Origin of the sequence: Thermoleptolyngbya sichuanensis A183 (assembly GCF_013177315.1) — a bacterium.
Lineage (GTDB): Bacteria > Cyanobacteriota > Cyanobacteriia > Elainellales > Elainellaceae > Thermoleptolyngbya > Thermoleptolyngbya sichuanensis.
Genome location: NZ_CP053661.1, coordinates 170,275 through 285,617, shown reverse-complemented (window position 1 = coordinate 285,617; position 115,343 = coordinate 170,275). Strand labels below are relative to the sequence as shown.

The 115,343-nt window shown below is 57.2% G+C and carries 104 protein-coding genes, 1 tRNA gene and 1 pseudogene (2 of these 106 only partly in view); 47 read left to right on the top strand and 59 right to left on the bottom strand.

Translation table 11 applies throughout. The features are described 5' to 3' along the window. Nucleotides 1-1,356, bottom strand: the 5' portion of a protein-coding gene (locus HPC62_RS01285) for a PP2C family protein-serine/threonine phosphatase (protein ID WP_172353407.1). It extends 669 nt beyond the left edge of the window; the window shows 1,356 of its 2,025 coding nt (coding positions 1-1,356); it begins with the start codon at nt 1,354-1,356; its stop codon lies beyond the left edge, outside the window. A gap of 919 nt (nt 1,357-2,275) precedes the next feature. Here HPC62_RS01285 and HPC62_RS01280 point away from each other — a divergent pair. From HPC62_RS01280 to HPC62_RS01260, 5 genes are all read left to right on the top strand, one after another. Further along, nucleotides 2,276-2,707, top strand: coding sequence for an NfeD family protein (locus HPC62_RS01280; protein WP_172353406.1), 432 nt, complete (start codon nt 2,276-2,278; stop codon nt 2,705-2,707). 159 nt (nt 2,708-2,866) lie between these two features. Continuing rightward, nucleotides 2,867-3,820, top strand: coding sequence for an SPFH domain-containing protein (locus HPC62_RS01275; protein WP_172353405.1), 954 nt, complete (start codon nt 2,867-2,869; stop codon nt 3,818-3,820). 318 nt (nt 3,821-4,138) lie between these two features. Next, nucleotides 4,139-5,476: an ATP-binding protein gene (locus HPC62_RS01270; protein ID WP_172353404.1), complete on the top strand. Its 1,338-nt coding sequence runs from the start codon at nt 4,139-4,141 to the stop codon at nt 5,474-5,476. Between the two features lie 519 nt (nt 5,477-5,995). Beyond that, a complete protein-coding gene (locus HPC62_RS01265; protein ID WP_172353403.1) occupies nt 5,996-6,628 on the top strand; it encodes a Crp/Fnr family transcriptional regulator in 633 nt (210 codons plus the stop codon). 455 nt (nt 6,629-7,083) lie between these two features. After that, the gene (locus HPC62_RS01260; protein ID WP_225906703.1) at nt 7,084-7,380 is read left to right on the top strand and encodes a hypothetical protein; all 297 of its coding nucleotides are present in this window, start codon (nt 7,084-7,086) and stop codon (nt 7,378-7,380) included. Between the two features lie 405 nt (nt 7,381-7,785). Here HPC62_RS01260 and HPC62_RS01255 read toward each other — a convergent pair whose 3' ends face one another. Next, the gene (locus HPC62_RS01255) at nt 7,786-9,099 is read right to left on the bottom strand and encodes an NF041680 family putative transposase (protein WP_172353244.1); all 1,314 of its coding nucleotides are present in this window, start codon (nt 9,097-9,099) and stop codon (nt 7,786-7,788) included. A 186-nt stretch (nt 9,100-9,285) separates the two neighbouring features. Continuing rightward, nucleotides 9,286-9,498 (bottom strand): hypothetical protein, encoded by a 213-nt coding sequence (locus HPC62_RS01250; protein WP_172353402.1) that lies wholly within the window; start codon nt 9,496-9,498, stop codon nt 9,286-9,288. A gap of 209 nt (nt 9,499-9,707) precedes the next feature. Between HPC62_RS01250 and HPC62_RS01245 the strand changes: the two genes are divergently transcribed. Both HPC62_RS01245 and HPC62_RS01240 read left to right on the top strand, forming a co-directional pair. Continuing rightward, a complete protein-coding gene (locus HPC62_RS01245; protein WP_172353401.1) occupies nt 9,708-11,267 on the top strand; it encodes an AMP-binding protein in 1,560 nt (519 codons plus the stop codon). 60 nt (nt 11,268-11,327) lie between these two features. Continuing rightward, nucleotides 11,328-12,098, top strand: coding sequence for a hypothetical protein (locus HPC62_RS01240; RefSeq protein WP_172353400.1), 771 nt, complete (start codon nt 11,328-11,330; stop codon nt 12,096-12,098). 333 nt (nt 12,099-12,431) lie between these two features. On the opposite strand, the gene ftnA is transcribed toward HPC62_RS01240, so the two are convergent. Both ftnA and HPC62_RS01230 read right to left on the bottom strand, forming a co-directional pair. Next, on the bottom strand, nt 12,432-12,962 hold the full coding sequence (ftnA, locus tag HPC62_RS01235; RefSeq protein WP_172353399.1) for a non-heme ferritin: 531 nt from the start codon (nt 12,960-12,962) through the stop codon (nt 12,432-12,434). A gap of 61 nt (nt 12,963-13,023) precedes the next feature. Continuing rightward, nucleotides 13,024-13,578 (bottom strand): Crp/Fnr family transcriptional regulator, encoded by a 555-nt coding sequence (locus HPC62_RS01230; RefSeq protein ID WP_172353398.1) that lies wholly within the window; start codon nt 13,576-13,578, stop codon nt 13,024-13,026. A gap of 1,024 nt (nt 13,579-14,602) precedes the next feature. Between HPC62_RS01230 and HPC62_RS01225 the strand changes: the two genes are divergently transcribed. Then, the gene (locus tag HPC62_RS01225; RefSeq protein ID WP_172358714.1) at nt 14,603-15,136 is read left to right on the top strand and encodes a serine O-acetyltransferase; all 534 of its coding nucleotides are present in this window, start codon (nt 14,603-14,605) and stop codon (nt 15,134-15,136) included. A gap of 175 nt (nt 15,137-15,311) precedes the next feature. On the opposite strand, the gene HPC62_RS01220 is transcribed toward HPC62_RS01225, so the two are convergent. Continuing rightward, nucleotides 15,312-17,024 carry a tetratricopeptide repeat protein gene (locus HPC62_RS01220; protein WP_172353397.1) on the bottom strand — a complete coding sequence of 571 codons (1,713 nt, stop codon included), beginning with the start codon at nt 17,022-17,024 and terminating at the stop codon, nt 15,312-15,314. Between the two features lie 496 nt (nt 17,025-17,520). On the opposite strand from HPC62_RS01220, the gene HPC62_RS23805 reads away from it, so the two are divergent. After that, nucleotides 17,521-17,643 (top strand): hypothetical protein, encoded by a 123-nt coding sequence (locus HPC62_RS23805; protein WP_267313421.1) that lies wholly within the window; start codon nt 17,521-17,523, stop codon nt 17,641-17,643. Nucleotides 17,644-17,942: 299 nt separating this feature from the next. On the opposite strand, the gene HPC62_RS01215 is transcribed toward HPC62_RS23805, so the two are convergent. The 6 genes from HPC62_RS01215 to HPC62_RS01190 form a co-directional block, all read right to left on the bottom strand. Beyond that, nucleotides 17,943-19,061: a class I SAM-dependent methyltransferase gene (locus tag HPC62_RS01215; protein WP_172353396.1), complete on the bottom strand. Its 1,119-nt coding sequence runs from the start codon at nt 19,059-19,061 to the stop codon at nt 17,943-17,945. 131 nt (nt 19,062-19,192) lie between these two features. Further along, nucleotides 19,193-19,528, bottom strand: coding sequence for a hypothetical protein (locus HPC62_RS01210; RefSeq protein WP_172353395.1), 336 nt, complete (start codon nt 19,526-19,528; stop codon nt 19,193-19,195). Nucleotides 19,529-19,677: 149 nt separating this feature from the next. Beyond that, on the bottom strand, nt 19,678-20,118 hold the full coding sequence (locus HPC62_RS01205; RefSeq protein WP_172353394.1) for a peptidylprolyl isomerase: 441 nt from the start codon (nt 20,116-20,118) through the stop codon (nt 19,678-19,680). Nucleotides 20,119-20,168: 50 nt separating this feature from the next. Further along, nucleotides 20,169-20,663, bottom strand: a complete 495-nt coding sequence (gene sufU / locus HPC62_RS01200; RefSeq protein ID WP_172353393.1) for a Fe-S cluster assembly sulfur transfer protein SufU — start codon at nt 20,661-20,663, stop codon at nt 20,169-20,171. A 149-nt stretch (nt 20,664-20,812) separates the two neighbouring features. Then, entirely contained in the window at nt 20,813-21,577 is a 765-nt protein-coding gene (locus HPC62_RS01195; protein ID WP_225910593.1) for an HAD family hydrolase, read from the bottom strand. A gap of 226 nt (nt 21,578-21,803) precedes the next feature. Beyond that, nucleotides 21,804-22,451: a glutathione S-transferase family protein gene (locus HPC62_RS01190; protein ID WP_172353391.1), complete on the bottom strand. Its 648-nt coding sequence runs from the start codon at nt 22,449-22,451 to the stop codon at nt 21,804-21,806. Between the two features lie 136 nt (nt 22,452-22,587). Between HPC62_RS01190 and HPC62_RS01185 the strand changes: the two genes are divergently transcribed. Continuing rightward, entirely contained in the window at nt 22,588-23,238 is a 651-nt protein-coding gene (locus HPC62_RS01185; RefSeq protein WP_172353390.1) for a hypothetical protein, read from the top strand. A gap of 250 nt (nt 23,239-23,488) precedes the next feature. On the opposite strand, the gene HPC62_RS01180 is transcribed toward HPC62_RS01185, so the two are convergent. The 4 genes from HPC62_RS01180 to HPC62_RS01165 form a co-directional block, all read right to left on the bottom strand. Next, entirely contained in the window at nt 23,489-23,941 is a 453-nt protein-coding gene (locus HPC62_RS01180; protein ID WP_172353389.1) for a divergent PAP2 family protein, read from the bottom strand. A gap of 13 nt (nt 23,942-23,954) precedes the next feature. Then, entirely contained in the window at nt 23,955-24,854 is a 900-nt protein-coding gene (crtE, locus tag HPC62_RS01175) for a geranylgeranyl diphosphate synthase CrtE (protein WP_172353388.1), read from the bottom strand. Nucleotides 24,855-25,112: 258 nt separating this feature from the next. After that, entirely contained in the window at nt 25,113-25,976 is an 864-nt protein-coding gene (gene folD, locus HPC62_RS01170) for a bifunctional methylenetetrahydrofolate dehydrogenase/methenyltetrahydrofolate cyclohydrolase FolD (RefSeq protein ID WP_172353387.1), read from the bottom strand. A gap of 275 nt (nt 25,977-26,251) precedes the next feature. Continuing rightward, nucleotides 26,252-27,178: a LysR family transcriptional regulator gene (locus HPC62_RS01165; RefSeq protein WP_172353386.1), complete on the bottom strand. Its 927-nt coding sequence runs from the start codon at nt 27,176-27,178 to the stop codon at nt 26,252-26,254. Nucleotides 27,179-27,632: 454 nt separating this feature from the next. Here HPC62_RS01165 and HPC62_RS01160 point away from each other — a divergent pair, with 454 nt between their 5' ends. Beyond that, a complete protein-coding gene (locus HPC62_RS01160; RefSeq protein ID WP_172353385.1) occupies nt 27,633-29,024 on the top strand; it encodes an NAD-dependent succinate-semialdehyde dehydrogenase in 1,392 nt (463 codons plus the stop codon). A gap of 141 nt (nt 29,025-29,165) precedes the next feature. Then, the gene (locus HPC62_RS01155) at nt 29,166-30,812 is read left to right on the top strand and encodes an acetolactate synthase large subunit (RefSeq protein ID WP_172358713.1); all 1,647 of its coding nucleotides are present in this window, start codon (nt 29,166-29,168) and stop codon (nt 30,810-30,812) included. A gap of 31 nt (nt 30,813-30,843) precedes the next feature. Here the strand turns inward: HPC62_RS01155 and HPC62_RS01150 are convergent, their stop codons facing one another. After that, entirely contained in the window at nt 30,844-31,872 is a 1,029-nt protein-coding gene (locus tag HPC62_RS01150) for an aromatic ring-hydroxylating dioxygenase subunit alpha (protein WP_172353384.1), read from the bottom strand. A 292-nt stretch (nt 31,873-32,164) separates the two neighbouring features. Beyond that, nucleotides 32,165-33,583, bottom strand: coding sequence for a cytosine deaminase (locus HPC62_RS01145; protein ID WP_172353383.1), 1,419 nt, complete (start codon nt 33,581-33,583; stop codon nt 32,165-32,167). A gap of 112 nt (nt 33,584-33,695) precedes the next feature. On the opposite strand from HPC62_RS01145, the gene HPC62_RS01140 reads away from it, so the two are divergent. Then, nucleotides 33,696-33,983 (top strand): DUF2087 domain-containing protein, encoded by a 288-nt coding sequence (locus HPC62_RS01140; protein ID WP_172353382.1) that lies wholly within the window; start codon nt 33,696-33,698, stop codon nt 33,981-33,983. Here the strand turns inward: HPC62_RS01140 and HPC62_RS01135 are convergent. From HPC62_RS01135 to HPC62_RS01110, 6 genes are all read right to left on the bottom strand, one after another. Next, a complete protein-coding gene (locus HPC62_RS01135) occupies nt 33,980-34,735 on the bottom strand; it encodes an ABC transporter permease (protein ID WP_225906896.1) in 756 nt (251 codons plus the stop codon). The genes HPC62_RS01140 and HPC62_RS01135 overlap by 4 nt on opposite strands. Nucleotides 34,736-34,943: 208 nt before the next feature. After that, nucleotides 34,944-35,753, bottom strand: coding sequence for an ABC transporter ATP-binding protein (locus HPC62_RS01130; RefSeq protein ID WP_172353380.1), 810 nt, complete (start codon nt 35,751-35,753; stop codon nt 34,944-34,946). Nucleotides 35,754-35,879: 126 nt separating this feature from the next. Then, nucleotides 35,880-36,974, bottom strand: coding sequence for an ABC transporter substrate-binding protein (locus tag HPC62_RS01125; protein ID WP_172353379.1), 1,095 nt, complete (start codon nt 36,972-36,974; stop codon nt 35,880-35,882). 487 nt (nt 36,975-37,461) lie between these two features. Beyond that, nucleotides 37,462-38,436 carry a glutathione synthase gene (gene gshB / locus HPC62_RS01120; RefSeq protein ID WP_172353378.1) on the bottom strand — a complete coding sequence of 325 codons (975 nt, stop codon included), beginning with the start codon at nt 38,434-38,436 and terminating at the stop codon, nt 37,462-37,464. Between the two features lie 164 nt (nt 38,437-38,600). Further along, entirely contained in the window at nt 38,601-38,864 is a 264-nt protein-coding gene (gene grxC / locus HPC62_RS01115) for a glutaredoxin 3 (RefSeq protein WP_068509172.1), read from the bottom strand. 77 nt (nt 38,865-38,941) lie between these two features. After that, entirely contained in the window at nt 38,942-39,109 is a 168-nt protein-coding gene (locus HPC62_RS01110) for a hypothetical protein (protein WP_172353377.1), read from the bottom strand. 127 nt (nt 39,110-39,236) lie between these two features. Here HPC62_RS01110 and HPC62_RS01105 point away from each other — a divergent pair, with 127 nt between their 5' ends. The 4 genes from HPC62_RS01105 to mnmE all read left to right on the top strand — a co-directional run bounded on the left by HPC62_RS01105 (nt 39,237) and on the right by mnmE (nt 43,524). Beyond that, entirely contained in the window at nt 39,237-40,466 is a 1,230-nt protein-coding gene (locus tag HPC62_RS01105) for an urease accessory protein UreH domain-containing protein (RefSeq protein WP_172353376.1), read from the top strand. After that, nucleotides 40,438-40,908 carry a hypothetical protein gene (locus HPC62_RS01100; RefSeq protein ID WP_172353375.1) on the top strand — a complete coding sequence of 157 codons (471 nt, stop codon included), beginning with the start codon at nt 40,438-40,440 and terminating at the stop codon, nt 40,906-40,908. The genes HPC62_RS01105 and HPC62_RS01100 overlap by 29 nt, the downstream gene beginning before the upstream one ends. A gap of 92 nt (nt 40,909-41,000) precedes the next feature. Next, nucleotides 41,001-41,867 (top strand): DUF6671 family protein, encoded by an 867-nt coding sequence (locus HPC62_RS01095; protein ID WP_172353374.1) that lies wholly within the window; start codon nt 41,001-41,003, stop codon nt 41,865-41,867. Nucleotides 41,868-42,111: 244 nt separating this feature from the next. Then, nucleotides 42,112-43,524 carry a tRNA uridine-5-carboxymethylaminomethyl(34) synthesis GTPase MnmE gene (gene mnmE, locus HPC62_RS01090; protein ID WP_172353373.1) on the top strand — a complete coding sequence of 471 codons (1,413 nt, stop codon included), beginning with the start codon at nt 42,112-42,114 and terminating at the stop codon, nt 43,522-43,524. A gap of 284 nt (nt 43,525-43,808) precedes the next feature. On the opposite strand, the gene HPC62_RS01085 is transcribed toward mnmE, so the two are convergent. Continuing rightward, complete coding sequence (locus HPC62_RS01085) at nt 43,809-45,545, bottom strand: hypothetical protein (RefSeq protein WP_172353372.1); 1,737 nt, start codon at nt 45,543-45,545, stop codon at nt 43,809-43,811. Between the two features lie 227 nt (nt 45,546-45,772). Then, nucleotides 45,773-47,101 (bottom strand): bifunctional UDP-N-acetylglucosamine diphosphorylase/glucosamine-1-phosphate N-acetyltransferase GlmU, encoded by a 1,329-nt coding sequence (gene glmU / locus HPC62_RS01080; RefSeq protein WP_390819790.1) that lies wholly within the window; start codon nt 47,099-47,101, stop codon nt 45,773-45,775. Nucleotides 47,102-47,180: 79 nt separating this feature from the next. Here glmU and HPC62_RS01075 point away from each other — a divergent pair, with 79 nt between their 5' ends. Both HPC62_RS01075 and HPC62_RS01070 read left to right on the top strand, forming a co-directional pair. Next, nucleotides 47,181-47,483, top strand: a complete 303-nt coding sequence (locus HPC62_RS01075; RefSeq protein WP_172353370.1) for a hypothetical protein — start codon at nt 47,181-47,183, stop codon at nt 47,481-47,483. A gap of 36 nt (nt 47,484-47,519) precedes the next feature. Further along, on the top strand, nt 47,520-49,841 hold the full coding sequence (locus HPC62_RS01070) for a Tex family protein (RefSeq protein ID WP_172358712.1): 2,322 nt from the start codon (nt 47,520-47,522) through the stop codon (nt 49,839-49,841). A 71-nt stretch (nt 49,842-49,912) separates the two neighbouring features. Here the strand turns inward: HPC62_RS01070 and HPC62_RS01065 are convergent, their stop codons facing one another. Next, entirely contained in the window at nt 49,913-50,518 is a 606-nt protein-coding gene (locus HPC62_RS01065; protein ID WP_172353369.1) for an acyl carrier protein phosphodiesterase, read from the bottom strand. Beyond that, complete coding sequence (locus tag HPC62_RS01060) at nt 50,515-51,420, bottom strand: DMT family transporter (protein ID WP_172353368.1); 906 nt, start codon at nt 51,418-51,420, stop codon at nt 50,515-50,517. The genes HPC62_RS01065 and HPC62_RS01060 overlap by 4 nt, the downstream gene beginning before the upstream one ends. A gap of 146 nt (nt 51,421-51,566) precedes the next feature. Here HPC62_RS01060 and HPC62_RS01055 point away from each other — a divergent pair, with 146 nt between their 5' ends. From HPC62_RS01055 to HPC62_RS01045, 3 genes and pseudogenes are all read left to right on the top strand, one after another. Beyond that, on the top strand, nt 51,567-52,361 hold the full coding sequence (locus HPC62_RS01055) for a RecB family exonuclease (protein ID WP_172353367.1): 795 nt from the start codon (nt 51,567-51,569) through the stop codon (nt 52,359-52,361). Between the two features lie 229 nt (nt 52,362-52,590). After that, nucleotides 52,591-53,721, top strand: coding sequence for a nicotinate mononucleotide-dependent phosphoribosyltransferase CobT (gene cobT / locus HPC62_RS01050; RefSeq protein WP_172353366.1), 1,131 nt, complete (start codon nt 52,591-52,593; stop codon nt 53,719-53,721). A 284-nt stretch (nt 53,722-54,005) separates the two neighbouring features. Continuing rightward, a pseudogene (locus HPC62_RS01045) lies at nt 54,006-54,710 on the top strand (Uma2 family endonuclease). Nucleotides 54,711-54,771: 61 nt separating this feature from the next. Here the strand turns inward: HPC62_RS01045 and HPC62_RS01040 are convergent. Continuing rightward, entirely contained in the window at nt 54,772-54,987 is a 216-nt protein-coding gene (locus HPC62_RS01040) for a DUF4278 domain-containing protein (RefSeq protein ID WP_172353365.1), read from the bottom strand. Nucleotides 54,988-55,176: 189 nt separating this feature from the next. Next, nucleotides 55,177-56,397: an MFS transporter gene (locus HPC62_RS01035; protein WP_172353364.1), complete on the bottom strand. Its 1,221-nt coding sequence runs from the start codon at nt 56,395-56,397 to the stop codon at nt 55,177-55,179. A gap of 331 nt (nt 56,398-56,728) precedes the next feature. Here HPC62_RS01035 and HPC62_RS01030 point away from each other — a divergent pair, with 331 nt between their 5' ends. Both HPC62_RS01030 and HPC62_RS01025 read left to right on the top strand, forming a co-directional pair. Continuing rightward, nucleotides 56,729-57,181, top strand: a complete 453-nt coding sequence (locus HPC62_RS01030) for a VOC family protein (RefSeq protein WP_172353363.1) — start codon at nt 56,729-56,731, stop codon at nt 57,179-57,181. Further along, nucleotides 57,144-57,416 carry a hypothetical protein gene (locus HPC62_RS01025; protein WP_172353362.1) on the top strand — a complete coding sequence of 91 codons (273 nt, stop codon included), beginning with the start codon at nt 57,144-57,146 and terminating at the stop codon, nt 57,414-57,416. Before HPC62_RS01030 ends, HPC62_RS01025 begins: the two co-directional genes overlap by 38 nt. Before the next feature lie 93 nt (nt 57,417-57,509). Here HPC62_RS01025 and HPC62_RS01020 read toward each other — a convergent pair whose 3' ends face one another. Next, nucleotides 57,510-57,884: a hypothetical protein gene (locus tag HPC62_RS01020; RefSeq protein ID WP_172353361.1), complete on the bottom strand. Its 375-nt coding sequence runs from the start codon at nt 57,882-57,884 to the stop codon at nt 57,510-57,512. Nucleotides 57,885-58,602: 718 nt separating this feature from the next. On the opposite strand from HPC62_RS01020, the gene HPC62_RS01015 reads away from it, so the two are divergent. Further along, complete coding sequence (locus HPC62_RS01015) at nt 58,603-59,250, top strand: phycobiliprotein lyase (RefSeq protein ID WP_172353360.1); 648 nt, start codon at nt 58,603-58,605, stop codon at nt 59,248-59,250. Between the two features lie 97 nt (nt 59,251-59,347). Continuing rightward, a complete protein-coding gene (locus HPC62_RS01010; RefSeq protein WP_172353359.1) occupies nt 59,348-60,091 on the top strand; it encodes a DUF561 domain-containing protein in 744 nt (247 codons plus the stop codon). Nucleotides 60,092-60,234: 143 nt separating this feature from the next. On the opposite strand, the gene HPC62_RS01005 is transcribed toward HPC62_RS01010, so the two are convergent. Next, entirely contained in the window at nt 60,235-61,812 is a 1,578-nt protein-coding gene (locus tag HPC62_RS01005; RefSeq protein ID WP_172353358.1) for a B12-binding domain-containing radical SAM protein, read from the bottom strand. A gap of 480 nt (nt 61,813-62,292) precedes the next feature. Then, on the bottom strand, nt 62,293-62,787 hold the full coding sequence (locus tag HPC62_RS01000; protein WP_172353357.1) for a sterol desaturase family protein: 495 nt from the start codon (nt 62,785-62,787) through the stop codon (nt 62,293-62,295). Nucleotides 62,788-63,165: 378 nt separating this feature from the next. Between HPC62_RS01000 and HPC62_RS00990 the strand changes: the two genes are divergently transcribed. The 3 genes from HPC62_RS00990 (at nt 63,166) to HPC62_RS00980 (ending at nt 64,646) form a co-directional block, all read left to right on the top strand. Then, entirely contained in the window at nt 63,166-63,591 is a 426-nt protein-coding gene (locus HPC62_RS00990) for a hypothetical protein (RefSeq protein WP_225906700.1), read from the top strand. A 60-nt stretch (nt 63,592-63,651) separates the two neighbouring features. Continuing rightward, nucleotides 63,652-63,885, top strand: a complete 234-nt coding sequence (locus HPC62_RS00985; protein ID WP_172358710.1) for a DUF6737 family protein — start codon at nt 63,652-63,654, stop codon at nt 63,883-63,885. Nucleotides 63,886-64,031: 146 nt separating this feature from the next. After that, the gene (locus HPC62_RS00980) at nt 64,032-64,646 is read left to right on the top strand and encodes a hypothetical protein (protein WP_172353355.1); all 615 of its coding nucleotides are present in this window, start codon (nt 64,032-64,034) and stop codon (nt 64,644-64,646) included. Between the two features lie 34 nt (nt 64,647-64,680). On the opposite strand, the gene HPC62_RS00975 is transcribed toward HPC62_RS00980, so the two are convergent. Beyond that, nucleotides 64,681-65,298 (bottom strand): SRPBCC family protein, encoded by a 618-nt coding sequence (locus HPC62_RS00975; RefSeq protein ID WP_225910592.1) that lies wholly within the window; start codon nt 65,296-65,298, stop codon nt 64,681-64,683. 201 nt (nt 65,299-65,499) lie between these two features. Next, a complete protein-coding gene (locus HPC62_RS00970; protein WP_172353354.1) occupies nt 65,500-67,545 on the bottom strand; it encodes an ATP-binding protein in 2,046 nt (681 codons plus the stop codon). Between the two features lie 725 nt (nt 67,546-68,270). Between HPC62_RS00970 and HPC62_RS00965 the strand changes: the two genes are divergently transcribed. Next, on the top strand, nt 68,271-69,959 hold the full coding sequence (locus HPC62_RS00965; RefSeq protein ID WP_172353353.1) for an ATP-binding protein: 1,689 nt from the start codon (nt 68,271-68,273) through the stop codon (nt 69,957-69,959). 53 nt (nt 69,960-70,012) lie between these two features. On the opposite strand, the gene HPC62_RS00960 is transcribed toward HPC62_RS00965, so the two are convergent. Next, nucleotides 70,013-70,690, bottom strand: coding sequence for a TetR/AcrR family transcriptional regulator (locus tag HPC62_RS00960; protein ID WP_225906699.1), 678 nt, complete (start codon nt 70,688-70,690; stop codon nt 70,013-70,015). Nucleotides 70,691-70,917: 227 nt separating this feature from the next. Here HPC62_RS00960 and HPC62_RS00955 point away from each other — a divergent pair, with 227 nt between their 5' ends. Both HPC62_RS00955 and HPC62_RS00950 read left to right on the top strand, forming a co-directional pair. Further along, nucleotides 70,918-71,658 carry a Coq4 family protein gene (locus HPC62_RS00955; RefSeq protein ID WP_172353352.1) on the top strand — a complete coding sequence of 247 codons (741 nt, stop codon included), beginning with the start codon at nt 70,918-70,920 and terminating at the stop codon, nt 71,656-71,658. Between the two features lie 56 nt (nt 71,659-71,714). Then, a complete protein-coding gene (locus HPC62_RS00950; RefSeq protein WP_172353351.1) occupies nt 71,715-71,927 on the top strand; it encodes a hypothetical protein in 213 nt (70 codons plus the stop codon). 544 nt (nt 71,928-72,471) lie between these two features. Here HPC62_RS00950 and HPC62_RS00945 read toward each other — a convergent pair. Together HPC62_RS00945 and glyA are read right to left on the bottom strand one after the other, a co-directional pair. Beyond that, nucleotides 72,472-72,894: a hypothetical protein gene (locus tag HPC62_RS00945; RefSeq protein ID WP_225906698.1), complete on the bottom strand. Its 423-nt coding sequence runs from the start codon at nt 72,892-72,894 to the stop codon at nt 72,472-72,474. Between the two features lie 270 nt (nt 72,895-73,164). Further along, nucleotides 73,165-74,448, bottom strand: a complete 1,284-nt coding sequence (gene glyA, locus HPC62_RS00940; RefSeq protein WP_172353350.1) for a serine hydroxymethyltransferase — start codon at nt 74,446-74,448, stop codon at nt 73,165-73,167. Between the two features lie 274 nt (nt 74,449-74,722). On the opposite strand from glyA, the gene HPC62_RS00935 reads away from it, so the two are divergent. Together HPC62_RS00935 and HPC62_RS00930 are read left to right on the top strand one after the other, a co-directional pair. Then, nucleotides 74,723-74,796 (top strand) — tRNA-Pro (locus HPC62_RS00935). Between the two features lie 408 nt (nt 74,797-75,204). After that, a complete protein-coding gene (locus tag HPC62_RS00930) occupies nt 75,205-75,603 on the top strand; it encodes a hypothetical protein (RefSeq protein ID WP_172353349.1) in 399 nt (132 codons plus the stop codon). A gap of 97 nt (nt 75,604-75,700) precedes the next feature. Here HPC62_RS00930 and HPC62_RS00925 read toward each other — a convergent pair whose 3' ends face one another. The 3 genes from HPC62_RS00925 to HPC62_RS00915 all read right to left on the bottom strand — a co-directional run bounded on the left by HPC62_RS00925 (nt 75,701) and on the right by HPC62_RS00915 (nt 78,966). Next, a complete protein-coding gene (locus HPC62_RS00925; protein ID WP_172353244.1) occupies nt 75,701-77,014 on the bottom strand; it encodes an NF041680 family putative transposase in 1,314 nt (437 codons plus the stop codon). A gap of 210 nt (nt 77,015-77,224) precedes the next feature. Continuing rightward, nucleotides 77,225-78,619 carry an AtzE family amidohydrolase gene (locus tag HPC62_RS00920; protein WP_172353348.1) on the bottom strand — a complete coding sequence of 465 codons (1,395 nt, stop codon included), beginning with the start codon at nt 78,617-78,619 and terminating at the stop codon, nt 77,225-77,227. Nucleotides 78,620-78,681: 62 nt separating this feature from the next. Then, nucleotides 78,682-78,966 carry a DUF4089 domain-containing protein gene (locus HPC62_RS00915; RefSeq protein ID WP_172353347.1) on the bottom strand — a complete coding sequence of 95 codons (285 nt, stop codon included), beginning with the start codon at nt 78,964-78,966 and terminating at the stop codon, nt 78,682-78,684. Nucleotides 78,967-79,219: 253 nt separating this feature from the next. Between HPC62_RS00915 and HPC62_RS00910 the strand changes: the two genes are divergently transcribed. The 3 genes from HPC62_RS00910 (at nt 79,220) to HPC62_RS00900 (ending at nt 82,933) form a co-directional block, all read left to right on the top strand. Continuing rightward, nucleotides 79,220-79,861, top strand: coding sequence for a hypothetical protein (locus HPC62_RS00910; protein WP_172353346.1), 642 nt, complete (start codon nt 79,220-79,222; stop codon nt 79,859-79,861). 149 nt (nt 79,862-80,010) lie between these two features. Further along, nucleotides 80,011-80,511 (top strand): AAA family ATPase, encoded by a 501-nt coding sequence (locus tag HPC62_RS00905; RefSeq protein ID WP_172353345.1) that lies wholly within the window; start codon nt 80,011-80,013, stop codon nt 80,509-80,511. 373 nt (nt 80,512-80,884) lie between these two features. Beyond that, the gene (locus tag HPC62_RS00900; RefSeq protein WP_172353344.1) at nt 80,885-82,933 is read left to right on the top strand and encodes an ELWxxDGT repeat protein; all 2,049 of its coding nucleotides are present in this window, start codon (nt 80,885-80,887) and stop codon (nt 82,931-82,933) included. A 210-nt stretch (nt 82,934-83,143) separates the two neighbouring features. On the opposite strand, the gene HPC62_RS00895 is transcribed toward HPC62_RS00900, so the two are convergent. Then, complete coding sequence (locus HPC62_RS00895) at nt 83,144-83,743, bottom strand: DNA-3-methyladenine glycosylase (RefSeq protein ID WP_172358707.1); 600 nt, start codon at nt 83,741-83,743, stop codon at nt 83,144-83,146. A gap of 318 nt (nt 83,744-84,061) precedes the next feature. On the opposite strand from HPC62_RS00895, the gene HPC62_RS23800 reads away from it, so the two are divergent. Beyond that, on the top strand, nt 84,062-84,184 hold the full coding sequence (locus HPC62_RS23800; protein WP_267313420.1) for a hypothetical protein: 123 nt from the start codon (nt 84,062-84,064) through the stop codon (nt 84,182-84,184). Between the two features lie 120 nt (nt 84,185-84,304). Further along, nucleotides 84,305-86,008 (top strand): MBL fold metallo-hydrolase, encoded by a 1,704-nt coding sequence (locus HPC62_RS00890; protein WP_216655313.1) that lies wholly within the window; start codon nt 84,305-84,307, stop codon nt 86,006-86,008. A 136-nt stretch (nt 86,009-86,144) separates the two neighbouring features. Here the strand turns inward: HPC62_RS00890 and HPC62_RS00885 are convergent, their stop codons facing one another. The 5 genes from HPC62_RS00885 to patD all read right to left on the bottom strand — a co-directional run bounded on the left by HPC62_RS00885 (nt 86,145) and on the right by patD (nt 90,787). Next, on the bottom strand, nt 86,145-86,726 hold the full coding sequence (locus tag HPC62_RS00885) for a Uma2 family endonuclease (protein ID WP_172353343.1): 582 nt from the start codon (nt 86,724-86,726) through the stop codon (nt 86,145-86,147). A 194-nt stretch (nt 86,727-86,920) separates the two neighbouring features. Beyond that, nucleotides 86,921-88,357, bottom strand: a complete 1,437-nt coding sequence (gene murD, locus HPC62_RS00880) for a UDP-N-acetylmuramoyl-L-alanine--D-glutamate ligase (protein ID WP_172358705.1) — start codon at nt 88,355-88,357, stop codon at nt 86,921-86,923. Nucleotides 88,358-88,465: 108 nt separating this feature from the next. Further along, complete coding sequence (locus tag HPC62_RS00875; protein ID WP_172353342.1) at nt 88,466-89,836, bottom strand: GH1 family beta-glucosidase; 1,371 nt, start codon at nt 89,834-89,836, stop codon at nt 88,466-88,468. Between the two features lie 4 nt (nt 89,837-89,840). Continuing rightward, nucleotides 89,841-90,416 carry a TFIIB-type zinc ribbon-containing protein gene (locus tag HPC62_RS00870; RefSeq protein WP_172353341.1) on the bottom strand — a complete coding sequence of 192 codons (576 nt, stop codon included), beginning with the start codon at nt 90,414-90,416 and terminating at the stop codon, nt 89,841-89,843. Then, the gene (gene patD, locus HPC62_RS00865; protein ID WP_172353340.1) at nt 90,416-90,787 is read right to left on the bottom strand and encodes a heterocyst frequency control protein PatD; all 372 of its coding nucleotides are present in this window, start codon (nt 90,785-90,787) and stop codon (nt 90,416-90,418) included. The genes HPC62_RS00870 and patD overlap by 1 nt, the downstream gene beginning before the upstream one ends. Before the next feature lie 591 nt (nt 90,788-91,378). On the opposite strand from patD, the gene HPC62_RS00860 reads away from it, so the two are divergent. Next, nucleotides 91,379-93,655, top strand: a complete 2,277-nt coding sequence (locus HPC62_RS00860) for a RelA/SpoT family protein (RefSeq protein ID WP_172353339.1) — start codon at nt 91,379-91,381, stop codon at nt 93,653-93,655. Nucleotides 93,656-93,780: 125 nt separating this feature from the next. On the opposite strand, the gene HPC62_RS00855 is transcribed toward HPC62_RS00860, so the two are convergent. The 6 genes from HPC62_RS00855 to HPC62_RS00830 all read right to left on the bottom strand — a co-directional run bounded on the left by HPC62_RS00855 (nt 93,781) and on the right by HPC62_RS00830 (nt 101,407). After that, nucleotides 93,781-94,608: a PIN domain-containing protein gene (locus HPC62_RS00855; protein WP_172353338.1), complete on the bottom strand. Its 828-nt coding sequence runs from the start codon at nt 94,606-94,608 to the stop codon at nt 93,781-93,783. 3 nt (nt 94,609-94,611) lie between these two features. Next, nucleotides 94,612-96,135 (bottom strand): site-2 protease family protein, encoded by a 1,524-nt coding sequence (locus tag HPC62_RS00850; RefSeq protein WP_172353337.1) that lies wholly within the window; start codon nt 96,133-96,135, stop codon nt 94,612-94,614. Nucleotides 96,136-96,356: 221 nt separating this feature from the next. After that, nucleotides 96,357-97,337, bottom strand: a complete 981-nt coding sequence (gene murQ / locus HPC62_RS00845) for an N-acetylmuramic acid 6-phosphate etherase (protein WP_172353336.1) — start codon at nt 97,335-97,337, stop codon at nt 96,357-96,359. A 126-nt stretch (nt 97,338-97,463) separates the two neighbouring features. Further along, nucleotides 97,464-97,871: a DUF3110 domain-containing protein gene (locus HPC62_RS00840; RefSeq protein ID WP_172353335.1), complete on the bottom strand. Its 408-nt coding sequence runs from the start codon at nt 97,869-97,871 to the stop codon at nt 97,464-97,466. 476 nt (nt 97,872-98,347) lie between these two features. After that, nucleotides 98,348-99,478 carry an RNA polymerase sigma factor RpoD gene (rpoD, locus tag HPC62_RS00835; protein ID WP_172353334.1) on the bottom strand — a complete coding sequence of 377 codons (1,131 nt, stop codon included), beginning with the start codon at nt 99,476-99,478 and terminating at the stop codon, nt 98,348-98,350. A 663-nt stretch (nt 99,479-100,141) separates the two neighbouring features. Next, nucleotides 100,142-101,407, bottom strand: a complete 1,266-nt coding sequence (locus HPC62_RS00830) for a molybdopterin molybdotransferase MoeA (RefSeq protein ID WP_172353333.1) — start codon at nt 101,405-101,407, stop codon at nt 100,142-100,144. 226 nt (nt 101,408-101,633) lie between these two features. Here HPC62_RS00830 and rpmG point away from each other — a divergent pair, with 226 nt between their 5' ends. From rpmG to HPC62_RS00815, 3 genes are all read left to right on the top strand, one after another. Further along, entirely contained in the window at nt 101,634-101,822 is a 189-nt protein-coding gene (rpmG, locus tag HPC62_RS00825; protein ID WP_172353332.1) for a 50S ribosomal protein L33, read from the top strand. A 47-nt stretch (nt 101,823-101,869) separates the two neighbouring features. Further along, entirely contained in the window at nt 101,870-102,085 is a 216-nt protein-coding gene (gene rpsR, locus HPC62_RS00820) for a 30S ribosomal protein S18 (protein WP_068508773.1), read from the top strand. Nucleotides 102,086-102,224: 139 nt separating this feature from the next. Continuing rightward, nucleotides 102,225-104,267, top strand: a complete 2,043-nt coding sequence (locus HPC62_RS00815) for a ribonuclease catalytic domain-containing protein (RefSeq protein ID WP_172353331.1) — start codon at nt 102,225-102,227, stop codon at nt 104,265-104,267. A gap of 21 nt (nt 104,268-104,288) precedes the next feature. Here HPC62_RS00815 and HPC62_RS00810 read toward each other — a convergent pair whose 3' ends face one another. The 6 genes from HPC62_RS00810 to psaK all read right to left on the bottom strand — a co-directional run bounded on the left by HPC62_RS00810 (nt 104,289) and on the right by psaK (nt 110,488). After that, nucleotides 104,289-105,392, bottom strand: coding sequence for a metallophosphoesterase family protein (locus tag HPC62_RS00810; protein ID WP_172353330.1), 1,104 nt, complete (start codon nt 105,390-105,392; stop codon nt 104,289-104,291). 177 nt (nt 105,393-105,569) lie between these two features. Continuing rightward, complete coding sequence (gene wecB, locus HPC62_RS00805; RefSeq protein ID WP_172353329.1) at nt 105,570-106,688, bottom strand: non-hydrolyzing UDP-N-acetylglucosamine 2-epimerase; 1,119 nt, start codon at nt 106,686-106,688, stop codon at nt 105,570-105,572. Nucleotides 106,689-106,768: 80 nt separating this feature from the next. After that, entirely contained in the window at nt 106,769-107,623 is an 855-nt protein-coding gene (purU, locus tag HPC62_RS00800; protein ID WP_172353328.1) for a formyltetrahydrofolate deformylase, read from the bottom strand. 10 nt (nt 107,624-107,633) lie between these two features. Next, nucleotides 107,634-108,203 (bottom strand): FHA domain-containing protein, encoded by a 570-nt coding sequence (locus HPC62_RS00795; RefSeq protein WP_172353327.1) that lies wholly within the window; start codon nt 108,201-108,203, stop codon nt 107,634-107,636. 412 nt (nt 108,204-108,615) lie between these two features. Continuing rightward, entirely contained in the window at nt 108,616-109,836 is a 1,221-nt protein-coding gene (locus HPC62_RS00790) for a site-2 protease family protein (RefSeq protein WP_172358704.1), read from the bottom strand. A 454-nt stretch (nt 109,837-110,290) separates the two neighbouring features. Beyond that, nucleotides 110,291-110,488: a photosystem I reaction center subunit PsaK gene (psaK, locus tag HPC62_RS00785; RefSeq protein ID WP_315874817.1), complete on the bottom strand. Its 198-nt coding sequence runs from the start codon at nt 110,486-110,488 to the stop codon at nt 110,291-110,293. A gap of 311 nt (nt 110,489-110,799) precedes the next feature. On the opposite strand from psaK, the gene HPC62_RS00780 reads away from it, so the two are divergent. The 4 genes from HPC62_RS00780 to HPC62_RS00765 all read left to right on the top strand — a co-directional run. Next, nucleotides 110,800-111,504: a phosphoribosylanthranilate isomerase gene (locus HPC62_RS00780; RefSeq protein WP_172358703.1), complete on the top strand. Its 705-nt coding sequence runs from the start codon at nt 110,800-110,802 to the stop codon at nt 111,502-111,504. Nucleotides 111,505-111,685: 181 nt separating this feature from the next. Then, nucleotides 111,686-112,333, top strand: a complete 648-nt coding sequence (locus HPC62_RS00775; protein WP_172358702.1) for a sigma-70 family RNA polymerase sigma factor — start codon at nt 111,686-111,688, stop codon at nt 112,331-112,333. Nucleotides 112,334-112,360: 27 nt separating this feature from the next. Continuing rightward, a complete protein-coding gene (locus HPC62_RS00770; RefSeq protein ID WP_172353326.1) occupies nt 112,361-113,329 on the top strand; it encodes a DUF1822 family protein in 969 nt (322 codons plus the stop codon). Between the two features lie 4 nt (nt 113,330-113,333). Next, on the top strand, nt 113,334-115,343 hold the 5' portion of the coding sequence (locus tag HPC62_RS00765) for a CHASE2 domain-containing protein (protein WP_172353325.1). 630 nt of this gene lie beyond the right edge of the window; 2,010 of the gene's 2,640 nt are visible here — the first part of the coding sequence; its start codon is at nt 113,334-113,336; its stop codon lies beyond the right edge, outside the window.

Here is a 115,343-nt window from a genome sequence, read left to right as displayed (position 1 = left end):
GGCATGGGTGGCGCGAGACAGGCGCACCTCCCGCCCAGCCAGGTCATCGTCTAGCGTGAGCAACTGGCAGCGCTCCGGCGTAATCCAGTAGGCGCGGCTATCGCCCACATTGAGCAGATAAAGCTCCTGGGCAGTGCCACCGTTGATCCGCTGGGGCAGATGCAGGGCCAGGGTGAGGGTCGTGCCCATGCGCTGGCGCGACTGGCGCTGCTGGCTGTCGTTTTGGCTGGCGATGAGGTTGTTCACCACGCGGGCGATCGCCTCTAGCTGCTGCATCACCACGTCTGGCGACAGCACAGTGGTTTCCTCGGCCACTTCATACAGCAGCGCCCGCAGTTGCATCACGAGCGATCGCACAGCCATCTGGCTAGCCACCTCGCCGCCCGCGTGGCCGCCAATGCCGTCGCAGACAATGCCCAGCCCAGAGAGCAAATCGGGCGGACTCTGGAGCCAGGTGAGGCTGGTTTCTGCCGAGTGCTGGGCTGGCGGATAGCAGGCATCTTCGTTGTGGGCCCGCTGAGGGCCTGCCGTCGTGCCACCGGCCACCGCCAGCTTCAGCGCCAGTTGGGTCGATTGTTGCAGCAGCAGGTCGTTGAGCTGGAGGGCGATCGCCCGCAGTCCCTCTGGCGTGTCGGCAATGGGCTGCTGCATTTGCTCACAGAGCGATCGCACGGAGTCTGCCACCTGGATTTGCAGAGCCCCCAGCCAACCCAGCCAGCACGCCGCCAGATCCGCCAAGGACGGCTGACCCCCCGGATGCAGCCGATCGGGAATTAGCTCCCGCAGGCGTACCCGCCACCCCTCCACCCGCAAGTTGTCCGGCATCAGCAGACTGGCCGCCACGCCATAGTCGCGCAGCGGGGCCCACAGGTCGAGGATTTGCCACAGCCAGTAGACCTGACGAGTCGGAGACGCAGCCGCAAAACTGGGGGCGATCGCCGGAAGCAGTTTTCCGGCCCCGTCGATGGGCCCATTTTCCAGCAGCATCAGCCGTTGCCCCCCGTGCCAGCCAAAGCCAAACAGCACGGGCACATGCAGCCGATGGGGAAACAGGTGGAAATAGGGCAGCGCCTCCTCGGGCCAGGGCTGCGGCAGGTCGGGCGCAGCGGCGGGCTGCGTATCTAGCCACACCCTCGGAGACACGGCTCGATAGCGTCCCGACGGAGACACATGGGCCGGATTCACCCCCTCGCTCTGCCCGACAACCCAGAGATAGCGATAGGTCAGCGGCCGCCCACAGCGTTCACACAGCGATTGATCCGCAGGATTGTCGTGTTGACAATCTGCCTGGGCACACTGGATGCGGGTGGACAGCAGCGCCGTCGGACGACGCGAAGGAGGTGAAGAGGAGATCATAAGCGTGATAGAGGCGTTCGACGCTGAGCTAATTAACAGGGTCTATCAGACTGGGCGACGGATTGTGAATGCCTTGCCCATCGGGCACGATCCTCTAAATTCCCGACCAATCGTTAAGCCATCATTCAAATCTTCTGATTTTGGAACGGGGTCGTTCAAGATGGAATAAGTCAGGATAGAAGGGGAGTGAAAGGCATCTCAGCAAGCCCGACTAGGGCAGCCCTTAACTAGCCAAAGATAGCGCCAATTCCAAAAAACGCGACAACTCCGGTCGAATGTTGCAAACGTGGCTAGGCAGTGTCTTAAAACTTTCTAGGTCGTTGATTGCCTTGAGTCGATCCCCCTAAATCCCCCTTGTTAAGGGGGACTTGCGGAGTGGTTCGGCTCAGTTCCCCCTTTTTTAAGGGGGGCGGGGGGGATCAAAGGGTTTTAAAACACGCCCTAGATTCAAGCGGCTAGATTCAAGCGGCTGAATTCAAGCAGCTAGATTCAAGCGGCTGGGTTCAAACAGGCAGACGCTCAAACCCGCAAACCAATCCCCCAATCCGAGCGCGTCCCAGGGTTTGTGCAGACGTTACCCAGATTTCACGCAGAACCGGCTGAAACATTGCCACCCGCAGTCTGAACCCAGCGGCTCGTTCAACGGCCGTCCATCTGGAATATTGCCAGCGTTTTTTGTAGCTATCCGTAGTATCGAAAGTGTCGTAATGAACCCGTGACAGCGACGTGTTGGATTTAAGCGGGGACGGTTGCATTCCTTGCATTCATGTCCTCTGCATAACCCTCTGCTCCTAGAAACATAGTCCTCTTCGTCAACAGAGTCTTTTCGTCCACAGAGTCTTGTTGAAAAGTCTCTCAACCAAGCGTTCTCCTGGCTTTCTTCTTGTATCGTTTGTCCTTCTCTCTCGGATAACGGCTGATGACCATGAGTCCTAGCGTGATTTGGCTAATTGCAGGCATCGTCCTCTGCATGATGGAGGTCGTCCTGCCGACCGCGTTCGTGGAATTTGTGATGGGAATTAGTGCGCTGATTGTTGCCTTTGTGGCGCTGTCGGTGCCGCAGGTTAGCCTTCAGGTAATTCTCTGGCTGGTGCTGTCGGTGTTGCTGGTGGTGCTGTCGCGCCGATTCATCCCGCAGCGGCGATCGCGCTTGATCGAAGATTCTCACGAAGCGCGGACGCTGACCTCGATTCCCCCTGGCGAAACGGGGCGGGTGATCTACGAAGGCAACTCCTGGCAGGCCCGGTGTGAGGACGAAAATCTGGCGATCGCCGCCGATCAAAAAGTGGTGGTGGTGGAGCGTCGGGGCACGACGCTCATCGTGTTGCCAGAGCATCTGGTGCGCCAATGAGGTCAAGTCATTGGGCAAGTCGCTTGAGGGCAAGTCGCTTGAGGATAAATCGCTGAGGGCAAGTCGCTGCGGATGAATCGCTGCGGGTAAGCCGCGGATTGGTTTCTCTAATCACATTTGGATTCACATCAGATTCACATTGGATTTTGGAGGTTTTGCATGGAAAGTTTTTTCGCCGCTCTGATTGCGCTGGTGTTGGGTACGGCTGGGCTGTCTAGCTCTGTCAAAATTGTGAACCAGGGGAACGAAGCCCTGGTCGAACGCCTCGGCAGCTACAACAAAAAGCTGAAGCCCGGTTTGAACTTTATCCTGCCCTTTGCCGATCGCATCGCGTTTCAGGAAACGATTCGGGAAAAGGTGCTGGATGTTCCGCCCCAGCCGTCGATTACCAAGGACAACGTTTCGATTACGGTGGATGCGGTGGTCTATTGGCGGATTGTGGACATGGAAAAGGCCTATTACAAGGTGCAAAATCTCCAGGCGGCAATGGTGAACCTGGTGCTAACCCAGATTCGCGCCGAGATGGGCAAGCTGGAGCTAGACGAAACCTTTACCGCGCGATCGCAGATTAATGAAATCCTGCTGCGAGAGCTAGACACCGCCACCGACCCTTGGGGTGTGAAGGTGACTCGCGTGGAACTGCGCGACATCGTGCCGTCGAAAGCGGTGCAAGAGTCGATGGAACTGCAAATGTCCGCTGAGCGACGCAAGCGGGCGGCGATTTTGACCTCGGAGGGCGATCGAGAAGCAGCCGTGAACACTGCCCGAGGCAAGGCGGACGCGCAGGTTCTTGAAGCAGAGGCAAACCAGAAAGCCGTCGTGCTGCGAGCCGAAGCCGACCAAAAAGCGGCTGTGCTGAAGGCCCAGGCCGAGCGCCAGGCCGCCGTGCTAAAGGCTCAGGCCACCGCCGAAGCCATCGGCATCGTCACGCAAGCCTTGAAAAACGACCCCCGCGCGATGGAAGCGGGACAGGTTCTGCTGGCGCTGGGCTATCTCGATATGGGCAACACCATCGGCAAGAGCGACAGCAGCAAGGTGATGTTCATGGACCCCAAGAGCATCCCCGCCGCGCTGCAAGGCATGTTGTCGATGGTGGACGAGAAAGAGGGCTAGGGATTCAGGGTTTGGGGGGCAGCCGCCTTGTGCTGAACGGCATCAACCGGCATCAAATAGGCTGTAGCAAATAGGCTGTAGCAAATAGGCTCTAGCAATTATAGATAGGCTGTAGCAAGTCGGCTGTATTGTAGGGTGCTGCTGGGTGTAGCCGCAACGCACTCGCTCCGTCGGGCGTTGATGCATTTCCCCAGCGCTCGCATATCCTGTAAAACCTATCCTAATAAAGAATAAAGTGCAGGATTAAAGTGCAGGATTCCTCGCTTTGACCCCTGACCCCTGACCCGAAATCCGTTTTCTCAAACGCGCGATCGCCGCATGGATGCCCAGGTTTTAAAGCAAATTCACCTCCTCCATCAGCAGGCCGCCTCGCTGCTGGTTTACCCATCGGTGCTGCGGCAAGAGCCAGGGCAGGCGTTGCTGCGGCTGTTGGCGGCGCTGGGGCGATCGCCCGCCGACCGGGTAGACCTCCTGAGGGCCTATGGCGACTGGTTTTATACGCTGGCGACTCGTCAGCAAAGCTGGCAATCGCACCTGCTGGATCAGATTTTGCTAGACGACAACCCCTTTACCCAGGCGACTCAGCGAACCGACCTAAGCGACCTGCCGCAACCCCTAGTGGCCGCCGCCGCCGCCGACCTGCGATCGCTCCAGGCGCTTTATACCACCTGCACGGGCGATCGCCTGGGGCAATGGCTGGCGATCGCCGCAGGGCTGTCCCTGCCGCCCGTCAGTTGGGGCGCAGCCGACGACCCCAAAGCATCCGCCAGCCCGCAAACCCAAACCATTCGCGCCCAGTTTCAAGCCGCCGCCGATTGGGCTAGCCTATTGCCCGATTTGGCGCAACACTACCGCAGCGCGGGCGTGGGCGACTATGCCCGCTATCGTGCCTTTCGCTGGCAAGGTGGTCGGCTAGAGGGCATCCCCCATCCCGACCCGATTTCGCTCAATGCGCTGGTGGGCTATGAGCGGCAAAAACAGCAGCTTTTGCAAAATACTGAGGCGCTGCTAGCAGGCGCTCCGGCGCTGAACGTGTTGCTCTATGGCAGCCGGGGCACGGGCAAGTCGTCGCTGGTGAAGGCGCTGCTGAATCAGTATGGCGATCGCGGCTTGCGACTCATCGAAGTCAGCAAGGCAGAACTGGCGAACTTGCCGGACATTTTGCCGCTGCTGCGCGATGTGCCGCAGGCGTTTATTCTCTTCGTTGATGACCTATCTTTTGAAGAAGATGACGAAGCCTTCAAGGCGCTAAAGGTCGTGCTAGAGGGCAGCGTAGTCGCGCGATCGCCCAATGTCGTGGTCTACGCCACCTCCAACCGTCGCCACCTGATCCGCGAGTTTTTTGGCGATCGCCCCCGTCCCAGCGATGCCGACGAAATCTACAGTTGGGACACGGTGCAAGAAAAGCTGTCCTTTGGCGATCGCTTTGGGCTGACGCTCACCTTTGAACCCGCCGACCAGGACACCTACTTAGAAATTGTGCGCCATCTTGCCCGCCAAAATGACCTCCCGCTCGACCCCAAAACGCTGGAATTTCAAGCCCTCCAATGGGCAACCCAGCAAAATGGGCGATCGGGCCGCACGGCCCGCCAGTTTGTCGATTGGGTTCGCAGCACTAGCCTGCTGTCCGTTGAAACGGGTTCCCAGAAAGCATAAAGTGATGTGGGTTTTAGATTTTAGATTTGCGATTTTGGATTGCCTGTCGAGCATTTGCAGAGCCTCTAGCATTCTCATTCCTAGGCAATGTCTTAAAACTTTCTAGGTCGTTGACTGCCTTGAGTCGATCCCCCTAAATCCCCCTTGTTAAGGGGAACCTCCGGAGCGGCTCGGCTCGGTTCCCCCCTTTTTTAAGGGGGGCTAGAGGGGATCTTTAAGGGGGCTAAAGGGGGGAGCAAAGGGTTTGAAAACACGCATAGCGCAACTGAGGCGTAGGGATCTTGAACATGTATCCTCAACTGCTTTACTAAAAAGGCTACTTCCGGGCAGCCAGCACAATTCTAAACAGCATTTTTATAGATGGATCTATGGGTAAATCCGTGAATTCTTGCGTAAATTTGCAAATGATTGCGTATCCGTGAGCATACGGGATCTTAACCTTCTCTAAACCAGAGAATTACCCTGTCTTTAGGTCCAGATTCTAGATTGAGAGGGCACGCTCACACAAGGGAGTTCAATATGCTTCAGTCATTCGCCCTGGAAGTTCCCAGCCAGTCAGACTTGCGCTTGTTGTTGGAGAAACTTTATCAGGGCAGAAGCTTGCAGTCCTTCCGCGCAGGGCAAGACATCCCGCTCACGCCACATGAAGTCTGGGTGGTTTGCCGGGGCGTAGTGCAGTTGGGTACGTTTTATGACACAGGGGACGAGGCGCTGCTGGGGCTGGCTTCCGCTTCGATGCCGTTTGGGCTGCCGCTGACGCTGATTCGTCCCTATCACGCCACCGCGCTGTCGGATGTAGACTTAATGCGCCTCACTTGGTCGGAAGTGGAACAGTCTCCTATGCTGGCGCAGGGCATTTTTCAACACATGGCGCGGCGGCTGCGGCAAACGGAGGCCGTGCTGGCAATGGTGGGCTATCGTCGAGTCGAAGATCGGCTGCGGCATTTGCTGGTGCTGCTAAAGCGGGAAGTGGGACAGCCTACTCCGGAGGGAACCCGCCTGAGCGTCCGCCTGACCCATCAGCAGCTTGCCAACGCCATTGGCACGACTCGCGTCACAGTTACGCGCCTGATCAGCCAACTGCGGGAAGAGGGCTGGCTCTTGATCGATCGCGATCGCCACATCGTCTTGCTGCCCTACGCCAACGTGTAATCGTCCGGCGCTGAACTAGTTGCTCCGCCGTTCTAGCGCGAGGGGGCTTGGGTTTTGGAATATACCTTAATATAATACCTTAATATATCTTTACCGACTCTGGGATAAGAAAAACCTGGGCCCTAGCGTAAGCAGGGGCGATCGCACGATGGATAGGGTCGCCAGCACAACTCATCAGGGCAATTGACGGGGGCGATCGCATCCAGTACAATCGTCCATCAAGCTGCCCGTTGGTTCCCTTCGACGCAGCTCACTTTCCCCCGAAATTTTGGTCGTTTAGTCACCTACGGTGTCGGTAGATGCGGCAAACATCTACCAACACCTGACCCCTCGACAGTCCTAGCCTGTCTCAGGGCTGCGTCCATTGTAGGCCGCCCTGTCCCAGCGCTTCACGTCCGTGGGCGGCCAACATTTCGGGGTTTCCTACCCCACTCGTTTCCAGGAGGAAACCCCAAATGCTGACAATTCAATACACCTGGTCGTCCCCACGCTCGGAGGCGACCCAGTTTTCGCTGCCCCCGCTCACCTGCGAACTGCCCCACCGTCGCCGCCTGCGCCACTGCATCATTGGCCTCCCTGAAGATGCCCAGATGGCGATTGACCGGCTCCACCTGCTCCGCTATGCCGAACGCTTCGAGTGGACGCACGCCCTGGATTTCCCGCCCCACGGCATCGTCCTCGACGGTCGCCCTGGCGAAGTGCTGCGCTACCTCCATCGTGAAATCCGCAGCAATCCTGGTGCAAACGAGTAAGAACAGATAAGGAGGATTTTGGGTTTTGGATTTTAGCAGGGCATCCCCTCACTCCAAAATCCAAAATCCCCACTCCAAAACTCAACCCGTCCAAACACCCCTAAAGCCCTCTCCTGCACTCACCCATCCAACGGACTCCGTACCTCTCGTCCACCCCGATTCAGTGTACGGGTATAAATTCCTCACGGTCTTTGCCGTGATTCTGAAAACATACGGAAAATGTCGGTTTAATTGCCCTGGGGCGGATGTTATACGGCAAGTTTCGGTTTAATTCCCCAACATCCGGAATAACCTTTAGTTTGGACTAACTGGCATCACAATAATGCTCAACAGGATGCCATAAAGAATCTGCTCAACCGTTCATAACAGTTGAACTTAAGGAATTGGATACAATCCTGCTCGCAGTTAAGCTGCTGTTGCAACCGGACTGTTCAGGGATTGTTCGGATGTCTTGCGTTTCGAGGCTCGTTTTTTGACCATCGGATAGCAGGGACGAGGAGTTGGCTTGTGCCCCTTGCCTCGTCCTGGCGATTTACCACGAGGTTTAGGCGCAGGAGCAGGGGTGCCAATCGCTGCCAAAATGCCTGCAAACGCTTGTGCGACCCGACCCGGAGTCAACGTTTCTTGCGGTGCCTGCCAGGGCAAGGGGTGGTCAGTACAGTCCTTTCGCGCTAACCACAACTGCCAACTGAGCAACGGCATCAGGCTGCTCCACTGTTCGGTTGCCGATACAGAACTGAACTGGGGATGTGTCCAATATAGCCTCTGCTTGGCAAAGCGATACCAGTGTTCAATGGCAAAGCGACGGAGGTAGTGCAACCACAGGGTTTCTAACGGAGGCATCTGCTCACCCAGCCAAACTAACCACAAAGGAGCCAAGCGTCGCGTGCTGCTCTGTGTCTCCAGCACCTCCACGCGCAACACTTCCATTGCCCGTTTGGGGGATTTGCGGAAATGGTATGCACTCCAACGACTGACCCGCACTCGTCCCCAGTTGGGATCATCGACTTCAACGGTTTCGACCGGGACACTCCAAGTGTCAGGGTCATTGAGTTTCATCTTATGTCCATGCTTGGCAGGTGCGCCTCGCCCTCGATACGCTGGGGGCGCGCCATAGACACATCGATTGGATGTAACCCGCAGCAGCAAGTCTGCCTCAATCCCTGCCGTTTGGTTGACAAAACTGGCATTGCCGTACCCTCGGTCGTAGATCGCCAACGGACGCACCGCTAACTGCCGAGTCACTTGTTTGAGTTGGAATGCCGCTTTACTGGCGGGTGTTTCAAAGCTGGTGATGCGCTCATGCCGCAATGGTAATGCCCAACTGCCCCTGTCTTCAGCAATCCAGGCTAAGGTACTGTAGTTTTGTCCGGCTATCGGGGCATGTCCTGTTCTGCCTGATAAGGTGCGGTCTTTCAAACGCCTGGCAGCAGGACGGTTCCACCGACTCGCATCACCTGCCAACAACGGTTGCTGCTGAGTCGGTATCTGCTGCACCAACAGCTTCAGCACCTTTGATCGGGGTAGGCGGCTATCGCGCAACGCTTCATAGGTGCTCGACCACTGGCGACGAAAGACAGGACTCTGCGATAGCCTCACAAACGACACGATGCACGCACTCACTAACACGGCATCCATCAGATCAAACAGGGCATCTCTGGCGTTTCCCAAGCTGGCATACAACGTTTGGCGAAATTGCTGAAGTTCGTTGAAAATCATGGGGTCAATGTTGGTTGTACTTCATTGACCTTACGGCAGTCGGTGCTTCTCATTGACTGCCTTCCTCTTCACCATTAGTCCAAACTAAAGAATAACCCGACGGTTTCCGTATAACACCCCCAGATGGGCAGTTATCCAGAAACTTTCCGTCTAATAATATTGTTAGCCCTCAGCGCCCTGGTTCTGTCAGCTTCCGGTGGGGGTCAGCGATTCGCCCCCCAAATTGCGAAGGTTCAGTTCTTCGAGGTCTGGGTCAAGCTGCACACTCCCAGCCGCTTTCGGGTCGGCCGCAGAGGTGGAGTAGCGATAGACTTCGGTCAGTGTGCAATGCCCCAAAAGTATCTGGGGGGGCGATCGCCCAAAGGTGTCGGTGCTGCCAGATGAAGGGCGATCGCCCAAAGATGTCGGTGCTGTGAAATGAAGGGCGATCGCCGAGAAGTTGTGGTGTTGGGAGATAAAGGGCGATCGCTCGTGCCTGGGCCTGAATCTGAGCTGTTTGGGTTGGCGTTCAGAAGGTTCTCTTGATGAAGGGGGCTGCTCAAGGTGTAGCCTTATCTCAAAATGATCTGATATCCAGCTCTAGACGCTGACGCTCTAACACCTTCCAAATGGCGATCGCCCTCCTGCTCCATCAACAGGCTGCCGAACGTCCCGATGCGCCCGCGATTATCGACGGGAAGACGCGGGAAACAGTGTCTTTTGCAGTGCTAGAGCGACAGTCGGTGCAGATTGCGGAGCAGTTGCAGCGGGCAGGGTTGCAGGCAGGCGAGGCGGCGCTGGTGCTGGTGCCTGTGTCGGCGAGGCTGTATGCGGTGCTGCTGGCGCTGTTTCGGCTGGGGGCGATCGCCCAGTTCATCGACCCTGCCGCCGGACTCGACCACCTAGAACGCTGCTGCACCTTGCACCCGCCCCGCGCCCTGATCGCCACGCCCAAAGCACACCTGCTCCAGCTAAAATCTGCTGCCCTCCGCCGCATTCCCCTAAAGTTCTCAACTCACCGCCTCTTTTCTGCCACGGCCCCGCTAGATCCTGCCTCCCCGCCCGCGCTTCCCGCTGCCACCCCTGCCCTGCTCACCTTCACCAGCGGCAGCACGGGCCAGCCCAAAGCCGCCCTCCGCACCCACGGCTTTCTGCTGGCCCAGCACCGCGCCCTGGCCCACAGCCTGCACCTGGCTCCAGGCGAGATCGATTTATCAACGCTGCCCATTTTCGTGCTGGCAAACCTCGCGTCCGGTGTCGCCAGTCTGCTGCCCAATGTAGACTTGCGCTATCCCGGCAAGGTCAACGCCAGACGGCTGCTGCGGGATATCCGACGCTACCGACCAACGAGTACGGCTGCGTCTCCGGCGCTGTTGGGGCGATTGGCGACGGAATGCGAGGCGACGGGGCAGACGCTGCCCGAATTCCGCCGTATTTTTACGGGCGGTGCGCCAGTGTTTCCGGGGCTGCTGCAACGGCTAGCGGCGATCGCCCCCCAGGCCGAAGTCACCGCCGTCTATGGCTCCACCGAAGCGGAACCCATTGCCCACGTTGCCTATCATGAGATTCAGCCCAACGACCTAGCCCGCATGACCCAGGGAAAGGGGCTGTTGGCGGGCTATCCGGTGCCGGAAATTGCGCTGCGAATTTTGGGCGATCGCTGGGGCCAGCCTATACCGACCCTGACCACTGCCGAACTGCACGCCCAAACCCTGCCAGCAGGCACAGTCGGCGAAATTGTCGTCAGCGGCGACCATGTGCTGCCTGGATATTTGCACGGCCAGGGCGACGCGGAAACCAAGTTTCGAGTAGACGGCGTTCCCTGGCACCGCACGGGCGATGCGGGCTATTTGGACGAGCAGGGTCGGCTATGGCTGTTGGGGCGATGCAGTGCCAAGCTGACGGACACCTGGGGCACGATTTATCCCTTTGCAGTAGAAGCGGCAGCCCAGGCACAACAAGGCATTCATCGATCGGCGCTGGTGGCGCATCGGGGTCGGCGGGTGCTACTAATAGAATGGGCAGAGCATTTTCCCAAAGCAGCGCGATCGCCCGCGCTACAGGACTTGCAAACGGCACTGGCCTGGGCCCAAATTCACCAGTTCCACCTCTGTCAGATTCCGGTAGACAAGCGCCACAACGCCAAGGTAGATTACCCCGCTCTGCAACGACTGCTCGACCGCCTGTGATCCGATGCCCGTGCCCCGATGCCCGTGCCCAAATGCCCGTGATCCGATGCCTGTGCCCCGATGAACGAACCCACTTCTCCAACGGACTACCGGATGAGCCTGCGCGAAGGTGGGGCGATCGCCCTGGGCGGGCTGCTGGTAATTTTGGGCGGCATCGTGGGGCTGGGCGATAAGGCGATTCGCAATGCGACTGATCCGGCGCGGGCCGAGGCGATCGCCCGCAGCATCATGGACTATCGCATTCCCGGACAGGTGCATGGACTATTTGGCATCAACATTGGCAGCGTCAAGATGGGCGTGGTAACAAATGCGCCGCCTGCTGAATCGTCTAACGTGCTATCCAGCGTTCAGCCCACTGTGCCATCAAGCGTGGACCCTTCTGTGCCACCCGATGGGTCTTCTAATCGATCTTCCAGCGTTCCAATGGGATTAGCAGATGCATCACAAACCCATCCGGGCGATCGCACGCGGGTTGAACTGCTAATCGCCCGTGCCCCCCTCAGCGCCCGCTCTCGAATGAACCACACAAACGGCGAGTCTGACTTTAGCCTGCTGTCGCTGCCCGGTGTGTCTATTTCCTACGAAATCCAAGGCGAATTTCAGCCCACCACCAGCCGTGACCAGCCCGGATTTCTCTGCGAGGTGCCCACTGTGATTAACATCGAATCAGGCCGGGCGCTGCTGATAGACTCGCCTCGTCCAGTTCCCGCCATTCGCTATGAAGCCACTATTGAGCTAGACGGGCAAAACCACTCGATTATCTTGATGGCAATTGGGCAGGATGCGAAAAAGACGGCGCAGCAGGTCTATGAGTCCTTGCGCTGTCGCTAGAGCCTAGTTGCCTGATAAGTAGGTGGACATTAATAAATATAAAACCCAAATACAAATATAAAACCCAAATACCCTGTGCCGCCCGCGCAGCGGGCGGCACAGGGTTCGGGATCTGTTTTTTTAATCTGGTCTATCTACTTACAAGTCCCAAAAGCCCTGAAAATATGTCGTCTGGGAGTCGAAGCCCATAGCCTCTGATCTGGAGCCGGAAGGCTTGGTCGAAGAGGCTTTTGGGCCAGCGTCTCCTACGAGAAATCAGGAGTTCCCAGAGAAAATCAGGAGTTCCCAGAGATGTGTCAGCGAGATGTGTCAGGCAGCCAGGTTTTCAGGTCTTTATGCACGCGCAGGCTCTGAAGTTGCCGCAGAAGTTGCCGCAGCTGCCAAACCGCCAATTTCTCGATCGATAAAGAACAATCCCTGTCCTTCAGTACCAATCAGATGAATCTTATCTAAGATGCTCTTGAATAAAAATTCTTCTTGATGTTGCTCCGCAACATACCATTGCAAGAACTGTAGCGTTGGATAGTCAGGTTCAGTATTAGCCAGATGCACCAAGTCGTTGATTTTACTCGTGATGAATTGCTCATGAGCATAAATCTTCTCAAACATCTCAGTCAACGATTGAAAGTCATGAGCAGGGGCTTCCATACTTCCAAGAATCGCCAACGCGCCCGTTTCTTGAAGATAGGTAATGAGGCGACGCATGTGCATCATTTCTTCATCAGCGTGCTGATTGAGAAATGATGCACAGCCGTCCAATGCTCTGTAGGCACACCAGGAACTCATCTGTAGATAGAGATGAGAAGAAAACATTTCCAGGTTGATTTGCTCATTCAAGCGATTGATCATGTTTGGTGATAGCACTGCTTTTCAACACTCCTAAGTCATCATGATTCGAGGCTATTTTGAGGCAACTGGCTTATCTTTACGTATGGCTATGGCTACTCTGGGGCAGCAGGAGATACTGCTCTATCCAGCAAATTCGACGCTCTCGCTCAAACTGATTGAGTAAGCGAGTCACCGTTACCCGCGTTGTGCCCAGTGCATCGGCTATGTCTTGATGGGTCAGTCGCAGATTAATTAGTTTCCCTTGCTCGTGTGTTTCTCCAAATTGATTTGAGAGCCACTCTAGCAGACGCTGAAGCCTTAGGGGAACTTGTCCACTGCGAATGCCAACTAACTCTTGTGCTTGATAAAGATGGGAAAGCAGCGTCTGAGACAAGTCCACGCAGTCATCTAGGGCGATCGCCCTGGCTTGCACCTCAGTCAGACACTCCAACTCATAGGGCTGAATGCAGGTCAGATGTTGTCCAACCTGATCGCCTACTCCCCAAAATCCCAAACCGACAATCGTGCCGTCTTCCATCAGCGTATAGGCTCGCACCGCACCGCTTTCTATCAGCCAAAGGTGCTGCGGGTAGGCGGGGAGGGACTCCCGACGTTTGAATGAGCGCTTGGTAGCCGGATTAAGCTTTAGCATGGTTGGGGTCAACGATATGCAGGCTGGGGTCGAACGATTCAGCAGGCAACTGCCTGTTCAAGCGGTTCTGCTATGGAACTCTGCTCAATGAGCTTGCACCTGTTTCACACCCTATGGTGCGGGGCGATCGCGCACCTTGGGCAGGATTCTCAACGGCTGGGGCAAAGCTCGGCATTTCTTGTCGGCAACTGGGACAAAACCAATACATCCCTGAACTACGAAAATGGCGCAATAGGCTTGCATTGCAGCAAAGACACTGGCTCATGGGCTGTTTAACCTTCGTGGGGCTTGTGAAATCGAGCAATGTGCCTGGGTAGGCAGGTCACGCCCAGTCGAGAGTTAGGCATGAACTGCTATCTCATTATTGATATAAATTCTCAATAAGTCAAGCAATAGAGATCCAGGCTTGCAAAGAAACCTCAGGAAAAAAACTGGGACAAGAGCAGGGCAACAGTCTACCCTATGTGCCTGTCCGCCGATGAGGAAAGACTGACGCACTGATGGAAGGGCGATCGCCCTCTGTGCTTTCTGAGCAGGTGATCGCCCTCACTGAATCAATTGCCGATTGTTGATGCCGATTGTTGATACATCGTGGATACATCTCTACCTTTAGTCTGCTGAGGGCGACGCACCACGCGCAAAATCTAGTGGTCGCTCTGCAACACCCAATCGGCAAACTCTCTTCCGCTATTTCCCCCATCCAGCCAAATCCACAGCAGACTAGGAAAACGACCCCAAATGGCTGCACTCAATACCAACTCCATTAGCTTTGACGCGCAGGGCATTCCTAAAATGCAGGATATCTTCAAACAACTGGCGGAATAGCAGCTGTTCTTGGGAAAAGGTCGTTGCACAGGAGTTGCAGGGAAAACGGTTCCCCCGATTGAACTGTGGTAGTATCTTTGCGTCTCAGTGTTTCTACGCTGTAAGGGAGCGTCAACGGATGCTGAGGGGAGCTACCCTCGATCGGCGATCGCTCGCCAGCCGCTACCAGAACGTTGCGTCAAGGGGAACCGTTCAATTCATGGACGAATTCAGGAACGAATTCAGGGATGCAGAGTTAACCATTGCCCAGCCCGACTGGAGTCGAGAGCAGCTAAAACGCTGGTGGGACCCCGGTCGGCAGCTTTTGCGCTCTATTCGTCGCTATCAAACCTGGAAGCGACGCGGTGGATTGCTGGGGCTATTGGGCAGCAAGGTCGCTGTGCTGCACTACCGCTTTTGGAGCGTGGTGTCTGCTTCGGAAATTCACCTCACCTGCAAGCTGGGTGGTGGGCTGCTGCTGACGCATCCCAACGGCGTGATTATTCATCCCGATGCAGAGGTGGGTGCAAACTGCCTGATTTTGCAGCAAGTGACGCTGGTGGCAGGGGTGAAGGTGGGCAACGGGGTGGATATTGGCGCGGGCGCAAAGATTATCCGGCCGGTGACGATTGGCGATCGCGCTCGCATCGGAGCCAATGCCGTAGTCACGAAAGACATTCGCCCCGGTGCGACGGTAGTGGGCATTCCCGCCAGAGAAATCAAGTCCTCCAACCTGATCGGCGCAACCCGTTAGCGGTTCCCAAAGCTGCCCTTGCACTTCCTCCAGATGGCAGTTTCTAGATGGCAGCTTCCAGGTGGCAGTCTTCTGAAGGGGCGCTGCGCGTGCAAGGGACAGAAGCCTCGCAGAGGCTTGACCAGGCATCCAAAATCACGAATCCAAAATCACGAATCTAAAATCGCAAATCCAGCTAGAACCGGGCAGCGGTCAGCGTCACATCAGCGTGTTGCCATGCCGAGCGAAACTGGGCGCGGGCCTGTCGGGCTTCGTCTGTTTTGCCCTGAGCCTCCAGGCTTTGCGCCAGGCCATAGAGCGACCAGCCGTTGTTGGGATAAATCGCCAGGTCATCGCGGAACACCTGCTCTGCCTCCGCAGGGCGGCCCGCTTGCAGTAGCATCGCTCCCAGGTTTTGGCGCACGGGCGAATACCAGGGCGCGGGTTCGTCATAGTTGAGCTGGTCTTGTAGCGCCACGCCCGCTTCTAGATGGGCGATCGCCCCGTAAACATCGCCCCGCTTGGCGGCCAGTTCGCCCGACAGCACCTCCACGCCAATCTTCAGCAAATCTGCCGTCGAGTTGATGTCCCAAATGGTCACCCCGTCCAGGGCTGGGTCAGCGGCGATCGCCTTCAGTGCTTTCAGTTCTTGCGCGGCTGCTTGCCCCTCGCCCTTCGCGGCCAGCGCCATGCCTCGTGCAAAGTGCCACACGCCCGTTGGATAGACCAGATCCGCCTCTGGCTTGGGTTCTGCCAGAATGTCATCCCACAGGCCAAACTTGACGTAGGTATAGAGCGGAATCACGGCGTAGTGTTGCAGCGTACCGTAACCCGGTTCTTTCCAGAGCGATCGCTCCACTAGATGGGCCGTGTTTCGCGCCGCCTCCACCGCCTCTCGCCGCTGACCAGCCATCATCGCCGCATACCAGAGGAAATGGTGATTGTGTGGCATGTAGGCAATGCGGAAAATGCCGTCGGGGTGATGCGCCTGGGTATATTCCCGGTCGTTGGCAGTAGCCTGCTGATTGGCCACCACCGCATCGTGATAGCGCCCCACCCGCAGGTAGATGTGAGCAGGCATGTGGAGCAGGTGGCTGGTTTGGATATTCAAATCCCGCAGGCGATCTGCTACGTCGGCTGCCAGTTCTGGCCGCTGCGCCTCCACTGCGTGAATGTAGAGGTGCAATGCGCCGACGTGGTTGGGGAACCGCTCCAGCACCGATTCCAGCGTGGCGATAATTTCTGCGCCTGCATCGGTGGGATTGCCCGACTCGTCCCAATAGTCCCAGGGAGTCGTGTCCATCAGCGCTTCGGCAAACAGCGTGCCCGCGTCTGGGTCATTGGGATAGCGCTGCGCCACATCGCGCATGGCGTTGGCATAGGCCCGGTTGAGTTCGGTGCGGTCTTCTACGGGTTCTGGCGCATAGCGGGTGGCGAGGGCGTGGATATAGGCGCGTTCGCGATCGCTCGCATTGCCCCCCAGTTGCACGGCTTTTTGAATAGCCGCCCAGGCCGTCGGCACGTCGCTATCTTCCATCGCGGCGTTGATATTGGGCCCCAGCACGTAGGCCATGCCCCAGTAGCAGAGGGCGCAGGTGGGGTCGAGTTCGGCAGCCTGCTGAAAGGATCGCAGCGCCTCGGCATGGTTGAATCCGTAGGCCAGAATGAGTCCCTGGTCAAAATAGCGCTGTGCCAGGGGATTGCGGGTAGACACGGGATGATGGTGATTGCCCAAATTGTCAAATAGGGGAGCCGTGGGGGATGGGGGGGCGATTGCGATTGGTTCCTGGATGAGGTGTTCTGTATGGGCGATCGCCGTTCCTGCACCCGTTCCGTGGACAGGAAAGCTCAGTGCAAGAATGAGCGTTGCAACAAACAGCATGGCGCGAAAGAGTTTGATCCGGTTCATCGAACTTGCCTCCGAAGTTCTAAAGACCTGAAGAGATGACTTGATCCAAAATGATCAGGACTTACGCACTTGCGATAAGTTGTCTGGGTTTTGGACGATTTCTCGTGGGCTGCACCCACGAGAAATCGTCCAACTGCGTAAGTCCTAATGATGTGGAATAATGATGCAGAATGATGTAGAACGATGCAGACAGCTACGCAACCCGTGTGGAGATTTGGGTGTTCTTAAAGTGGCTAGAATCGATGGTAGTCAATTCTTTGCGAGCATTGTCCTAGTCTTGAGATTTTTCAATCTGCGCGATTGGGGGCAGTGCGATCGCACGTTGCAAGAACACCATCTCGTGCAGGGGCTAAGTCCGGAAGCGCTGATCCAACCAAATTCGCACCTCGGCTTCGATATCGAACCGGATTCTGTGGTTGGTGATTGGATCGTAAACTTGCCAGATTGTTTGCCCAGCGCGTGTCTCAACGGTACAGATCTTACATATCTTGGGATCATGGCTGTGGGAAAAGGTCTGGGCGATCGCCCGCCCAACGGTCTTCAGCCAGCGGTGCGCGTTTGTTTGCCGTTTGGCAGTCCTGGTTGCGTTCAGCAGATGTTCGTAGGACTGGACATTTAGCAGGTAAAGTTTCATGGTTGACTATCTCCAGATTGGGCTTTCAAGGGCGAGAGCAGGATGGTTTTAGATGCGTAAATTGGCTGGGAGAATCGCGTGCTTGCGCGTTTGGAGGAGGCTTCTGGTTTAGGGAGGGCTTCAGCAGCACTGCGTCCGTTTTGCGAAGGGTGCAATGCTGCTGAAAACTGAGCCACGTTGAACCGAGACAAAGCCTCTCCATCAGCACGCTGAAACCGTGCCGCCATCGAGCAAAGGGTACACATAAGAGTGAGGAATTAGGAACTTACTTGCAAACTAGGAACCTACTTGCGAACGATGTAGTAGTCGTTCTGGAAGTCGTGCGCCAGTCGCTTGATTTCCACCGTTTCAAATCCGGCCTCTGCCAGCATTTGCAGGGCCTGATCCTGTCCCCACATTGCGCCCAAACCTATGCCGCCATAGGCAAGAGAAACGGACATGCAGTGTAGGCAAGAGATGGTATACAGCAGTATTCCCACTGGATGCTCTAGATTCCCACCCACGTCCGTAGCGGCGTGAATATCCTGCATCAGGTACGTGCCCGTCGAACGAAGCGCACGGTGAATATTGTGGAGAACCCGGTCGGGGTGCGCCTGATCATGAATTGCATCAAAGGTGGTAATCAGATCGTAGCGATCGCTCTCATCGATCTGTGCCGCATCCTGTACTTGAAACTGGATGTTTGACAGGAGATATCGCTGTGCGGCTGCATTCGCAATGGCGATCGCCTCCGGAGAAAAGTCATATCCAGTAAAGCGGCTATTGGGATATGCCTGCGCCATGCGGATCAGAGCGCGACCGCTGCCACAGCCCACATCCAGCACGTCGATGCCGCGCTCCAGATCCTCCATCAGCCCTGGCACCAGCGGCAGCACATGGTCAAACAGCGCCGACACTACGCTCTGTGCGCTGTCTTCGGCCATGACGGCATGAAAGCGCTTGTAAGCAGAATAGGGAACGCCGCCGCCTTTATAGAAGCATTCCAGCACCGCATCCTCAACAGCGCCCAGCAGGGGAATATATTGCGCGAAAACGGCAATATTGTCTGATCCGGCGGCCCGCGTCAGAAATGCAGCGTGTTCCGCAGGTAGGCTATAGGTCTGAGTAACCGAGTCATAGTCCACCACGCGACCCGTCACCATTGCGCCCAGCCACTCCCGCACATAGCGCTCGTTCAGCCCCGCTGCATCAGCAATTTGCTGGCTGGTGGCGGGCGGCAGTTCTGCCAGAGTGTCAAACAGTTCAGTCCGATGTCCGATGGAAATCATCAGCGCCAGTGCGCCGCTGTTCAGCGTGCCCACCAGGGTTTCGGCAAAAGCTTCGGCTTTAGCTGGGTCGAATCGGGGCAGGTCGAGTTCGGGCGAGTCGCATCGGGATTGCTCAATTGGTTGTAGCGTCGTCATGGAAGTATCCTCAAGGTTTGTAGGGGTGTGTTGTAACGAGCCGAGGGGTGGCGACTCCGCAGAGCGCCTCTCACTCGCTACAGCAGGTTGGATAAGCGAATGGCAAAATGAATCGTGAAATCGTTCCGTCATTATTCCGTCATCGTTCCGTCATCAATGCGTTCAGTTGGAACCATAGGTTCCCACAACGGGCTGGCGGTGTGGTCTGGGCGGCGAGTCTCCATCAGGCGATCGCACGTCTGCACGACATTGCAATACAGTCCCAGCGCTCCGGTCTGATCGGGAGTCGGATACAAACAAATCCAGTGCCCCGCAGCCAAAGTATGATAAGTACCACCGAATGCCACGCAATCTTGAGCAATCTGAATTGCGGTTGTCAGGCTTGGGCTGGGCGGGGCGATCGCCGTGGTCATCAGTGCGCCCGTCAGTAGCACGCTTTGCAAAAAGTATGAGAGTTTGATCAGCATGGCGCTTCCTTTGATAAGGTGATAAGATATGGTGTGGCTTACTTAAGTTTGAGTTGAGTCGGGTATCTCCCCTGCTCTGTTTCTAAGCTATCGAAGCAGGCGCTCCCATTCCGTTCCAAAAGCGCTCCCAGGGCGATCCGGTAGAGTATCTAGCTGGCCCGCAGTTCTGCATCCATCCACGCAGCAAACAGTTCATCCAGCAGGCGCTGCTGCGTCGCTTCGTCAAATCGGGCGGGAATCTTTTGCTCGATGCGAATGATCACCACGCAATCTTCTAACGGCAGCGGCGTAAGCAGGTCGCCCGGTGCGTGGGTCGTCAAGACATGGGCAAAGCTGGGATAATAAGCGCCGATTTCTACCGGGCCAACCAGCCCGCCTTTTGCCGCCTCCGGTCCCTGGGAATATTGCGCGGCCAGTTCTGCGAAAGACTGCTCACCTTCTAGCAGACGAAAATATAGCTCGTTGGTCAGGTCGGCATCCTGAGTCCGAATCAGCGAGTAAATCACCTGATCAAGCTGCGTTTTGCACTGCAAGAAGTAGTGGTCGAGCTTATGCTGCCACTGGGCTTGCTTAAACTTTTGCAGCTTCACCCAGCGGGCGATCGCCCGCTAGAAGATTAGCCGTGCCTTCCTCAGTTCCCTTAGCCCTCGGCCTCGTTGCTGACAAATTCGGGCTGTTCGCTCTGAGCGGCTTCCAGTGCGGCTTTTAGCGTATGCCAGGAGAGGTTCGCGCACTTGATCCGCACGGGAAATTGGGCAACGCCCTGCATGACGTTGAGCTTGCGGAGATCGGCGGGAAACTCGGCCTCGCCGCGCATCATGGCTTGAAACTTTTGCACCATCTCCAGCGCTTCGTCTGTGGTCTTGCCGCGCAGTGCTTCGGCCATCAGATCGGCCGAGGCCATGGAAATCGCGCAGCCTTCCCCTTCAAATTTCACGTCTGAAATGCGCTTCACCGAAGGATCACCCTGCGGATCGTCCTCTAGGTGGAGCGTGAGTTCGATCGTATCGCCGCAAGACGGATTGTGCCCCTTCTGGTAGCGGTCAATAGGGTCGGTTTTGCCCTTATAGCGTGGCTTTTTGTAGCGCTCCAGGATGACCTGCTGGTAGAGATCGCGCAGATTGTCGAGAGACATGGTTCGTTAGGTAAAGATACGCAGCCAAGTCGATCCTAGCGAAATTCTGCCCCAATGCTGTGCCTGAAGTTCCCTGTGGAGGGATCGCCCGTGAGGAACTACCCGTGAAGGCCCATGAAGGACTGCCCGCGAAGGTCTGCTCCAATGCTCTAGGCGACCGACATCGAGCAGTTTTCGCTCTGATAGACCAGGTAGTGAACCGCAGAAAGCAGGTCGCTGTGCAGACGGGTGGGTTCAAACTTTTTCAGGTAGGACTGACTGCGAATGCCGCAGGTGAGGGCGATTGTGGCAATGCCCGCAGCTTGTCCGGCGATCACGTCTGCTTCGGTGTCGCCCACCATCCAAGCCGTGGAGCCGCTGCCCATCGTGGCGATCGCCTCTGCCAATAGCCCCGTCTTGTGTTCTGCCTGGTTTGCGTAGGCCGCGCCCGTATCCTGCATTCCCCAAATGCCGTTGAACAGGTCAAGCAGGCCGTGGCTTTTCAAAACTTGCGTTGCCTGGTCGCGGCAGCGCAGCGTCACCAACACCAGCCGCGCCCCCTGTGCCCGCAGCAGCGACAGTGCCCACCGCGCCCCTGGCTGGAGGGTGTCTTTTTGCAGCAGGTCGGGACGGTTCACAATTTCCACCACGCGCTTGAGGAACACCTCGATCTGGTCGCCCCACAGCCCCGATCGCAGGGCAATTTCTACATCGGGCACGCGGTTTTGCTTCATGTCCCAGAACTGGGCCTTGCTGAGGCGATGCACAGGCACCGTAATGCCGCGAGTTTGATACAGGGTTTGCACATCTGACAGACCCAGGAGATACGTTTCGTAGTAGCGGTCGGAAACGTCGATGATGGGGCCGTCAAAGTCGCAGAAGAGGGTGAGTCCGGAGAGCGATCGCATTGCGAAGAGTCCTTGAATGGAGGTCAAGCGCCCAGATCGGGTGACCCGTTGGGCAACCATAAGTATGAAGGAGTCTATGTTTTCTTTAACTTTTTCTTTACAGTAACAGTCAAAATTATAAGTCGTCAATCGAAGAATCCCTGAAGAATATCAGATTTGCTTATGATTTTAGTCCGCCCTGGAGATGAAACGCCCTGTCTGGGGTTCTACACTGCCTCATCCTAGCGAAGGAGTCATCTCTGTTGCGTGCTGCTTATGGGTGAGTCAGGACTTCTGTTTCTTGTTGAGCGTCTGTAATCCATGCCTGCATACTCGGCAGCGCCCACACGGCATCGGCATAGGCTTGGCATACCGGGTCAAGCGCCACTCCATAGGTGACAAAGCGCGATACTACCGGGGCATACATTGCATCGGCAATGCCGAAGCCACCAAACGGAAACTCACCCCCGCTGCCGTAGGTGCTGCGGCATTCGCGCCACAGGGATGTGATGCGGTCGATATCAGCCTGCACGCCTGGAGCGCGGCCTTTGCCTGGATAGCGCGATCGCACGTCCATCGGCATATGAGTCCGCAGTTTGGCAAAGCCAGCGTGCATTTCGTGGCTCACTGCGCGGGCGATCGCCCTCACCTGAGGATCGGCGGGATACCAAGGGCGATCGGGAAACAGTTCTGCAACATACTCACAAATCGCCAGCGATTCCCAAATGACCCAATCGCCCTGCCGCAGCGCAGGAACCCGCCGCGATGGCGAGTAGCGCTCGATCTGCGCGTGAAACTCTGGCGTATCTAGCGGTAGCCGAATTTCGGTAAAGGGCACGGCCATTTGGTGCATCGCCAGCCACGGCCGCAAAGACCAAGAGGAGTAGTTTTTGTTGCCGATGATGAGCGTGAGGGGAAGCATGGGCAAACGGGAGAAAAAGATTTATCTGCACGGAGATAAAGCAGGCAATGAAGCAGGCTTAGTTTAAAAAAATCCGGTTGGAGCGGGCTATGCTGCTGTAGTAGATTAGCGTTGCAGCGTAAGGATTGAGCGGGTTATGCGGGATTGGGGCTGGGGAACGGTGGCGCTATGCAGTTTAGCAATTTTGGGCAATGCCAGTGCGGGGGCTTGGGCGCAGGCTCGTCTAGTGCCGTCGGGGGCGATTCCCATAGGGATTGCTTCGCGAATCGCCCAAGGACTGCCCGCCTGCCTGCCGCCCCAGTCTAGCGAAACGCTGGTGATGGTGCTAAATCAGACCCCCAACACGCTGGAGCAACTGCGGTCTGTCGTGCCACGCAACGCCAGCCTGACGGTTTGCGATTATTTGGGGCTAAACGTCACCCGCATTGGCGGCTTTGCTACGCCTGCTCTGGCCCGCGACTGGGCGGATTACCTGAATCGAGCGTTTGGCTATCGTGCCTTTACCACCGTGGCCACTGCGCCCAACCCCACGCCGCAGCCAGGCCCCATCAGCTACGCCGTGCTGGTGAATCATTACAATCGCCTGGATTTGCTGGATCAGGTGCAGCAGGTCACGGGTCGCCGCGTCACGGTTGTCACCTACGACCAGCGCCCGCATCTGCTGGTAACCAGCACCAACGACTGGGCGATCGCCGCTGGATTGCTACGAGACTTGAGCGATCGCGGCTTTGTCACCCTGATTGTCGATGGTCGCCAAATTGCAGGACTCCGGCCGGTCGGCGGATAGCCTCAACTCTCTTCAGTAGCGTTAGGCGTTATCAGTTAGTGGAGTTACGATTAGGGGCGCTACAAGTTAGTAGCGCTATGAGTTAGTGGTGCTTTAGTGGCGCTTTAGTGGCACTACAAATTATTGGCACTACAAATTTAGTGGCGCTGTAAATGCAATTGCTGGAAACCCTGCAAATACTTGACAGGCAGTCCAAAATCGCAAATCCAGAATCCAAAATCGCAGATCCAAAATCAAGAATCAGCAGGATTCAATAGGCTTTTGCCGCCAGCCAGGAGACCACAACGCCCAGGGCACAGCCCGCAATCACCTGAACGGGCGTGTGTCCGAGCAGTTCCTTGAGCCGCTCTTCGTGAAATTCGGCATCTTCAAAAAACTCGCCCACGATTTTGTTCAGCACGCGGGCCTGCTTGCCTGCCGCCTGCCGCACCCCTGCCGCGTCGTACATAACGATAATGGCAAACACCACCGCCACCGCAAACTCAGGACTCTCCCAGCCGGAAGATTGCCCCACGCCACAGGCGAGCGCCGTGACGAATGCAGAATGGGCGCTGGGCATTCCGCCCGTGTTGACAACCGTGCGAAAGCTGACCTTGCCGTTACGGGCCAGTTCCACGATTAGCTTCAGCACTTGGGCAATGAGGCAGGCCGCTACTGCAACCCACAGCACGACGTTTTGAAAGACCTGACCAAAATCCTGCATGAGGTTGCTCCCCCTAGTGCGTTCGGGCAGTGATATAGTCGGCGATCGCCAAAAGCGGCTGGGCACGAGTGCCATAGGGAGACAGTTCTGCCTTGGCGCTGGCGATCAGTTGCGCCGCCTGCCGCTTCGATTCTTCAATGTCCCAAAAACTGGGATAAGTTGCCTTTTGAGCCTGTAGGTCTTTGCCAACAGATTTCCCCAATTCCTCCGGCGTAGCGGTCAAATCCAGCACGTCATCCACAATCTGGAACGCCAGCCCAATATCTTGCGAATATCTAGATAGCCGCTGCTGATCTTCTGCCGAAGCGCCTGCCAGGATCGCCCCACAGACGACCGATGCTTCTAGCAGCGCCCCGGTCTTGTGGCGATGAATCCAGGTCAGCGTTTCCAGGGTCACGTCCGGCTTCCCTTCCGACTCCAGATCTACAACCTGTCCGCCCACCAGACCCGCCGCGCCGACTGCCCGACTGAGGTGGACAATCACCTGAAGCGTGCGATCGCTCGGCACGCCCGTCGTTCTTGCAGCAATGTATTCAAATGCATAGGTCAAAAGGCCATCGCCCGCCAGAATCGCGATGTCCTCGCCGTAAACCTTATGATTCGTGAGTTTGCCCCGGCGATAGTCGTCGTTGTCCATCGCAGGCAGATCATCGTGAATCAGCGACATGGTATGAATCATCTCTAGCGCACAGGCCGTCGGCAGCGCCATTTCTACCGTGCCGCCCAACATCTCGCAAGTCGCCAGGCACAAAATCGGCCGCAGCCGCTTGCCCCCCGCCATCAGGGAATAGCGCATCGACTCGTAGATCGTTTCGGGATAGACCACCGGAAGGGATTGATCCAGCGCCGCTTCTACGATCGCCTGTCGTTCTGCCAAATAACCCGATAAATCAAAAACTTGAGTCGCCACCATGCCAATTTCCTGGAATTCTGCCCTCAGTCAGGGTGATAAATTGGCCAATCTTCGGCCAACTGAACGGATCTAGCACATTAATCTAGACGCAATCCAATGTACCCCGGATGAGGGTCGGAATGTACAGATTAGGGGCCAAGGATTAGGGGTCAGGGGTCAGGGGATAGGGGTGATGGAGTGTTGGTGTAAGGGAAAAGAGAAGAACGAAGAGAGAAGAACGAAGAACGAAGAAGTTCCGTTTTTCGTTTTTTCCGTCCGTCACCCCGCCACTCTCCTTAAATAACTCCACACCGTATTTGCCATCAGCATCGTTACGGTCATCGGCCCAACGCCGCCGGGGACGGGCGTGATCCAGGAGGCCACGTCTTTGACCGATGCAAAGTCTACGTCGCCCACCAAACGGCCGCCGCCGTCGTCGGTGATGCGGTTGATGCCCACATCAATCACAACGGCTCCGGGCTTCACCATATCGGCAGTGATCAGGTTGGGGCGGCCCACGGCGGCGACCAGGATATCGGCAGAGCGGGCAACAGCAGGCAGGTCGGGGGTGCGGGAATGGGCCATCGTGACGGTGGCATCTTGGGCTAGCAGCATCAGGCCGAGGGGCTTGCCGACCAGGATGCTGCGCCCGATGACGACAGCATGTTTGCCCCTGGGGTCGATGTGATATTCCTCCAGCAGCTTCATCACGCCTGCGGGGGTGCAGCTTTGTAGCCCCACTTCGCCGCGCACCAAGCGACCCAAGTTCATGGGGTGCAGCCCGTCGGCATCTTTGTCGGGGTGAATTTGGTTGAGCAGGGCGACGGAATCCAGGTGATCGGGCAGAGGAAGCTGCACCAGTATGCCGTCTACGCGATCATCGTGGTTGAGTTCGTCGATGACCTGCGACAGTTCTGCTTGAGTCGTATTGGCGGGAAAATGCTTGCCCAAGGACACCATGCCCAGTTTCTCGCAGGCGCGTTCTTTGTTGCGGACGTAGGCGGCGCTGGCGGGGTTGTCGCCCACCATGAGGACGGCTAGACCGGGCGATCGCCCTCCTGCCGCTTTGATCTTTGCGATTTGCTGCGCCAGGTCTGTCTGAAGTGTTTGAGCCAGCGCCTTGCCATCCAAAATGTCCGCCATACGCACCAGGGGAGATGAAGAGCAAGCTTGATTTTAATCCGGGGTGGGCGTTGCGTGGGATTTTGGGGTGGGGATTTTAGATTTTGGATTTTAGATTTTGGATTTAGACCCTGGATTGGGTTTGGGGCTGGGCAAGTTTGCAGGTTGACCCGCTGCTTAAGAAGGCTGATGCTTGGAAACTGGGCAGGTGCAAGAAGCCTAAACTAGCGTGAAAACTACGCCGTTTATCCAGTTCGCAGAGAGGCTGATGAGGCTAAACGGCAGGTGCAGGAAGCCTAAACTAGCGTGGGAATTACGCCTGTTTCTTCCATTTGGGCGGCGGCGACTTGCAGGTAGTCGAGGAAGGTGGAGGCGACGACCGAAAGCTGCTTGCCCGACAGGTGGACGACGTACCACTTGCGGGGAATTGGGAAACCTTCGACATCGAAGGCCATCAGTTCGCCCATCGAGCCGTCGTGAGCGATGGTGTGCGACGACAGAACTGCCAGCCCCAGCCCTCCGGCGATCGCCTGCTTAATGGCCTCATTGCTGCCCAATTCCAGCCGCACCCGCACCGACAGGTCGTGGTCATCCAGCAACTTCTGAAAGGCGCGGCGTGTGCCCGATCCCGGCTCCCGCATAATGAAAGTTTCTTCTGCCAGCCGCTCTAGGGAAATGTTCTTTTCTTTTGCCAGGGGATGGGTTTTGGGGCCAATCACCACCAGCGGGTTATCCAAAAACGGGTGGGCCACGATGTCCAGATTTTCCGGCAACTGGCTCATCACGTAGAGGTCGTCCTGGTTGTTGCCCAGGCGCTCGATCACACGTTCATGGTTGGTGACCGTGAGGGAAATATCGACGCCGGGATATTTTTGGCAAAAGGGGCCGAGCAGGCGCGGCAGAAAGTATTTTGCCGTCGTGATGACCGCTAGCCGCAGCCGGCCCTGCTTCATGCCTTTCAGGTCGGCAATGCTCATTTCCAACTGTTCCAGCTTGCCAAAAATCTCCTGACAGGTGGAAAATAGCTCCCGTCCTGCATCGGTCAAAAACAGTCGTTTGCCGACTTGCTCGAACAGGGGCAGGCCGATTGCCTTGGTTAGCTGCTTTACCTGCATGGACACGGTGGGCTGGGTCAGAAATAGCTCCTCCGCCGCCCGCGTAAAGCTGCCGTGCCGGGCCGTTGCCTCAAAGACCTTGAGCTGATGCAGCGTCGCGTGAATCACAAGAGCCTCCTCGTAAAGAAAGCGCGGTCAAGAGCGCAGATGAAGGGATACGTCGATAGGACAAGATCATTCCGAATTCTTATAGACTCTAGTCTATTACAAGGTTGCCAAGAAAAGCATTTTTTCTATGGATTTCTGCGCTGGCTTTAGGCTGTGACTAGAACGATCGACTGGCGCGGCTCAAATTGTTAAATTCGTCACACTTTGTCAATATTTCCAACGTTCTGCGTCTACCGCCGATTTTTCTTGGAAGACTAGAAAGGAAGAAGCCCGGTTGAGCTAGGGATCTGGGCAGGGTTCGGCGCTGAGCAAGCGGCTGGAAGGGGCGATCGCCCTGTCACCAAATCGCAACAAGTTGAGACAATTCCGTCGAGCCTTGCAAAATCAGCACGTTAGAGTTGAGAAGGTTAAGGCGCTTGCGCGTCCGCTCCTTGCAATGAAAGGAGGTTTAGTCATGGGAATCGCTACAGTAAACCCGGCGACTGGCGAAACGCTACAAACATTTGACGCACTGACCGATGGGGCGATCGCCCGCGCCATCGACGCAGCCCAACACATGTTCGAGTCTTATCGCCACACCCCCTTGGCCCAGCGGGCCCAGTGGCTCTACGCCGCTGCCGAAATTCTAGAACAGGAAAAAGCAGAATTTGGCAAATTAATGACCCTGGAGATGGGCAAGCCCATCGGCCCGTCGGTTGCCGAAGTGGAAAAATCCGCCTGGGTCTGCCGCTTTTATGCCGAAAACGCCGAGAAATTCCTCGCGCCCGTGCCCATCGAAACCGATGCCAGCCGTAGCTACGTCATGTATCAGCCGCTGGGGATTGTGCTGGCGGTGATGCCGTGGAATTTTCCCTTCTGGCAGGTGTTTCGGTTTGCGGCTCCGGCGCTGATGGCGGGCAACGTCGGTCTGCTGAAACATGCCTCCAACGTGCCCCAGTCGGCCCTGGCAATTCAGGACATTTTAGAACGGGGCGGTTTTCCCAAAGGGGCCTTTCAAACGCTGCTGATTGGCGCGGATAAGGTAGCGCAAATCGTTGCGGACGATCGCATCAAGGCCGCCACGCTGACGGGCAGCGAACCCGCCGGAGCCAGCCTCGCCTCTACTGCGGGGAAGTCTCTCAAGAAAACCGTGCTGGAGCTGGGCGGCAGCGATCCGTTCGTCGTCATGGCCAGCGCTGATCTAGACTTAGCCGTGTCTACTGCTGTGACGGCCCGCATGATTAACAATGGTCAGTCCTGCATTGCGGCCAAGCGCTTTATCGTACAAGAGGCGATCGCCGATGCGTTTCTCAATGCCTTAGTCGAGAAATACAAAGCCCTGAAAATTGGCAATCCGCTTTTGCCCGAAACCCAGATTGGGCCGCTGGCCACGCCTGCCATTTTGCACGAAGTTCACCACCAAGTAGAAGCCTGCATCGAGGCGGGCGGCAGGGTGCTGATCGGCGGCGACCCGGATGACGTGCCCACCAAAGCTGATGCCAAACTGAGCCAGGGCAATTTTTACCCGCCGACGATTATCGTCGATGTGCCGCCCGATGCCCCCATTGCCCAGGAAGAAATCTTTGGCCCCGTCGCCACGGTCTTCCGTGTGCCCGACCTGGAGGCTGCCATTCGTCTTGCTAACAGCACCCCCTTTGGGCTGGGTGCGAGCGCCTGGACGCAAATTCCTGAAGAGGGCGATCGCCTCATCGCAGAACTGGAAGCAGGCAGCGTCTTCCTCAACGGCATGGTGAAATCGGATCCGCGCCTGCCTTTTGGTGGCATCAAGCGCTCTGGCTATGGCCGCGAACTCGGCCGCGAAGGCATTCTGGAATTCGTCAACGTCAAAACTGTCTGGGTTAAGTAAGGGGACGAATTAGTTCTCTAATTCTCTAAGTTCTCTAAATACCTACCCGCCCAATAACACGCCTCATGGCCTTTTTCTGATTCGCATCCGCATCCAGTCCCTCAACCTATCAACCTACAGGAAACCCGTATGACCTCTCGCATGACCTCTCTCAACACCGCCGAACTGCTTGTGAAATGTCTGGAAAACGAAGGTGTGGAATACATCTTTGGTTTGCCAGGTGAGGAAAACCTGCATGTCTTGGAGGCGCTGAAGCACTCGTCAATCCGCTTCATCACCACGCGACATGAACAGGGTGCGGCGTTTATGGCGGATGTGTATGGGCGGCTGACGGGCAAGGCGGGCGTGTGTTTGTCTACGCTGGGGCCCGGCGCGACGAACCTGATGACGGGCGTAGCGGATGCCAATCTAGACCGTGCGCCGCTGGTGGCCATTACCGGACAAGTGGGTACGGATCGGATGCATATTGAATCGCATCAGTATCTCGATCTGGTCGCCATGTTTTCACCCGTCACGAAATGGAACGCGCAAATCGTGCGACCAAGCATTACCCCAGAAATTGTCCGCAAGGCGTTCAAGATTGCACAAAGCGAAAAACCCGGTGCCGTACACATTGACCTCCCGGAAAATATCGCGGCAATGACGGTGGAGGGAACGCCACTGCGAAAAGAGGCGATCGAAAAAGTGTATGCATCGTTCAACAGCATTGAACGGGCGGCCGCTGCCATTTCGCAAGCCCAGAATCCCATCATCCTGGTGGGGAATGGCGCAATTCGCTCCTATGCCAGTGATGCGGTGACCCACTTTGCGCGATCGCTCAATATTCCCGTCGCCAATACCTTCATGGGCAAGGGCGTGATTCCCTACACCGATCGCCTGGCCCTGTGGACGGTGGGCTTGCAGCAGCGTGACTTCATTAGCTGCGGGTTTGACAATACTGACCTGGTGATTGCCATCGGCTACGACCTGATCGAGTATTCGCCCAAGCGCTGGAATCCGACGGGGGAGATCCCGATTATTCACATCAACGCCACCCCTGCGGAAATCGACAGCAGCTATATTCCGCTGGCAGAAGTGATTGGCGATATCTCCGATTCGCTAGAGGAAATTCTGCGGCGGAGCGATCGCCAAGACAAGCCCGAACCCTACGCCATTCACCTGCGAAAAGATATCTTGGCTGACTATGAGGAGCACGCCAAGGACGATAGCTTTCCCGTCAAGCCACAAAAATTAATCTATGATCTGCGAACGGTGATGGGGCCAGAAGATATCGTCATTTCGGACGTGGGAGCGCACAAGATGTGGATGGCGAGACACTATCACTGCGATCGCCCCAACACCTGCATTATCTCCAACGGTTTCGCGGCAATGGGGATTGCTATACCAGGGGCGATCGCCGCCAAGCTGGTCGCCCCAAACCGCAAGGTGGTCGCCGTGACGGGGGATGGCGGCTTCATGATGAACAATCAGGAGCTAGAAACCGCGCTCCGCATCGGCACGCCGTTCGTCACCATTATCTTCAACGATGGCGGCTACGGGCTGATCGAATGGAAGCAGCACAACCACTTCGGCGAGTCGGCGTTTATCAAGTTCACCAATCCCGACTTTGTGAAACTAGCGGAAAGTATGGGGCTGAAAGGCTATCGTATCTCCGCCACTACCGACTTTATCCCTACGCTCAAGGAAGCCCTAGCGCAAGACGTACCTGCCATCATCGATTGCCCCATCGACTATAGCGAAAACCTCCGCTTCAGCCAGCGGGCCGGCGATCTGACTTGCGCGATTTAGCGCGATTTACGCAAGTGCATTTGCGAATCAATTAGCTCGTAAACGATCGCCCCAGTCCCAGCTTGGCCAGCAGCTTGCGGTAGGTAATGGAGCTTTTGTCGCCCGCGATGTGGACTTCATCCGCCAGGTTAATCGGCAAATCCTCAGGCCAGAGTTCCTCGACAATTTCCTTATCTTCGCCAAAAACCTGGTGGTTGAAGGCCAGCGTTTCTTCCAGAGGCGCGTCTTTATCAAAGTTGCGGCAGAGGGGCGAAAATACGCGGGTCTTGCGGGCTGAAATGGGGCTGGCCGCATTCAGAATATGCAGCATTCCGTTGGGGAATGTGACCGAGAGCTTGACCGTGAACGGCAGCCAGGCCTGAAACAGCCGCCGCCACTGAAACCCTGGCGGGCTGAGGTGTTTGTAGCCGTGGGGCAGATTGCTGACGGAACTCACGTAGTCCGCCGTAAATCCGCCCTCGGTGAAGGTCACGGGATAGTCGGGCACTTCAGGATTATCCCGCTCCCCAAAGGAGTCTTTGTGGACAAAGGCAAAGTGGCTGACATCCAGAAAGCCCTCGATTTGACGACCCGCCGCCGCATCTAGATAAACCGAATCGGGAATGATCTGGATGTAGTCGGGGTTATCCCACGCATCAAATTCGGGAAAGGGAACCGGGCCATTGTCCACCAGCCGTACCCAGATCAGTCCGTACTGCTCTCGCACCGGGTAGGTCGTGAGGCGGAGACGCTTGGGAATTGCGGCATCGGGGGCAGCCGGAATGCAGACGCATTGGCCGTCCTGGGTATACCGAACGCCGTGGTAGGCGCAGACCAGTTCGCCATCTTCAACCCAGCCCATGCTGAGGGGAGCGCCGCGATGCAGGCAGAGGTCTTTTGCTGCTATTACGCCGCCGTCGCCCGCCCGGTAAAGCACTAGCCGCTCGTCGAGCAGGCGCACCCCCACGGGCTTATCGGTAACGTCGTGGGCAAAGGCAACGGGATACCAAAATGGGGCAAGCACTTCCCAATCAGAAGGGCTGAAGGTGCAATCCCGAGGCAGGGTGAAAATGGCAGTCATAGGAATTTGAAGGAAAAACCTGTAGGTGCTTGAGCGGTCGAGATCCTAGCCGATGCTAAGACGGACAGACGGCTGAGAACTGTATCCCCCTCTACTACAGGCAAGCCCTTTCCCCAGGCGATAAGTTTTTAGTATTGAAAAATCACAGGACTTACGCACTTGCCAGAAATCGTCCAACTGCGTAAGTCCTAAATCAGAAGTATGGTTCGCAGCTTGCAGGCGGTACTCGCGGGAAACCAGTCCACTGCGTCAGTTCCGGTGTTAGTGCTGCCCTGGGCAATCTAGTTCAGCGCTACTTCAGCAGCAGATCGTCTAGCTCTGCGTAGTCGGGCAGGGTTGTGTCGATAGGTTTGCCCTGGCGCAATACCGTGCGATCGCCTTGGGGACGGGCCAGCAGTTCGCTGAAGTAGCGAGCCGCGCAGAGAATCAGATCGGCGGGTAGCCCTGGCGCAATGCGGCCCACGGTGGGCAGGCCCATCAGGTCGGCCGGTGTGGTCGTCACGACCCGGCTCCAGTCGCCATAGGGCGCATCGAGCTGGGCAATCCGTACGCCCTGGGTGAACACCTCCAGCCCGTCGTGGTCGCCAAAGCCATAGAACGGATCGCGGCAGTTGTCGCTGGCGATCGCCACCGGAACGCCCGCATGTTTCAGTTCGTGCAGCAGCGTAATGCCGCGCCAGCGGGGGGTGCGGGTGGGTGTCTGTCGCAGGGCGGGTGGGTGAGTGCCTGGGTGAGCCGCCGCCACCTGCCCCCTGAGGGCCGAGCGCTGATTTCGGTCTTGCAGATACAGATTGCACATGGGCAGGCTGACCACGCCGATGCGGGCAGCTTTCACCAGATCGATGGTTTTCTGGGCTTCGTCGTCAGACTGCACGGCCAGGCTGCAACAGTGGCCGCAGACAATCTGCCCGCGAAAATCGCGGCGCAGGGCGGCCTCGGCCACGTAGCGCAGGGTAATGTCGTTGGGGTCGCCGCTTTCGTCGGTGTGCAGATCGATGTCGAGGCCCCGATCAATGGCCAGGGTAAACAGGCGATCAAGCTGGGCTTCCAAATGGGGGCCCATTTCCGTCACGCCGCCCAGAATGCCGCCCATCTCGGCAACTAGATCGGCCAAGATTTCGCCCTCTGGAGTTTGGTAATAGTCCAGTGTTACCAGGGAAACGGCTTTTAGCGCGAGGCGATCGCTCCAGTCTTGCTGAAGCGCATTAAACACGCTCCAACTCACCGCCGCTTGGTCGCCAAAGGAATCTATATGGGTGCGGAGGGCAGTCGTGCCGTGGGCATAGCTGCACTTTAGCCCAAACTCCATGCGGCGATAGACATCCTCTGCATCCCAGTGTTTGCTGGCATCTGCGCGGATCGTCTCCAGCGCTTCCTCAAAGGTTGCAGAATAGTTGGGCGATCGCCCCCAAACGTGCCCCTTATCCAGATGCGTATGCAAATCGACCAGCCCAGCCCACACCATGCCGCCCTTCAGGTCAACCGTCGGCACGGGTTCTCCTCCTGCCTCACCCGCCGCATCCGCACTGGGGCAAATCCTGCGAATTGCGCCATCTAAAATTTCCAGATCCACCTGCGCCAGGTTATCCTGCGCCAGAATGCCCGCCGACTCAGGCAACACCAGCGAATCAGGCAGCAGCGGCCGGGGAACATGGGCGTTGCATAGCCAGTAGTGCGGTTCATTCAGGCGGGCGAAATCGAGTTGCGGCATAGTGTAGGAATTGGAAATCGGGGATTCAGGTTGGCACTTTGCAAACCTACCTCAGATCGTGAGCCAAAATCACGAATCCAAAATCCCAAATTAGACGGAGGAGCGGGGTGAAATGATCGACTTTACAGAACTCCAGCCCTACCTGGATGACCAGGGCCGGGTGACGCGCTGGCCGTCCAAGCGCAATCGAGCGCGGGTGCAAACGCTGGTGTTGTGGTACCTGGCTGAAAAATTCGCTGCGGGCAAAACCTACACCGAACGCGAGGTAAACCAGCTCCTCAATGAACATCACACGTTCTGCGACCCGGCTCTACTCCGCCGCGAACTGTTTGAACACGGCCTGCTCCAGCGGGAACGAAACGGCTCTGCCTACTGGCTGCCACCCAAGGAATCAGCTTAATTTTCTCGGCGGACGGCGCTTTCGTGCCAGTGGCGCAGGAGGCGGTCGGAGAGCATCGTCAGCAAGACAAAAATCAGGATGCCCAGTACGGTGGTCAGCAAGAGGGCAGCAAACATGCGGGGAATCTGGAGGTTGAAGCTGGAGATCAGGATTTGGTAGGCCAGCCCAGAACTGGTGCCGCCTGTGCCCGCGACGAATTCCGCCACGACTGCGCCGATCAGCGCTAGCCCGCCGCTAATTCGCAAGCCGCCCAGGAAATAGGGCAAGGCGCTGGGCAGCCGCAGGTAGCGCAGGGTTTGCCAGCGGGAAGCGCGATAAAGCTGAAACAGGTTAATTAGGTTATGGTCGGCGCTGTTGAGGCCCAGAGTCGTGTTGGACAGGATAGGGAAAAAGGCCACCAGCCAGGCGCAGATGACCAGTGACACAAAGGTAGACGCAGTACCCGGAACCAACTGCCGCACCCAGAGGATGATCAGGGGGGCGATCGCCACAATCGGGGTCGTCTGCAAAATCACCGCGTAGGGAAAGAAACTGCGCTCGATCCACTTGCTCTGGGTAAACAGCACAGAAACCAGCAGGCCCGACACCACCGCCGCCAGGAAGGCAAACAGCGTGATTTTCATCGTGATCAGCAGCGAGGGGAACAGCGTCCCCCATTCTCGCACCAGCGTTTGCAGCACCAGAATCGGCCCCGGCAGGATGTAGGGGGGGGTGTTGGTCAGGCGCACGCCAAGTTCCCACAGCGCCAGCATCAACAGGCCCACGAGAATCGGAGCCAGGATATCGGGCGAGAGCAGGCGTTGCAGTTGGGACGGTTGACCAGATTCCGAGGATGGGGCAGAGGCTTCGGGCTGGCGAGGTACGTCAAACAGATTGTCCATCGGAATACTGCCTTATGACATCAGGTTGGCGCGAAATCGAGTTGGCGCGAAATCGAGTTGGCGCGAAATCGGGTTGGCGCTATGCGGGCTGGTTTACGACGCTGGCGGAAACGCTGTCGCTGGGGTGTAATGCAGCCGTCTGCCCAGCGGCGCGAGACAGGCTGTTGGAAATGTCGCGACAGTAGTCGTTAAACAGTGGCGTGGTGCGAAACTCCTCAGTGCGGGGGTAGGGAGCGGCGATCGCCACATCCGCCACCACGCGCCCCGGACGCGCCGCCATCACCACCACACGATTCGACAGGTACACCGCTTCGTAGATATTGTGGGTGACAAACACCACCGTCCACTGCTTCTGCCCCCAGAGGTTCAGCAGGTCGCTGTTGAGCTTGCTGCGGGTCATTTCGTCCAGCGCCCCAAAGGGTTCGTCCATCAGCAAGATTTCTGGCTTTGTCACCAGGGCGCGGGCGATGGAGACGCGCATCCGCATCCCGCCGGAGAGTTCTCGCGGGTAGGCCTTTTCAAAGCCTTGCAGCGCAACGAGGGCGATCGCCTCCTGTACCGCCTCCCGCGCCGCGCTCTTCGACAGGCCTGCCAGCTTCAGCGGCAGCGCCACGTTGTCTTCCACCGTCGCCCAAGGCATCAGCGCCGCCTCTTGAAAGACGTAGGCCAACTTCCGCTGAGAACTGCTGCCCCAATACAGGTTGCCCGAACTCATCTTGCCCAGCCCTGCTACCATCCGCAGCACGGTGCTTTTGCCGCAGCCCGACGGGCCCAACAGGCTGACAAACTGCCCCTCATGCACCGTCAGGTCGAGATTGTGCAGCGCCACTGTGCCATTGGAGTAGACTTTGCTGACATCGCTGAGCGTAAACGCCGCTGGGGTGTTCATGCGATGGGGTTCCTTAAAGCTAGTGGAGCGAGACTAGTTACATAGGCCTAGTTCGGCAGCGGGGCAGCGGAATCAGTTGCGCCAATTCCGCTACACCGGCTGCGCTTCATTTACACCGTACTCGACTTAGACCTTATACGCATCCGGGCCTTTGTTGACAAACTGGAGCGTGTAGGCCTGGGTATAGTCGGTTTCCGGCTTAAACACGCCCTCTGCCGCCATCGTGTCATAGAAGGATTTCCAGCGTTCCTCGGTCATTGCGCCGATGCCTTTCACCTGTGCGTCGCCCGAATCGACAATGCCGTATTCCTTCATCTTCTCGATGCCATAGGCTATTTGCTCGTCGGTCATCTCCGGGTTGTCTTTCTTGATGAGCTCGTTACCCGGCGAAGGATCGCCGTAGAGATAGCTGTACCAGCCCTTGATGGAGGCATCCACAAACCGCTGCACCAAGTCGGGGTTGCTTTCGACCAGTTCACGCTTGCACTCGATGGTTGTGGAATACGGTTCGTAGCCGTAGTCTGCCATCAGAAATACCACGGGGTCGAAGCCGCCTTCTTTTTTAATCGCCAGCGGCTCGGAACTGAGATAGCCTTGCTGCGCGGTTTGCTTGTCTTGCAAAAATGGGCCAGGGTTGAAGTTGTAGGGTCGCTTCTGGTCGTCGGTGAACCCAAACTTGGCTCTCAAAAACGGCCAATAGGTCACGTTTGCCGAAGAGGAGATAAAAATGGGGCGACCCTTCAGGTCTTCAAGCGAGTCGGCCGTGCCGGGGTGCGCCATCAGGATTTGCGGGTCTTTTTGGAAGATGGCGGCAACGGTGACTTTGGGAATGCCCTCTTCGACGGCCTTGATGGCATCGGCGGCGTAGCCCATGAAAAAGTCGATCGCGCCGCCCATGAGCAACTGCGTGCCGTTGACCTGGGGCCCGCCCATGCTAATGGTCACGTCCAGCCCTGCATCTTTGTATAAGCCCGTGGCAACCGCCTGATAGAAGCCGCCGTGTTCTGCCTGGGCGTACCAGTTGGTGCCGTAGGTGATTTTGGTTAGCTCACCGGACGCAGGGCTAGCACCAGCCGCAGGACTGGCCGGCGCTTCGGTCGAGGTTGGCGCTTGAGACGCGCAGGCTGCGACGAGGCCCGTGCCAGCGGCGATCGCCCCATATTGTAAAAACTTGCGTCGTTTCAGGGGCGATCGCCCCGATGGATACCACAACTGACTCATCCAACTCACCTCATTGCTAACAAAATTGAGCGAACGAAAACAGAATGCCCGATGCAGGCGTGCTGTAAAGACCTGTATCGCCTCTGTAGTTTCTGAATACGTAGTTTCTGCATACTCCGAAAAGCGACCCTGGTTCTAAAGATATTCAGCCCTCTAGACCGTGTTTTCAAACTCTCTGAACCGTTAATTGCCCTGAGTCGATCCCCCTAAATCCCCCTTAACAAGGGGGACTTCCGGTGCGGCTCGGCCCGGTTCCCCCTTAACAAGGGGGACTTCCGGTGCGGCTCGGCCCGGTTCCCCCCTTAACAAGGGGGGCCAGGGGGGATCAAAAGGCTCTAAAACACGCCTCAGAGCCAGGGTCTTTACAAATCCCAATATTTGACCCTACTAGAACGCATCACCCTGGATTGTAGTTTGAGATACGAGAGATGAGGGTGCCGCAGTGCAAAAATTGTGGGATTTGAGTGATGAGGCTCTATTAACTACGCTACGGCTCTATTCCCTGCGACTGGCTCAGCCAGTCCATCACCTGCTGCCCCAAGCGCACATCGTTAAGCCGATCGATTTCTCGAATGCCTGTGGGGCTGGTGACGTTGACTTCGGTGAGGTAGCCACCGATGATGTCGATGCCGACAAAAATCAGCCCGTCGCGGCGCAGGGTGGGGGCAAGCTGGGCGCAAATTTGGCGATCGCGCTCGGTAATCTCCACTGCCGCCACGCGCCCGCCCACCGCCATGTTGCCGCGAAACTCTTTGCCTGTAGGGATGCGGTTCACCGCGCCGATGGGTTCGCCGTTTAGCAAGATCACGCGCTTGTCGCCGTCTTTGGCCGCGGGTAGATACTCCTGCACCATGATGGGCACGCGAAACTGCTGGGTGCTGATTTCGATGAGGGAGTTCAAATTGCGATCGCCCGGTTCGGCAAACAAAATCCCCTCGCCTGCCTTGCCGCCTAGGGGCTTCATCACGGCTGCGCCCTGCCGCTCCACAAACTCGCGAATCACCTGCTTGTCTGCGGTGACGATGGTTTCAGGAATTGCTCCCATAAATTGCAGCGCATACATCTTTTCATTAGCCGCCCGCAGCCCCGCCGGAGCATTGATGACCCGCGTTCTATCTGGGTTCACATAGTCCAGCACGTAGGTGGCATACAGATAGGGAATATCCACAGGCGGATCAGTCCGCATGAACACCGCATCCAGGCTGTCTAGCGGCAAAAACTGGCGATCGCCCAGTTCAAACCACACCTCCGCTGCCACCCAGCGCCCTTCTACCAGTTCGACCGGAACCAACCGCACAGGCTGAAGCTGAGCATAGGCCCTGCCGCCCACCACCGACAGCCGATTCGCCTCCGTAATCCACACCTCATGCCCCATCTGCTGCGCCGCCTCCATCAGCGCCACGCTGGTATCGTGGCCTGGATCGAGGCGGTGGATCGGATCAATAATGAAGGCAAGTTTCATAAATAGAGTCGGGAGAGTCGGGAAGTAGAGTCGGGAGAGTCGGGGATTGAGGACGTGAACCGAGGGGCAGAACAGAACAGCGCGAGGCAGCGGCAGAGCGCAAGAGAGCAAAGTGGCCGATCGCCCAGAATCAAGCCAGCGCTTTGCCCCTCCGCTTCCCTTGCTCAGACCCCTGCCAGCATCGCGTCTAGCTTACCCTGTCGATCCAGCGCGTGCAGGTCGTCGCAGCCACCGACATGAACGCCATCAATAAAGATCTGCGGCAGGGAACGGCGACCGTTGGCGCGATCTGCCATTTCGGCGCGGGCGGCTTCATCGCCGTCAATACAATATTCCGTAAAGTCCACGCCCTTCTTATTCAGCAGAGCCTTGGCGCGAATGCAAAACGGACAGGTACTCCAAGTGTAAATTTCAACGTTCGCCGTCATGGGTTGCCTCAAGTTAGCAATATTTCTTCATCTTACCGCTGCCGACCCGCAGGAAGATATCTCGCAGCGGCCTTAGCCTAACTACGGTTGCTGGGCGGGGAATAGCCCCAGCTAATTTCTCCCCCACCGTCTAGCGGTCTAACTTTGACAGCCCGTCTTTTGACATCCCACGGGACGGCCGTTAGGGTAGAGGAGCCTCGAAACGTCAAGGGCGATCGCGCCGTCTGACTACTTTCACCTGCCATCAGCCTTATGTCTAGAGTCCTCACGTCTAGAGCCCTCATGTTTAGAGCCATGAAATTCTAGCGCCTTGAGAATTTCTAGCGCTTTGGAATGTATTTCGTTGCAGCATACAGGTTTCGTTGAGCAGGCATGGTGGATCTGCTGCTAGTCATGACCCTGGGATTTCTGGGGAGTTTTGGACACTGTGTGGGAATGTGCGGCCCGTTGACGGCGGCGTTTTCCCTGGCAAAGGTGCAGGACAAGCCCCCGACCCCCTGGCAGCAGTTTATTTTTCACGTCCTCTTGAATATGGGGCGCGTTCTCAGCTACGCGCTGGTGGGTCTGGCAATCGGTGCAGTCGGTTCGGTTGTGCTGGCTGGCGGTCAATTCGCGGGCGTAGGTAGTCTGGCGAGGCGGCTAATGGCGCTGCTGACGGGCGGGCTGCTGGTATGGTTTGGGCTGGTGCAGGTTGTGCCGAACGGGCTACCCAAGGTGCCGCTGCTGCATCCGCTGGCGCCGGGCAGGCTGCACGAGCGGCTCGGTCGCCTGATTCAGAGACTTGGCAAGCGCTCCCATGTGGCTACGCCCCTGCTGCTTGGCGCGGTTTGGGGTCTGTTTCCCTGCGGCTTTCTCTACGCAGCCCAGATCAAGGCAGCCGACACGGGCAATCCCTGGCTGGGCAGCGCCACCATGCTGGCCTTTGGGCTGGGGACGCTGCCGACGATGCTGGGCGTGGGCACGTCTGCGGCATGGCTGAGCGCCGATCAGCGCAGCCAGTTTTATCGACTGGGCGGCTGGGTGACGCTGAGCATTGGTCTGTTGACGCTGCTGCGGACGGGCGACATGATGACGGACTTTACTGGCCACGCCAGTTTGCTTTGCCTAATGCTGGCGCTGGTAGCGCGGCCCCTCAGCCGTCTCTGGAGTGGGCTGCTGAGGGTGCGGCGGGCGCTGGGGGTAGGCGCGTTTGTGCTGGCGGCGGCGCACACGCTGCACATGGCAGAACACACCTGGGGCTGGAATTGGCAGGCGATCGCCTTCATGCTGCCACAACACCAAGGGGCGATCGCCGCTGGAGCCGCCGCGCTGCTGGCGATGCTCCCCGCTGCCCTAACAAGCTTCGACCGGGCGCAAAAGTGGCTGGGGGAAACCTGGCGGCCGCTGCACCTGCTTTCGGTTCCTGCCCTGCTGCTGGCAACGATTCACGCGATTGCCATTGGTTCTACCTACCTCGGCGTGTCGCCTACGGGGTGGCACTGGGCAGGGGCGATCGCCCTCAGTGGGGCAACCCTCAGCGTCTTGCTGCTGCGCGGCCGCTGGGTCTGGAAGTGGTTTGGTCAGGAGGAATGGTATGCTGAAGTTCCGTCTCGTCGTTCGTAATGCAAGCCTGCTGGCGCTGCTGGGTCTGTCGATGGCGGCAGGCAGGGTTGGTCTGTCCCCCATCGATCCGGCCAGTGCCCATCAGGTGCAGGTGTCGGGCGAGGTCGGCGGCACGGTGCATATCGAGCCGCGAGACAATCCCCGCGCCGGAGTTGCCAGCCAGGTCTGGTTTGCACTGGCGCGACGTGGCGGCCAGACGATTCCCCTCTCCGCCTGCACCTGCCAGCTTGAGGTTTACGCCCGCCCGCGCCGCCAGGGGGATGCGCCCATTCTGTCGCCCACGCTGCAAGCCGTTTCTGCCGAAGGTCGCCAGGGCATTCCTGGAGCCACCGTCACTTTCCCTCGCGCTGGCGCTTACGAGCTAGTCTTGCGCGGCCGCCCCGTCACGTCGGGCACGTTTACGCCGTTTGAACTGCGGTTTCCGGTGACGGTGGCAAGGTAATGGGGACAATGGGGACTGGCGGGATCGGTCATGGCAGGGTAGGTAAGGTAAAATAATGCCTCAGGACTTCACTCCTTCTCTCATGCTTCCCGATGTCTTCCTACTGGTTTGCCGGACGCACGGCTATTTTGGCGACTATGCATCGCAAGGAGGCGGCGATCGCCCCCCTCCTCACATCCGCCTTCGCGCTAGAAATCGTGGTTCCCGATGGGTTTGACAGCGACCAGTTTGGTACGTTTACCCGCGATATCAAGCGGCCGGCAGATCAGCTAGCGACGGCGCGGCTCAAGGCAATGCACGCGCTGGAACATCTGGGGGCAGCGCTGGGAACAGAGTTGGCGATCGCCAGCGAGGGCAGCTTTGGGCCCCATCCGCTGATGCCCTACGTGCCGCTCAATCGAGAACTGGTGCTATTGGTCGATCGGCGGCATGGGCTGGAGATCGCAGGCCACGCCGCTACGCCAGACACCAACTATAGCCATCAGCAGGTAGACAGCCTGGAGGCGGCGCTGAAATTTGCCCAATCGGCAGGGTTTCCCAGTCACGGGCTGGTGGTGATGCCTGCGGCAGAGGGCAGCGACCCCACGGAGATACACAAGGGCATCACGCAGGAAGATCAGTTCCGAGAAATCGTGACCGCGACCCTCAAGCGCCACGGCCGCGCCCATCTGGAAACCGACATGCGGGCCATGATGAACCCCACGCGGATGAAGGCGATCGCCCTCGCAACGCAAGACCTGATCCGCAAGCTGCAACAGACTTGCCCCCAGTGCCACGCGCCCGGTTTCGACGTGGGCGATCGCCAGCCTGGATTGCCCTGCGCCCTTTGCCACGCGCCCACAAGCCTGACGCTAGCCGCCCTCTACCGCTGCGCCCAGTGCGGTTTTACTGAAACCGTGCGCTATCCCGACGGTCAGGACTTTGCCGACCCGGCCCACTGTGCCTACTGCAACCCCTAGCTTGGGCGGAACAGTGATCATTCCAGCAGTCCAATAGCAAGAGAATTTGGACGTTTATGGTGCGATCGCCCTCTAAAAGCGAACTTTAGGGGTGATGTCATTGCATCCGGTTGCCGATGGGGGCCAAGCTGCCGATAGGGGGCGAGTAGCGCATCACAGCGGTTCATCACAGGTTAATCCACCCATTTGCGCGTTTGGGGGCGAGTGCCAGTAGATTGAAGAGAGCGTCCCTTGATTTCACGTCATGACGGCTCCTGCTCTGAAACAAGACACCATCGCGGCGATCGCCACAGCAATCGTTCCTGCTCAAGGCAGCGTGGGCATTGTGCGCCTGTCGGGGGCTGAGGCCGTGGCGATCGCCCGTATCCTATTCCACGCGCCAGGGCGACAGGTGTGGGACAGCCACCGCATTCTCTACGGCCATGTGCGCCAGCCCCAAACCCAGACGGTGATTGACGAGGCGCTGCTGTTGCTGATGCTGGCTCCGCGCTCCTACACCCGTGAAGACGTGGTGGAGTTTCACTGTCACGGCGGCATGATGGCGGTGCAGCAGGTGTTGCAGGCTTGCCTGGACTGTGGGGCGCGGCTGGCAGAGCCGGGAGAATTCACGCTGCGGGCCTTTCTCAACGGGCGCATTGATCTAACGCAAGCTGAGAGCATTGCCGATCTAGTGGGAGCGCGATCGCCCCAAGCGGCCCAATCTGCTCTCGCCGGCCTGCAAGGAAAGCTTGCCCAGCCCATCCGCCAGCTTCGGGCTATCTGCCTCGATATTCTGTCCGAAGTGGAAGCCCGTATCGACTTTGAAGACGACCTGCCACCGCTGGATGAAGCCCTGATCAAAACCCAACTGTCGCAAGTTCTCGCCCAAGTGACGGCGCTCCTCGACACGGCAGACCGGGGCGAACTGTTGCGGAGCGGGCTAAAAGTGGCGATTGTCGGTCGCCCAAATGTCGGCAAATCTAGCCTGCTGAATGCCTGGAGCCGGAGCGATCGCGCTATTGTGACAGCGCTTCCGGGGACGACCCGCGACGTGGTTGAATCGCAGCTCGTGGTCGGCGGCATCCCCATCCAGGTGCTTGACACCGCTGGCATCCGCGAGGCCGAAGATGTGGTTGAGCAAATTGGGGTCGCGCGATCGCGCCAGGCCGCCCAAGCCGCCGATCTGGTGTTGCTCACCATCGACGCTGCCCAGGGCTGGACGGACGCAGACCAGGAAATCTATGAGCAGGTCAAGGGGCGATCGCTAATTTTGGTGGTGAACAAGGTTGATCTGGTGGCTGGGAATGGCGGTGTGGCGGCGTGGGGAAGCGATGGCGCTGTCCCACCTCCTCCGCTCGCTTTGCCAACGGTGTACACTGCTGCCGCCCAAAATCACGGCATCGAAGCCCTGGAGCAAGCAATTCTGACCATTGCCCAGGCCGGCAAGCTGACGGCTGCGAACCTCGACCTAGCCATCAACCAGCGCCAGTCTGCCGCGCTCACCCGCGCCAAAACTGCCCTCCAGCACGTGCAAGACACCATTGCTCAGCAGCTCCCGCTGGACTTTTGGAGTATTGACCTACGGAGCGCCATCCAGTCTTTGGGTGAAATCACGGGCGAAGATGTGACCGAATCTGTCCTCGATCGCATCTTTAGCCGCTTTTGCATTGGTAAGTGAGATTGATTTTGGAGTTTGGGTTTTGGAGTTTGGGTTTTGGATTCTGGATTTGCGATTTTGGATCGCCGGTCAATCGTCTGTGGGGCTTCCAAGAATTTCAGCCGCAGCGTCACGCTTGCGGCTCATTTCCAGTGTCCTGCGGCAATCCAAAGTTCCTGAAACGCCTACTGTTCAGCCTACTGTCCAGCCTACTTAGGACTTACGCACTTGCGATAAATTTCCCAGGTTCTGAACGATTTCTCGCGGGCGCAGCCCGCGAGAAATCGTCCAACTGCTTAGCCCTACTACTGTCCAACCGTTTGCACCGGGGGCATGGGCTGTCCCTGCATCTGCTGCATAATGTGCTGCTGGAGCATTTGCTGTTGCAGGAGTTGTCGCTGGGACATGGGTTGTTGGCGCAGGGGTTGTTGTCGCAGGGGTTGTTGGAGCATTTGCTGCTGCATCATCCGCTGTTGCGCCATCTGCTGCTGGGCCATTTGGTATTGCGCCATTTGCTGGGGAGAGAGCGCCTGCGGTCGAATCTGTTGCGGAACTGGCTGTGGGATCGGTTGTGGAATGGCTTGCGGGGCGATCGCCTGCATGGGCTGCGCGACGGGCTGGGTGTCGGGCGCGGCAGAGGGGTCTGCAATTTGGAGCATGGGCTGGGCGGGCTGATTGGCGGCCTGGGCGATCGCTGCTTCTAGGTCAGTTTTGATCTTCTCTACCCGTGGCTCATACAGCGCTAACAGGCGTTCTGCTTCAAACATGGCGCTGGTGTTGGGTGGCACCTGCTGCAACCGCGCCAGGCCTGCTTCCCAGGTGGCGACTACTGCTTCGGACAGGTCAGGGCGCTTCTGACGAATGGCGTGCTGCTGCCGCTCCCAGGCTAGCTTGAACAACTGCTTGGCTTCGCTGAGGCGCTGTCCGGCTGCCTCTTCTTGCTGAAGCCGGGCTTGCACTAAGGCTAGCTGATCTCGGTAGTCTTGGAGTTTGGCGGTGGCTGTCGCATAAAACGGGCTGGCAACGGGTACAGCCTCAAGCTGCTGAATCGCGGCTTCCCACTGGTTCCGAATCAACTGCCAGGTCTGGAGGTTGAGAACCGGAGCCTCGCTGGCCTGGGTAGCGGCGATCGCCCACTGCTCGGCTTGCCTCAACCCATTCAGCACCTCGTTTTGCTGCTGATATTGCTGGCGCAATTCATTGGATGTTGACCGATGGCGCGACCAAATGGGTACGGTGTCCAGCAGGTCGATCGCCCCAGTGAGGTACTGCTGGGCGGCGGTCAGGTCGGGCGCAGCAGGAGCCTGTGTCACGACGGTAAACGACTTGCTGCCCAGAGATTTTGCCGTTTCCAACTGGGGGCACGCGCCGAAGGTGCAGGGCTGCGTCAGCACGTAGCTGCCCAGAGCCAGCCCGACGGCTCCAATGCCCGCTATCAGAAGGCGATGATCTGCTCCTGCCTCGACACTCTTCTGAGGATTTTGGTGAGGAGTCTGGGCAGATTTGGGGGCTTGTGGAACCGCTTTTTGAACAGCTTGAACAGATTGAACAGGGGGTCTGCTGGTGGTTGGCGGGATCGGCTGAGCCTTGGTGCGGGCAGACGGCGCGACAGATGCAGGCTTGGGAATGGGAATAGTGGCGGGTGGAGCAATTGCCCCGGTTCCCGCAATGGCGCTGGCGGCAACCCCCGATAGCACCGGCTTTGGCGGTGTCTGGTTGAGCGAAAACTGGCGGCGCACGTAGGGCTTGGGCTGACCGACAATCCGCAGGTATAGCCCCACTTGCTGAATCGAGCGGATCTGGAGCGCGTGGATGCGGGCTTCGAGAAGCTGCAACACCTGCCGCGGGTTGAGCGACATATCGGTGCGGTGGTTGCCCACCACCAGCAGGCGATCGCCCTGGAGGGCACAGCGCACCGCAACTGCCAACTGGCGCTGGCGGAAAAAGGCTTCCAGCGTGCGTCCTAGCTCTTCGACAGAGAGGGATAACTCGGCTGCGGACGGGTCGGTCGTGCGATCGCTGGGGGAAAGTGTCGCCTGCATAGTCGCCTGCATTAGGTGGCCTGAATAGGTTGCTTGGATGGGTTGCCTGGAGAAACCCTGTGTTCCTAGCGGAAACTGGTTCTAGTGAAAACAGTGGACAAACCCATGCCAGGGTTTCCACCTGCCACTAGGGCTTATCCAAGGTTTATCCAGGGTTTATACAGATATTCTTCCCAGCGATTGCGCCTCCGGATCATTCACGGCGCAGAATCTTGGGATTCCCTAGCTCAGGGTGCTGCCACATCCGAGACAACCGTGAGCCGCCAGCCCGGTTTCACCACCTGCCGCGATCGGGCGATCGCCAGACAATCGTCCGGCAAATCTTCGGTGATCACCGATCCAGCGGCAATGGTCACATCGGCTCCCACCGTCACAGGCGCAACCAAGACGCTGTTTGACCCAGTTTTTGTGCGATCGCCAATGACCGTCGGATGCTTCTTTACGCCGTCGTAGTTAGCGGTGATCGTCCCTGCGCCAATGTTCACTTTCGTACCTAGCGTTGCGTCACCCAAATAAGATAAATGCGCGACATTCGTGCGATCGCCCAGCGTAGATTTTTTTAGCTCCACAAAGTTTCCAATGCGGCAGCCGTTGCCTACCTGTACCTGTCCCCGCAGGTGCGCGTAGGGGCCAATGCGGGTGTCTGCTTGCACGGTGCTATCCGACACAACGGAATATAGCACCGTGACGCGATCGCCCAGCGTGCTGTTTTCGATCAGACTACCGGGGCCAATGTGGCTGCCCGCACCAATGGCCGTCTTACCGCGCAGGTGACACTGGGGTTCAATAACGACATCTGAACCAAGGGTGACGGTATCATCAATCGTGATACTGGCCGGGTCAATCAGCGTCACGCCCTGCATCATCCAGGCATTCTTTACTCGCGTTTGCAAAATGTCATAAGCAGCGGACAACTGCCGTCGATCGTTAATCCCCAAGATTTCCTGATAATCGTCTACATCCACAGCCATGACGGGTGACATCATACTCACCACATCTGTCAGATAATATTCCTGCTGATCGTTATCAGCGGTCAGCTTGGGCAGCGCTTCTGCGAGGTCTGCCCAGCGAAAACAGTAGACCCCGGCATTGATGCGGCGGTTTTGCTTTTGGGCAGCCGTACAGTCCCGATCTTCTACAATTTGCGTCACGCGGTTGCTGCCATCGCAAAATACGCGACCATAGCCTTTCGGTTCTGGCAGATGCGCCGTCAGCAGCGTAGCCGCGTTGCCTGCTGAGCGATGGGTGTCCAGCAGGTTCTTCAGCGTTTCCGGGCGCAGCAGCGGTACGTCGCCATTCAGCACCAGCACATCGCCTGCAAAGCCGTCGAGATGGGGAATGATCTGCTGCACCGCATGGCCAGTGCCCAACTGTTCCCGCTGCTCTACAAACTCCACCCCTGCAATCGCGCTGAGAGCCTTCTGCACGCGATCGCCCCCATAGCCTACAATCACCAACTGGCGATCGGGCCGCACCGCTGCCAAACTGTCCAACACCCGCTCGACGAGCGATCGCCCGCCCAAATCATGCAGCACCTTCGGAAGGTCTGACTTCATTCGCGTTCCCCGTCCTGCTGCCAAAATTGCTACCGCTAACATGCTGCCTAGCTTTCTGTAGTCTCTGCTTGTCACCTGTGTGATTCAGCCTTCATCAACTGGAATCCAGCTTCCCAATCCCACAGTGGGAGTATACCGCGCTTCGGTCGGTGTATTTCTCGGCGTATTTCTGAGAACTCCCTCAAGCACTATTGAGGAGACAGATGAGGAGACAGACGACCTGAATCACGCTGTGTCGATCTGGCTCTCGACAGACCGCAAAAGCGCGATCGCCCAGAGTCGGTGCTTCCAGATGAGGGCGATCGCCCTACTGCCAAACCCCCAATCCAAAATCCCCAATCCAAAATCCCCACTCCTGCCTCTGTTCAAGACTTCGGTATAGTGAAAAATGCACGTTGCGTTTCTCCACGGTTCACCCATGATCGACATTCCCAAACTGCTCGCCCAGGAGCTATCGCTCAAGCCGTTTCAGGTGGAAAATGCGCTGGCGCTGTTTGCAGAAGGGGCGACCATTCCCTTTGTGGCGCGATATCGCAAGGAGCGCACGGGCGAACTGAACGAGATTCAGCTCAGGGATCTGGCCGATCGCCATGCCTACCTAACGGAACTGGAGGAACGCAAGCAGACGGTGCTAAAGGCGATCGCCGACCAGGGCAAACTCACCGACGATCTCCAGGCGCAAATCGAGCAGTGCTTATCGAAAACCGAGCTAGAAGACCTGTACTTGCCCTATCGCCCCAAGCGCCGCACCCGAGCCACCATTGCCCGTGAGAAAGGGCTAGAGCCGTTAGCCCAGTGGATTGAGTCGTTGAATCAGCCCAACGCGCCCCAGGCAGATTTAGCTGTCGAAGCCGCGAAATACGTCGATGGGGACAAAGGCGTGAAAACGGCCCACGAGGCTTTGCAGGGCGCGTCGGACATCCTGGCAGAGGCAGTGGCCGACCGGGCAGAACTGCGATCGCACCTGCGACAATTTTTCCTAAATTCCGGCAGCTTCGAGTCGCGCATCAAGCCCGACTTTCCAGAGGGTACGACCAAGTTCGAGATGTATCGTACCTACACCGCACCTGTGAGTAAGATCCAGCCGCACAACCTATTGGCGCTGCTGCGGGGCGAAGGCGAAGAGGTTTTGACGCTGGCGCTGACGTTTGACGAGGACGAAGTGCAGAGCTACCTGGAACGCGAGGTGATTCGCACCAAGGCCAAGCCCGTGCGCGAGTTTTATCAAGCGATGCTGCGGGATGCCTTTGCGCGGCTGATGAAAACGTCCCTGATCAGCGAAGTGATTGCCGAGAAGAAGCAGTGGGCCGATATCGAGTCGATTAAAACCTTTGAGGCAAATCTGCGGGAACTGCTGCTGGCGGCTCCAGCGGGCATGAAGCCGACGCTGGCTATTGACCCCGGCTTTCGCACAGGCTGTAAGGTGGCGGTGATTGACCAGACGGGTAAGTTTCTGGAATATCAGACCATCTTTCCCCACACGGGCGAGGGGCAGCGGGAAAAAGCAGGGCGATCGCTCCTTGACCTGATTCGCAAATACCAGATTGAGCTAATCGCCATTGGCAACGGCACCGCTAGCCGCGAAACGGATACGTTTGTGAATGAAGTGGTGAAGTCGCTTGATCACAAACCCGTGAAAGTAATTGTGAACGAAGCTGGCGCATCGATTTACTCTGCTAGTCAAGTGGCGATCGCCGAATTTCCCGACCTGGATCTGACCGTGCGTGGAGCCGTCAGCATCGGCCGCCGATTGCAAGATCCCCTAGCAGAACTGGTGAAGATCGACCCCAAGTCTATCGGCGTTGGGCAATATCAGCATGATGTGGATCAAAAGCTGCTCAAGAAAAAGCTGGATGAAACGGTCGAAAGTTGCGTCAACTACGTAGGCGTAGACCTGAATACTGCGTCAAAAGAACTGCTGAGCTACGTCTCCGGCATTTCCAGCGCTGTTGCCAACAATATCGTGCAATATCGCAACCAAAACGGCGCGTTTCGCAATCGCCGCGAACTGCTAAAAGTCTCTAAACTGGGCCCCAAAGCGTTTGAGCAGGCAGCCGGATTTCTCCGCATCCGCAATGGCGATAATCCGTTGGACAATACGGCCGTCCATCCTGAAAGTTACGGTGTTGTAGAGGCGATCGCCAAGGATCTCGGCATCCCGCTAGATCAAGTGACCAAGGCAGGAGAACGGCTGAAAACCCTCTCTCTCCAGCGTTACGTTACCGACACCATCGGCGAACCTACCCTGCGCGACATCCTTGCAGAGTTAGAAAAACCTGGCCGCGACCCGCGTGCCCAATTCACCTACGCCACCTTTCGCGAAGATATTCAGGAAATCGGCGATCTCAAGGTCGGCATGACGCTCGAAGGCGTGATCACCAACGTCGCAAACTTTGGCGCATTTGTGGATATCGGCGTTCATCAAGACGGTCTAATTCACATCTCGCAGCTAGCCGATCGGTTTGTCAAAGACCCGAAAGACGTAGTGAAAGTGGGGCAGATCGTCACCGTGCGCGTGCTGGAGGTGAACGAAGCGCTGAAGCGCATTAGCCTGTCGATGCGTTCCGAGGTAAACGACAAGGCAACCCAGCAAACTGAGCGATCGCAGGAGAGCGCTAAATCCCAAAGGCCGAAGCCCGTTGCCCAGTCCAGCAAACCCCATCTCTCAGCTTCGGGCGATCGCCCCTCCACAGCAGCAACGCTAGACGACTTGAAAGCGAAATTCGGCCGCAAGCGGTAGACCATACCTGAAAGCCCCTGTCCTAGCCAGATTCGCCCGGTCTGATAGGTACGGATTCAATTTTTCATTGCTCAGAAACCAGAGCCTTTGGCAACCAGGATTGCAACCTGATTGTAGACATAGACCTTGAGCGCCGGGAAAAATTGGTGAAATTCTTGCTCTAGGGCAGAGTAATGATGGTGCAATACGCAAATGCTAGAGGCGAGGAGGGGCGATCGCCGCGATCGCGCTGCCATGCGCTCCAAAATCATCTCGATACCCGATACTTGCCGATAGGCAGTTAGCCAGTCGCCTGTCACCATAAACGGCAGCGCCCACTGGAGCGACGGCGGCAGCAGCGCTTGATAGTGCTGCAAGTCGGCGTAGACCCCCTGCACAAACTCTTCCAGCGTCCCTACCCCATAGGTTTGCCAGTGAACCGCTAGGAAATGGTCGTAGAACACATCCACCAGCACCCCCGCCAGTCGGCAGTAGGGCGGCTCTACCCGCGCCTTGCTCTGGCGGACGATAGGGTGGCAATCGGTGTAGGTGTCGATCTGGCGATGGAGCGCAATGCCCCGCTGAATCGTGGAATGGAGCGATCGCACGTCTGCTCCTTTGAGGAAGTCGCCCGCCAGGTTGCCGAGACGGGCCAGCGGGTCGGGTTCGGAGAGCAGCAGGTGGGCGAGGTAGTTCATGTTCTAGAGCGCAATTGGCTCAGCAGCGTGGCCGCCAAAATCACCCCACCCCCTAGCCAGCCGCGCAGGCCCCAGCGTTCGCCCAGCCACCAGAAGGCAAACAGCGACGCAAAGACGGGTTCTAGCGTGTAGAGAATAGCGGCTTCGGTGGCGGAGAGGTGGCGCTGGGCGCTGGCCTGAGTCCATGTGGTGAGGGCGGTGGCGAAGAGTCCTAGGTACAGCACCACGGCGGCGCTGACGATGAGGGCGGCGGTTTGCGAAGCGATGTGCGGGGCGGCCCACAGTAGACTCAGGAGGGCGATCGCCACCACTTGCACCGTCGTCAAGGCTGTCGCGCTGTAGCGCTGCACAATTCGCTCCATTCGCAGAATATACACCGCCCAGCAGGCCGCGCAGAGCAGCACCCACAGATCGCCCACCCCCAGTGCCCCACCCTCCCAGGACAACAGCCCTACGCCAGCCAGCGCCAGCCCTGCGGCGATCGCCACCCGTATCGAAATCTTGCGCCCCAGCAGCCGCGCAAAAATCGGCACCAAAATCACATTCAGGCTGGTAATGAACGCGGCCCGATTGGCCGGAGCCGTTTCCAGCCCGATTGCCTGCGTCAAAACTGCACTAAACATGAGGACGCTCACCCCGATGCCGTCCAGAATCAGTCCTTTGCTGAGGTGCGATGAGGGGCCCACTGGAGCGACTGCCAGCGACACGGGACGCAGGCGCATTCCAACAACGGGCAAGAGGGCGATCGCCGCCACCACAAACCGCGCCATCACTAGCACCGACGGCGATAGCGTCCCCAGCGAAGTCTTAATCAGCGGAAAGGTAGAACCCCAGATGACATTTGATAGCACCAGAATAAAAATGCTCCACTGCCGAGCCGTTACCTTTGGCATCCTTGGCATGACCAACGAACTCCCCCCTCTACCCCTACCCTACCTCCTCTACTCTATCCCTAGTGCATCCGAACTCTACCTAAAATCCATATCTAGTGTCACCATATAAAAACCCTCTGGGTCTGTTGAGTTTCTGTTGCATTTCTACAGTCCGCATGACCTACTCGCTCTCCGCTGCCAAGCTGCAAAGCTACTACCGCTGTCCACTCGCCTACTACTTTCGCTATGAGCGTAAGCTGCCGGGGGCGGCGTTTTTTAGCTCCGCAGCGCTGGGAACGTCGCTGCATCAGGCGCTGGCTCAGATTTACGACGACTGGCATTATCAAGACCCGATTCCCCGCTTGGACTGGGTGGAATATTGCTGGAATCAGCACAGCAGCGGACTCACGCCAACTCAGGTGAGCGAAGGTCGGCGCATCCTGCAACGCTACTATAACGGCTTTATTGCAAATCAAAGCGCAATTCGGCGGCCGCTAGGGGTAGAAGGGCGCATTCAGGGGACGCTGCGGGTGCAGGATTTAGAATTTACGCTGTCGGGTCGCTATGACCGAATCGACTGGCTGGAGGACGGGCTGGAGCTAATCGACTATAAATCCAGCAAGGATAGTGAGGCGCTATTGCCCGATGAAATCGATTTGCAAATTGGGTTATATTACTTGGCACTGGAGCAGCGCTATCAAAAGCACCTGAAGCAACTTAGCTTATTGTATCTGCGGACAGGCGAGAAGGTTAGCTACACAGTCACGCCCGACCATCGCCAGCAGGTGGAGTCGATTATCGGCGAACTAGCGCTGCAATTGCGGCAAGACCGTTCCTGGACTCCGTTTCCGGGTGAACAGTGCGATCGCTGCGCCTATGCCCGCTATTGCCCCGCCGCCCGCGCCAATCCCGAACCGCTGCCCGAAGAGGCCCAGCCAGAGCGGGGGTTGCAGCTTGTGCTAAGCCTGTGAGGTCTCAGCACAGGTTAGGAATGGCTGCACTTCCTGCCCGGTGTCTCTGAAAAGCACAGGGGGAGTCCTGCCTTCTCAGTTTCCTCCGGGGAGAGCAAGTTGCACTTCCTGCCCGGTGTCTCTGAAAAGCACAGCCTGTGGCCGTAAGCTAAAAGCAGGGCAGAAGTTCTGGGTAGCCTTCCGAAATCACCAATCCTAAAATCTAAAATTCAAAATTGGTTCAGAGCCTATGACCTTGGGCGTTGAGTTGACCTGGCCGCGCTGCTACGGAAACATCGCGCAGGGCGATCGCTGGCTTCGGCAGTTTCAGGGAGCGCGATCGCAGTTTGCCTGCGTGCTGGGGTTTACCGAGACGGGTCTGATTCCGGGCATTTCCGCTGCGGGAGCTACACCCGCCGATCGAGAATGGACGGCGATCGCCGATGCCGAATTTCTCTACCACGGGCCTCAGCCCAATCCCCAGTTTCCGCTGCCACCCCTGACGGCGGGCGCATCGCCAACGCTGATTTCGCGGGCGGTAGTAGAAGGCTTTCACGTGCCGCTGCATTTGCTCAATGCCGGACTGCGCCATGCGCCGACCGTTCCCTGCATCGACCTAGGCGGCACGCCGGCCCGCTGCGTATCGACTGGTGCGGCGCTGGATTTACCAACGGTGCTGCGGCTGCTGCAAGCGGGACTAGACTGGGGCGCTCGCCTCGCTCAAGCACAACCCGATGCTTACTTGCTGATTGGCGAATGCGTCGTCGGCGGCACGACTACAGCCCTTTCCTTACTTACTGGACTGGGCTGGGCCGCCGCAGGTAAGGTCAACAGCAGCCATCCTGCCTGCAACCATGCCCAAAAGTGGAATATCGTATCCGCTGGATTAAGTCGGGCATTGGAACAGGGAACGCTCGCACCAGATAATCCCGACCCGCTAGCTGTGGTGGCGGCCGTGGGCGACCCGATGCAGATTGCCGTCGCAGGGATGGCGATCGCCGCTAGTCGAGTCACCGGAGTCTTGCTGGCAGGCGGTACGCAAATGCTAGCGGTCTACGCGCTGATGCGATCGCTCCAGCACCATCATGGGCTAGACTGGCCCGCAGAACGGGTAGCAGTGGGCACGACGCGCTGGGTGGCCGAAGACCCCACAGGCGACACAGCAGGACTCGCCGCTGACCTGAATGCGCCGCTGCTGGCCACGCCGCTGAGCTTTGCCGCCTCGCGCTATGCTAGCCTGCGGGCCTACGAGCAGGGCTATGTCAAAGAAGGAGTGGGAGCCGGGGGATGTGCGATCGCCGCTCACCTGCTGGGCTGGCACAATGCCGACTTGCTCAGCGCCGTGGAATCCCTGCTGCACCGCGCCGGAAAAGCAACCTAGAATAAGGAATCAACCCATTCGTCAAGGCACTGACATACTTGAGACAGCAACCTTACTGCCCTCATCCCCCAACCCCTTCTCCTTGCTTGGGAGAAGGAGAGCTAGACATAGGTTTGAAGTTCCTCTCCCAGAGCGGGAGAGGGATTTAGGGTGAGGGCTGAAATTGCTGCGTGAAGTATATTAGTGCCTTCGTCAAGGCTAGATTGCCAGAGTCGATCTGCCCGCTTGACACGTTTTTGAACCCTGGTTGGAACGTCTCCTGGAACTAGCCCTGGAATTGCCCTATGTATGCTGTCATTTCCCGTGAAAAGATACACCTCCCTCCCGGTAGCGTGGTGCGGATGCCCGGAACCTGGCAAGACTATTGCGCCCTGCGCGAAAGCCGGAGCGATGGCTCTATCCCCCGCATCAAGTTTCGTAATGGAGAAATCTTGCTGATGAGTCCTTTACCCCGCCACGGCCGCGAAGCCAATATTCTGGCAGGTGTTGTTAAAGTTCTCCTGGATAGCGAAGAGCGCAACTACAAGGCCTTTACGCCCATTACGATGAATATTCCTGAATCGGGTGCGATTGAACCCGACTATTGCTTCTATATCGACCACTGGCAGGCGGCAGCAGGCAAAGACCGCATCAATTGGCAACCTGATCCACCGCCTGACCTAGTAATCGAAATTGACGTGACCACCTACACCGCTGCCGAGGATTACGCGCCCTATAGCGTCCCCGAAGTGTGGCTATTCAAAAAAGGCGGCCTAAAGATTTACGCCTTTTCCAACACGGTATACCTGCGTAAACTCCTCTAGTGGCTATTCAAAAAAGGCGGCCTAAAGATTTACGCCCTGCAAGCGGAAAGCTATGAACTGCAATCCCACAGCCGCTATTTTCCGACAATTGACTTACCTGCATTATTGACTCAGGTTCTGGAGGCTGCTGCGACGCAGGGGACGGGTGCTGCGCTGCGAAGCCTGCGTCAACAGATGGTCGGCTAACGGTTGCTATTGCTCCTCTTGCAGAGGGTTAATTTAGGACGTTTGGATTCGCTTTTGGTGACTATAGAGCAATGCTCTTCGCCCGCCTGAGCGGCATCACCAGCACTGGACGATAGCTTACACCGCGATATCTCAAGTTGATAAACGGCTGGATCGGCATGACAGACGAGTAATATAGCGTCATGGGGATACCGCGATAGCTGCCTTTGATCGTTTTAGTGGTGGGGAGTTTTGTGCAGGGCGTGTAGCGAATGCCGCGATAGGTCAGTTGCATCATGGGTGTCCTTGGTGTGAAATGGGGGCTTTGATGTCTCTGTTATAGGGCGATCGCCCCTAGAGGCGCGATATAGAAAAGTTATGGAATTTCGCCAACCTTAACTCTGCTTAACTTTTCAACTCTGTATTTAGCTGGCAAAAGGGGTGAATCACATCTTGAATTATGATTGGAATGTTGGGGTGATGTGTTCTAGATTCGCTCAATCGGTCTAGAGAACTGGCGAAATGCAAGTCCGCTGATGCTGCAACCCAGTCCCCCCAGCATCAGAAACAGAACGCTTAGCGGAAAGATCTGAGACAGCGGCTGAACCCCTGCTCCACCCAAGGTCATACCGCTATCAAACCCCGCCAGGAAAACGCTGTAGACTCGCCCTCGCACTGTGAGCGGTGCTGCAAAGGACACGATGGAAGACAGCACCGGGAAGAGCGAGCCGAATCCCAAGCCGTATACGACTGACCAGAGGAGCAGCAAGGTGGGGGCGATCGCCACGCCCACCAGCCCTACCCCAGAACACAGAATTCCCACACTCACCACCCAGCGCGGCGACACGCGGTTGCCCCAGCGCCCCAGCGCAAACCGCACCAACACCGCCACCAGCGCGTTTAGGCTATAAAATACGGCCGCGTCGGACACCAGCAGCGGCAAAAACGTGACCACTGCACCATGCAAAAATGACCCGATGAAGAACAGCAGCGTGGCATCGCGCACCGGAAACTGCAAAATCACGTTCCACGGAAAGGCTGCCTTTTCTGGAGCAAGCTCGCTTGATTTATTTGATTTATTTGATTCGCTTGATTTACTTGAGACGGCAGCGGATGATACCTCTGAACTTGCAGTCGTCTTCCAGGGCAGCGGCAGGGTTAGCACAAATCCCAGCAGCGTCAGCCCCGCCATTGCTCCAATCACGGGCACAAAGCCTGCGCGTGCAAAGGCGATCGCCCCCAGCATTGGCCCTAGCGAAAATCCGATCGTATTCGACATAGCCAGATAGCCCAGCAGCGCCGTGCGGCGATGGGTCGGCACCACATCCACCAGCAGCGTTTGCGAGGCTGTGGCGAAGGCCGCCTGACTGATGCCGTGCAGCACGCGCACCCCCATCAACCAGGCAGGATCGGGCGACCACCCATACAGCGGCAAGACCACCACCATCAGCCCCAGTCCCAGCCAGAGGACTGGCTTCCGTCCCCAGTGATCAATCAGCCAGCCAATCAGCGGACGAAACAGCAGCAGCCCCGCCGCCATCGCCCCAACCACAAACCCCACGCCCGCATCCTGCCAGCGCTGGGTCACATACAGCGGCAGTACCGGAAATAGCACCGTCACTTGAGTAAAATACACCAGCATTCCGGCGCAGATACAAAACGACCAGAGCCAGGTTTTAGGAGAAGATTCGGTCAGACGGTTCAGCAATAACTTTGTTTAATCGAAACAAGGAAACGTAAGGGCCGCAACATGCCGACGGCACTGGTACAAATAAGCAATTGATCTAGCTGTCAGATCTAGCCGCCAGATCCCTAGCCGCCAGATCTAGTCGCCGCTCCTGTAGGTGTATCCCACTTTTGTAACCCTCACCCTAAATCCCTCTCCTAAAGCGGGAGAGGGACTTCCAATCCGGCTCCTCTTCTCCCTTTTTGGGAGAAGGGGCTGGGGGATGAGGGCAAACTTGCATATCTAGGATGCGCCGCTCCTGTATCCCTTATAGCCGCTAAAATGGGGCATTGATCGGGCAGGCAGCCTGGAGATGAACGCAGAACTGGAGCTAGATCATATCTTTGTCTGCATGCCGTCCCTTGCGGCAGATGCCCAGCGCTTGGTGGAGTTTGGGTTGCAGCCGGGGCGATCGCGCATCCATGCGGGCCAGGGTACAGAAGACGTCTGCTTTTTCTTTGACAATGCCTATCTAGAATTGCTGGGGCTTCATGATCAGGCGGAGGTGCGATCGCCCCTTGTGGCCCCACTGCGGCTGTGGGAACGGCTGCACTGGCAGCAAACCGGAGCCTGCCCCTTCGGCATTAGCTTGCGGCTGAAGGCAGGCACACTGGACACGCGGTCTTCGGAAACCTGGAGCTATGCAGCCCCCTTGTTTGCCTTCCGGTGCAACGCTGCCAATCTTTACGCCCCCCGGTGCAGTGGAGTTGCCGCTGTTTTTTTTGCCTGTGGCAGTGATACCTGCCCAATCACCCGCACGTCCTGACCTGCCGCTAGAGCATCTGGGCGATCGCCGTACCCTGGAGCAAGTCTTGCTTCAGCTTCCTGCCGCAATCGCGCTCTACAAAATGCCTTCTCTGCTCAACCACCTAGCACAGATCCAGATTGCGCCCGCTGAATCGCCCAAAAAAACCTTTCACTCGGAGCTAGTTTGGCAAAGCAGCACTGACCCAATTGCTCACACATTCAGTCCTGATTTGCCTCTTTCGATTCGCAGCTAAAAATCTGGAAGTTATGAAATCTGGAAGCTATGTTCTGAACCTATGCTCTGAACCTATGCTCAACAAACGCTCATCCCCAAGCCTAGCTTATCCTCAAGCCTGATGGATGCGCTGAGACAGCAGTTGCTCTTCGAGGGCAGCGATGCGATTATACGCGGCTGTGAGTTGCGCCGTGAGTCGCTGAATTTGCACCTCCGGAGAGAGCGATCGCTCTCCGCTATGGCTATCCGACTCCAGAAAATCGTCATCCGACAGCACGTCTTTATGATCCATTTCTGTTTCTAAGCCATAGCGCTGATTATAGGACTGACGTGCTGAAGTCGTTCCTGAGGACGATCGCTGATTGCGATCGACCAGCAGCACTTCCGAAAAAACTTCTGTGATTCTGTTGCTCAACTGCTCGATAACCTGGTGCAGCGCGTCAACCTTTGCATTCAGCTCGACAATTTGTTCCTGGAAAGAGTCCATAATGACGCCTGTTCCCTTTTACTGAGTATGAGTCTATCTTATGAAAGGCTTGTCTATAGGTTCCGTTTATTCCTGAATCATTTAACGTTTGGAAAATTCATCAATCAAGGGTCTTCCTACGGAGACTCAAGGGTTTCAGCGATTTCTGTGGTCGTAGTCTTGATAACAATTGCCCTTGCCCGCATGAGTTCTAGGCTTAACAGCAACTTGTGCAGAAATGTTTACGCCAGGAGGCGGAAAATCGTCGAATCGCTGACGGGTTTCTCGCTTTAGATTGCCTTAAGAATTGCTGAGAAATCATCAGAAGTATGGTTTAGAAAATATGGCTTAGAAAATATGTAGCGAGTGTGTAGCGAATCCGCAGCTCACATGCGGCGAATATGCAGCGAATATGCGGGAATATTCCTGGAATTCCTCGATTGTGCGCTGATTGTTGAAGATGTTGCATTGAGAATCGAACGGCTTCCTTCGACTTCTTTGCAATTAGAGGCGATCGCCCTTTGTTATCCAATGCCTAGATTCAGCGCCCAGATTCCGTGCCCAGATCCAATGCCCAGATTCCGTGCCTAGATTCAATGTCCAGATGTTCAGTAATATGCCCCTATCTGGGATAGCAGTCCCATTCAGGGTCAGCATTTCAGATTAAACTGAGCCTAAACTGAGCGTTAAATAAGCCTCGAAATTAAGTGTTGAATTTGAATAGTGTGGCTGACCGCGTATGTTGAATTTTCAAGACTTCTTTACAAACTGCGCTGGATTTTGGAAGACGGAACGGATTTATCATTTCCTGCTGAAGGGCGATATTGAACGCTCCTATACAGAGTTTCGGGCAGACTCTCTCGATGCAGCGCAAAAGCAGCAAATTCTCAAAACGGCTTCGCCATCGGGTGAATTGGCTGGAATTCGGCTGGATCTCGATCAGGCGGCCCTGGGTCACAACTGTCCTGGCTTTGCCATTTCCTTTGATACGGAATCGGAACGGGGCGAAAAGGTGTCGATGAGCCTGAAGGCGCTGTTTGTGCCTGATGCACTGGTGCTTCATGCCGACGAGCGCTACCAGGGATTGGCGCTGCCCGCGGCGGCGCAAGTGTCTACGGCTCCAGAGAGCGAGGTGATTCAGGGCTTTTATCTGCGGGATGAGGGCTATTCTGAGGCGGGGGCGATCGCCGGCCGATTTACCTATCAGCCCATTCGCCAGACCCTAGAAATGACGACGTTTTATAGCCGCTCTGTGGCGGTGGATCAAATGCGGTTTATTGCGCCAGACGTGCGGATGCGAACCATTGTCACCTATCAGCGTCCGCCCGCAGGCGAAACGCCGACCGTGATTGACCTGATTGGCTTTGGCGTAGAGCGCAAAAGCTAGACCAAGCAGCATTGCCCAAAGCCAATAGACCAGCGCTCCGCCGATCCCCCACCTGTGGCACAATAAACCGTACTGTTTGCCGAAATAGAGAGACTTTATGACCATGAATGCCACGCTTCAAACGGCGCTCCAGCAGCGGACGGCGCTGAAGGTAATTAGCGGACTGACCAACTTTGAGGGCGATCGCGTCTGTGCTATCGTGCGTGCAGCAGAGCAGGGCGGCGCAACGTTTGTGGATATTGCCGCCAGTGCCGATTTGGTACGCCGAGTCAAAGGGCTGATCTCGCTGCCCGTGTGCGTGTCCGCTGTTGATCCCGAAGCCTTTGTGCCCTGTGTCGAAGCCGGAGCCGACCTGATCGAAATCGGCAACTTCGATGCTTTTTATGCCCAGGGTCGTCGGTTTGAAGCAGCAGAAGTGTTGGAGCTGACCCGCCGCACCCGCGCCCTGCTGCCCCAGGTCACGCTCTCCGTCACTGTGCCCCATATCCTGACGCTGGATCAGCAGGTACAACTGGCGGAAGAACTGGTCAACGCCGGGGCCGACCTGATCCAGACCGAAGGCGGCACCAGCAGCCAGCCTACCCACCCCGGCACGCTGGGTCTGATGGAAAAAGCAGCCCCGACGCTTGCCGCCGCCTACGAAATCTCCAAAGCGGTGAGTGTGCCCGTGCTGTGTGCGTCGGGGCTGTCGAGCGTGACGGCTCCACTGGCGATCGCCGCAGGGGCATCGGGCGTGGGCGTGGGGTCTGCCATCAACCAGCTCAATAGCGAAGTGGCGATGGTCGCTGCGGTGCGGAGTATCGTGGAGGCGATTGCCACCCCGGTCAACGTCCGTCAATAGCCTGCGGAATCAGGTCGGTAGAACGGCAATCAGCTTGTAACAGCGTGATGGGGTAGGCGTGATGGGGTAGGAGAGTCGCATCCGCTTTTCCATTCCTCATCACGCCATAGCCTGTAGCCGCCAAGATGCGTCATTGTCGAACGCTATGCGGCTGCGGTTTGTCTTGCCTGCTCTGCCTGAATCCGGGCTTCTTCGGCCAAAAACTCCGCAAGCTGCGACTCGATCTCGTCCTTGACAATCTGGCGATATTCCAGGAAATGTTCATTGAGCGCACAGATTGATAGATAGTGATCCCACACGCGGGGGTTGTGGCGGAAGATGCCGATCAGGTTTGCCCAGAAGCGGAAGCGCGTCTTGCGAACCACGCCCTGCCGCCAGAACACGATCAGCATGGCTCGAATCACCGTCCACGACACCGAGCGCAGCTTGGACTTGTGCTTCGGTGTGCCCAGCTTTAGAAAGTGACGATAGGTGCGGTTTAGATAGGTCATCGGGTCATAGAGTTCCCAAAAGGCATTCACGTATTCCCGCGTGATTTCCTCCAGGGGGCGCGTCGGCACAAAGTTCATCAGCGTGGTCTGGTTGATATTCGCCACTTTGCCCCGCAGCCGCCCTTCTTTTTCCAGCCGATGCCACAGGGCCGTATCAGGAAGCGCCTGCAACATGCTGAACAGGGCCGTAGGCACGGCGGTTTTTTCCACAAACCGAACGATGCGATCGCCCGCTCCTGGCTTTTCGCCATCAAACCCGATAATAAAACCTGCCATCACCCGCAGCCCTGCCGCGATAATCGCATCCACAGCATCCGACAGCGAATCGCGGGTGTTTTGGAACTTTTGCGTCAGGGCGAGGCTGTCTTCATCCGGCGTTTCCACTCCCAGGAAGACAGCGTTAAAGTTGCAGTCCACCATCATTTCCATGAGTTCGGGGTCTTTGGCCAGATCCACCGATGCTTCTGTGTTGAAGTGGAACGGATACTGATGCTCCTGCATCCATACTTTCAACTCCTTGAGCAGCAGCTTCACGTTGCGCTTATTGCCAATGAAGTTGTCATCCACCAGGAACACCGTGCGTCGCCAGCCCAGTTCATACAGACGCTCCAGTTCTGCCAAAAGCTGCTGGGGTTCCTTGGTTCGCGGCTTGCGGCCATACAGCACAATGATGTCGCAAAACTCGCACTGAAACGGGCAGCCGCGTGAAAACTGCACCGACATATTGTCATAGGCATCCAGATCCAGCAGTTCAAACCGGGGAATCGGCGTAGTCGTGACATCTGGCTTCTCGCCATTGGCACGAAACACGCCCTGGGTGTCGCCCCGCTGCACCGCCTCCACAAACATCGGCAGCGTAATTTCGCCCTCGTCCAAGATCAAAAAGTCCGCGCCTGCGCCCTGCGGCTCGTGGGGCAGCGACGTGGCGTAGGGGCCGCCCACTGCGACCGATTTGCCGCGCCGCTTGGCTTCGCGGATTTGATCCATCATGTCGTCTGCCTGGACAATCATGCCGGAGATAATCACCATCTCTGCCCAATCCCACTCTGCCTCGGTGACGGGGCGGACGTTGCGATCGACCAGCTTAAATTCCCAGTCTTGCGGCAAAATGGCGGCGACGGTAATCAGCCCCAGCGGCGGCAGGAGTGCCTTGCGATCGACGAGGGCCAGCGCTTTCTCGAAAGACCAGAAGCTTTTTGGGAACGTGGGATATAGGAGCAGAACACGCATAGGGGTAGTGACCTCACACCGCCAATTTTTAAAGAAGGAAATTTACCAGTGGTTGTTCAGACGAAAACCACAGATCATTCCTCAGCAACTCTCTAGAAAGTGCCTAGGAAGACTGGCTAGAAAGTTTCTAGGAAGACTGTTTGCGAAAGAATGTCTAGGAAAAAGAATGTCTAGAAAGAATGTCTCGCTATTCTGCCAGGAGGCGGTGACTGCTTAGAAAATCTTCAGAGTGTCTTTAGCCTAAGTAACTTGAAGCACTCATTAAGAGCTTGCAGCACACATTACCACAGAGTTTGGGCTGGAGTGAGGGATAGTGGACAGTTGATCCGCCTGCTGTCTTTTTGTCCTGGTTAAACCTGTCCGATGAGAAACCTCTAGCAAATAGCAAAAACAGGTTCGAGGCTCAGATTGCTAAAACCGTGCTGAGCCTGAACCGGAATGGAAGGGGGTTAGCAAAATCCTGTAAAGAATCCCAAATTGTTACCACCAGCGGAGTTGCAGGTAGTTTCTTTCAGGACGGCTCAGTTCTTCTTTGGTCAGCCACTCGGTGGGCTTGTAGGTGCGGAAGATGTGATCCCACCAATCGACGGCTAGCCCGAAGTTGTGGTTCCATTGGCCATACTTATGATGAACATAGTGGACAGGCATCTTCATCCAGAACACCTTGGTGGGGTTTTCGTGCTGAAGCTGGTGGGCGTAGGCAGAAAATGCGGCGAAGGCGAGTGCGCCCGCGACCCAGCCGGGGGCCCAAGCGGCTGAAAAGAAGAAAGGCACGATCATGGCGATCGCACTGCCTTTCACATAATCCAAAAACTCCCAAACTACGCCCTGCCCTTCATTGCGGCGATGATGATCAACGTGGCGCTTGCCGACGCTGTTGGGCTTGAAGTGCATCAGGCGGTGAACCCAGTATTCAACGAAGCTGGCAAAGATAAAGGCGGTTAGAAAAGCAATAGCAAGGGCGATCGCGCTCATAGCAACTCGTTAAGAACAGTAAAGACTCCACACCACGTTTTTTAGTGTGCCATGCGTGCCAGATTTTCGGGGGTTGTCCCTGTGACGGTTTGCGGGCGGGGAGTGGACGGTTTTCGGATACGTTGCGGGGGATGACGGGCGGTGAGTTTGGGTGAATCTTGCCACAAGAGGGCAATGAGCCAACTAGCCTTGGCAAAGCAACTAGCCTTGGCAAAGCAACGATCGAGGGCGATCGCCCACCGAAACCCCTGGAAGGGCTGAAGTCTCAGTTTCAAGCTGAGGCGAAAGCAACGATCGAGGGCGATCGCCCACCGAAACCCTGCCCACCAAACCGGATTCAGCAGACATAATGGGAGAGACGATTTTTGCCCGTTGATTGTGTCCGATCAAACGCCAACTCCCGATCCGGCTCAACCCGTTGATCAGTTCCTCACGCCAGAGGAATGCGCCGAAGTAGACCGTGCCATGATGACCGCGAGCGATCGCTTTTCGGCCCGCGTGGCAATTTATTCGCTCCGCTGCCTCCAGCAGATCGCGCAGCAGAGCCACAGGGCGATCGCCGACCTCAGCCCCCAGCAAGTTGCCAACTGGGTTGAGCAAGACCCCAGCCTCTCGCCCGAAAAAGGCTTCGACGATGCCTTTAAGGTGTTTTTTGGGCGGCTGGTCATTTCTTCGCTCAAGCCACTGCACCAGATCGCCGCCGAAGCCGACCAGCCCATCGAAACCCTGACCGTGCCCCAGGTCGTTGCCTGGTTTGAGCAGTCGGCAAAGCAGCGGATCGAACGCCAAATGGAGCAAAACTAGTGGAGCAAAACTAGCAGAGGCGCAGCGATGAACAATTCCCCCAACTCTCCGATAGGTTCCATGACGGCTCCCCAAAGCGTGTGGCAGGTCAAGCCCTGGTGGTGTCAGCCGTGGTCGATCGTGCTGACGGGTACGGGGCTGATCGGCGGAAGCTGGCTATTGCTGCATCGCGTCTGGCTGACGGGGCTGGTGGCTATGCCCGTGCTGGCGTGGATGGGCTTTTTTGTGCTGGTGTATCCCCGGCTCTGGGCGGAGGCAGTGCAGGATCACGGAGAGACGGAATCTGGCGTTTAGCGATCGCCCCCTGGTCGAAAAGTTTTTAGTCAAAAATTTTCCAGAGATTCCCGGAGAAACGGTTTCTGCGGCCGTAAAAGCAAGACAGAAATGCAAGACAGCAGTTATCGCGCATAATTTTCTCGAAGGCTCTCCAGGTTAAACGCATGAACCTTTCAACTCGGTCTGGGGCGACTCGATCTTGGGCGACGCGGCTTTGGGTGGCGAGTCTCTGCGGGGCGATCGCGCCGCTCCTAGTGGCACATACCCCGGCTTGGGCAAATCCCAGGGGCTTTGCGGGGAGCTATGTGGGGTCGGTGGTGAACCCCAGCGAATTTGAATCGAGCCTCCAGTCGGTGGTGCTGTCGGGCGGTTCGGCGGCCTGGCTGATGGAGCAAGCCATGAACGCCGGCCGACCCGCACCAGGACAGACCACCGCCCCCGATACTCAGTTTCACGGGCGGCTCGACTTGCCCAATTCGCCCATTTCCCTACGGGGCACGCTGGTTTTGAACCAAGATATTGAGGCCGTCATGCCCAGCCTCACCTATGACCTGCCCCTCGGCAACGCGGCAAACGTCTACGCTGGGGCGGGCTTTGCCATCGTGCGTCCGGGAGCCCAAACGCCGCTGGGCGATCGCGACGGTGTGGTGATTACCACTGGCGTTGAAGCCTCGGTGGGTCGGCGCGTGGTGGTGTATGGCGACGTGCGCTATCGCCCTGGCCCGGCCGCTGCAACGGAGAATATGCAGATGCAACTGGGCATCGGGCATCGGTTCTAGCGCTAATCGCCCAGAAGCGAAAACATCAAAAACATCAGGACTGGCGGGCGATCGCCTCGACGCGCTGATAAATGGCGGCCAGGTTCACTTCCAGGTCACGGCGCAGGCGCTTCTCAATCAAGCCAACGGGCATCATGCGAGAGGGCTGTACCATCAGCGTGTAAGTTAAATTGGTGCTGCTGTCGGTGATGGGCTGGAGCGTCCAAGCGCCAAAGAATTCCTTAAAGTCCCCTTCTACCATTTGAAAACGCAGTTCGCGGGGAAAGTTCTCCACCATATCCAGCACGACGCGGGCGCAAAACTTGAGCTTTAGCTTCCAGAGCGACTGTGCGCCGACCTGCTCTATACGAATGCCGCCGTCGGGATGGGGGATGCGGCGGCTCTCCTGGAGGTTGGGAATAAAGTCCGACAGATGCTCATAATCGGTCAATACCTGCCAGATGCGATCGCTCGGCTGAGGAATCTGGATGGTCGCCGAAATCTGCCGAGTGCGATCGCCCACGGGCACCACCTCGACCGCCACCGCGCTGCACAGCGATGGCTCCAGATCGAGGCTTTCGTCCTCCAGATCGAGGGTTTCCAGGTCGAGATCGGCGTTAGACATGGCGGGTGTACTTCGCGGCGAGAGGACGATGCAGGCTCCAGGTGGCACAGACAAAATCCTGGTCGCATCTTATCAAGGATTTGTCAGGGATTTGATCCGTCTTTAATTAGGACTTACGCAGTTGGACGATTTCTCACGAGCGCAGCCCGCTAGAAATCCTCCAAAACTCAGAAAGTTTAATCGCAAGTGCATAAGTCCTATTTGAGTGTGGTTTGAGTGTGGCTATGGAGTGGGCAACCCGATGGGTTCTTAACGGCTCAGGTCAGGAGATTGGGGCAGGGTGAGCGTAAAGCAGGTTTTCCAGAGATCGGCTCCAGAGAGCGGCTGGCTGGTGACGGCGATCGCCCCGCTGAGGTGAGCCGCCAACCCCTTGACCAGCGCCAGCCCTAGCCCAATGCCGGGAATCGCCTTTTGCGTTGCGCCCTGGCCCCGGCGAAATTTTTCAAAAATCACCGGAATTTCCTCTGGTGCGATACCTGCGCCCGTGTTGGTCAGGCTGACCACGATTTGGGGTACCGATTCGACAACTTCTAGGCTGGCTTTGAGGAGGATCTTGCTGCCGGCCTCGCCATATTTTTTGGCATTGGTCAGCAGTTCCGTCAGGATGCGGTGCAGGCTGTCGGGGTCGGTGCGAATCATCAGCGATCGCCCCGGAACCTCTGCCTCTAGCGTCATTTGCTGTTCGGCCAGGCTATCTGCCCAGGCTTCCTGCAAATCGCGCAGGACATATTGCAAATCAAGCTGCTGAAACTGCGCCATAGCGGACTGCGACTCCAGCTTTTGCAGGGTCAGCAAGTCGTTAATCAGGCGTGTTTCCTGAGCGCACTGGGCTTCTAAGATCTCCAGGTAGCGATCGCGCTGCTCCGGAGCCAAATTTGCCTCCCGCAGCATCCGAATCGCCACTTTCATGCTAGTCAGTGGAGTCAGCAGTTCGTGGCTAACGGTGCTGAGAAATTCCTCCATCACCTGATTCAGCCGCCGCAGTTGCTCGACCTGCTGGCGCGTCTTTTCGTAGAGCTTGGCCTGCACGTCCAGACTGCGCTGAAGCTGGGCCGTGCGCTCGTCTACCAGCGAGTTAACCTGGCGCAGGGTGCGCGTTTGGATAATCGCTGTGCTGAGCTGGGCCGCCACCATCCGCAGAAAAGCCACCTCCTCTGGCAGCCAGTAGCGGGGCTGGCGCTGCTGCACCACCAAAATGCCCAAGACCGTGCCCTGGTTTTCTAGCGGGACGAGCAAAACGCTGGGCAGGGTGGCCAGGTCAAACACATCCGCTGCCCGAATCGGCTCTGCCAAATTGGCCACGCCGCACTGCGATTCGGAATAGTTGGGCAGGGCGATCGCCAGATCGGGATGGGCAAACACCTGTTGACACAGCCCGCAGTCCGATAGCTGAAATGAGGGTTTGGCGGGAACTTCTTCCTCTGCCGAAGCTCTAGAAGATGTCACAGAAGCCGAGGGCGCTGGCGCAGTGGATGGGGGCACCGGAAACAGGCTTTCCACCGTGATTCGCACACCCGACCGATGAGAGTTGGCACGGCCCCTGTGGAGCGGGTCTTTGTACTTGTAAAGCGCCACCAGACCTCGTTCGACCTGCAACGTGGCGATCGCCCCTTCCAGCGCCAGTTGAAAAATTCGCTCGGTAGCCCAAGCATTGCGAACTGCGCTGGTGAGCCGCTCAACCAGCGTTTGAGCCTGAAGCTGCTGCTGTACCTGCTGCTGGAGTTGGATCTGAGAGATGGCGACAGAAACCTGGCTAGAAACCGCTCTGAGTAGCTGCATGTCTAACTCCGTCCACACGTAAGGCTGTGATTTCAGGGCGACGAGTACGCCATTCGTCCATCCCTGAAACCGGATTTTGCTGACGAGGATCGATCCAGGATTAGACCAATTCACCAGGCGATCTGGATCAGCCGCGATAGGAGCCGAAAGATCCCTAGTGCTTTCCTGCACAGGAGCTGGAAATTGGGGCAGCCATTGATACAGGAGGTCGCCGGACTCGTCCTCGGCATCTAGGGGGAGGGGCAGGGTAGAAGCTTGCTTGAGGGTTGAGAAATTTGAAATCGACAGGAGTTCCGTTCTGGCGAGGGGCGATCGCACGGCGGGCAGTTCCAGCAGATCCAGCAACGGCCGCAGCGAACTAGACAACGTGGGGGAATGTCCCGGCTGCCAGTAGACGGCTTGGGTCAAGCCCTGGCTGCGGCTCAGTATGCCGACCGCACAGGCACTTGCGCCAAGCCGCTGGGCGAGAATCGTCAGCAATTGGCCGAGCGCCACTTCGGAGGAGGCACTGTCCACCAACAGTTGGAGCCAGTCTGGTGCTGCATCTGGGCAATTCCCCCAGGGATCGCTTTGCGAATCGCAAGGAGAAGCTGACTCGAAGGATGCTGTGGTCGGAGCATCGTCATGTTGGGATAGCGGGAAACGCTTCGCCATCGTCAATTCAGCCACCTTTTGAAAAATTACCGTGCAGAAATGCAGCCCGGATAGAACGAGGGAACCCAGTTGATCGAGGTTGCCTGACCTTGATCAATTTTTATCGGTCTTCTGAGCGGTTTACAACTCTATCCATTCGTCATAAATTACCTAACGCTTTAGCTCTGATGAACCCACCAGAACCAAACATTTAGATAATTTTTAGACTACGAAGATACGAAAGGGGCAGATGCCGAGATAAACCGTCATAGGATCAAGCCACTTACCCATTCAAGAAAAACTTAGAAAATCAGAGAAATTTAGACAGAATGAGAACAATCACTAACGGGCTGCTAAAACGTGGTGACTTGTTCCACATTACACGCTGGATAGAACAGCAGAATCCGTGATTTCCCTACGATTCAGGGCGATCGCCCACAGGTCGTATAAATCCAATGGTCAGGCCAAGGGTCAGGGTTGCGAAAGCAGTATGATAGAACACATGTATCTCCGTAAAATGTCTCTAGGACGCTTCATCAACACCCCACTTTGACCCGATCCCTTCTTCGTTCTTCGTTCTTCCCTCTTCGTTCTTCCTTCTTCCCCCCATGACATTTGCACAACTCTGCTTTTCTGCGCTTCAAGCAATTGGTACGGTCAAGGGCCCAGGTGAGGCATCGACGCAATACGTGTTTATCACGGCCGACAATCGCTTTGTCAAAGTGGGCGAGTTTGTGTTTTATGAGGCGATCGCCGATGAGGGGGCAAGGCTGCAAATTTTAGGCAAAATCTCCGACCGCCGCCTGATCGACCATCTGCCCGACCGCATTTTTGCCGATACCGAAATCAGCCCAGAGGCGATCGCCGCGCTAGTCGGGTTTTCCTACACTAATCCCGAAATTTACGAAGTCACCGTCGAGGTCATTGGCTACTTTCACAAAGCGCTTGGCTTCATCAACCCGCGACAGGCTCCCGATCCCGGCGCAAAAGTCTACCTTGCCAGCGACGAATGTTTGCGGCAAGTGCTGAACAAAAAGCAGCTTGGCGACGTGGGCGCGGCGCATTTGGGATCACTGCTGCTGCGCGAGTCGGGAGCAGTGCCCGTGGTGGTGGATGTGAAGGAACTGGTTAGCACCCACATGGCAATTCTGGCGGGCACAGGGTCGGGCAAGTCTTATCTGGCGGGGGTGCTGGTCGAAGAACTGCTGTCGCCGCAAAACCGGGCCGCAGTGCTGATTTTTGACCCCCACGGAGAATACAGCACCCTGGCTGAAATGCAGGGGCATAGCCAGTTTGCCGACGAAGACGGCTACGCGCCCAAGGTGCGGGTGTTGACCCCGGATGATGTGCGAATTCGGGTGTCGTCGCTGGATTATTACGACATCCTGGCGCTGCTGCCGGAGATGAGCGATCGCCAGCAGGCCATTCTCAGCAAAGCGTTTTCGCTGCTGCATAGCCACCGCAAGGGCGACTATCGCTGGACGATCAACGACCTCTACGCCGCCGTAGAGCAGGCCGACACCGCCACCGATGAAGAGGGCAATACGAAAATCGGCAGTTCTGCCGGGGCGCTGCAATGGAAGCTGGAAAAACTGGCGCGATCGCCCTATTTCCACACCTACCAGCATCTGTCGCCCCGCGACCTGTTCCAGCCGGGCCAGGTGACCGTGCTGCAAATGAACGAAATCAGCCAGGAAGAGCAGCAGGTCATTTGCGCCGCCGTGTTGCGGCAGGCCAACCACGCCCGCATGAACACGCAAAAGGGCAACCTCGCCCCCGACGACGAGAACTATTTGCCCTACCCCGTATTCATCCTGCTGGAAGAGGCGCACCGCTTTGCCCCGGCCCACGATCCTTCCCGCTGCAAAACTATTTTGCGGACGATCCTCAGCGAGGGGCGCAAGTTTGGGCTGGGCGTGGGGCTGATTACGCAGCGACCGGGCAAGCTGGATTCCGATGTGCTGTCGCAGTGCATGAGCCAGTTCATTATGCGGATTGTCAACCCGGTGGATCAGGACAGCCTGAAATATGGCGTGGAGGCGGCGGGGCGCGACCTGCTGAAGGAATTGCCCGCCCTGACGAAGGGACAGGTGATCGTGTCGGGAGCCTGCGTCAATACGCCCGTGCTGTGTCGCGTGCGATCGCGCCATACCACCCACGGCGGCGAAACCCTAGACGCGCCCGCCCTCTGGCAGCAGCACTTCCAGGCGCACCAGATCCGCGCCCGCGAAATCGAGCAAGCGCCGTTGGCCGCCCGCAGCCGCCCCAAGACTGTGCGCGGCGTGAGTATTGATTAGCATTGATTCGGGGGAAGTGGGCGATTCCTTTGGAACGCTTTGCTAACGCCCCCTTATCCTGCTTTGCCAATCGTTTTGCCAAAATAGCTGGCGAGATAGTGGGTCATCAGGCGCTTGGTTTCAGCAATCAGGCGAGCGCGAAGGGGTGCGTCGGCCTTGAGCGAGAGCCACAGCAAATTGCCGACGGACTCTACCACCACCAGGGCGATCGCCCGCCGCTGTGCTGCATCCAGCCCTGGCCCTAGCCGCCCCAAAAAGTCTGCCAGGTCATCTACGATGCGGGCCTCGTAGGTGTCCATTTCGGCGATCGCCCCCGCCGTCATCAGCCCCAGCACCTGCTCAAACACGGCTCGATAGCCCGGCTGGTGGGTCATGAAATGGTCGAACGCTTCTACCACACGATCGACATAATTCGCTAGGGGCATGGGTTCTGGCACGGCAGCATGGAGGCTGGCAAAGAGTTCGTATTCTTGCTGCATATAGCGATCGGCCAGTGCCTTCAAAATCGCCGCTTTGTCGGGAAAGAACTGATAGAGCGACCCGACCGGAACTTGGGCACGAGTGGCGATCGCCCTGGTGGTGGTTTGTTCATAGCCCTGCTCGATAAACAGTGCCTCAGCCGCGTTCAAGATTTGGCTGACCCGCTCCTGGCTGCGGGCCTGCTTGGGCTGGCGGCGCATGGTGCCAGACGGGATATCCGGCAGGGGCACATCGGACGGGAGGGCAGTCATCGCAAGACCGAGAGAGACAACAGTAGAGCAGCGCTTGAGAAACGCTCCTTCAAAATCTTAGGGGACAACGGCTTGATAAAACATGAGTATCGTTCATATTTTATAAACATGAATATTGCTCGCTTTTTTGTTGAAGCAGCGTCCATCCTGACTTTGCAATCCCGACTTTGCAATCCCGACTTTGCGATCCTGACCTCTCCACATTGACCTTTTCCAGGAGTTTTCCTATGAAACCGCTGACCTCTGCGTATCCATCGATCACCGAGATCCGTCAATCTCTGGCAACCAACCCTTTTCCGTCCAGCGAGCGCGATCGCAATGTCCAGTTTTTGACGATGCTCAAGGCTTTCTTTTCGCTGCTGTCGGCCGATGCCGATGCTGACCTGACGGCCGTGGACGAACTGAGCCTGTCGCTGGTCGATAGCGATGCCTATCGGCTGGCCGCGGCTGAGATGCAGCGCGATCCAGACGTTGCCGCGCTAATCCAGGAGCGCTACCAGCCGCCCACCCACGACCTCGCTCGTTTGATTACTTATCCAGTCGGCTCGCTGGGGCAAGTTTACGCAGCGATGCTGCAAGACAGCGGTTTCGAGCGCATCGAGATGCCGCTGGATCTGACCACCGATACGGCCTATGTGGAATATCGCTGGCAGCAGACCCACGACCTCTGGCACGTTGTCACAGGCTTTGGCACAGATGAAATTAGCGAAATTGGGCTGCAAGCTTTCTATTTGGCACAGTTTCGGCTGCCGCTGGCGGGAATGCTAGTCGCCAATGCGCTCATCGGCACGACGCTGCTGGCCCCCGAAGCCATGCCTGACCTGCTGCGGGCGATCGCCCTCGGCTGGGAACTGGGAGAACAGGCCAAACCTCTGTTTGCTCAGCGCTGGGAGGAGGCATGGGAAAAGCCCGTGTGCCAGTGGCGGGCAGAGTTAGGGCTGCCGCTGGAGGGCGTGTTGGGGCGATGAAGGTAGACGATAAGCCAGGGTTTGGGGTGCAGGGTTTCAGGCCTGGGGAGACCACTATGAAATCGTCCTCGTGCTGTCTTTGGCTATGGGTGCTTCGGAGTAGCTATCCCTGGGGCGGGCTATTGTTGCAACTGACCCGGCTGCTGTGGATTGGCAACGAGCGGCGATCGCGCGAACGACTGCGCCTGTGGCGGCTCTGGCTGCGGATTGATTTTGCAAACCTGCTGGCGATCGCCATCGACCTGATGCAGCCTGAGTTTTGGGTATAGCCTTACTGCTCACGCACGCAGACCCCAGGAAGGGCGATCGCCCTCATCTCTCAGCACCCGCACCTTTCGGCGATCGCCCTCATCTCTCAGCACCCGCACCTTTCGGCGATCGCCCCCGCATACCTTTTGAGGTATTGCACACTAACCGAAATCTATCGCTGCCCAACCTTTGCAACTGACCCGAAAGCGGCTGGGAGTGTGCGGCTTGACCCAGATCTCCAGATCTCGAAGGACTGAACCTTCGCAATTTAGGGGGCGAATCGCCTACCTACCGACAAGCTGACAGAACCAGGGCGCTGAGGGCTAACGGTGAAGTTGTGCAGCGGCAAGTAGCCTCGAACCTGCCTGCCTGACACATCTTTAGGCAGCCTCCCAGGGGGGTAATTGACAGCACATGGACTGGATTCTAGAGAACCAGATACGGCCATAATACTGGGCTTCATCTGGTTTAAGTAGGTGGACATTAATAAATATAAAACCCAAAAAACCTGCGCCGCCCGCTACGCGGGCGGCGCAGGGTTCAGGATCTGTTTTTTAATCTGGTCTATCTACTTAGAAGCAAAACAGGGTTCAGGTTAGAAGCAAAACAGGGTTCAGGGTCAATGCTAAAGAGGGCAATCGGCGTGAGCAGTGGTCGCCCTTTGTTGACCACCCCCTTGAGCCAGCGGAGACCGATTTTGAGATAGCTAATGCCCCGACTCCAATGAGGGTCAACCTGAGTGCGGAGACCGTCGAGTTGAATAGCCATGCCTTGGGTAATGCCATAGAGGATGGCGACAGCCGCAACTAGGTAAAGGCGTTCTAGCGCTTGAGCAGAGCGGATACCGGAGGCTTCTAGTTCAAAGACCCCGGATTTTGAATCCAGAAATAGCTCCTCGATTCGGAACCGCAGGGCATATTGCCAGAGGGGATCGAGGGAAGATGGCTCATCGGTGATGACGGCCCACGGTTCCTTGATGCCACGCAAATTTCAGCGTCTTATATCAGCTCACCCTTTCCCACTCACCTTCACGAGATTTCAAGCCTTTTGCCCACTTGTGTCAGGCAGTCAGACTCAATCCAGTCAAATACGCCCGATGGAGTGCCGAACGCCTGCAAATGATCGGGTGAATCAAGCAAATATCAAACTTCAAAAAGGGGCATCAAAAACGGAGGCAAGTATCACCACTCACCTCCGTTTTGATTTAGCATTAAGATTCGATTTGGTGTTAAGCAGCCGGGTATTTCATGAATAGGGTTACACCAAGGCGGGCACTGGAGCGCTGAGATGGGGGTAAAGCGGGAAGCGGCTGCACAAAGCAGCGATGCGATCGCGGCAGGTTTGGGCTACGCTTTCGTCCTCTGGGTGTAAGAGGCGATCGCTGATAATATTGGCAATCTCGGTGAATTCTGCCGTGCCCATGCCGCGAGTGGTCATGGCGGGGGAACCCAGCCGCAGACCGCTAGTGACAAAGGGCGATTCGGGGTCGAAGGGGACGGTGTTTTTGTTGGCGGTAATGCGGACACCGCTCACTAGTTGGTCGGCCACTTTACCCGTCATGCCAATTGAGCGCAGATCAACCAGCATCAGGTGGTTGTCCGTGCCGTTCGACACCAGTTTCAGTCCCCGTGCCTGGAGTTGGGCGGCCATTGCCTTAGCATTTTGAATCACCTGCCCTGAATAGGTGCTGAAGCTGGGCTGGAGCGCTTCGCCAAAGGCCACAGCTTTGCCCGCAATGACATGTTCCAGCGGTCCGCCCTGGGTTCCCGGAAAAACAGACTTGTCCAGCTTTTTGCCCAGATCCGCGTCTCGGGTGAGGATGAGGCCGCCACGGGGGCCGCGCAGGGTTTTGTGTGTTGTAGTGGTGACAACATCGCAGTAGGGAATGGGGCTGGGGTGATGGCCCGTGGCAACGAGGCCGGCGATGTGGGCAATATCGGCTAGGAGGTAGGCTCCCACTTCATCGGCGATCGCCCGGAATTTCTCAAAATCAATCACGCGGGGATAGGCCGAATAGCCGCAAATAATTAGCTTGGGACGATGGTGCAGCGCCACCTCCCGGATTTCGTCAAAATCAAGCTGCTCGGTGTCGCGGTTTACGCCATAGTGACACGCCTTAAACCACTTGCCCGACACGTTCACAGGCGAACCGTGGGTCAGGTGTCCGCCGTGAGACAGATCCATGCCCATAAACGTGTCGCCCGGTTCCAGCAGCGTCAGAAACACCGCCATATTCGCCTGTGCGCCCGAGTGCGGCTGCACGTTGGCATGGGCCGCGCCAAAAAGCTGCTTTGCCCGATCGATGGCCAACTGCTCCACTTCGTCCACAAACTCGCAGCCGCCGTAATAGCGCTTGCCCGGCAGCCCTTCGGCATACTTATTTGTCAATACAGACCCCTGTGCCGCCAGCACTGCCGCTGAAGTGAAGTTTTCGCTGGCGATTAGCTCTAGATGGTCTTGCTGGCGCTTTAGCTCTTTTTGAATCAAGCCTGCCACTAGCGGATCGGTTTCTACTAAAAGATCCCAGTTTGTTTGAGTCACACGCACGCTCCCAAGGTTGTTTTAGGTTGTTGCATCACGGTCAAGAAGGCCGGGGGGTGAGAGGGTCGTCCTGCTTTCCCAGAGTTTTGATCATACCGCTGTTCCGCAGGAGACGGATTCACCCGATCTGCGGCGATTTTCAAGGCGGGATGCCTGTCGCGCCCAAGGTTGTCCCAAAAATTTTGACCCAATTGCCCCAAAAGCCCTTTGCACCCATCCCCACTTCCCGTGCTATATTTGTTAAGCGCGTTTCGCGTATCCCCTCAAACTGTATCGGGGCGTAGCGCAGCTTGGTAGCGCACTACTTTGGGGTAGTAGGGGTCGTGGGTTCGAATCCCGCCGCTCCGATCAGATGAAACCTCGCAGCAATGCGGGGTTTTATTGTTTTAAATTTCTGTTTTAAACTTCTACCCTAAACCATTAACGTCCTTACTTGGGATAAAGAGCATAGAAGGCGACTCTATGCTGGCTTATCTGAAACGATGACGGGTCGCTAAATCGGCAATAGGCGGGCAATAGGCGAATGAGTTTGCCGCTCTTCAGATTTTCTCCACCTGCGTTTTTGCCCGTCTTGTGTTCTGAAACACAGGCTGGTAAAGAAATACGACGATTTTGTAGCCAAAATAGCAGTTTAGGAAAGAATATAGGGGAGCTTGCGCTCTGGCGGTTTTTGTGGCGCATATTCTCAAGACCGAACCTATTTCTAGAGTTCGCAATCTCGGATCACTTATTTTTATCCTTACCTGAGGTGCTGGTATGGGTCAGCTCACGGGGCTGCTACTGGGAACGGCGTTTGATGATGTGTTCGCGGCGGGTGTAGCGCTGGAGACGGTTGATCCAGGTGAAACCGAAACGACTGGAACCGCGATCGCCCGCGCTCGGATCGAAACCTTTGACGGCAATGATACGGTAACAGCACAAACGATCGTCACAAACCCGGCGGGCAATCCTACCGCAGGTGGCGTGCTGAATAGCGGAATTTTACTCGGTGCAGGGGGCGATCGCCTGGAGGTGTCCGCTGCTGCCAATGGGATTTTTTCGATAGCCAATGGGGTGCGCTTTAGCTCGCTGCACGGCGGCGAGGGCGACGACACCTTCACCATTGCTGCCCGGAGTTTTATCACTTTAGTTTGGACTAACTTTAGTTTGGACTAACTGGCATCACAATAATGCTCAACAGGATGCCATAAAGAATCTGCTCAACCGTTCATAACAGTTGAACTTAAGGAATTGGATACAATCCTGCTCGCAGTTAAGCTGCTGTTGCAACCGGACTGTTCAGGGATTGTTCGGATGTCTTGCGTTTCGAGGCTCGTTTTTTGACCATCGGATAGCAGGGACGAGGAGTTGGCTTGTGCCCCTTGCCTCGTCCTGGCGATTTACCACGAGGTTTAGGCGCAGGAGCAGGGGTGCCAATCGCTGCCAAAATGCCTGCAAACGCTTGTGCGACCCGACCCGGAGTCAACGTTTCTTGCGGTGCCTGCCAGGGCAAGGGGTGGTCAGTACAGTCCTTTCGCGCTAACCACAACTGCCAACTGAGCAACGGCATCAGGCTGCTCCACTGTTCGGTTGCCGATACAGAACTGAACTGGGGATGTGTCCAATATAGCCTCTGCTTGGCAAAGCGATACCAGTGTTCAATGGCAAAGCGACGGAGGTAGTGCAACCACAGGGTTTCTAACGGAGGCATCTGCTCACCCAGCCAAACTAACCACAAAGGAGCCAAGCGTCGCGTGCTGCTCTGTGTCTCCAGCACCTCCACGCGCAACACTTCCATTGCCCGTTTGGGGGATTTGCGGAAATGGTATGCACTCCAACGACTGACCCGCACTCGTCCCCAGTTGGGATCATCGACTTCAACGGTTTCGACCGGGACACTCCAAGTGTCAGGGTCATTGAGTTTCATCTTATGTCCATGCTTGGCAGGTGCGCCTCGCCCTCGATACGCTGGGGGCGCGCCATAGACACATCGATTGGATGTAACCCGCAGCAGCAAGTCTGCCTCAATCCCTGCCGTTTGGTTGACAAAACTGGCATTGCCGTACCCTCGGTCGTAGATCGCCAACGGACGCACCGCTAACTGCCGAGTCACTTGTTTGAGTTGGAATGCCGCTTTACTGGCGGGTGTTTCAAAGCTGGTGATGCGCTCATGCCGCAATGGTAATGCCCAACTGCCCCTGTCTTCAGCAATCCAGGCTAAGGTACTGTAGTTTTGTCCGGCTATCGGGGCATGTCCTGTTCTGCCTGATAAGGTGCGGTCTTTCAAACGCCTGGCAGCAGGACGGTTCCACCGACTCGCATCACCTGCCAACAACGGTTGCTGCTGAGTCGGTATCTGCTGCACCAACAGCTTCAGCACCTTTGATCGGGGTAGGCGGCTATCGCGCAACGCTTCATAGGTGCTCGACCACTGGCGACGAAAGACAGGACTCTGCGATAGCCTCACAAACGACACGATGCACGCACTCACTAACACGGCATCCATCAGATCAAACAGGGCATCTCTGGCGTTTCCCAAGCTGGCATACAACGTTTGGCGAAATTGCTGAAGTTCGTTGAAAATCATGGGGTCAATGTTGGTTGTACTTCATTGACCTTACGGCAGTCGGTGCTTCTCATTGACTGCCTTCCTCTTCACCATTAGTCCAAACTAAAGTTATCACAGAGCGCATTCCTAATCCCAGCAGTACAGGAATTGCGCTATCGAACTCCACACTCGATGGCGGCAATGGCAACAACCGATTTGATCCACTTTTTGCAGATTGGGTAAGCTTCCTTAAACCCGTGCCACCGGAGCCGCTACCACACCAGCCTGTTCCAAAAACGCGCCTGCTCGGAGCACCAGTGATTCATTGTAGGGTGCGGCGATAATCTGCACGCCGAGAGGCAGCCCGCCCGACTGCTGCACGGGAACAGATAAGATCGGCAGCCCAATGAAAGAAAGCGGTTGTGTATACAATCCCAAGTTGGGGCGGGTGAGCATTTCTTGCCCGCCAATCGTCATGGTTTCTTGCCCAATGAGCGGCGCGGCACAGGGAGTGCTGGGTGCAAGGATTAGATCGACGTGCTGAAAGAGTTCCGCAAGGCGATCGCCATACCAGCGTCGAAACCGCTGCGCCTGGAGATACCAACTGGTAGGGATAAGCGCACCGGACAAAAAGCGATCGCGCGTGGCAGGGTCAAAGTCGTGGGGGCGCGTCTTTAGGTTCGGCAGGTGCAGATTGCTGCCTTCGCAGGTGGTAATTAGATAGGCAGCGGCGCGGGCGCGATGAGCTTCAGGTAAGAGAACGCGCTTCGTTGCGCCAAGAGCCTGGGCGACCGTTTCCACCGCCGCAAACACTTCTGGCTGTCCGCCCGTGGCGAAATAGCCGTCGGCAACGGCAATCCGCAATCCGTCGATGCCCTGGCCCAGTTGCGGCAAGGTTGGCTCAGGGGGTCGAGGACTGCACACCGGATCGCGGGAATCGGGCCCGTGCATCAGATCAAAGCTGAGGGCAATATCGCGCACCGAGCGAGCAAACGGGCCGATGTGGTCGAGACTGGCGCAGAATAGGGCAGAACCAGCGCGGGACACTCGTCCATAGGTCGGCTTTAGCCCAAAAATGCCGCAAAACGCTGCCGGAACTCGGATTGATCCGTTTGTATCTGACCCCAGCGCGAGGGGCACGAGCCCGCCCGCCACCGCCGCCGCCGACCCGCCAGACGATCCGCCTGCTACCCGGCTCAGGTCGTGAGGATTGTGCGTTGCGCCGTAGTGGCTGTTTTCCGTCACAAACCCATAGGCGTATTCGTCCATATTCAGCCCGCCCAGCAGCACGGCCCCTGCCTTTCGCAGGGCGGCCACAGTTGCCGCGTCCGTCGAGGCTGGGGGATTGTCGCGGTTGATTTTGGAGCCTGCCAGCGTAACTACGCCCGCAATGTCCAGCAGGTTTTTGACCGCAAAGGGCACGCCTGCCAGGGGCCCCGGATCTTGCCCAGCGGCGATCGCCCGATCCACCGCCGCCGCATCTTGCAGCGCCCGCTCCCGCAGCACGTTGGTAAAAGTATTCAGCTTGCCATCCAGCGCATCAATTTGCGTCAGCGCAGCCGTCACCACAGTCTCGGCAGTGATTTTTTTGGCACGAACCGCAGCGGCGATCGCAGTTGCATCAGCATCGAAAAGGTCGAACATAGGTGATTTTAGAGGGCTTGGGGGACAGGATGTTGGGGTTGCCAGGTGGCTCCGTCACGCCATTACCCCGTCACGCCACCCGGCCCGCCTCCAATCGGCACAAACACCGCCGCACTCTCTGCCTCTGGCGGTAGGGAAAACTCTAAGACCAACTGGGCGATCGCTGCGGTGCGTTCTAGATTGGCGATCACGCCAGGTTTACAGTCGGGGGGAATGGGCAGGCCAATCAGGGCGGCTGCCTGTTCGGCATAGCGTTCCAGGTCAACAGAGTTGGCAGAGTCGGCAGAGTTGGCAGAATCGGCAGAGTTGGCAGAATCGGCAGAGTTAGCAGAATCGGCAGAGGACATGGCTGGGAGGCAGATAGGGGATGCAGTCCCACTCAGTCTAGGGGCTAGGTTCCCTAGAATCAAGCCTTGCGCCTTGGCTGCCCAAAATTAGCGCTGCAAGTCCGAGGTTGTATGGATGCTGAATGCTGAAGTTGTATGGGTGTTGAAACGGATGCTGAAACATATCGCCACAAAATATTTCGGATTTTCCGCAACTTACGTCAGGCAGATTGTGTCTATTTCTCTGGTGTGTTTCTGAAAAAGGAAGTTCCTGATGAAAAAGGTTTTTTGGATGACGATGGCGGCGGGGTTGGTGGCTGGCGCAGGGGCGATCGCCCTGGCGTTGCCCCAGATGTCCATCGCAGGCGGGCAGCGCGGCGGCACTCGCGTTCGCATTAGCGAAGACGGCACTCAGCTCCGGCTCACCTCGGAAGGGCGATCGCAAACCATTTCGGCAAACAGCATGAACGTGCGCGTTCTGGACGGCGTGAACTGCGAAAAGCTGCAAATTGAGCCAGAGCAAACGCTGAACGGGCAACGATTCCATCCCTCTGTTGGCATTGACCCCCAAACGGGCAACGTAGCCGTCGGCGTAATTCTGCAAGAATGCGTCGAAACGCAGCTCAGCGCTGTGTTTGTGATTGACCCGCAAGGCGGGGGCCACGCCCTCTACCGGGTGCAGGTTCCAGGCGAGCGGGTGTTGCAGGATGAGTTCACCACCTACCCGATGCGGGATTTGATCAACATCGGCTACTTGGGGAATGACCTGCTAGTGAAGCATGGCGACGCTTCCGGTTCCGCTGCGATTATGGTGTTCACGCCATCGGGCACGCCCGCCGGTCAATACGCAGGCTGCGTCTACACCGCCATCGAGGAAGGCAGAGGGCTATGTCCGCCGGACTCTGTTGCGAATTAGGCTGTTGATGTAGGCACCTCAATTAATTGCCTTGTTGCGAATCTTTGGGACGTAAATCGTTGAAATATCCTTGTCATTCTCAATCAAGATTGAATTTTTCGAGGTGCCCAAATTAGGACGACCCTTCACCGTTATGCGAGGAAGAAGAAATGAACCAGATGGGAACTTTGATATTCTTCTGCGGAAAAATGGGGTCTGGTAAATCCACCCTATCTTGCAAAATTGCTAAAGAACTAAACGCCATTTTGTTGTCGGAGGATGAGTGGCTATCAACTATTTATCCTGAAGAAATAAAAATTTTTGATGATTATGTAAAATACTCAAGGCGGCTAAGATCCGTGTTGAAGAATCATGTAAGAAGCATAATTAAGGCTGGAATTTCTGTAGTAATGGACTTCCCAGCAAACACAGTCAATCAAAGAGCATGGTTCAAAGAGATCCTTTTATCTGAAAACATACCTCATAAGTTGATATACCTTGATGTTGATGACGAGACTTGCCTAGAGGGAATTAGGAAGCGGAGGGAAACCAATCCAGAGCGGTCACAGTTTGATACAGAAGACGTTTTTCACCATGTAACTAGTTTTTTTCAGCCACCATCAGTTGACGAGGGCTTCTGGATTGAGGTTGTCCATCGGGATGTCTTGTAGCTTACGTTTTTCTAGTATCAAGACTGCTCAGTAGATATACTCGCCCACCGAATCAGGCATAAAACGCAGGAGAGAACCCATCACCGCCTCACTGCCTGCCAGAACCCGTTGAGTATACGGGAAATCGTCAGTACGGCTAACACAAAAATATACAATCACCCCTCCGGAATTCCTCCGGAGGGAAAAACCTGCTGCGTGAAAATTCGGATAGGTTATGCCCCCCCGGTTACTGGAGCAAGGCTCTTCCTGCGCCTTGTGCGATAGGGCTGTGTGTCCTGATGACTCTGATGTTATTTACGACACACGCCAATCTCTAAAAGTTGCAGGAAACCGCAGGCAAGCCCCCCAATTACTGCGCCTGAGAGGACAGATTATGAGTTACTCAGTTTCTCTACTGAAAGATATTTACCTTGGGACAAACAACTCCTTTCCCTACGAATTCACAGTCTTCAACAATAAGCTGTTCTTTTCAGCGGAGAACAGCACCAGTGGTCGTGAGCTTTGGGTCACTGACGGCACAACTGCGGGCACCCAGCTTTTTGCAAACATCAACATTAGTGGCGATTCCTACCCCTACTATTTCAACGTCCTCAACAACAAGCTGCTGTTTACGGCAAATAATGACACCAATGGTTGTGAGCTTTGGATCACCGACGGCACGGCTGCGGGCACGACGCTCCTGAAGGACATTTACCCTGGCGCTAATTCTTCCTTCCCCTACAATTTCACGGTTTTCAACAACAAGCTGTTTTTTACGGCAGGGGATGGCATCAATGGCTACGAGCTTTGGGTAACAGATGGCACGACCGCAGGGACTCAGCTTTTTGCAAATATTAACCCTGGTCTTAGTTCTTCCTCGCCTACTAATTTCGCAGTTTTCAACAACAAGCTGTTTTTTACGGCAGAGGATGGCACCAATGGCTATGAGCTTTGGGTAACAGATGGCACAACCGCAGGGACTCAGCTTTTTGCAAATATTAACCCTGGCGCTAGTTCTTCCTCACCTGGCAATTTTACGGTTTTCAATAACAAGCTGTTCTTTACGGCAGAGGATGGCATCAATGGCTATGAGCTTTGGGTAACAGATGGCACAGCTACGGGCACCCAGCTTTTTGCAAATATTAACCCTGGCGCTAGTTCTTCCTTACCTGACAATTTTACGGTTTTCAATAACAAGCTGTTCTTTGCAGCAGGAAATAGCACGAATGGTCGTGAGCTTTGGGTCACCGACGGCACGGCTGCGGGCACCACGTTGCTCAGAGATATCAACCCCGGCAGCGGTAGCTCTGATCCTTACAACTTCATCGTCTTTAACAACAAGTTAGTCTTTGCCGCAGACGATGGCACCAATGGCTATGAGCTATGGATTACGGACGGCACGGCTGCGGGCACGATGTTGCTAAAGGATATTAACCCTGGTATTGGCAGTTCCTCCCCCTTCAGCTTCACGATTTTTGATAACAAGCTGTTTTTCTCCGCAACCGACGGAACCCACGGGCGGGAACTGTGGATGACCGATGGCACGGCAGCAGGCACAAAACTGGTGACCGATCTCAATCCGGGAGCAAGTAGCGGTTTGGATCCTTTCAATAGCGACTTTGAGGTTTTTGGGAGCAAGCTGGTTTTTGGAGGAACCAACGGCGGCTTCGGTTTTGAATTGTTTGCGTTGCAGGGCAACCCACCCAAGGCCCAGAGCGACAGCTTTGAGACGAATTTTGGCACACCGCTGACGATCAACGTCAGCCAATTGCTGGCCAATGACACCGACCCAGACGACAGTTCCCTCAGCGTTACCCAGGTCAGCGGCGTGGTGAATGGCACGGCTGCCTTCAACGCGACTGCCGGAACCGTCGTCTTTACGCCGACAGCGGGCTTTAGCGGTCTGGCCCGATTCACCTACACCCTGACAGACGGCACAGGGCTAGCAGATACAGCAATGGTCTACGTTCTGGTTCGTCCTGCAAGTGGCAGCCCCGGCGGTTCGGGTGGTTCTGGCGGTCCGGGTGGCCCCGGCAGCCCTATACCTGGACAAGTCCTAAACGGCAAGCGAACTGCTGATACGCTGATCGGCGGCGCGGGCGACGATACCCTGCTGGGCAAGGGCGGCAACGATTTCCTGATCGGCAATGACGGCAAGGATTTGCTGGATGGCAGCAAGGGGAACGATACGCTGGTGGGCGGCTCCGGTGCAGATGTCTTCGTGCTGCGGAGGGGGCCAGATGTAGACCGGATTATGGACTTTGAAGACGGCATCGACAAGCTGCGGCTGGCAGGGGGGATTAACTTTAGCCAGGTGCGGATGGTGCGGGGCAAGGGAGACGAAGCGGGCAATACGCTGATTCAGCAGCGGGGCACAAACGACGTGCTGGCGATTCTGGTTGGGGTGCAAAGAAGCCTAATTACAGCGGCGGATTTTGCCTAACGGCTGAGCTAAATTCTCTTGAATAAGGCTTGACTTGCGATCGCCAAAAGCCTAGCAAAACTCTGGATTGACCCACCAAAACCGGCGATCCAAAATCGCCGATCCAAAATCTAAAAATTAGCTAAGGGTTTGCCGCTGGGGAAATTTCTGTTCAGACATCTCCAGCGGATTTTTTATTTGGGGTATTTGGGTTTTTCTGGGATTAGCTTCCTATCGCCGCGATACGGCTTTGCTTTCGGCAACGTACCAGCGCCAGGGGCGGTCTGCACCTTGCGTCAGCCCAATGCGCGTGGTTTGCACGAAGGAGATTTGTCCTGCATCAAGCTGGGTCTGGAATGTGGGCGATCGCCCCTCCAGCCATAGCCCCTGCCCCGGAGCCAGCGGCGTTACCGTCAGGCTGAGGTCGATTTGCAGAGCGCGGCAGAGCTTACCCGGCCCCGCCGCCACGCGGTGCAGTTTGTGGCGACCAAGGTCGAGGCCGGGCGGCAGGCGGTCTAGCTCCAGCGCCCGCACCAGCACCGCACTGGGCACGCCATCCAGATCGGTAACCACATTGAAGCAGTGATACATGCCATAGATGAGATACACATAGGCCCAGCCCGCCGGGCCAAACATGACGGCATTGCGGGGCGTGCGGCGGCGATAGGCGTGGCAGGCGGGGTCGCCGGGGGTGTAGGCTTCAGTTTCCACGATTACGCCGCGCAGGATTTCCCCGCTGGGCAACTGGCGCACCAGCACACAGCCCAGCAGATCGGGCGCGACCTGGGTGGCGCAGCGGCTCAGCCAGTCGGGGGTGATCACGGCGGGCAACTGGGACGATTTGAGAGGGGCAGAAGAGGGCGATCGCACAGGCAGTTTGTCTCGCACTAACTCGCACTAACACTAACTCGCACTAGCACTAACTCGCACTAAACAGGTGCTAAACAGTAGGATGAAAATAGGCTGGCGAAACCCCACGGAATCTGGCTAAGGGTTGCACCGCTCAGCGGAGGATCTGGGGCAAATGGGGGGTTTGGGGGCAAACGGGCGTGCCTCCCCAACCCAGCCAGCAACCTTAAACAAACTCTAACAACCCTTGATTTCATTCGTCTCAGCCTTATACTAGACCGCAAACGAGGTTTAAAAAAAATGGACGTTAAACTCATTCTTCTGGGAATTACGCCGGTCTTTATTGCGGCCTGTCTCTTCTTCGGCACCCGCAACGGCTTCTACGATTCAGACAACTATCACGGCAACGGCTCTGCACACTAAGTCGCACCCTGACCGCACTCTCGGAGCGCTGCTCCCGCTCTCTTGGCTCCCCCCAGCCCCGCACGTTGCCTGGCCGCGTTGCGGTTTCCTCATGAGCAAGAAACGCGACCCGCTGAAGCCGTGACTGAACTTGAATGCTTGCCCTATGGTGTAGGAAACACCGATGAAGGGGTCTGTCTGCTGGTTCGGATGGGGCCTCATCGGATTTTATTGGACTGTGGATTAGAACAGATTGATGCGCTGACGGCAGAAGCAGAGCCGCCTGCGGATTTGGTGCTGTGTACTCACGCCCACGGCGACCATGCGCGGGGATTGCTAGCGCTGCATCGGGCGTTTCCCCATTTGCCCGTGTATGCCAGCGAGGTGACGGCCCAACTGCTGCCGCTGAACTGGCTGGATGAACCAGACGTGCCAGACTTTTGCCATGCGCTGCCCTGGCGATCGCCCGTCGAATTTGCCGATGGCCTCAGCGCTGAACTGATTCCTGCTGGACACCTGCCGGGGGCCGCAGCGTTCCTGCTCACCTACGCCACCTCAGAGCGCACTTACACCGTCTTCTATACGGGCGATTTTCTACTGTCCAACTCGCGGCTGGCGGAGGGGCTGCCGCTGGAGGAGCTGCGCGGCCTCAAGCCCGATGTGCTGATTGCCGAGGGCAGCTATGGCACGGCCCGCTTTCCCCACCGCCGCCAGCAGGAAAACCAGCTTGCAGAGCGCATCCATCAGGCGATCGCCGCTTCACAATCCGTCCTGTTTCCCGTGCCTACGCTGGGACTGGGGCAGGAACTGCTGATCCTCCTCCGCAGCCATCACCACTTCACCGGACGGGCGATCGACATCTGGGTAGACGAGCGCATTGCCGCCGGATGCGATGCCTATTTGGAACTGCTGCATCATTTCCCCAGCAGTGTACAAAACTTTGCGCGACACCAGTCCCTATTTTGGGATGAACGCATTCGCCCCCATGTGCGACGGCTGCCGCTCGATCCGGGGCTGCGGCAAATCGCTCTGTCGGGCCCCACGCCTGCCATCGTGCTGACTCACTACGACACCGAACTCAGCCAATACGTCCACGCTAGTCTGCTGCCCTGGCTATTGCTCGTGCCCCGGCAGCCAGGCCGCGAAGGGGCGATCGACACGCTCACCGAGCAGCGCATTCAAGCCTCCAAATCGCTGCGATCGCTCCTCAAATCGGGTCGCCTTACTCTCGACACCTACCTGCTAGGCGAACACTGCGACGGCATCGGCACTACCCAACTGATCCACAACCTGCGGCCCCAGCACGTCGTTCTGGTGCATGGCCCGGCCAACTATCTGGCTGACCTGGCCAGCCTGGAGGAGCTGCAAAACCGCTATCACCTGCACACGCCGCTGGCCGGAATGCGCGTCGATCTGCCTGTGGGCGAAACTTTCCTTCAGCCCGCCGCGCCCGAAACGCAGTATGAAGGCGAACTAACCGAGTACGAAGACGGCGCACTGGTGACGCTGCCCCCGGTGCTGCTCACCGACCCGCGCTGGCAGTCCTTTGCCGACACGGGCATCGTGGAAGTGCGCTGGCAGGGCGACAGCCTGGTGCTGCGGGGCGTGTCTCAGCGAGAGTTGTTGAATCGCGGCGACGAGCCGGACATTTTGCCAGGAACCGAATGCTGCGGCAACTGCATCCACTATCGGGGGCAGCGCTGCTGGAGCCAGGCCTCATCCCTCTTTGGCTTCAAAGTCACACCAGAAGGCTATTGTCCTGCATTCAGCCCGGTGCCGCCCGATCCCGATGCAGAACCAATGGATTTTTCTACGAACCCCATCGAGCGAGAACCCGATGAGTAGAGGAGGTTGCAGAGGGATAACGGTTCAGCGCGTCCACTGAATCCACTGAATCGGTTCCCTAGGGCGATCGCACTTCACTCGTGCCTGACTCGCGCTTTACTTAATTTCCCAGGTTACTCAGCCATCGGTAGATTGCTCAGCCATCGGCTCTAGAGCCAAAGATTTGTGCACTGGTGATTTGCAGGTCAGGGAATTGGGGCGATCGCACAACCTCTTCTCCCTGAAAGCGTTCCACCTGGGAATAGGTAGTCTCCAGCAGCGTCAGAACCGTGACCGTGTTGTCCTGTGGATCGACAATCCAATACTCAGGAATGCCGATGTCCTGATATTGCGATCGCTTGGCAACGTAATCGCGATCGCGCTGCAAGTCTCCGGGGCTGACGACTTCCACCACCAGCAGCGGCGGAGCCATGTTCAGCCGAATCGTGTTGCGGATTTTGAGAAGCTGAATGTGTTCTTCTCGAAGAATGGTCAAGTCAGGATAGCGATTCTTAGGCTCCCCGCGCACTTCCAGTTCCAGCCCGTGCCCGCGGACTCGATCTGTGCCTAGGAGTATTGCAAACGCGAGAAAAAGCCGATTCGCAATTTGAACGTTTTCTCCGGACTCTGGCGGCACTTCGACTAGCTCTCCATTAAATAGCTCGTACAGCTTCTCCGTTCCGTCGTCGTAGGACAGATACTCTTCAAAGCTGAGAAACCGGGGCCGGGTCTGAATCATGGATTGTAAGCGGCAGGGAGCAAATCGATCCTGGCTTCATTTTAGGCCCTGTCTAGATCTGCCAGGACTCTCTTGAATAGACGACGGGGCTGGGGGGCGATCGCCAAGCCAGCCACCGTGCTTTTAGCGTTCAAATATAGTCGCGATCATCAAGTCAGCGTCCCCCATGTCATCTAGTGATCCTCTAACCAGAGCTACAGCGCCAGACACAGCGTGCGGAAGTGGTCGCCCCGTGCCTCGAAGTTGGGATATTGGTCAAAGCTGGCGCAGGCGGGCGAAAACAGGACAGTGCGGAGTCCGGTCTGGGCATTCAGCGCTTGACCCAGTTCGGCGCTGCGCTCTACGGCGCGATCCAGCGTTTCGACGATTTCGTAGTCCGAGTAGCCAATGCTGTCCAGGCGTTTTGCAAAGGCTTCGGCGGCGCTGCCGATGAGCAAAACGGCGGCGGCTTTTTGCTGAATCGTGGATAGCCATGCGGTGTCGTCGCCGTCTTTGGCTTCGCCGCCTGCAATCAGGATGGCGGGCGCGGGCACGGCTGCCAGTCCCACTTGGGCCGCGTCGTAGTTGGTGGCCTTGCTGTCGTTGATAAAGTCGATGCCCCGCCAGTTGCAGATGTGTTCTAGGCGGTGGGGTACACCGGGAAAGGTTTCAACCGCGTGGGCGATCGCCCCCTTCTCGATACCCGCCAGCCGCGCCGCCAGCACCGCCATCAGCAGGTTTTGGGTGTTGTGGGGGCCCACCATGTTCAGCGCGTCTATGGGAACGATGCGCTCTCCCAGGGCGATCGCCCAGCCGTCTTCTACATAGGCTCCCCGCGTGGGATCGCCCAGCAGATGCGCCTTGCCTGCCGCGCTCGTCCAGCAGGCGTTGGGCCAGCGGTCGGCGGTGCTGCGGAGGTAGGGATCATCGCCGTTGAAAATTTGCAAAGGCGATCGCGCCAGCAGCGAAGCCTTGATGCTGTAGTAGTTCTCTAGCGTATAGTGGCGGCTGAGGTGGTCGGGCGTGAAGGTTGTCCACAGGGCAATGCGCGGCGCGAGGGTAGAGGAGGACTCGATTTGGTAGCTGCTGATTTCGGCGATGATCCAGTCGGGGGATTTTGGATTTTGGATGTTGGATATTGGATGTTGGGAGCTTGGGTTGGAGGGATGATCGAGGGGGGCGCTGTCCGTTTCCCCTGCGAGATTTAGCGCGACCTCGCAGGCTGCGTAGCCGATATTGCCACAGGCGGGCGCGTTTAGCCCAGCAGTTTGGAAGATGGCGGCGGTGAGGGCGGTGGTGGTGGTTTTGCCGTTGGTGCCTGTGATGGCGACCCAGGGAATGCTGGAGAGCGATCGCCACGCCAGTTCCATTTCCCCGATGGTTTCGATGCCAAGGGCGCGGGCGGTTTCCAGCGCGGGCAGATCCCACCGCACGCCGGGGCTGACGACGATCTGCTGCATCTGGATGGGGTCTGGCTCTAGGCGATGCCCCAGCAGAACGGCAATGCCCTCTGCCTGGAGGGTTTGCTGCATCGACCGGAGGGCATCGGAACTGCCGGAGTCGCTGACTGTCACCTGCCAGCCCTGCCGATGCAGCAGCCGAGCGGCGGCAATGCCCGATTTCCCCAACCCAATGACATAAGCCGACGGCATAGGCAGCGTGTCCGAATCCTGCGCTTGTGGGTGGGCGACATTCGGCTCTTTTACCCGAATCTTGTGCCCGGTTGCAAGGCAGATTTGCAAAAGATGATTTTACCCTGCCTAGACCACCCGATTTTGCCGGATGCACTCGGCATACCAGCGGGCGCTGGCTTTGGGGATGCGCTGCTGGGTGTCAAAATCCACATAGGTCAGCCCAAAGCGGCGATCATAGCCCCAGGCCCACTCAAAGTTATCCAGCAGGCTCCAGACAAAGTAGCCGCCCAGGGGATAGCCCTCGGACACGGCGCGGTGGGCGGCTTGCAGGTGTTGCCGCAGGTACAGAATGCGATCGCAGTCCAGCACCTCTCCCTGCTCTGTCAGCACGTCTTCCACCGCGCAGCCGTTTTCCGTCACCCAGATGGACAGTTGGCGATGCCCCAGCACCTCGCTGACGTGGCGCACGCCCCAATAGAGCGCGTCGGGCACGACCCATAGCCAGGGCATGTGCAGCCGGGGATAGCTGGCGGGAAAGGGCAGCGTCTCGAACCCGTCGGCGTTATCCGCCGCCCGCACGTAGCTGCCGGAGTAGACATTCAGCCCCAGAACATCTAGCGGTTGGCAGATGGTTTGCAAATCGCCGTCCTGGATATCGGGCGCGTCGGCTCCCAGTTTCTCCAGAAGCAGGGGGCTATAGGCTCCGGTGAGCGCTGGAAAAAGAATGCCGCCGTTGGCCCAGGCGGTGTGAAAGGCGACTTGGGCGGCGGTGATGTGTTCTGGCGTTTCGGCAAGTGGCACGGTGACGGCGTAGTTATCCACTAGCGCAACGGTGCAGGGAATGGGCGAGGCGGCGCGGATGGCTTGACAGGCCAGCCCGTGCCCCAGCAGCGCATGGTGTGAGGTCTGCCACACGTCTTTTGGCGTGGCGACGACGGTTCCCGGCGCGTGGGGAGGAATCTGGCCCACGCCATAGCCCAGGTGCGTGAAGCAGGCAATTTCGTTCAGGGTGATCCAGTGGGAAATGCGATCGCCCAGCCGTTCCACCACCGCCGCCACATACTCTGCAAAGTCCTGTGCCATTTCGCGGCTGCGCCAAGAGCCGTAGCGGTCTTCTAGCGCCTGGGGGCTGTCCCAATGAAACAGGGTTGCGTAGGGCGTGATCCCCTGTTCCTGCAAACAATCCACCAGCCGCCGATAAAAGTCCACGCCTGCTTCGTTTACCGCGCCGCGTCCATTGGGGATCACTCTGGGCCAGGCGATGCTAAAGCGATAGTGCCTGATTCCCAGGTCTGCCATCAGCGCCACGTCTTCCCGAAAGCGGTGGTAATGGTCGCAGGCGATCGCCCCCGTATCCCCGTTCAGCACGCGCCCCGGCGTTGCGGCGAACCTATCCCACACGCTGGGCTTGCGGCCCTCAGCGGCGATCGCCCCTTCGATTTGATAAGACGAGGTCGCAGCGCCCCAGAAAAAGGAGTTGGGAAAGGCGTAGGTCATGCGCTCACTCCAGCCCCGCCTCGCTGCCCCCAATCCGCCGCATCAGATACGCCACTCCAAAATCTCCATTGGGGTGATGCTCAAGCTGCTCGGCCAGAGCGAAGACTTGTAGCGCTAGGTCTTCGCCCAGTTTGTCGATCATGGCCAGGCGCTCTCGGTGCAGCATCTCGCGGGTTCGCATTCGGCCTTGCCAATCGCTAGAAAACAACTGGTCGATGATGGCGCTGATGCCCATTGCGGAGAGTGCGTCCCATTCGCCGCGATCGCACCAGATGCCGCCACACTGGGGACACCGCTCGACGTAAAACGGGTTCATCGTTGCGCCCGTTTTCACCCGCGACAGAAAACCGCCGCAGTCGGGACAGAGGGCAGTCCGCACGTCCAGCGGGGCGGGTGGATGGTTGGCGGCGGCCTCCAGGTTCACGGTTTCGGGTAGGGGCTGGGGCTGACCCTGCTTCCAGTCGTGATAATCCTCTGGCGCAATCCAGCAGCCCTCGCACACGGGGCATTGCTGAGCGGGCAGGTTTCCCCGCAGCACCACATCTACCAGTTGCACGCCCCGATCCTTCAGGCAGTCCATCACGCCTCCTCTCCCAAAACAGCATCACAATAGCGCATCAGCAGGCGCAGGCGATCGCCCATTTGCTCGGTTCGCTGCCGTGCGGTTTCGGGCTGCCGCGCCGTTTGCAAAAACATCAGGTCCATGTTCAATAGCCGCAGTTGCTTTGCCATTTCGGTGTGGAGGGAGGGAATCGCCCCATCTAGCCTGCTCGTATCCAGCGTCAAAACCTGCTGCTGAAATTGCGTCTGTAATTGTTGGAATAACAAGCGCAAATCAGCCACCCCCGCAGGGGACTCCGCAGCGCCCGAAACCTGTGCCAGCATAGAGGAAGAGAGCGATCGCAGGGTTTCGTAAACTGGACGGCAAGACTCCCATTCTGATAAAGCCATGACAATGTAGCAACTCCTACCAGAATTCTTAAACGAATGTTAAGAATTCTGTATATAGTAGAGAAATAGCCCACTCAAACTCACCACCTTTGCTCACAACCTTAAGCCAAGTGGTGCACTTGAGCGAACTTGCGCCTCAATCTGACAGTATTTTCCTCATATCTGCAAGCTTTTAGAATCTCTCATAAATCTTTCACCTGATCTCCACCGAAACGCTTTTATTAGTCCGGTCTATCTCGTTAATAAACGTAACTAATAAGTAAGTGCCGCCTCGCAAACACCTTAGCTGGTGAAGTATTTGTGCAACTTAGGGGGCTAGCTTAGGAAATCAGGACTGAACCACTTCTAACGACTTCTAACAACTTCTCTGGCAATTTATCTCAAGCGCTCAGCAGAAAGTTCAACCGAGAGACACCCCATTTACGGTTTCAATTGCCAGATCTCTTCCCAAAAGTTCCCCTCGAACAGTTTAATAGCTAAAATCCATCGCATCGCACAGGGAGTTTTCAGGCTCCTAGCCTCCAGCACTTTCCCCTAGCCAGGGCGATTGAATCGTATCCACACTCCCTTTCTCCTGTCAGGAGTTGCCTCATGAACGCCACAACCCTCACGCTACCCACCGACGTTGAACTGCCCGACTGGCTCCGAGAATGCCTGATTTCTCATGCCTGCCCGGTCACAGGCGACTGTTCCGACAATCCCCGCTCGGATGCGTCGGTCGTCTGCGATGCGTTCAATTTTGCCTACCAGCTTCATGAGGGACAGAAGCGGGCCTCCGGCGAACCCTACATTGCCCATCCCATCGCTGTTGCAGGGCTGTTGCGCGATCTGGGAGGCAGTAGCGCTGTCATCGCTGCCGGGTTCCTGCACGATGTGGTCGAAGACACAGAGGTTACGGTTGAAGAACTGGAGGAACGCTTTGGCAGCGAAGTGAGCCGCCTGGTGGAGGGCGTAACCAAACTGTCGAAGTTTAACTTTGAGAGCAAAACCGAGCGCCAGGCCGAAAACTTTCGCCGCATGTTCATGGCGATGGCACAGGATATCCGGGTGATCGTGGTGAAGCTGGCCGATCGCCTCCACAACATGCGAACCCTGGAGCATTTGCCCGATGCCAAACGCCGCCAGATTGCTCTGGAAACCCGCGAAATCTTTGCGCCGCTGGCAAATCGCTTGGGGATCGGGCGCTTTAAGTGGGAGTTAGAAGATCTCGCCTTCAAGTATCTGGAGCCGGAAGCCTATCGCGACATGCAGGCGCTGGTGAGCGAAAAACGGGGCGATCGCGAGTCTTATTTGGAAACAACAGTAGAGGACGTGCGCCAAGAGCTAACGCGGTCGGGCATTCACTGCGTCGAACTCAAAGGTCGCCCCAAGCATCTCTACGGCATCTACCAAAAGATGCAGCGGCAGCAGAAGGAATTCCACGAAATTTTTGATATCACGGCGGTTCGCATTATCGTTAACACGATTGACGAGTGCTATCGCAGCCTGGCCGTGGTTCACAACCTGTTTCGTCCAATCCCTGGTCGCTTCAAAGACTACATCGGCCTGCCCAAGCCCAACCGCTACCAGTCATTGCACACCGTTGTAATTGGTCATGGCGGCCGCCCCGTCGAGGTTCAAATCCGCACCGTAGAAATGCACCACATTGCGGAATACGGGATTGCTGCCCACTGGAAGTATAAGGAAACGGGCAAATCTACGGCGACGCGCTTCAGCCCCGACGACGAAAAGCTGACCTGGCTGCGGCAACTGCTGGATTGGCAAAACGACCTCAAGGACGCGCAGGAATACCTAGAAAGCGTCCGCACCAACCTGTTTGACGATGATGTGTATGTGTTTACGCCGCAGGGCGACGTGATTCCTCTGGCGCAGCGATCCACGCCGGTAGACTTTGCTTATCGGATTCATACCGAAGTGGGCAATCGCTGCGCTGGGTCGAAGATCAACGGTCGCATGGTGCCGCTGGATACGGTGCTGCGGAATGGCGACATTGTGGAAATCATTACCCAGAAAAATGCCCATCCGTCGCTGGACTGGCTGAATTTTGTAGTAACGCCGGGGGCCCGCAACAAGATTCGCCAGTGGTATAAGCGGTCGAATCGGGAGGAGAACGTGCAGCGCGGGCGCGACATGCTGGAGCGGGAACTGGGCAAAAAGGGGTTTGAGGCGCTGCTGAAGTCGGAGCAAATGCAGGTGACAGCCGTGCGCTGCAACTATCAAACGCCGGAAGACCTGCTGGCGGCCGTGGGCTATGGCGAGGTAACGATTAATCATGTGCTGAATCGGCTGCGGGATGCTACCAAGGCACTCCAGCCTGTGGCTCCGGTGGCTACGACGGCGCAGGAAGAGGCGCTGCTGCTCAATCCGCCGCCGCAGCCCCCGCGCCCCGCACCCAAAACGCATGACTCTCCAATTCAAGGAGTGGAAGGGCTGCTGTATCATCTGGCGGGCTGCTGTACGCCGATTCCAGGGGAGCCGATTATTGGGGTGGTGACGCAGGGCAGCCGGGGCATCTCGATTCACCGTCAGGGCTGCACGAATACAGACAGCGTACCGGGCGATCGCCTCATTCCCGTCAGTTGGAACGCAGCCGAAACCACCAGCAGCCGCGCCCAGACCTATCCAGTACAAATTCAGCTAGAAGTCATCGACCGGGTAGGCGTGCTAAAGGATATCCTCTCGCGCCTCAGCGACTACAACATCAACGTTCGCAATGCTCAGGTGAAAACCTTCCCTGGCCAGACGGCGGTGATCAACCTCGGTATCGACATTCGCGACCACAACCAGCTAGAGCGCACCTTTACCCAGATCCGCAAAATGAGCGACGTGGTGCAACTTCGCCGCGTCAACGATGCCGAGACGGGCTGATTTTCGGTTAAGGCTCCAGGAGCAGATTGAAAGGAGCAGATTGAAAGGAGCAGACTAGGAGGTCAGACAGGGGTACGATGCTCTAAAACCGGCCAGGTTTTGCGGATTCTGCAAGCTTAAGCAGCTTACTGAGGCGTGGGCTGCGTCGGGTCGAGCGGCTGCCGCAGCGGAGCCAGCCATTCGGTATTGTGGATGACGCTCCACATAATCCAGGCGGCCAGAGCAAGCCCGCCAAAGGCGAGGACTAGTGAGAGCAATTGCGTAATCCAGTCGGGCAGGCTGTTGTCGGCTCGAACTCTGCTGCGAGAGGGGCGGGAGGGCGGCTGGGCGTAGCGGCGGGCGGTCATGGAGGGCGATCGCGGCGGGGTACTCAAAGTGCCAGGGTGAACTCGAGTCGGGCTGGTTCGCACAGAACCACTGTTGGTGGTCACTGCGGCCGCGACACTACTGGTTGCCCGAAGCTGCTGCATCTTCTGGCTGACCATTACCGGGCGTTGCCCTGCCCGACACCATTGCAGCAACTCCGATGTGCGGATCGCGCATAAATTGGTCGAAGGCAACTGATAGATCCGCTGAAGCGATGACTGATCATTCGTGACCAGCACCGCCAAATGCCCCGGCGAAGACAGCGCCAAAGCATAGGCGCAGCGGGCAGAGGCCAGCGTAATGCGGGCCCGTCGAGTCAATGCCTGCCCAGCCGCTGCTAGCGATGGATGGTGTGCGTGGGCTTCAGTAATCGTCCAGCCGCTATGGGGATAAAAATGATTGAAAGATTTGCAAAGTTCCTCCAGATCAGGATCAGGAGAGCGGTCGAACAGCAGCTTCATTTCCTCATAGACGGCCTGAGGAATATATGTAGAGCCGATGCGCGAAAACTCAATCCACTCCTTGGGAGTGCTGCTGGCCAGCGCACTGATATCGAGAACCAGCAAAACTGGGGGGGTCAATGACATGCGTTAGCCTCCAATGCCCAGACGACCTGCCAATCCTGGCGTAAGGGGCAGCAATGTTGCCGCCATTAAAAACAAAACCAGCAAACCCAATGCCGCCCGCGCATCATCCGGTTCCGATAGATCTTCGAGGGCGGGGCGCTCTAGCTCGCGCTGCAAAAACAAAATCAGCACGGCCCAATACAGCGCCAGGGGGTTTGTGAGAGACACTAAGCCCAGCAACACTAAGGTTGCTACCGTAGCGCGTCCAGCCGTTTTGCGCCCGTAGATCGACTGCACAATGCGACCGCCATCCAGTTGCCCAGCAGGCATCAGGTTAATTGCCGTGATCACCAGCCCGATCCATCCAACAATCACTAGCGGATGTACATCTACCAGAGATTGCTGAAGGGTTGTGCCCAGAACGACTCGTGCCAGCGTGCCTACCAGGATGGAACCCTGGAAGAACTCGGATGGAATTTGGAAGACGCTACCCTGATGGGATAATGATAGACCAAGAATCAGGATTGTAAACGAGAGCAGACCGCCTGCCAGCGGGCCAGCCACAGCAATATCGAACAGGGCTTTGCGATTGGGCAGCAGCGACGCAAATCGGGTGATGCTGCCAAAGGAGCCGAGTTGGAGCGCGGGAATGAAGAACGGCGGGCCGAGGCGGATTCCCAAACGACGGGCTACAACACGATGACCGAGTTCGTGAACTCCAAGGATGAGCAGCAACCCCAGCGCGATGGGGAGGGCTTGCCCAAACTTTGACCAGTCTGCAAATAGGTCAAAGCTTTGCAGCAGTCCAGCGGTTTCTAAACAGGTGAGAACCGTGGCGATCGCCAACACACCCGCCAGCCCAAACTGGAGCGGGGTGGTGGGGCTGGGATCGGCCGTAGCCGGGAGAACTACCACTGTGGGGCGATCATCGGGCCCACTCAGCAAAAACAGCCGATAGCGATCGCCCACTCGCGCCTTCAGTCGTTCCGACAGCTTTGCATGGCTTTCTGCGACCTCACCCCGGAGGTTTCCCTTAAAAATTGCGCCGTCTAAATAGGGCACGGTTTCCGTCGCAAAAAACGTGTCGATGCCGAAAATCTCGCGGATGGCGGCCAGGTCTTCTGGGGGGAGTTTGGCGGGTTCGGCAGTGTCCGTTGCGGAAGGGGGCGCTTGGGGTTCAGCGGTTGTGGCCTGGGTATCCTCGTCAGTGCGGGAGGATTCTGCGGGGTTCGAGGAGAGGTGGGGCGATCGCGCTTCTGCGGCGGCATTTGCCTCGCCCTGTGCCCGCTTTTGCTGTGCTGCCAGGGTTCGCAGCCGTCGTCCCAGGAAAATGTAGAGTCCTGTAGAAGCTACGATCAGCAGCAGCACCGCCGCCAGATTGAGATACACGCCGACAGTAAATAGCCCAAAAAACAGCAGCCAGGGTAGCATCAGCACCAGAGATTGCAGCCAGGCCAGAATGCCGACCTGTCCCATCGGACGAGCGCGATAAAAGCCCCAGCCGAGGATGGCGATCGCCGCCGTCAGAATAAGCGCAGTGAGAGGCATTTTCAGACTTTAGGAATGAGGGATAGAACGCTCAACTAGCGATTTTACTAAGCAATTTTGCTAGGCGATTTTGCTTATTTAATCACCCTACAGCGTTTTTGAAGCGAGTGAGCGATGCGGACTGGCAAGAAACCCCTGTCTCTTCACGGCAGATCTCTTCACGGCGGCGCGTTTCTGACCCTCTCAGAACATGCGGCATCCTCCTGACCTGCAACTCACGTTCACTCCGCTACACTCGCCACCGCCATCCGTAAATTCCCGCCATGCTCCATCAGCAGGCGATCGCCCGTTTCAGCATCTACGCCTGCCCAGTGCATCAGCAGCGCCAACTTCACGCGACGACCGCTGTTTTCTAGCAGCAGCGCCGCGTCGGGACGGCTCAGCCCCGTGAGATCAGTAAGAATCCGCAGGGCCCGGTCGTGCAGCTTTTTGTTGGTCACCGCCACGTCCACCATGCGGTTGCCGTAGACCTTGCCCAGCTTCACCATTACGCCCGTCGAGAGGATATTCAGCGCCAGTTTGGTGGCCGTGCCCGCCTTCAGCCGGGTTGAGCCAGCCAGAATTTCGGGCCCGGTGATCAGGCGAATGTCAATATCCACTTCTGCGCTGACCTGTTCCGCAGGGACGCAGGCCAAAAATACCGTGGCCGCGCCCCGCTGTCGTGCTGCTCGGAGTGCGCCGTGGACGTAGGGCGTGGTGCCGCCTGCGGTAATGCCCACGACCACATCCTGGGCGTGAATCTGGTGATGGGCGATTGCCGCTGCGCCATCTTCCGCCCGATCTTCCAGGTCTTCGGAACTACGAATCAGCGCCCCTGCTCCCCCTGCGATGATGCCCTGAACTAGCTCCGGTGGGGTGCAAAACGTGGGCGGACACTCCGCCGCATCCAGCACGCCCAGTCGTCCACTCGTGCCCGCGCCCACATAAAACAGTCGCCCACCCTGTCGCAGCCGCGCCGCCGCACAGTCAATTGCTGCTGCTAGCGCTTCTCGTGCCCCAGCTACAGCGGCGATCGCCCGCGCATCTTCTTGGTTAAACAGGTCTACGATCTCGCCCGTGCTGAGCTGATCGAGGGAGTGGCTGGCGGGGTTGGCCTGCTCGGTCAGCAGGTGGCCCCGATTTCCGTAGGGATCGCTTTGTGAATCGTCAGACGGAATACTATCGCCAGATGGAATACTTTGGGAGGGTGGGGAATCGGTCATATCAGCAAACTCAAATAAACGTTCAGCACATAACGGGCGATCGCCGAGGCGAATTGGCCAAGCCTCATCGACGGAGGCGAATTAACCCTCGTAAACCGCTTATCTCGGGCCGCTCAATGTCCCCTCTTACAGCAGGCCCTCAAGCTGCCGTCGAATCCGCTCTAGCTCAGCATCGGAGAGGGTGCTTAACGATGTTTCGGAATCGGGGGACTTGGGATGGGGCGATCGCCCATCGTCTTCCGGATTCCAGTCTAGTTCTTCCACATTCGTCTCTGGCGGCAGCGCCAGCGTCCCTTCGGGAACTAGCACACATTCGTAATGCGCCCCTTCGCAGAATTCCTCGATTTCTTCCGACTCAAAGCATTCCACCGCTGGACTGAGGAAATCCTGCGCTTCTAACATCAGCCCGTAGCGCGTCGCGTCGTCTTCCGACTCAAACATCAGCACCACGTTGCGATCGCCCTCCTGGATTTTGAGCGTGTGGATACCCTCATTCTCCGTTCCGGCGTTGAATAGCAAAACGTAAACTTGCATGGAGATCTGAAAAAACAGAGATCTGAAAAAACAAACGATGGGTTCAGAATCGACGCAGCGCGTAAATCCTGGATCTATCCTATGCTCGGATGGTCAGTCCAGCACTCATTTACCCAGCTTTCCCGACCCTAGACTCTGTTTGCCGAACGACAAAAAAGCAAAAAAAGAGCCGACACGATGATGTCAGCCCTTGCATATTAGTTCTTCAGCGCCTCGGCTCACCGACAAGGCGCGGATGATCTTAGGGCGCGCTTTAAATCCCTTCGATCCCCCCTAGCCCCCCTTAAAAAGGGGGGAACCGAGCCGAACCACTCCAGAAGTCCCCCTTAATAAGGGGGATTTAGGGGGATCGCCCCCCTCAGCACCTCTAAAAAGGGAGAGCCTGGTCGAACCACTCTGGAAGTCCCCCTTTTTAAGGGGGATTCAGGGGGATCGACTCAAGGCAATCAACGACCTAGAAAGTTTTAAGACACTGCCTAGCGAATATATTCCTTCAGCACGCTGTTGCGGTTGGGGTGACGCAGCTTGCGGAGGGCCTTTGCCTCGATCTGACGAATCCGCTCACGGGTTACGTTGAAGATCTGCCCGATCTCTTCCAGCGTCTTCATGCGACCGTCATCCAAGCCGTAGCGCAGACGCAGCACGTCACGCTCACGCGGGCTGAGGGTACTTAGCACACCTTCCAAATCTTCCCGCAGCAGGCTCTTGGAAACCTGATCTTCAGGCGTTTCGCCGTCCGATTCGATAAAGTCACCCAAGCGAGAATCTTCCTCTTTACCAATCGGCGTTTCCAGCGAAATCGGCAGTTGAGCAGACTTAGCAATGAACCGCAGCTTCTCGATGGTCATTTCCATACGAGTAGCGATTTCTTCTTCAGTTGGCTTGCGGCCCATTTCCTGAGACAGCAGCTTGGTTGTCTTCTTGATGCGAGAAATCGTTTCGTAGAGGTGAACCGGAAGGCGGATGGTGCGAGACTGGTCGGCGATCGCCCGCGTAATGGCCTGACGAATCCACCAGGTGGCGTAGGTCGAGAACTTATAGCCCTTTTCGTGGTCAAACTTTTCAGCCGCCCGAATCAGACCCAAACTGCCTTCCTGAATCAAGTCCTGGAAAGACAGGCCCCGGTTCATATACTTCTTGGCGATGGACACCACCAGTCGCAGGTTGGACTGCACCATCTTGTCCTTAGCACGCCGTCCAACGTGAAGACGATGACGGAATGCAGGCAACTCCATCTCAACAGCACTTGCCCACTCGGCGTGCTTGGGTTCGCGGGCCAAGTCCTGCACTAGCCGCTCCCGAACGCGCTCTAGCTCCAGCAAATCTGCAATCTTCCGAGCTAGCTCAATCTCCTCATCAGCCCGCAGCAGGCGAATGCGGCCAATTTCTTGAAGATAGAGACGAATGGAGTCTTCGGTGTAGTGCTTCTTCTTGACTTGAGTTCGGCGGCGAGAGCGGCCCTTTGCTGGCTTCTCGTCGTCTTCCTCAGCTTCATCTTCCGGCTGGATATCAAAGACATCCTCACGCCCGTCGTCACCCTCATCGACGAATTCAAAATCAGTCTCGGTTGGGTCAACAGTTTCGAGTACGTCATTCGCCTGGGTCATGCCGCGCTCCTCATGCTCCTTATGTCAAAGGTCAAAAAAACTGGTCAAGCCAGAAGGTAATGAATGAAATGAAATAGTGACGGTTTCTAGACAAACTAGCAATCCATCTAGACCTAAGCAATGGAGGAAACCGAGGGAGAAGGCCAATGAATTCCAGATTCTGCTGCCCTACGGCACGCGCCTTTCCCAAACCTGCCCATTCCCAATTTGCCTTAGTTGAGGCTTAGCAACAAACTCAGGAATCTTAAGCTGCAAGACTTGAGTTGCAAGACTTTAACTGCAAGACTCCCTGATTGTAGCCTTTCTCACAAAACTTGTACGCCTCAACCCCACTTTGGTCATAGAAATCTGATAAGCCCCACCCAAGGGTGTTGCTAAAGTCTGATTCAGAAACTTGGATATTCCGATTCAGATCAATACTCTAGCCATAGATGGCGGAATGTGCCAGATATGTTTTGAATTTTCCTCAGGGGTGACTCCAGCGTAACGAGCTTTACCGTTTGAACCGGCCGGGGAAAAAGCGTAACCTGCTCCGCCAATGTGCGGAATTGGGATCTGGCACTCCGGATGACGGAAAGCACGGCTGAAAACAGATTAGGGGAATTCTGTTTCCTTTTTGGAAATACTTTCTGCTCCGCCAAGGGCTGGATCTGCTGACGTGGCTCAGGGAAAGGCGATCGCCCCTCCACCCGTCTGCATCAGCCGAATTGGAGTGCCTGCGAGAATCCGGGTTTGTCCCACAGGCACCTGTGCCAGGGCGTTGGTCTGGGCCAGATTGATGAGATTTCCAGAACTAAAGCTGCCAGGTGATTGGGAAAACTCATGACCTTCTTCTGTCACACGCAGCGTCCCCCAGAGATAGGTTTCGCGCTTACCATCTGCGTTCAAGTCGTGAGGCGATCGCCCCCAGATCCACGCCGGCCCCCAACCTGCCGACAGCCCCGCCCGTTTCCGCAGTGCAGGCAGCACAAACCGCCAAAAGGTGACCAGCGCAGACACCGGATTCCCCGGCAAGCCAAAGTAGGCCGTCGGAGGATGGGATTGGGAAGCTTTAAACGTTGCAAAAGTGAGGGGCTTGCCGGGTTTGATGGCGATCGCCCGGATGTGGATCTTGGCTCCGAGAGCTTCTAGCAGGCGATCCACATAGTCATAGTCGCCCACCGACACGCCGCCGGAAGACAGCACCACATCGGCCGTGGACACCGCCTGGGCGATCGCCGTTTGCAAAGCGTCTGGCTGGTCGGGCACGATCCCCAGCATCAGCGGTTCGGCTCCGGCTTCGGCCACCAGCGCCGCCAGCGCATACTGGTTGGAATCGACAATTTGCCCCGGACGGAGTGGCTGGTCGGGCGACACCAGTTCGTCACCCGTAGACAAAATGGCCACCCGTAGCCGTCGATAGACCGGAATCGTTACACACTGGGCCGCCGCCAGCACGGCGATTTCTGCTGCCCCCAGCCGAACTCCCGCAGGCAAGAGGCGATCGCCCGCCCGATAAAACTCGCCCCGACGGCGAACAAACTGCTGCTGTGTGGGTGCAGAGAGAATGTAGACGCGATCGCCCTCTCGCTGCGTTTCTTCCTGCATCACCACTGCATCTGCTCCCGGCGGCATCATGGCCCCGGTCAAAATTCGCGCCGCTTGCCCCGGCTGGATAGTCTGCTGTGGCTGATATCCTGCTGGGATCTCCTCCACCACCGTCAGAGCAGTTGGCGCATCAGGGCAACTGGTGGCCACATCTGCCTGCCGCACGGCATAGCCATCCATTGCCGAATTGTCCCAATGGGGAAAATCAAGCTGGCTGCTGACGGGTTGCGCCAGAATGCGCCCTGCTGCGGCCGATAGCAGCACCCACTCTAGGTCATCTTGAGGATTTAGAGGGTGCGTCAGGCTGAGAATTCGTGTTTCGGCTTCGAGGACAGGCAGCATGAAGATTGAGGGAGGTGCAGGTTTAGGGTTCCAGGTTTGGTAAACCCGGTGATGCTTAAGCTACACCATTTACCAGCACGCCGAGGACAGGTCAGGTTCGGCAAATTCTGGGTTCGGCTCTCAAAAATTCTTGTCCGGTTCTCGCTAAAGAGTTGTCGATCTTGCCCTTGATATGAAAAAATAAGGGTTTGTGTTTAATTACTGACTCAGCAGGACTGGACTCGCTATGGCTAAGGGCGTTCGTGTCATTATTACGCTGGAGTGTACTGAGTGCCGCACCAATCCGGACAAGCGATCGCCCGGAGTGTCACGCTACACCACCACTAAGAACCGTCGGAACACCACCAATCGGATCGAGCTGAATAAGTTTTGTCCGCATTGCAACAAGCACACGGTTCACAAAGAGATTAAGTAGTCTCCCTCTCTTCTATTTACTATCTACAACTCCGAATCCCAATTCCTATGACCTACTACCGCCGTCGCGTGTCTCCCATCAAGCCCGGAGATCCCATCGACTATAAAGATGTAGAACTGCTGCGTAAGTTCATCACCGAGCGCGGCAAGATTTTGCCCCGTCGCATCACCGGGCTAACGGCAAAGCAACAGCGCGACCTCACTCAGTCCATCAAGCGGGCCCGGCTGCTGGCGCTGCTGCCGTTTGTGAACCAGGAAGGCTAGGCGTTTCGGCTTTGGGCGATCGCCCTCAAGCTATGTCATTGAGGCTATGTCATTGAGGCCTGACTGGGGCTGCCCAGGATACTTTCCCGTAGACACTGGATCGCACCTTAACATCGTCATCCCCTGATTCCACGGCGCTATGGACAAGGGAACATTAGTTGAATTTCGGCCGAGCAGCGAGGGCGGAGCGGGGGCTACTCGTCCGCGTCGCTTGGCTGTGGTCGATCGCCCGGAGGGAAAAAAGCTGTGGGTGGTGATCGATGAACGAGGCCAGGCTCATACGCTGCATCCCCGCGACATCACTTACACCGTTGCGAATCAAACCTATAAGCCGTCTGAAATTAGCGCCTTTCTGAAAGAGGTGCAGCCCTACCTTGATCCCGACAGCCTGGAAGTGGCGTGGGAATTGCTGATAGAGGATGGGGAAACGGTTGACCCAGCGGGAATGGCGCGGCTGCTGTTTTCCGATGACAGCCCCCCCTTGCAGTATGCTGCCCACTGTCTGCTGTCGGACGATCGCCTCTATTTCAAGCAGAAGGGCGATCGCTACGAGCCGCGTCCCGCAGCGCAGGTAAAGGAACTCAAGCATCAGCTTTCGGTCACGCTCCAGCGGCAGCAGGAGTGGGAAGGTTTTTTGGCAAGATTGCGCCAGGTTTTGGCGGGCGAATCGCTGGAATGGGCAGCGGGCGATCGCCCCTGGCTAGAAGCCTTGGAGCGGTTTGCTACGCTAGGAGAAGAAGCCAGCCACCGTACCCCGGCGCTGGAGGTTTTATCGGCGCTGGGTCGTCCTGAAACACCGGAAGAAGCCTTTCAGCTTTTGGTGGATCTGCGGCTCTGGCATCCTCACGAGAATTTGTTTCTGCGGCGCAGCCAGATTCCGATCCAGTTCCCTAGCCGAGTCCTTGAAGTGGCCCAACGCTGTCTTATTGACCCGCCCGCCGACTCTAGCCGCGATCGCCTAGACCTGACTCACCTCAAGGTCTATACCATTGACGACGAAAGCACGCGGGAAATCGACGATGGTCTGAGCGTCGAGTTTTTGCCCGACGGGCAGCACCGCATCTGGGTTCACATTGCCGACCCTAGCCGCTGGCTCACACCTGGCGACGCGCTCGATTTGGAAGCGCGGCGGCGCTGCATTACGCTGTATTTGCCGACGGGTATGACCCCCATGTTTCCGCCAGAACTGGCCACCGGGCCGATGAGCTTGGTGCAGGGGCAGTTGTGTCATGCCTTTAGCTTTGGGGTGTTGGTGGATGCGGATGGCGCAATCCAGTCCTACGAGATGCACCCGACGCTCATCAAGCCCACCTATCGCCTGACCTACGACGACGTAGATGAGATGCTGCAACTGGGCATCCAGGCAGAGCCGGAGCTAGAAATTTTGTTTCAAACGGCAAGTCAGCGGCAGCGCTGGCGGATGCAGCAGGGCGCGATCAGCATTCAAATGCCAGAATCGTCCATCAAAGTGACTGAAGACGACGAAATTCGGATTGACGTGTTTGAAGAATCCGCTTCTCGAATTCTGGTGTCAGAAATGATGATCCTGGCGGGCGAGGTGGCTGGGCGCTATGGCGAGGCGCATGGCCTGCCGCTGCCGTTTCGGGGGCAGGAACAGCCCGAACTCCCGCCTGAAGAGGAATTAATGCTGTTGCCACCAGGGCCAGTGCGGGGCTGTGCGGTTCGTCGCTGCATGAAGCGCAGTGAAATGGGCGTGACTCCGATCCGCCACGCGGGTCTGGGGCTGGATGTCTATGTGCAGGTGACGTCGCCAATTCGCCGCTACGCCGACTTGCTGGCTCACTTTCAGATCAAGGCGCATTTGCAGGGCGATCCGCTGCCCTTTTCGCCAGAGGAAATGACGGAACTGCTGCAAGGCATCGGCTCCACGACTTACGAAATGGTGCAGGTCGAGCGCCAGACAAATCGTTACTGGAGCCTGGAATACCTGCGGCGCAATGCAAACGAAGTCTGGCCGGCGCTGGTGCTGCGCTGGCTGCGGGAGCATGAAAACTTTGGGCTGGTGCTGCTAGAAGATTTGGGACTGGAGATGGCGATGCGCTTTAGCCGAACCGTGGAAGTGGGCGATCGCCTCGATGTGAAAGTGTCCTATGTCGATCCGCGCCGCGACCTGATCCAGTTCGTGGAAATCGATCAGGCCGTTCCCCAGGCTGCCTCTTGATTTCCTAGGCGAAAGAATGGCTCAAATTCGCAGCAGGGTTTGGTTATCAATTGGGCAATAGTTTCCGCTGGCATCCAATGCGCTAAAGCGGTGGAGAAACTGACAAACCGCAGGCGGCAGGTGGTGAAAGTCGAACCAGGCATCGCCTTGAGCAATGTCTGCCCAGAAATGGCGCAGGTGGGGGGCGATTGCCCTGGCTTCGGCATCGGCTAGCGCTAAGGGCGGCAGCGTCAGCAGGCGATGCATAAAAGAAAAAGAGCGATCGCCCATCCAGTTTCGCGAATAGGTCTGCAAGTCGTCCCAGCCAGATACAGCTTCGACGCGAGTCGTGTCTACCTCAATTTGCCAAAATCCCTGGTCGTTCTGAGTTGCCACCAGCACCCGATAGGGATGGGGATAGCTGACCAGCGAACCGGTGGTGATTTCGCAAAACTCTCGGTGCTGCGCCACGTCTTGCACATGCAGATGCCCCGTGAAAATCAGCCGCACTCCCGCAGGCTCTAAGATCCCCAACAAATCAGCCGCATTTTGCAGCATATAGCGCTGGCCCATCCCGTGGCGAGCCTGGCCCGGCAAATGCTCCAGCACGTTGTGATGCACCATTACCAGCACCAGATCATCGCCCACTGTGTCCAGCGTTTCTGCCAGCCAGCGCAACTGTGCCTCATCCAGCCAGCCCGTTGGTAGCTGTACACCGTTTTCATCAAAGGCGATCGAGTTCAGCCCAATCAGCCGTACTCCCGGCAAAATCTCGCGGGCGTAATAGGGGCGATCGCCCGTGTACCCAAACGGCTGATAAAGCTGAGGAAAATCAGACAGCCCAATCGCCCGTTTCTCCGCATCCCGCGCAATGATGTCGTGGTTTCCCGGCACGACGTAAACCGGATAGGGCAATTGCCCCAGCCGCTGCACAAGCCACTGGTGGTTTTCCCATTCCCCATGCTGGGTTAGATCACCCGGCAGCAGCAAAAAATCCAGATCGGCTGTTGCCAGCGCTGCCAAAACTTGCTCCAGCGCCGGAACGCTGACTTCCACCAGATGAAACCGATGGGGATTGTCCCAAATGGTGTGGGGCAGCGCGATATGGGGATCGCTGATGACAGCAAAGCGAAAGCGAGAGGCCATGGAGGAATCGGGAAAAAAGCGCAATCTTCCTTCCATCCTAATCGGGCAGGACTTCTGTCGTTGAATGATTTTCGATTGAAAATTTCCTGCCGAGGGATTTTTGCGCCCTATGCCTGCGAAAATTGATTCAACGGTTCAAATTTCAACGGTTCAGATTCAACTCCTAGACAGGCTGCTCTACGCGACAGTCGTTCTACGAAAGTAGTCCTGCACGATGGCTTCGATCCGCTCAGCGGCCCGCCCGTCCCCAAAAGGATTGACCGCATTGGCCATGGCACTGTAGGCATCGGCACTGCCTAGCAGGCTGGCGGCCGCCGCCAGGATATCATCCGGCCGCGTGCCAATTAGCCGCGCTGTTCCGGCAGTCACGGCTTCGGGGCGCTCGGTGGTTTCCCGCAGCACCAGCACCGGCTTGCCCAAACTGGGGGCCTCCTCCTGAATACCGCCGGAATCCGTCAGCAGCAAATAGCAGCGCTGGATCGCCCCCACCAGTTCTGCATAGTCTAGGGGTTCTGTCAGATAGACACGGGGATGCTCGCCCAGCAGCGCCGTCAGTGGTTCTCGCACAGTTGGGTTGCGGTGCAGCGGCAGCAGCAGCGCCGTGTCGGGAAATTTGTCCAGCACTGCCAGAAATCCCTGTGCAATGTCCTGGAGTGGCGCACCCCAGTTTTCTCGGCGATGCACCGTTGCCAGCAAGACGCGATAGTGATCCCAATTCAGATTGGGAACTGGACAGTCGGGATGGCGGGCGGCTACGGTCAGCAGCGCGTCGATCACAGTGTTGCCTGTTTTGTGAATCTCGCCCGTTACGCCCGACTGCTGGAGATGCTGCACGGCGAGTTCTGTGGGCGCAAAGTTAAGCTGGGCAATTTGGGAAATGAGGCGGCGGTTTGCTTCCTCCGGGAAGGGGTTAAATAAGTTGTCTGTGCGGAGTCCTGCTTCGACATGGCCCACTGGAATTTTTTGATAAAACGCTGCCAGAGCCGCCGCGAAGGCCGTTGTTGTGTCGCCCTGCACCAGCACCATTTGGGGATTGAGTTCGGCAAACAGCGCCTCTAGCCCGCGCAGGCTGAGACAGGTGATGTCGGTCAGGCTTTGCTGGGGCTGCATGATGGCAAGATCGCGATTGGCCGTCAGGTGAAACAACTGCATCACCTGATCCACCATTTCTCGGTGCTGCCCGGTCAGCACGACCTGGGTGTCAAAGGCGGGGTTGGCCCGAAACCGCTGAATCACCGGGGCCAGCTTGATGGCTTCGGGGCGAGTGCCAAGGATAATACAGATGCGGTGGGGCATTGGCGGGGTTGGGATTTGAAGACAGAGAACTTGAAGACAGAGAACTTGAAGGCAGAGAAATGGAGATGAAGCAGGAAGGACTAGGCGAAGACGACGGTGCGGTTGCCGTAGACAAGAACGCGGTTTTGCAGGTGATAGCGGACGGCGCGGGCGAGGACGATGCGTTCCAGGTCTTTGCCTTTGCGGATGAGGTCTGTGACTTGGTCGCGGTGGCTGACGCGCACCACGTCTTGCTCAATGATGGGGCCTTCGTCTAGGTCTTGGGTGACGTAGTGGGCTGTTGCGCCGATGATTTTTACGCCGCGTTCGTAGGCTCGCTGGTAGGGGTTGGCTCCGGCAAAGGCCGGCAGGAAGGAGTGATGAATGTTGATCACGCGGGGAAACTGGGCGATGAAATCGGCGCTTAAGACCTGCATGTATTTTGCCAGGACGACGAGATCGATGCGGTGGTGGCGCAGTAGCTCAAGCTGCTTGGCTTCTTGCTGGGGTTTGGTGTCGGGGGTGATGGGGATGAGGTGATAGTCGATGCCAAACTGCTGGGCGATCGCCCCCAGGTTCGGATGATTGCTGATGATTAGCGGGATCTCTGCGGCAAACTCGCCGGCCCGCTGTCGCCAGATTAGGTCAAACAGGCAGTGATCTTGTTTGCTGACCCAGATGGCAATGCGGGGCGTTTCATCGGAAAAATGCAGTTCCCACTGGGCATTGAGCGGTTGGGCGATCGCCTTCCAGGCCACGCCAATCACTTCTCGCGGCAGGTTGAAGCCATCCAGTTGCCACTCGATCCGCATGAGAAACAGCCCCGCGGAAGCATCCGTGTGCTGATCGGCATGGATGATGTTGCCGCCATTGGCATAGATAAAGTTGGCAACCTTGGCAACGAGACCAGGCTGGTCGGGGCAAGAAACCAGAAGGATAGCAGTGGGGTTGGTCATGAATCCCGCACTACTCTTCGACCGCCAGACGGGAGCTTGAAGAAAACCTCGCATCTGTTTCCAGTTCGTCTTCTAGCTCGTCGTCTTCTAGTTCGTCGTCTTCGTTGTCTTCTAGCTCGTCGTCTTCCAAGTCTTCGGGGAACACTACCGCGCCTGCACCGCCTTCACCCTCTTCGTCGATCATATTGGGGCTGATCAGCGTAATATCGAACTCGTCAGGCGGCACAGTTGCCACATTCTCGCGCTTCAGCATGTAGTAGATAGCTTGAACCTGGGGTCCAAACACCACCTTGTCCTGATTTTCGAGGTCGTGAGCAGCAAGCTTTTTGCCATTGATGAGTAGTCCATTGGCGCTAGGCTTACTCCTACCATTACCGTCTACGATGCGATAGTAGTAGCCACCTTGGTCATCCGTCATGCGAACCAGCGTGGCGTGATGTCTCGAAACAAAGGGAGAAACTAGCCGAATGTCGCAGGCTGGGTCTCGACCAACGGAATAACGATCGCCCTCTAGTGCGTACTCTCGCCGTCCCTTATTGTCTTCGATGATGATCAGGTGATTGGGGTGCGATGCTGACATGCAACGATGACTCGCTCAACAATGGAAAACAAAATGGAAAACAAAACGAACCTGCAAAGGCGTAACAAACCTGTTAATTATCTACAACTTTCTTAAAGCTAGTGTGCTAGACAAGACGCTGCGAAACCCTTGCTCTCTTGAGGACATCGCGCACCTAACTGTGTAAGAGAGTGCCGTAATAACAGAGCGGTAGAAGCAACCTACAGACAAGCTGGCCAAACGCTGTAGCCACAAGTCTGGCGATCGCACGTTTCCGTTAGACAACCCGTATCAACAGACTAATATAGCAACACCTGCGGCGATCGCCATACTCATTACGCCACAGGAGAGTCTGCGGTTTTCTGAGCGATGCTGCGGGATGCTGCTAAATCAGGGATAGTGAACCCGTATGTTTCTATTGGTTACGATTTTTTTAACCGTTTCGGTCTTCATTGAGCGAAGTGGCGATCGCAGGCAGCGGCAGCCCCGGCGGATACACGCCTTCCTCTTTAATGCGAGTGATCAGCGCATCGGGCACAGGCACATTCAACTGCTTGGCTACTGCTCGCACAATGTCGCCCCGATCTAGCACGCCTGCCACTGCTCCGGCCGGAGAGAGGACTGTAATCCGCTTCAAAGTCTCGGTTTCCAGTTTGCTGATAGCATCTGACAGGGGCGATGCTTCTGCAACGCTAGGGATTTCTGTAAGCGGATGAGCTATCTCTTGAAGCGTCTGATTCCACTGGCTGCGCTCGATCTGCTGCACATCTTCGACCAAGACCTGACCCCGATAGCGCCCCTCCGACGCAGCATAGAAAGCCGGTGGATAGGCTTCCTCCTGCTGCACATAATCGCTGATAAAGCGTTCCAGGCTGAGGTCGGCATCGACCACGCGAAACTCGTGGGTCATCGCGTCCGCCGCCGTCAGCTTGCCCACAGCCTCCTGCACATCCGAAACGCGGCTGTAGGCGCGGGCATTGCTCAAAATAAACCAGGCGATTAGCCCCAGCCAGATGGCGTTAATGCTGCCTGCGGGAGACTGGATGTAGGCCATTACCGCCAGCGCAATGCCAAACCAGCCCAGCGCCTGTCCCGATCGGGCGGCCCAGCGCATTCCCTGGATGCGGCTGCCCGTCAGCTTCCATACCGCCGCCTTCAGCACTTGCCCACCATCCAGCGGCAGACCCGGAATCAGGTTAAACAGCGCCAGCACCAGGTTGATGGCAGAAAGCCGTGTGGCAATGAGGTGCAGGGGGGTATCCGTGGGAAGTACTTGGGCTGCCCCAGCCAGCAGCAGAAATAGCGCGAAGCTGACGGCTGGCCCGGCGATCGCCACCTGAAACATCTGCCCTGGTGTTTTGGATTCCCGGTCGATGGACGCAATGCCGCCAAAGAGAAACAGCGTGATGGAGTTGACCCCGATGCCCTGCGATCGCGCCGTCAGGCTATGGCCCAACTCATGCAGCAGCACCGACCCAAACAGCGCCAGCGCCAGCCCAAGTCCCGTAATCCAGGCAACACCCGCTGGATAGCCTGGGCTTTGCTGCAACATCAGGCTGTTGGAATAGGTAAACAGCCCCAAGATCAGGAACCATGAGGAGTCAACCAGCAGTGGAATGCCAAAAATCGAGCCAACTCGCCAACCTGCCCTCATCTGCCCTCCTGGCTGCATTGGGGCGGCAAAACCCACCGCCTGATAAGACATTGCCTGGGAGACCGTTAACGCTGATAGCAGGGGATGGGAGTGAAGACTCCGCAGCACTTGTGCGAGAGGAGTAGATGAGATTCAGGCTGAAAGCAAGTTTGAGACAAGTCAGCAAAGCTTTCAGGCGTTGATCCAACTCGTTGATCCAGCTCTCTGGTTCAACTCTCTGCAACTGCGATAAACCGCTAAGACTTGCGCCAGTTCCGTCAGGCTTGCTCTCATTCTACTAGGCTGACCTGGCAAACAGATGAGCCTGGAGGATGGCTTCTGATATCAAGTCCTAGAATATCAAGTCCTAAAAATACGGGCCGAGGACGGGCAGAACCCTGGCGGCGAATGTTCCCTGAACGGGGCCGCCTTGTTTCCTGCCCGTAGAACTTTTGGGCACTAGAGCGGCCCAGCGCTAGAGCAGCCCAGCATTCGACAGGCCTAGCACAAACCCAGCCCCCAGCAGGTGGCCAAAGCTCATGGTGGCCAGCAGTTCTGGCAAGCCAAAGCCCGTAAACATGGCGGGTAGCTCGACGGGCAGCGCCGGACCAACGCCGCGCTTTTGGATGGCGTAATAGCCGATGGCGATCGCAAACAGATTCGCCGCCGTCATGACAATTGCGGTGTTAATCGACCAGGGGGCCGTTGTCGCCGTAGCGATGAGTGCAGTGTGAAACGCAACGTGAAACAATGTAAAATCTCCCCTTTTTTGAACTCGCCGATCTCAAGCACTACGCTCAAGACGCAACGCTCAAGACGCAGTGCAAAATCATTCCTGATTTTAGAGAGGCAGGTTTGACGAAACACAATTTGTTGAAAGAGTTAACAGTTCTGGGCAATACCGATACAAAACTATGCAGAGACACTATGCAGAGTCCCGCCGAGTCCGTTTTTGCTGAGTTTTCCCTAGCGCGATCCGCGCCGCTGCGGGTCAAAATCTGCGGCATTACGCAGCCTGCCCAGGGACGGGCGATCGCCCAACTCGGCGTTTCGGCCCTGGGCTTTATCTGCGTGGCTGCGTCACCCCGCTATGTGGCTCCAGCCCAAATTCGGGCAATCGTCGAGGCGCTGCCGCCAGAAGCCCTGGTGGATCGGGTCGGCGTGTTTGTGGATGCGCCCCTAGAAGAGATCCAGCAGGTGGTGGCGATCGCCCAACTCACGGCTGTTCAACTGCATGGCAACGAATCGCCAGACGGCTGCCAGCGGGTGCGCGAGGCCTTGCCCCACATCGAACTCATCAAAGCGCTGCGGGTGCGCGATGCTGCGACGCTCGACCTGGCCCACCGCTACGCGCCCCACATTGACACACTCTTGCTCGATGCCTACCATCCCCACCTCTACGGCGGCACAGGCGCAACCCTCGACTGGGCAATGCTGCGGGACTTTGACCCTGGCTGTCCTTGGTTGCTGGCTGGCGGCCTCACGCCCGACAACGTGCAGCACGCTCTAAGAGCAGCCCATCCCTACGGAATCGACCTCTCCAGCGGCGTGGAGCGTTCCCCCGGCGACAAGGATTTGGGGCTGGTCGAGCGGTTAATGGGGGCGATCGCCCAGTTGGGTCGTCAGGAATCAGGGTCTACTGCTCAGGATGATTTCATCGGAGCGCGATCGCCAGAAAACCGAGAGTGAACTGCAACAAACTCTATAGAATTTGGAACTTTATCGCGTTCAGAACTGTGATACGAGTAAAGCATCCTATGTAGTGGGTTCATCGGTTAGGTGCGTCTACAACGGGCTGTTGTTCCTATGTGCCAACTTGTGAACCTGCTGGGCTTCGCTTTTTTTGCTGCTGCCCCTGCCCTTAACCCCGATCCCGGAGATGGACGAACTGCAAGAACTGGTCATCGAAGCCTGTCGCCACCCGCCTGGCAGCCCCCAGCGTCAGCGGGCCTTGACCAAGGTGATCCGGCTGGCATCGCGCAAGCTGTGGCGGGAGAATGTCGCCTATTACGAAGATGCGCTCCAGCAGACCTGGGTATATTTCTGCCAAAACGTCTGCGAAGCCACGACCGGCCGCAAATACGACCCCACTCAGAGCAGCGTGGTGACCTGGTTGAGCGCCTATCTGAAGCGGCGGCTGCAAGATTTTTACATTCAAGGTCGAGAGCAGGAAACTCGGCGGGCCGCTGTCCGGGGTATGGCCTCACGCTCTGGCGAGACAGGGGAACTGATTGATCCGGTGGATAACCTGGCGGCTAATCCCGACGTGCCGCCTATTTTGCAAGACGTGCGGGACTGGGTAGAAGCGGACGGCAGTGGCGATTTGGTGAAAACCCACATCAAGGGGCGACCGGAGGTGAACTGTCAGGCGCTGTTGCTGCGACGGCTGCCGCCAGAAGCAAGCTGGGAAGAGATCTCAGCCGAGTTTGGGCTGCCCATTTCCACACTGAGTAGTTTTTACCAGCGGCAGTGTTTGCCCCGGCTGCGTAAATTTGGCGAGTCCGAGGGATATCTGTAGAGGAGGACTTGCCCGAGGACTGACCCTATGACATACAACACCGCCGAGATTGACGATTTCGCATTAACGCTGCCCCTGCCGCAGGCGGCCCGACAGCTTGCCCAACAGTTTGCCAGCCAGCAGCCAACTCCGGCCAAAGCCGAACAGGTGCGTCACAATACGCTGGCGGTGTGGGTGGTCAATGATTATTTACAAATGATGGGTATCGACACCGACTTGGAGCGGGGAGATAGCTGGAATGCGATCGCCCGTCTTACGGCCGACGTTGCCGATTTGGAAGTCATTGGTGCGGGCCGACTGGAATGCCGCCCTGTTCAAAATGTATCCGCGCCCTGCCCAGTGCCGCCCGAAGTGTGGGGCGATCGCATCGGGTATGTCGCGGTTCACATTGACGCATCTCAGCGCGAGGCCTCCATTCTGGGCTTTACCCCCACCCTGGAACCAGGGGACGACGGCCCACCAGCGCTGCATCCTGCTCATCTCCAGCCCCCTGAAGATTTGATGGATCATCTTGATCGGCTGCTGCATCCCCTGGTTGCTACGACGCTGGCACGGGCAGGAGTCAGTCTCAACCAGTTGGGACGATGGCTGCAAGGGGCGATCGACGCAGGCTGGAGCGCAGTGGATGCCGTCCTGAGTCCAGAGCAGCTCAGCCCCGCCTATGCCTTTCGGCAGCTTAGCAATGCCGCTGTGCGTCGCGCCAAGCTGGTGGAGGTGGGCGTTTCGCTGCCGCTGGTCATGGAACTTAGCCTCAGCACCACACAGCCTGGACAAACCGATATTTGCGTCCAGCTTTATCCCAGTCCTGGCACTTCCAGCCTGCCGCCAAACGTATATCTCCGCATTCTGGACGAGTCGGGCACTGTTTTTTTAGAGGCTCAGTCCACCACGCTCGAAGACTATCTGCAACTGCAATTTAGCGGAGTCTCTGGCGAAACCTTTGGGGTGCAAGTTGCCTTGGGTGACACGACCGCAACAGAAGCATTTTTGATTTAGAGCCGTGGACAAATTAGTAACGCTGCGATTTGGTGAAGGCAGCTTTGAGCAGGGGTTTCCGGCGACGCTCCAGGTCGGCGAAGAGACAGACGCGGCCTCAGGGCTGGCGATGCAACTGACAACCGAGGTGGTGGGGAAACTGCCGCCCGCGCCGGAGGTGGTGGCGTTATATCAACAATGGCAAATGGCCTATCGACAGTTGGGCATTGCCACACGGCTGAATGCGCCCGACCATCAAATCAAAAATGTGTCGCGGTCGGCGAGTCGAGCGGCGTGTCAGCAGGCGGCCCGGCTATTGCGCGATCGCCTGAATGAGTGGCTACGGGCAGAATCCTTTCGGCGGGTGCGCGAAACTTGGTTTGCAGCGCTGTCGCCGACTGACACCGTGCGGCTGATTGTGCAGACGGAAGATCGGCTGCTGCAACGGCTGCCGTGGCATCTGCTAGAGCTATTTGAGCAGCATTCCCACCTGGAAATTGCCCTCAGCGCCCCCACCTATCAGCGGGTGATGCAACCGCCCAAGCCCAAGGGCAAGGTACGAATTTTGGCGATTTTGGGCAACAGCGCGGGCATCGACGTGCAGGGCGATCGCACGCTGCTGATGCACCTGTCACCCCAGGCCGACGTGACCTTTCTGGTAGAACCCGACCGCAAAGAACTGAGCGATCGCCTCTGGGATCAGCCGTGGGACATTCTGTTTTTTGCGGGGCACAGTTCCACCGAACTGGCCACAGACCCAGCAGGCGGCGACACCGGGCGCATCGCCATCAACCCCAGCGATTCCCTGACGATTGAAGAGTTGCATTATGCCCTGCGAAACGCCGCCACCCAGGGACTCAAGCTGGCGATTTTCAACTCCTGCGATGGGCTGGGGCTGGCCCGCGCCCTAGCCGACCTGCACATTCCCCAAATGGTGGTGATGCGGGAACCTGTGCCCGACCGGGTGGCGCAGGAATTTCTCACCAGTTTCCTGCGAACGTTTGTGCGGGGCGAGTCGCTCTATCTCTCGGTGCGGCGGGCGCGAGAGCAACTCCAGGTCTTGGAAAACGAGTTTCTCTGCGCCACCTGGCTGCCCGTCATTTGCCAAAACCCGGCAGAGCGCCCGCCCACCTGGCAGTCCCTCCTAGGGCGATTGTCCAAACCCGCAGAGTCGCCCAGTCCCCCTCCTGCCGCCGCTACTCGCCTGCACCGCCGCCGCCTGCATCGCCGCGAAGTCTGGCAGCGCCGCCTGCGCCGGGGGCTGCGCCGCGTACCAATGGCGATCGCCCTTAGCGCGTTGGCAGCAGGAGTGGTCATCGGGGGGCGATCGCTCGGCTGGCTGCAACCTGTCGAACTCGCCACCTACGACCAGATGCTGCGCCTGCGCCCCGCCGAGCAAGAACAAGACCCGCGCCTGCTGATTGTCACGATTGACGAACAAGAGCGGCAAGACCTTGGGCAGCAGTCTGGCCCCTACTGGTATTCGGTATCGAACGCGAACCTGAACCGCCTGATTGAAATCTTGGACAAGAGCGGTGCCCGGTTAATCGGCATCGACCTATATCGTGACCTGCCGATCAAACCCGAAGCTGCGTCGCTGGCTCAGCAGTTTCGCGAAAATCCAAAGGTCATCGGCGTTTGCAAAGTGCCCGTGCGGGGCGAGGGCGGCATTGCTCCCCCAGCAGACATTGCGGCAACTCGGCTGGGGTTTTCAGATTTTGTTGAGGACAAAAAAGAGCGGAAGGTTCACCAGATCAATGCAGAAGCGCGGGCGATTCGCGAAGCGATCCCTGGGGGAATCGCCCCCCGTCCAGTTGCGAGTGCTGCCGTATCCCCATCGAGCCAGCCGCAGTCCCAGCCTGGAATGGTGCGCCGCCACCTGCTGGCCATGCGCGAAGAACTGTCGGACGAAACAGGCTGCCTACCCGACTTTGCATTCAGCACGCTGCTTGCCAGTCGGTATCTAGAAGCCGAGCAGATTCCCGTAGAAATTACGCCGGAGGTGCTGAAGCTGGGCGATCGCACCTATCCGCTC

Coding starts and splice junctions, on each gene's coding strand:
- HPC62_RS01280 (WP_172353406.1), top strand. CDS start 2,276: ATGACCATGAGTCCTAGCGTGATTTGGCTAATTGCAGGCATCGTCCTC.
- HPC62_RS01275 (WP_172353405.1), top strand. CDS start 2,867: ATGGAAAGTTTTTTCGCCGCTCTGATTGCGCTGGTGTTGGGTACGGCT.
- HPC62_RS01270 (WP_172353404.1), top strand. CDS start 4,139: ATGGATGCCCAGGTTTTAAAGCAAATTCACCTCCTCCATCAGCAGGCC.
- HPC62_RS01265 (WP_172353403.1), top strand. CDS start 5,996: ATGCTTCAGTCATTCGCCCTGGAAGTTCCCAGCCAGTCAGACTTGCGC.
- HPC62_RS01260 (WP_225906703.1), top strand. CDS start 7,084: ATGCTGACAATTCAATACACCTGGTCGTCCCCACGCTCGGAGGCGACC.
- HPC62_RS01255 (WP_172353244.1), bottom strand. CDS start 9,099: ATGATTTTCAACGAACTTCAGCAATTTCGCCAAACGTTGTATGCCAGC.
- HPC62_RS01245 (WP_172353401.1), top strand. CDS start 9,708: ATGGCGATCGCCCTCCTGCTCCATCAACAGGCTGCCGAACGTCCCGAT.
- HPC62_RS01240 (WP_172353400.1), top strand. CDS start 11,328: ATGAACGAACCCACTTCTCCAACGGACTACCGGATGAGCCTGCGCGAA.
- HPC62_RS01230 (WP_172353398.1), bottom strand. CDS start 13,578: ATGCTAAAGCTTAATCCGGCTACCAAGCGCTCATTCAAACGTCGGGAG.
- HPC62_RS01225 (WP_172358714.1), top strand. CDS start 14,603: ATGGACGAATTCAGGAACGAATTCAGGGATGCAGAGTTAACCATTGCC.
- HPC62_RS01220 (WP_172353397.1), bottom strand. CDS start 17,024: ATGAACCGGATCAAACTCTTTCGCGCCATGCTGTTTGTTGCAACGCTC.
- HPC62_RS23805 (WP_267313421.1), top strand. CDS start 17,521: ATGGCTGTGGGAAAAGGTCTGGGCGATCGCCCGCCCAACGGTCTTCAG.
- HPC62_RS01215 (WP_172353396.1), bottom strand. CDS start 19,061: ATGACGACGCTACAACCAATTGAGCAATCCCGATGCGACTCGCCCGAA.
- HPC62_RS01210 (WP_172353395.1), bottom strand. CDS start 19,528: ATGCTGATCAAACTCTCATACTTTTTGCAAAGCGTGCTACTGACGGGC.
- sufU (WP_172353393.1), bottom strand. CDS start 20,663: ATGTCTCTCGACAATCTGCGCGATCTCTACCAGCAGGTCATCCTGGAG.
- HPC62_RS01190 (WP_172353391.1), bottom strand. CDS start 22,451: ATGCTTCCCCTCACGCTCATCATCGGCAACAAAAACTACTCCTCTTGG.
- HPC62_RS01185 (WP_172353390.1), top strand. CDS start 22,588: ATGCGGGATTGGGGCTGGGGAACGGTGGCGCTATGCAGTTTAGCAATT.
- HPC62_RS01180 (WP_172353389.1), bottom strand. CDS start 23,941: ATGCAGGATTTTGGTCAGGTCTTTCAAAACGTCGTGCTGTGGGTTGCA.
- crtE (WP_172353388.1), bottom strand. CDS start 24,854: ATGGTGGCGACTCAAGTTTTTGATTTATCGGGTTATTTGGCAGAACGA.
- folD (WP_172353387.1), bottom strand. CDS start 25,976: ATGGCGGACATTTTGGATGGCAAGGCGCTGGCTCAAACACTTCAGACA.
- HPC62_RS01160 (WP_172353385.1), top strand. CDS start 27,633: ATGGGAATCGCTACAGTAAACCCGGCGACTGGCGAAACGCTACAAACA.
- HPC62_RS01155 (WP_172358713.1), top strand. CDS start 29,166: ATGACCTCTCTCAACACCGCCGAACTGCTTGTGAAATGTCTGGAAAAC.
- HPC62_RS01150 (WP_172353384.1), bottom strand. CDS start 31,872: ATGACTGCCATTTTCACCCTGCCTCGGGATTGCACCTTCAGCCCTTCT.
- HPC62_RS01145 (WP_172353383.1), bottom strand. CDS start 33,583: ATGCCGCAACTCGATTTCGCCCGCCTGAATGAACCGCACTACTGGCTA.
- HPC62_RS01140 (WP_172353382.1), top strand. CDS start 33,696: ATGATCGACTTTACAGAACTCCAGCCCTACCTGGATGACCAGGGCCGG.
- HPC62_RS01135 (WP_225906896.1), bottom strand. CDS start 34,735: ATGCTGGCGCTGTGGGAACTTGGCGTGCGCCTGACCAACACCCCCCCC.
- HPC62_RS01130 (WP_172353380.1), bottom strand. CDS start 35,753: ATGAACACCCCAGCGGCGTTTACGCTCAGCGATGTCAGCAAAGTCTAC.
- HPC62_RS01125 (WP_172353379.1), bottom strand. CDS start 36,974: ATGAGTCAGTTGTGGTATCCATCGGGGCGATCGCCCCTGAAACGACGC.
- gshB (WP_172353378.1), bottom strand. CDS start 38,436: ATGAAACTTGCCTTCATTATTGATCCGATCCACCGCCTCGATCCAGGC.
- grxC (WP_068509172.1), bottom strand. CDS start 38,864: ATGACGGCGAACGTTGAAATTTACACTTGGAGTACCTGTCCGTTTTGC.
- HPC62_RS01110 (WP_172353377.1), bottom strand. CDS start 39,109: ATGGCAGGTGAAAGTAGTCAGACGGCGCGATCGCCCTTGACGTTTCGA.
- HPC62_RS01105 (WP_172353376.1), top strand. CDS start 39,237: ATGGTGGATCTGCTGCTAGTCATGACCCTGGGATTTCTGGGGAGTTTT.
- HPC62_RS01100 (WP_172353375.1), top strand. CDS start 40,438: ATGCTGAAGTTCCGTCTCGTCGTTCGTAATGCAAGCCTGCTGGCGCTG.
- HPC62_RS01095 (WP_172353374.1), top strand. CDS start 41,001: ATGTCTTCCTACTGGTTTGCCGGACGCACGGCTATTTTGGCGACTATG.
- mnmE (WP_172353373.1), top strand. CDS start 42,112: ATGACGGCTCCTGCTCTGAAACAAGACACCATCGCGGCGATCGCCACA.
- HPC62_RS01085 (WP_172353372.1), bottom strand. CDS start 45,545: ATGCAGGCGACACTTTCCCCCAGCGATCGCACGACCGACCCGTCCGCA.
- glmU (WP_390819790.1), bottom strand. CDS start 47,101: ATGAAGTCAGACCTTCCGAAGGTGCTGCATGATTTGGGCGGGCGATCG.
- HPC62_RS01070 (WP_172358712.1), top strand. CDS start 47,520: ATGATCGACATTCCCAAACTGCTCGCCCAGGAGCTATCGCTCAAGCCG.
- HPC62_RS01065 (WP_172353369.1), bottom strand. CDS start 50,518: ATGAACTACCTCGCCCACCTGCTGCTCTCCGAACCCGACCCGCTGGCC.
- HPC62_RS01060 (WP_172353368.1), bottom strand. CDS start 51,420: ATGCCAAGGATGCCAAAGGTAACGGCTCGGCAGTGGAGCATTTTTATT.
- HPC62_RS01055 (WP_172353367.1), top strand. CDS start 51,567: ATGACCTACTCGCTCTCCGCTGCCAAGCTGCAAAGCTACTACCGCTGT.
- cobT (WP_172353366.1), top strand. CDS start 52,591: ATGACCTTGGGCGTTGAGTTGACCTGGCCGCGCTGCTACGGAAACATC.
- HPC62_RS01040 (WP_172353365.1), bottom strand. CDS start 54,987: ATGATGCAACTGACCTATCGCGGCATTCGCTACACGCCCTGCACAAAA.
- HPC62_RS01030 (WP_172353363.1), top strand. CDS start 56,729: ATGAACGCAGAACTGGAGCTAGATCATATCTTTGTCTGCATGCCGTCC.
- HPC62_RS01020 (WP_172353361.1), bottom strand. CDS start 57,884: ATGGACTCTTTCCAGGAACAAATTGTCGAGCTGAATGCAAAGGTTGAC.
- HPC62_RS01015 (WP_172353360.1), top strand. CDS start 58,603: ATGTTGAATTTTCAAGACTTCTTTACAAACTGCGCTGGATTTTGGAAG.
- HPC62_RS01010 (WP_172353359.1), top strand. CDS start 59,348: ATGACCATGAATGCCACGCTTCAAACGGCGCTCCAGCAGCGGACGGCG.
- HPC62_RS01005 (WP_172353358.1), bottom strand. CDS start 61,812: ATGCGTGTTCTGCTCCTATATCCCACGTTCCCAAAAAGCTTCTGGTCT.
- HPC62_RS01000 (WP_172353357.1), bottom strand. CDS start 62,787: ATGAGCGCGATCGCCCTTGCTATTGCTTTTCTAACCGCCTTTATCTTT.
- HPC62_RS00985 (WP_172358710.1), top strand. CDS start 63,652: ATGACGGCTCCCCAAAGCGTGTGGCAGGTCAAGCCCTGGTGGTGTCAG.
- HPC62_RS00980 (WP_172353355.1), top strand. CDS start 64,032: ATGAACCTTTCAACTCGGTCTGGGGCGACTCGATCTTGGGCGACGCGG.
- HPC62_RS00965 (WP_172353353.1), top strand. CDS start 68,271: ATGACATTTGCACAACTCTGCTTTTCTGCGCTTCAAGCAATTGGTACG.
- HPC62_RS00960 (WP_225906699.1), bottom strand. CDS start 70,690: ATGACTGCCCTCCCGTCCGATGTGCCCCTGCCGGATATCCCGTCTGGC.
- HPC62_RS00955 (WP_172353352.1), top strand. CDS start 70,918: ATGAAACCGCTGACCTCTGCGTATCCATCGATCACCGAGATCCGTCAA.
- HPC62_RS00950 (WP_172353351.1), top strand. CDS start 71,715: ATGAAATCGTCCTCGTGCTGTCTTTGGCTATGGGTGCTTCGGAGTAGC.
- HPC62_RS00930 (WP_172353349.1), top strand. CDS start 75,205: ATGGGTCAGCTCACGGGGCTGCTACTGGGAACGGCGTTTGATGATGTG.
- HPC62_RS00925 (WP_172353244.1), bottom strand. CDS start 77,014: ATGATTTTCAACGAACTTCAGCAATTTCGCCAAACGTTGTATGCCAGC.
- HPC62_RS00920 (WP_172353348.1), bottom strand. CDS start 78,619: ATGTTCGACCTTTTCGATGCTGATGCAACTGCGATCGCCGCTGCGGTT.
- HPC62_RS00915 (WP_172353347.1), bottom strand. CDS start 78,966: ATGTCCTCTGCCGATTCTGCTAACTCTGCCGATTCTGCCAACTCTGCC.
- HPC62_RS00910 (WP_172353346.1), top strand. CDS start 79,220: ATGAAAAAGGTTTTTTGGATGACGATGGCGGCGGGGTTGGTGGCTGGC.
- HPC62_RS00905 (WP_172353345.1), top strand. CDS start 80,011: ATGAACCAGATGGGAACTTTGATATTCTTCTGCGGAAAAATGGGGTCT.
- HPC62_RS00900 (WP_172353344.1), top strand. CDS start 80,885: ATGAGTTACTCAGTTTCTCTACTGAAAGATATTTACCTTGGGACAAAC.
- HPC62_RS23800 (WP_267313420.1), top strand. CDS start 84,062: ATGGACGTTAAACTCATTCTTCTGGGAATTACGCCGGTCTTTATTGCG.
- HPC62_RS00885 (WP_172353343.1), bottom strand. CDS start 86,726: ATGATTCAGACCCGGCCCCGGTTTCTCAGCTTTGAAGAGTATCTGTCC.
- murD (WP_172358705.1), bottom strand. CDS start 88,357: ATGCCGTCGGCTTATGTCATTGGGTTGGGGAAATCGGGCATTGCCGCC.
- HPC62_RS00875 (WP_172353342.1), bottom strand. CDS start 89,836: ATGACCTACGCCTTTCCCAACTCCTTTTTCTGGGGCGCTGCGACCTCG.
- HPC62_RS00870 (WP_172353341.1), bottom strand. CDS start 90,416: ATGGACTGCCTGAAGGATCGGGGCGTGCAACTGGTAGATGTGGTGCTG.
- patD (WP_172353340.1), bottom strand. CDS start 90,787: ATGGCTTTATCAGAATGGGAGTCTTGCCGTCCAGTTTACGAAACCCTG.
- HPC62_RS00860 (WP_172353339.1), top strand. CDS start 91,379: ATGAACGCCACAACCCTCACGCTACCCACCGACGTTGAACTGCCCGAC.
- HPC62_RS00855 (WP_172353338.1), bottom strand. CDS start 94,608: ATGTCATTGACCCCCCCAGTTTTGCTGGTTCTCGATATCAGTGCGCTG.
- HPC62_RS00850 (WP_172353337.1), bottom strand. CDS start 96,135: ATGCCTCTCACTGCGCTTATTCTGACGGCGGCGATCGCCATCCTCGGC.
- murQ (WP_172353336.1), bottom strand. CDS start 97,337: ATGACCGATTCCCCACCCTCCCAAAGTATTCCATCTGGCGATAGTATT.
- HPC62_RS00840 (WP_172353335.1), bottom strand. CDS start 97,871: ATGCAAGTTTACGTTTTGCTATTCAACGCCGGAACGGAGAATGAGGGT.
- rpoD (WP_172353334.1), bottom strand. CDS start 99,478: ATGACCCAGGCGAATGACGTACTCGAAACTGTTGACCCAACCGAGACT.
- HPC62_RS00830 (WP_172353333.1), bottom strand. CDS start 101,407: ATGCTGCCTGTCCTCGAAGCCGAAACACGAATTCTCAGCCTGACGCAC.
- rpmG (WP_172353332.1), top strand. CDS start 101,634: ATGGCTAAGGGCGTTCGTGTCATTATTACGCTGGAGTGTACTGAGTGC.
- rpsR (WP_068508773.1), top strand. CDS start 101,870: ATGACCTACTACCGCCGTCGCGTGTCTCCCATCAAGCCCGGAGATCCC.
- HPC62_RS00815 (WP_172353331.1), top strand. CDS start 102,225: ATGGACAAGGGAACATTAGTTGAATTTCGGCCGAGCAGCGAGGGCGGA.
- HPC62_RS00810 (WP_172353330.1), bottom strand. CDS start 105,392: ATGGCCTCTCGCTTTCGCTTTGCTGTCATCAGCGATCCCCATATCGCG.
- wecB (WP_172353329.1), bottom strand. CDS start 106,688: ATGCCCCACCGCATCTGTATTATCCTTGGCACTCGCCCCGAAGCCATC.
- purU (WP_172353328.1), bottom strand. CDS start 107,623: ATGACCAACCCCACTGCTATCCTTCTGGTTTCTTGCCCCGACCAGCCT.
- HPC62_RS00795 (WP_172353327.1), bottom strand. CDS start 108,203: ATGTCAGCATCGCACCCCAATCACCTGATCATCATCGAAGACAATAAG.
- HPC62_RS00790 (WP_172358704.1), bottom strand. CDS start 109,836: ATGAGGGCAGGTTGGCGAGTTGGCTCGATTTTTGGCATTCCACTGCTG.
- psaK (WP_315874817.1), bottom strand. CDS start 110,488: ATGACGGCGGCGAATCTGTTTGCGATCGCCATCGGCTATTACGCCATC.
- HPC62_RS00770 (WP_172353326.1), top strand. CDS start 112,361: ATGACATACAACACCGCCGAGATTGACGATTTCGCATTAACGCTGCCC.